This window comes from Microtetraspora sp. NBRC 13810, assembly GCF_030268685.1.
In the GTDB taxonomy this organism is placed as follows: domain Bacteria; phylum Actinomycetota; class Actinomycetes; order Streptosporangiales; family Streptosporangiaceae; genus BSRQ01.
In genome coordinates this window covers 168690-280812 of the sequence record NZ_BSRQ01000009.1, presented here as the reverse complement: position 1 = coordinate 280812, position 112123 = coordinate 168690, and the positions used below count along the sequence as shown (strand labels likewise).

107 protein-coding genes, 1 tRNA gene and 1 pseudogene (1 of these 109 running past the window's edge) are annotated in these 112123 nt (G+C 71.3%); 59 read left to right on the top strand and 50 right to left on the bottom strand.

Annotated features, from left to right (window positions below):
• Positions 1–130 precede the first annotated feature (130 nt).
• The 3 genes from glnII to QSK26_RS20355 form a co-directional block, all read right to left on the bottom strand.
• A complete protein-coding gene (glnII, locus tag QSK26_RS20365; protein WP_285776767.1) occupies positions 131–1132 on the bottom strand; it encodes a glutamine synthetase in 1002 nt (333 codons plus the stop codon).
• Between the two features lie 406 nt (positions 1133–1538).
• Positions 1539–2183: a carboxymuconolactone decarboxylase family protein gene (locus QSK26_RS20360; protein ID WP_285776766.1), complete on the bottom strand. Its 645-nt coding sequence runs from the start codon at positions 2181–2183 to the stop codon at positions 1539–1541.
• Positions 2184–2192: 9 nt separating this feature from the next.
• A complete protein-coding gene (locus QSK26_RS20355) occupies positions 2193–2738 on the bottom strand; it encodes a TetR/AcrR family transcriptional regulator (protein WP_285776765.1) in 546 nt (181 codons plus the stop codon).
• A 90-nt stretch (positions 2739–2828) separates the two neighbouring features.
• On the opposite strand from QSK26_RS20355, the gene QSK26_RS20350 reads away from it, so the two are divergent.
• Together QSK26_RS20350 and QSK26_RS20345 are read left to right on the top strand one after the other, a co-directional pair.
• A complete protein-coding gene (locus tag QSK26_RS20350; protein WP_285776764.1) occupies positions 2829–5345 on the top strand; it encodes a molybdopterin-dependent oxidoreductase in 2517 nt (838 codons plus the stop codon).
• Positions 5342–6247 carry an FAD binding domain-containing protein gene (locus QSK26_RS20345; protein WP_285776763.1) on the top strand — a complete coding sequence of 302 codons (906 nt, stop codon included), beginning with the start codon at positions 5342–5344 and terminating at the stop codon, positions 6245–6247. Before QSK26_RS20350 ends, QSK26_RS20345 begins: the two co-directional genes overlap by 4 nt.
• On the opposite strand, the gene QSK26_RS20340 is transcribed toward QSK26_RS20345, so the two are convergent.
• The 4 genes from QSK26_RS20340 to QSK26_RS20325 all read right to left on the bottom strand — a co-directional run bounded on the left by QSK26_RS20340 (position 6244) and on the right by QSK26_RS20325 (position 11688).
• A complete protein-coding gene (locus QSK26_RS20340; RefSeq protein WP_285776762.1) occupies positions 6244–6747 on the bottom strand; it encodes a hypothetical protein in 504 nt (167 codons plus the stop codon). The genes QSK26_RS20345 and QSK26_RS20340 overlap by 4 nt on opposite strands.
• Before the next feature lie 52 nt (positions 6748–6799).
• Positions 6800–8257, bottom strand: coding sequence for a helix-turn-helix domain-containing protein (locus QSK26_RS20335; RefSeq protein ID WP_285776761.1), 1458 nt, complete (start codon positions 8255–8257; stop codon positions 6800–6802).
• Positions 8258–8514: 257 nt separating this feature from the next.
• A complete protein-coding gene (locus QSK26_RS20330; RefSeq protein WP_285776760.1) occupies positions 8515–9045 on the bottom strand; it encodes a universal stress protein in 531 nt (176 codons plus the stop codon).
• A 591-nt stretch (positions 9046–9636) separates the two neighbouring features.
• A complete protein-coding gene (locus tag QSK26_RS20325) occupies positions 9637–11688 on the bottom strand; it encodes a hypothetical protein (RefSeq protein ID WP_285776759.1) in 2052 nt (683 codons plus the stop codon).
• Between the two features lie 139 nt (positions 11689–11827).
• Here QSK26_RS20325 and QSK26_RS20320 point away from each other — a divergent pair, with 139 nt between their 5' ends.
• A complete protein-coding gene (locus tag QSK26_RS20320) occupies positions 11828–12178 on the top strand; it encodes a winged helix-turn-helix transcriptional regulator (protein WP_285776758.1) in 351 nt (116 codons plus the stop codon).
• Positions 12171–13637, top strand: coding sequence for an LLM class flavin-dependent oxidoreductase (locus tag QSK26_RS20315; RefSeq protein ID WP_285776757.1), 1467 nt, complete (start codon positions 12171–12173; stop codon positions 13635–13637). Before QSK26_RS20320 ends, QSK26_RS20315 begins: the two co-directional genes overlap by 8 nt.
• A gap of 74 nt (positions 13638–13711) precedes the next feature.
• Here the strand turns inward: QSK26_RS20315 and QSK26_RS20310 are convergent, their stop codons facing one another.
• Together QSK26_RS20310 and QSK26_RS20305 are read right to left on the bottom strand one after the other, a co-directional pair.
• On the bottom strand, positions 13712–13894 hold the full coding sequence (locus QSK26_RS20310; RefSeq protein ID WP_285776756.1) for a hypothetical protein: 183 nt from the start codon (positions 13892–13894) through the stop codon (positions 13712–13714).
• Positions 13895–13991: 97 nt separating this feature from the next.
• Positions 13992–15560 (bottom strand): hypothetical protein, encoded by a 1569-nt coding sequence (locus QSK26_RS20305; RefSeq protein ID WP_285776755.1) that lies wholly within the window; start codon positions 15558–15560, stop codon positions 13992–13994.
• Between the two features lie 175 nt (positions 15561–15735).
• Between QSK26_RS20305 and QSK26_RS20300 the strand changes: the two genes are divergently transcribed.
• Positions 15736–16644 carry a cyclase family protein gene (locus tag QSK26_RS20300; protein ID WP_352244363.1) on the top strand — a complete coding sequence of 303 codons (909 nt, stop codon included), beginning with the start codon at positions 15736–15738 and terminating at the stop codon, positions 16642–16644.
• A gap of 213 nt (positions 16645–16857) precedes the next feature.
• Positions 16858–17271 (top strand): hypothetical protein, encoded by a 414-nt coding sequence (locus QSK26_RS20295; protein ID WP_285776754.1) that lies wholly within the window; start codon positions 16858–16860, stop codon positions 17269–17271.
• Here QSK26_RS20295 and QSK26_RS20290 read toward each other — a convergent pair.
• The 5 genes from QSK26_RS20290 to QSK26_RS20270 all read right to left on the bottom strand — a co-directional run bounded on the left by QSK26_RS20290 (position 17259) and on the right by QSK26_RS20270 (position 21044).
• Positions 17259–18305 carry an ABC transporter ATP-binding protein gene (locus tag QSK26_RS20290; protein ID WP_285776753.1) on the bottom strand — a complete coding sequence of 349 codons (1047 nt, stop codon included), beginning with the start codon at positions 18303–18305 and terminating at the stop codon, positions 17259–17261. The genes QSK26_RS20295 and QSK26_RS20290 overlap by 13 nt on opposite strands.
• Positions 18287–19021, bottom strand: a complete 735-nt coding sequence (modB, locus tag QSK26_RS20285) for a molybdate ABC transporter permease subunit (protein WP_285776850.1) — start codon at positions 19019–19021, stop codon at positions 18287–18289. The genes QSK26_RS20290 and modB overlap by 19 nt, the downstream gene beginning before the upstream one ends.
• A gap of 71 nt (positions 19022–19092) precedes the next feature.
• A complete protein-coding gene (locus tag QSK26_RS20280) occupies positions 19093–19500 on the bottom strand; it encodes a TOBE domain-containing protein (protein ID WP_285776752.1) in 408 nt (135 codons plus the stop codon).
• 491 nt (positions 19501–19991) lie between these two features.
• A complete protein-coding gene (locus QSK26_RS20275) occupies positions 19992–20189 on the bottom strand; it encodes a DUF397 domain-containing protein (RefSeq protein WP_285776751.1) in 198 nt (65 codons plus the stop codon).
• A 9-nt stretch (positions 20190–20198) separates the two neighbouring features.
• On the bottom strand, positions 20199–21044 hold the full coding sequence (locus QSK26_RS20270) for a helix-turn-helix domain-containing protein (protein WP_285776750.1): 846 nt from the start codon (positions 21042–21044) through the stop codon (positions 20199–20201).
• Positions 21045–21298: 254 nt separating this feature from the next.
• Here QSK26_RS20270 and QSK26_RS20265 point away from each other — a divergent pair, with 254 nt between their 5' ends.
• The 4 genes from QSK26_RS20265 (at position 21299) to QSK26_RS20250 (ending at position 23907) form a co-directional block, all read left to right on the top strand.
• Entirely contained in the window at positions 21299–21691 is a 393-nt protein-coding gene (locus QSK26_RS20265) for an ATP-binding protein (protein ID WP_285776749.1), read from the top strand.
• Between the two features lie 161 nt (positions 21692–21852).
• Entirely contained in the window at positions 21853–22212 is a 360-nt protein-coding gene (locus QSK26_RS20260; RefSeq protein WP_285776748.1) for an STAS domain-containing protein, read from the top strand.
• Between the two features lie 301 nt (positions 22213–22513).
• On the top strand, positions 22514–23077 hold the full coding sequence (locus tag QSK26_RS20255; RefSeq protein ID WP_285776747.1) for a dihydrofolate reductase family protein: 564 nt from the start codon (positions 22514–22516) through the stop codon (positions 23075–23077).
• A gap of 29 nt (positions 23078–23106) precedes the next feature.
• Positions 23107–23907, top strand: coding sequence for an alpha/beta fold hydrolase (locus QSK26_RS20250; RefSeq protein ID WP_285776746.1), 801 nt, complete (start codon positions 23107–23109; stop codon positions 23905–23907).
• Positions 23908–24037: 130 nt separating this feature from the next.
• Here QSK26_RS20250 and QSK26_RS20245 read toward each other — a convergent pair whose 3' ends face one another.
• Genes QSK26_RS20245 through QSK26_RS20235 form a run of 3 tightly spaced genes read right to left on the bottom strand, consistent with a single transcriptional unit; the run spans position 24038 to position 26909 of the window.
• Positions 24038–25897 carry an alpha/beta fold hydrolase gene (locus tag QSK26_RS20245; RefSeq protein WP_285776745.1) on the bottom strand — a complete coding sequence of 620 codons (1860 nt, stop codon included), beginning with the start codon at positions 25895–25897 and terminating at the stop codon, positions 24038–24040.
• A complete protein-coding gene (locus tag QSK26_RS20240; protein WP_285776744.1) occupies positions 25894–26478 on the bottom strand; it encodes a TetR/AcrR family transcriptional regulator in 585 nt (194 codons plus the stop codon). The genes QSK26_RS20245 and QSK26_RS20240 overlap by 4 nt, the downstream gene beginning before the upstream one ends.
• A gap of 20 nt (positions 26479–26498) precedes the next feature.
• The gene (locus QSK26_RS20235) at positions 26499–26909 is read right to left on the bottom strand and encodes a YybH family protein (RefSeq protein WP_285776743.1); all 411 of its coding nucleotides are present in this window, start codon (positions 26907–26909) and stop codon (positions 26499–26501) included.
• Between the two features lie 58 nt (positions 26910–26967).
• Here QSK26_RS20235 and QSK26_RS20230 point away from each other — a divergent pair, with 58 nt between their 5' ends.
• Complete coding sequence (locus QSK26_RS20230; RefSeq protein WP_285776742.1) at positions 26968–27354, top strand: winged helix-turn-helix transcriptional regulator; 387 nt, start codon at positions 26968–26970, stop codon at positions 27352–27354.
• A 45-nt stretch (positions 27355–27399) separates the two neighbouring features.
• Here the strand turns inward: QSK26_RS20230 and QSK26_RS20225 are convergent, their stop codons facing one another.
• On the bottom strand, positions 27400–27867 hold the full coding sequence (locus QSK26_RS20225) for a winged helix-turn-helix transcriptional regulator (RefSeq protein WP_285776741.1): 468 nt from the start codon (positions 27865–27867) through the stop codon (positions 27400–27402).
• A gap of 183 nt (positions 27868–28050) precedes the next feature.
• On the opposite strand from QSK26_RS20225, the gene QSK26_RS20220 reads away from it, so the two are divergent.
• The gene (locus QSK26_RS20220; protein ID WP_285776740.1) at positions 28051–28584 is read left to right on the top strand and encodes a pyridoxamine 5'-phosphate oxidase family protein; all 534 of its coding nucleotides are present in this window, start codon (positions 28051–28053) and stop codon (positions 28582–28584) included.
• A gap of 254 nt (positions 28585–28838) precedes the next feature.
• On the opposite strand, the gene QSK26_RS20215 is transcribed toward QSK26_RS20220, so the two are convergent.
• Complete coding sequence (locus QSK26_RS20215) at positions 28839–29624, bottom strand: IclR family transcriptional regulator (RefSeq protein ID WP_285776739.1); 786 nt, start codon at positions 29622–29624, stop codon at positions 28839–28841.
• Between the two features lie 405 nt (positions 29625–30029).
• Here QSK26_RS20215 and QSK26_RS20210 point away from each other — a divergent pair, with 405 nt between their 5' ends.
• A complete protein-coding gene (locus QSK26_RS20210) occupies positions 30030–32699 on the top strand; it encodes a DUF5107 domain-containing protein (RefSeq protein WP_285776738.1) in 2670 nt (889 codons plus the stop codon).
• A gap of 333 nt (positions 32700–33032) precedes the next feature.
• Positions 33033–33533, top strand: coding sequence for a hypothetical protein (locus QSK26_RS20205; protein WP_285776737.1), 501 nt, complete (start codon positions 33033–33035; stop codon positions 33531–33533).
• Between the two features lie 81 nt (positions 33534–33614).
• Here the strand turns inward: QSK26_RS20205 and QSK26_RS20200 are convergent, their stop codons facing one another.
• Positions 33615–34742, bottom strand: a complete 1128-nt coding sequence (locus tag QSK26_RS20200) for an NsdA family TPR-like regulatory protein (RefSeq protein WP_285776736.1) — start codon at positions 34740–34742, stop codon at positions 33615–33617.
• A gap of 203 nt (positions 34743–34945) precedes the next feature.
• Here QSK26_RS20200 and QSK26_RS20195 point away from each other — a divergent pair, with 203 nt between their 5' ends.
• A complete protein-coding gene (locus QSK26_RS20195) occupies positions 34946–35188 on the top strand; it encodes a hypothetical protein (protein ID WP_285776735.1) in 243 nt (80 codons plus the stop codon).
• Between the two features lie 51 nt (positions 35189–35239).
• Positions 35240–35416 (top strand): hypothetical protein, encoded by a 177-nt coding sequence (locus QSK26_RS20190; protein ID WP_285776734.1) that lies wholly within the window; start codon positions 35240–35242, stop codon positions 35414–35416.
• On the opposite strand, the gene QSK26_RS20185 is transcribed toward QSK26_RS20190, so the two are convergent.
• Positions 35413–36210: a hypothetical protein gene (locus QSK26_RS20185; protein WP_285776733.1), complete on the bottom strand. Its 798-nt coding sequence runs from the start codon at positions 36208–36210 to the stop codon at positions 35413–35415. The two genes, QSK26_RS20190 and QSK26_RS20185, sit on opposite strands and share 4 nt — an antisense overlap.
• Positions 36207–36968, bottom strand: coding sequence for a GntR family transcriptional regulator (locus QSK26_RS20180; RefSeq protein ID WP_285776732.1), 762 nt, complete (start codon positions 36966–36968; stop codon positions 36207–36209). Before QSK26_RS20180 ends, QSK26_RS20185 begins: the two co-directional genes overlap by 4 nt.
• A gap of 127 nt (positions 36969–37095) precedes the next feature.
• On the opposite strand from QSK26_RS20180, the gene QSK26_RS20175 reads away from it, so the two are divergent.
• The 4 genes and pseudogenes from QSK26_RS20175 to QSK26_RS41835 form a co-directional block, all read left to right on the top strand.
• On the top strand, positions 37096–37284 hold the full coding sequence (locus QSK26_RS20175) for a hypothetical protein (RefSeq protein WP_285776731.1): 189 nt from the start codon (positions 37096–37098) through the stop codon (positions 37282–37284).
• Positions 37285–37356: 72 nt separating this feature from the next.
• The gene (locus QSK26_RS41840) at positions 37357–37599 is read left to right on the top strand and encodes a WhiB family transcriptional regulator (RefSeq protein ID WP_352244367.1); all 243 of its coding nucleotides are present in this window, start codon (positions 37357–37359) and stop codon (positions 37597–37599) included.
• Between the two features lie 175 nt (positions 37600–37774).
• Entirely contained in the window at positions 37775–37999 is a 225-nt protein-coding gene (locus tag QSK26_RS20170; protein WP_285776730.1) for a hypothetical protein, read from the top strand.
• Positions 38000–38033: 34 nt separating this feature from the next.
• Positions 38034–38126: pseudogene (locus QSK26_RS41835) on the top strand (endonuclease domain-containing protein); the annotation flags it as partial.
• A gap of 126 nt (positions 38127–38252) precedes the next feature.
• On the opposite strand, the gene QSK26_RS20165 reads toward QSK26_RS41835, so the two are convergent.
• Positions 38253–38326, bottom strand: a tRNA-Pro gene (locus QSK26_RS20165).
• Positions 38327–38400: 74 nt separating this feature from the next.
• Complete coding sequence (locus QSK26_RS20160; protein WP_285776729.1) at positions 38401–39294, bottom strand: metallophosphoesterase; 894 nt, start codon at positions 39292–39294, stop codon at positions 38401–38403.
• Positions 39295–39407: 113 nt separating this feature from the next.
• Between QSK26_RS20160 and QSK26_RS20155 the strand changes: the two genes are divergently transcribed.
• A complete protein-coding gene (locus tag QSK26_RS20155) occupies positions 39408–39866 on the top strand; it encodes a GatB/YqeY domain-containing protein (protein WP_285776728.1) in 459 nt (152 codons plus the stop codon).
• Between the two features lie 60 nt (positions 39867–39926).
• Here QSK26_RS20155 and QSK26_RS20150 read toward each other — a convergent pair whose 3' ends face one another.
• Positions 39927–42149, bottom strand: a complete 2223-nt coding sequence (locus tag QSK26_RS20150; RefSeq protein ID WP_352244362.1) for a transglycosylase domain-containing protein — start codon at positions 42147–42149, stop codon at positions 39927–39929.
• A gap of 316 nt (positions 42150–42465) precedes the next feature.
• Here QSK26_RS20150 and QSK26_RS20145 point away from each other — a divergent pair, with 316 nt between their 5' ends.
• Entirely contained in the window at positions 42466–42762 is a 297-nt protein-coding gene (locus QSK26_RS20145; RefSeq protein WP_285776726.1) for a WhiB family transcriptional regulator, read from the top strand.
• 105 nt (positions 42763–42867) lie between these two features.
• Here QSK26_RS20145 and bagB read toward each other — a convergent pair whose 3' ends face one another.
• Both bagB and bagA read right to left on the bottom strand, forming a co-directional pair.
• Positions 42868–44001, bottom strand: a complete 1134-nt coding sequence (gene bagB / locus QSK26_RS20140; protein WP_285776725.1) for an ATPase BagB — start codon at positions 43999–44001, stop codon at positions 42868–42870.
• The gene (gene bagA, locus QSK26_RS20135; protein ID WP_285776724.1) at positions 43998–45002 is read right to left on the bottom strand and encodes an ATPase BagA; all 1005 of its coding nucleotides are present in this window, start codon (positions 45000–45002) and stop codon (positions 43998–44000) included. The genes bagB and bagA overlap by 4 nt, the downstream gene beginning before the upstream one ends.
• A gap of 91 nt (positions 45003–45093) precedes the next feature.
• Between bagA and sp36 the strand changes: the two genes are divergently transcribed.
• The 4 genes from sp36 to QSK26_RS20115 all read left to right on the top strand — a co-directional run bounded on the left by sp36 (position 45094) and on the right by QSK26_RS20115 (position 47405).
• On the top strand, positions 45094–45249 hold the full coding sequence (gene sp36 / locus QSK26_RS20130; RefSeq protein WP_285776723.1) for a Sp36 family protein: 156 nt from the start codon (positions 45094–45096) through the stop codon (positions 45247–45249).
• Positions 45246–45704: a RidA family protein gene (locus QSK26_RS20125; RefSeq protein WP_285776722.1), complete on the top strand. Its 459-nt coding sequence runs from the start codon at positions 45246–45248 to the stop codon at positions 45702–45704. Before sp36 ends, QSK26_RS20125 begins: the two co-directional genes overlap by 4 nt.
• Before the next feature lie 91 nt (positions 45705–45795).
• The gene (locus tag QSK26_RS20120) at positions 45796–46611 is read left to right on the top strand and encodes an NUDIX hydrolase (protein ID WP_285776721.1); all 816 of its coding nucleotides are present in this window, start codon (positions 45796–45798) and stop codon (positions 46609–46611) included.
• Positions 46608–47405 (top strand): MBL fold metallo-hydrolase, encoded by a 798-nt coding sequence (locus QSK26_RS20115; RefSeq protein ID WP_285776720.1) that lies wholly within the window; start codon positions 46608–46610, stop codon positions 47403–47405. Before QSK26_RS20120 ends, QSK26_RS20115 begins: the two co-directional genes overlap by 4 nt.
• A 4-nt stretch (positions 47406–47409) precedes the next feature.
• Here the strand turns inward: QSK26_RS20115 and QSK26_RS20110 are convergent, their stop codons facing one another.
• Positions 47410–48090, bottom strand: coding sequence for a Crp/Fnr family transcriptional regulator (locus QSK26_RS20110; protein ID WP_285776719.1), 681 nt, complete (start codon positions 48088–48090; stop codon positions 47410–47412).
• Positions 48091–48213: 123 nt separating this feature from the next.
• On the opposite strand from QSK26_RS20110, the gene nth reads away from it, so the two are divergent.
• On the top strand, positions 48214–48936 hold the full coding sequence (gene nth, locus QSK26_RS20105) for an endonuclease III (RefSeq protein WP_285776718.1): 723 nt from the start codon (positions 48214–48216) through the stop codon (positions 48934–48936).
• Positions 48933–49613, top strand: a complete 681-nt coding sequence (locus QSK26_RS20100; RefSeq protein ID WP_502888727.1) for an NUDIX hydrolase — start codon at positions 48933–48935, stop codon at positions 49611–49613. Before nth ends, QSK26_RS20100 begins: the two co-directional genes overlap by 4 nt.
• 4 nt (positions 49614–49617) lie before the next feature.
• Here QSK26_RS20100 and QSK26_RS20095 read toward each other — a convergent pair whose 3' ends face one another.
• On the bottom strand, positions 49618–50154 hold the full coding sequence (locus QSK26_RS20095; protein WP_285776717.1) for a HEAT repeat domain-containing protein: 537 nt from the start codon (positions 50152–50154) through the stop codon (positions 49618–49620).
• 155 nt (positions 50155–50309) lie between these two features.
• Here QSK26_RS20095 and QSK26_RS20090 point away from each other — a divergent pair, with 155 nt between their 5' ends.
• Entirely contained in the window at positions 50310–51500 is a 1191-nt protein-coding gene (locus tag QSK26_RS20090) for a MarP family serine protease (RefSeq protein ID WP_285776716.1), read from the top strand.
• 411 nt (positions 51501–51911) lie between these two features.
• Complete coding sequence (locus QSK26_RS20085) at positions 51912–52721, top strand: helix-turn-helix domain-containing protein (protein ID WP_285776715.1); 810 nt, start codon at positions 51912–51914, stop codon at positions 52719–52721.
• Here QSK26_RS20085 and QSK26_RS20080 read toward each other — a convergent pair.
• The 4 genes from QSK26_RS20080 to acs all read right to left on the bottom strand — a co-directional run bounded on the left by QSK26_RS20080 (position 52718) and on the right by acs (position 57004).
• A complete protein-coding gene (locus QSK26_RS20080) occupies positions 52718–53218 on the bottom strand; it encodes a DUF309 domain-containing protein (RefSeq protein ID WP_285776714.1) in 501 nt (166 codons plus the stop codon). The genes QSK26_RS20085 and QSK26_RS20080 overlap by 4 nt on opposite strands.
• A complete protein-coding gene (locus tag QSK26_RS20075; RefSeq protein ID WP_285776713.1) occupies positions 53208–54134 on the bottom strand; it encodes an alpha/beta fold hydrolase in 927 nt (308 codons plus the stop codon). Before QSK26_RS20075 ends, QSK26_RS20080 begins: the two co-directional genes overlap by 11 nt.
• The gene (locus tag QSK26_RS20070) at positions 54124–54582 is read right to left on the bottom strand and encodes a phage holin family protein (RefSeq protein WP_285776712.1); all 459 of its coding nucleotides are present in this window, start codon (positions 54580–54582) and stop codon (positions 54124–54126) included. Before QSK26_RS20070 ends, QSK26_RS20075 begins: the two co-directional genes overlap by 11 nt.
• A 427-nt stretch (positions 54583–55009) precedes the next feature.
• A complete protein-coding gene (gene acs / locus QSK26_RS20065; RefSeq protein WP_285776711.1) occupies positions 55010–57004 on the bottom strand; it encodes an acetate--CoA ligase in 1995 nt (664 codons plus the stop codon).
• A 237-nt stretch (positions 57005–57241) separates the two neighbouring features.
• Between acs and QSK26_RS20060 the strand changes: the two genes are divergently transcribed.
• From QSK26_RS20060 to QSK26_RS20025, 8 genes are all read left to right on the top strand, one after another.
• A complete protein-coding gene (locus QSK26_RS20060) occupies positions 57242–58183 on the top strand; it encodes an oxidoreductase (protein ID WP_285776710.1) in 942 nt (313 codons plus the stop codon).
• A 2030-nt stretch (positions 58184–60213) separates the two neighbouring features.
• Positions 60214–61293: a septum site-determining protein Ssd gene (gene ssd, locus QSK26_RS20055; RefSeq protein WP_285776709.1), complete on the top strand. Its 1080-nt coding sequence runs from the start codon at positions 60214–60216 to the stop codon at positions 61291–61293.
• A 373-nt stretch (positions 61294–61666) separates the two neighbouring features.
• Entirely contained in the window at positions 61667–62800 is a 1134-nt protein-coding gene (locus QSK26_RS20050) for a TadA family conjugal transfer-associated ATPase (RefSeq protein WP_285776708.1), read from the top strand.
• A 776-nt stretch (positions 62801–63576) separates the two neighbouring features.
• Positions 63577–64038, top strand: a complete 462-nt coding sequence (locus QSK26_RS20045; protein WP_285776707.1) for a type II secretion system F family protein — start codon at positions 63577–63579, stop codon at positions 64036–64038.
• Positions 64039–64060: 22 nt separating this feature from the next.
• Positions 64061–65107: a type II secretion system F family protein gene (locus QSK26_RS20040; protein ID WP_285776706.1), complete on the top strand. Its 1047-nt coding sequence runs from the start codon at positions 64061–64063 to the stop codon at positions 65105–65107.
• Between the two features lie 654 nt (positions 65108–65761).
• Positions 65762–66691 carry a DUF4244 domain-containing protein gene (locus QSK26_RS41830; protein WP_352244361.1) on the top strand — a complete coding sequence of 310 codons (930 nt, stop codon included), beginning with the start codon at positions 65762–65764 and terminating at the stop codon, positions 66689–66691.
• A 5-nt stretch (positions 66692–66696) separates the two neighbouring features.
• On the top strand, positions 66697–67086 hold the full coding sequence (locus tag QSK26_RS20030; RefSeq protein WP_285776705.1) for a TadE family type IV pilus minor pilin: 390 nt from the start codon (positions 66697–66699) through the stop codon (positions 67084–67086).
• A gap of 57 nt (positions 67087–67143) precedes the next feature.
• Positions 67144–67623 carry an Rv3654c family TadE-like protein gene (locus QSK26_RS20025; protein WP_285776704.1) on the top strand — a complete coding sequence of 160 codons (480 nt, stop codon included), beginning with the start codon at positions 67144–67146 and terminating at the stop codon, positions 67621–67623.
• 312 nt (positions 67624–67935) lie between these two features.
• On the opposite strand, the gene QSK26_RS20020 is transcribed toward QSK26_RS20025, so the two are convergent.
• Entirely contained in the window at positions 67936–70800 is a 2865-nt protein-coding gene (locus QSK26_RS20020; RefSeq protein ID WP_285776703.1) for a DEAD/DEAH box helicase, read from the bottom strand.
• Positions 70801–70958: 158 nt separating this feature from the next.
• Here QSK26_RS20020 and QSK26_RS20015 point away from each other — a divergent pair, with 158 nt between their 5' ends.
• The 4 genes from QSK26_RS20015 (at position 70959) to QSK26_RS20000 (ending at position 76961) form a co-directional block, all read left to right on the top strand.
• Entirely contained in the window at positions 70959–71309 is a 351-nt protein-coding gene (locus QSK26_RS20015; RefSeq protein WP_285776702.1) for an STAS domain-containing protein, read from the top strand.
• A gap of 2 nt (positions 71310–71311) precedes the next feature.
• Positions 71312–71761 (top strand): ATP-binding protein, encoded by a 450-nt coding sequence (locus QSK26_RS20010; RefSeq protein ID WP_285776701.1) that lies wholly within the window; start codon positions 71312–71314, stop codon positions 71759–71761.
• Positions 71762–73880: 2119 nt separating this feature from the next.
• Positions 73881–76211: a sodium-translocating pyrophosphatase gene (locus QSK26_RS20005; RefSeq protein ID WP_285776700.1), complete on the top strand. Its 2331-nt coding sequence runs from the start codon at positions 73881–73883 to the stop codon at positions 76209–76211.
• A gap of 234 nt (positions 76212–76445) precedes the next feature.
• A complete protein-coding gene (locus tag QSK26_RS20000) occupies positions 76446–76961 on the top strand; it encodes a SixA phosphatase family protein (RefSeq protein WP_285776699.1) in 516 nt (171 codons plus the stop codon).
• 6 nt (positions 76962–76967) lie between these two features.
• On the opposite strand, the gene serB is transcribed toward QSK26_RS20000, so the two are convergent.
• Entirely contained in the window at positions 76968–78191 is a 1224-nt protein-coding gene (serB, locus tag QSK26_RS19995; RefSeq protein ID WP_285776698.1) for a phosphoserine phosphatase SerB, read from the bottom strand.
• A 166-nt stretch (positions 78192–78357) separates the two neighbouring features.
• Here serB and QSK26_RS19990 point away from each other — a divergent pair, with 166 nt between their 5' ends.
• Both QSK26_RS19990 and QSK26_RS19985 read left to right on the top strand, forming a co-directional pair.
• Entirely contained in the window at positions 78358–79140 is a 783-nt protein-coding gene (locus tag QSK26_RS19990) for a GNAT family N-acetyltransferase (protein WP_285776697.1), read from the top strand.
• Positions 79137–80087 carry a lysophospholipid acyltransferase family protein gene (locus tag QSK26_RS19985; RefSeq protein WP_285776696.1) on the top strand — a complete coding sequence of 317 codons (951 nt, stop codon included), beginning with the start codon at positions 79137–79139 and terminating at the stop codon, positions 80085–80087. Before QSK26_RS19990 ends, QSK26_RS19985 begins: the two co-directional genes overlap by 4 nt.
• Here QSK26_RS19985 and QSK26_RS19980 read toward each other — a convergent pair.
• Entirely contained in the window at positions 80084–81097 is a 1014-nt protein-coding gene (locus QSK26_RS19980; RefSeq protein WP_285776695.1) for an S-adenosylmethionine:tRNA ribosyltransferase-isomerase, read from the bottom strand. The genes QSK26_RS19985 and QSK26_RS19980 overlap by 4 nt on opposite strands.
• On the bottom strand, positions 81094–81765 hold the full coding sequence (locus tag QSK26_RS19975) for an SDR family NAD(P)-dependent oxidoreductase (RefSeq protein ID WP_285776694.1): 672 nt from the start codon (positions 81763–81765) through the stop codon (positions 81094–81096). The genes QSK26_RS19980 and QSK26_RS19975 overlap by 4 nt, the downstream gene beginning before the upstream one ends.
• A gap of 122 nt (positions 81766–81887) precedes the next feature.
• Here QSK26_RS19975 and QSK26_RS19970 point away from each other — a divergent pair, with 122 nt between their 5' ends.
• From QSK26_RS19970 to QSK26_RS19940, 7 genes are all read left to right on the top strand, one after another.
• Positions 81888–83045 carry a GAF domain-containing sensor histidine kinase gene (locus QSK26_RS19970; protein WP_285776693.1) on the top strand — a complete coding sequence of 386 codons (1158 nt, stop codon included), beginning with the start codon at positions 81888–81890 and terminating at the stop codon, positions 83043–83045.
• Positions 83042–83680, top strand: coding sequence for a response regulator (locus tag QSK26_RS19965; RefSeq protein ID WP_285776692.1), 639 nt, complete (start codon positions 83042–83044; stop codon positions 83678–83680). Before QSK26_RS19970 ends, QSK26_RS19965 begins: the two co-directional genes overlap by 4 nt.
• Positions 83681–83839: 159 nt before the next feature.
• A complete protein-coding gene (locus QSK26_RS19960) occupies positions 83840–87460 on the top strand; it encodes a WD40 repeat domain-containing serine/threonine protein kinase (RefSeq protein ID WP_285776691.1) in 3621 nt (1206 codons plus the stop codon).
• 96 nt (positions 87461–87556) lie between these two features.
• A complete protein-coding gene (locus QSK26_RS19955) occupies positions 87557–88045 on the top strand; it encodes a MarR family winged helix-turn-helix transcriptional regulator (protein ID WP_285776690.1) in 489 nt (162 codons plus the stop codon).
• A 79-nt stretch (positions 88046–88124) separates the two neighbouring features.
• Entirely contained in the window at positions 88125–89576 is a 1452-nt protein-coding gene (locus tag QSK26_RS19950; RefSeq protein ID WP_285776689.1) for a DHA2 family efflux MFS transporter permease subunit, read from the top strand.
• 199 nt (positions 89577–89775) lie between these two features.
• Positions 89776–90249 (top strand): TIGR03618 family F420-dependent PPOX class oxidoreductase, encoded by a 474-nt coding sequence (locus QSK26_RS19945; RefSeq protein ID WP_285776688.1) that lies wholly within the window; start codon positions 89776–89778, stop codon positions 90247–90249.
• A gap of 133 nt (positions 90250–90382) precedes the next feature.
• A complete protein-coding gene (locus QSK26_RS19940) occupies positions 90383–90805 on the top strand; it encodes a peptidase inhibitor family I36 protein (protein ID WP_352244359.1) in 423 nt (140 codons plus the stop codon).
• Between the two features lie 18 nt (positions 90806–90823).
• On the opposite strand, the gene QSK26_RS19935 is transcribed toward QSK26_RS19940, so the two are convergent.
• The gene (locus QSK26_RS19935) at positions 90824–91693 is read right to left on the bottom strand and encodes an Rv1486c family protein (protein WP_285776687.1); all 870 of its coding nucleotides are present in this window, start codon (positions 91691–91693) and stop codon (positions 90824–90826) included.
• 67 nt (positions 91694–91760) lie between these two features.
• On the opposite strand from QSK26_RS19935, the gene QSK26_RS19930 reads away from it, so the two are divergent.
• The 3 genes from QSK26_RS19930 to QSK26_RS19920 all read left to right on the top strand — a co-directional run bounded on the left by QSK26_RS19930 (position 91761) and on the right by QSK26_RS19920 (position 94367).
• A complete protein-coding gene (locus tag QSK26_RS19930; RefSeq protein ID WP_285776686.1) occupies positions 91761–92555 on the top strand; it encodes an ABC transporter ATP-binding protein in 795 nt (264 codons plus the stop codon).
• Between the two features lie 89 nt (positions 92556–92644).
• Positions 92645–93562 carry an SPFH domain-containing protein gene (locus QSK26_RS19925; RefSeq protein ID WP_285776685.1) on the top strand — a complete coding sequence of 306 codons (918 nt, stop codon included), beginning with the start codon at positions 92645–92647 and terminating at the stop codon, positions 93560–93562.
• 49 nt (positions 93563–93611) lie between these two features.
• A complete protein-coding gene (locus QSK26_RS19920) occupies positions 93612–94367 on the top strand; it encodes a sulfite exporter TauE/SafE family protein (protein ID WP_285776684.1) in 756 nt (251 codons plus the stop codon).
• A gap of 12 nt (positions 94368–94379) precedes the next feature.
• On the opposite strand, the gene QSK26_RS19915 is transcribed toward QSK26_RS19920, so the two are convergent.
• From QSK26_RS19915 to QSK26_RS19900, 4 genes are all read right to left on the bottom strand, one after another.
• Entirely contained in the window at positions 94380–95810 is a 1431-nt protein-coding gene (locus QSK26_RS19915) for an ATP-binding protein (protein WP_285776683.1), read from the bottom strand.
• A 19-nt stretch (positions 95811–95829) separates the two neighbouring features.
• Entirely contained in the window at positions 95830–97488 is a 1659-nt protein-coding gene (locus QSK26_RS19910) for an NAD(P)/FAD-dependent oxidoreductase (protein ID WP_285776682.1), read from the bottom strand.
• Between the two features lie 26 nt (positions 97489–97514).
• On the bottom strand, positions 97515–98429 hold the full coding sequence (locus tag QSK26_RS19905; RefSeq protein WP_285776681.1) for a Rieske (2Fe-2S) protein: 915 nt from the start codon (positions 98427–98429) through the stop codon (positions 97515–97517).
• 83 nt (positions 98430–98512) lie between these two features.
• Complete coding sequence (locus QSK26_RS19900; RefSeq protein WP_285776680.1) at positions 98513–99118, bottom strand: HD domain-containing protein; 606 nt, start codon at positions 99116–99118, stop codon at positions 98513–98515.
• A gap of 226 nt (positions 99119–99344) precedes the next feature.
• Here QSK26_RS19900 and QSK26_RS19895 point away from each other — a divergent pair, with 226 nt between their 5' ends.
• Entirely contained in the window at positions 99345–99560 is a 216-nt protein-coding gene (locus QSK26_RS19895) for a DUF397 domain-containing protein (protein WP_285776679.1), read from the top strand.
• Positions 99561–99607: 47 nt separating this feature from the next.
• On the opposite strand, the gene QSK26_RS19890 is transcribed toward QSK26_RS19895, so the two are convergent.
• Positions 99608–100186 carry a TetR/AcrR family transcriptional regulator gene (locus tag QSK26_RS19890; RefSeq protein ID WP_285776678.1) on the bottom strand — a complete coding sequence of 193 codons (579 nt, stop codon included), beginning with the start codon at positions 100184–100186 and terminating at the stop codon, positions 99608–99610.
• A gap of 87 nt (positions 100187–100273) precedes the next feature.
• Between QSK26_RS19890 and QSK26_RS19885 the strand changes: the two genes are divergently transcribed.
• The gene (locus tag QSK26_RS19885) at positions 100274–101821 is read left to right on the top strand and encodes an alpha/beta fold hydrolase (protein ID WP_285776677.1); all 1548 of its coding nucleotides are present in this window, start codon (positions 100274–100276) and stop codon (positions 101819–101821) included.
• A 78-nt stretch (positions 101822–101899) separates the two neighbouring features.
• On the opposite strand, the gene QSK26_RS19880 is transcribed toward QSK26_RS19885, so the two are convergent.
• Together QSK26_RS19880 and QSK26_RS19875 are read right to left on the bottom strand one after the other, a co-directional pair.
• Positions 101900–103348, bottom strand: a complete 1449-nt coding sequence (locus QSK26_RS19880; protein WP_285776676.1) for a catalase — start codon at positions 103346–103348, stop codon at positions 101900–101902.
• Between the two features lie 52 nt (positions 103349–103400).
• On the bottom strand, positions 103401–103820 hold the full coding sequence (locus QSK26_RS19875) for a Fur family transcriptional regulator (RefSeq protein ID WP_285776675.1): 420 nt from the start codon (positions 103818–103820) through the stop codon (positions 103401–103403).
• A 398-nt stretch (positions 103821–104218) separates the two neighbouring features.
• On the opposite strand from QSK26_RS19875, the gene QSK26_RS19870 reads away from it, so the two are divergent.
• Together QSK26_RS19870 and QSK26_RS19865 are read left to right on the top strand one after the other, a co-directional pair.
• Complete coding sequence (locus QSK26_RS19870; protein ID WP_285776674.1) at positions 104219–105433, top strand: CapA family protein; 1215 nt, start codon at positions 104219–104221, stop codon at positions 105431–105433.
• A 100-nt stretch (positions 105434–105533) separates the two neighbouring features.
• Positions 105534–106160, top strand: coding sequence for a TetR/AcrR family transcriptional regulator (locus QSK26_RS19865; protein ID WP_285776846.1), 627 nt, complete (start codon positions 105534–105536; stop codon positions 106158–106160).
• Here the strand turns inward: QSK26_RS19865 and QSK26_RS19860 are convergent.
• On the bottom strand, positions 106141–106749 hold the full coding sequence (locus tag QSK26_RS19860) for a hypothetical protein (RefSeq protein WP_285776673.1): 609 nt from the start codon (positions 106747–106749) through the stop codon (positions 106141–106143). The genes QSK26_RS19865 and QSK26_RS19860 overlap by 20 nt on opposite strands.
• A 205-nt stretch (positions 106750–106954) precedes the next feature.
• On the opposite strand from QSK26_RS19860, the gene QSK26_RS19855 reads away from it, so the two are divergent.
• Positions 106955–107452, top strand: a complete 498-nt coding sequence (locus QSK26_RS19855; protein WP_285776672.1) for a tetratricopeptide repeat protein — start codon at positions 106955–106957, stop codon at positions 107450–107452.
• A gap of 382 nt (positions 107453–107834) precedes the next feature.
• On the opposite strand, the gene QSK26_RS19850 is transcribed toward QSK26_RS19855, so the two are convergent.
• The 4 genes from QSK26_RS19850 to dnaJ form a co-directional block, all read right to left on the bottom strand.
• Positions 107835–108647, bottom strand: coding sequence for a hypothetical protein (locus QSK26_RS19850; RefSeq protein WP_285776671.1), 813 nt, complete (start codon positions 108645–108647; stop codon positions 107835–107837).
• Positions 108648–108801: 154 nt separating this feature from the next.
• Positions 108802–111396 (bottom strand): ATP-dependent chaperone ClpB, encoded by a 2595-nt coding sequence (clpB, locus tag QSK26_RS19845; protein ID WP_285776670.1) that lies wholly within the window; start codon positions 111394–111396, stop codon positions 108802–108804.
• A gap of 25 nt (positions 111397–111421) precedes the next feature.
• A complete protein-coding gene (locus tag QSK26_RS19840; protein ID WP_285776669.1) occupies positions 111422–111769 on the bottom strand; it encodes a heat shock protein transcriptional repressor HspR in 348 nt (115 codons plus the stop codon).
• A gap of 4 nt (positions 111770–111773) precedes the next feature.
• Positions 111774–112123, bottom strand: partial view of a molecular chaperone DnaJ gene (dnaJ, locus tag QSK26_RS19835; protein WP_285776668.1) — the 3' end only. 826 nt of this gene lie beyond the right edge of the window; only the last 350 of its 1176 coding nucleotides appear in the window; its start codon lies off the right edge, out of view; the stop codon is at positions 111774–111776.

Here is a 112123-nt window from a genome sequence, read left to right as displayed (position 1 = left end):
GGTTCGACCTGGCCGGCTGTGAGTCCCGCGGACGCGCCCGGCAGAGGCGCGGGTAAAAGAAGCGCGCATGGAAGAAGGCCGCCGTTTGCAAGTCCGTAGTGGCGGCCTTCCCCCATACGCGGGATCGGTGTTACTCGGCCAGGGCGGAGCAGCAGGTGTCGACGATCAGGCGGGTGACGACGTACGGGTCGCAGTTGGCGTTGGGCCGGCGGTCCTCGATGTAGCCCTTCTTGTCCGCCTCGACCTGCCACGGGATGCGCACCGACGCGCCGCGGTCGGACACGCCGTAGCTGTACTCGCTCCACGGGGCGGTCTCGTGCAGGCCGGTCAGGCGGTGCTCGATGTCGGCGCCGTAGCCCTTGACGTGCTCGGCGGCCTTGGTGCTGAGGGCCTCGCAGGCGGCGATGATCGCGTCGTAGCCCTCGCGCATGGCCTTGGTGGAGAAGTTGGTGTGCGCGCCGGCGCCGTTCCAGTCGCCCTTGACCGGCTTGGGGTCGAGGGTGGCGGAGACGCCGAAGTCCTCGGCGACGCGGTAGAGCAGCCAGCGGGCCACCCAGAGCTGGTCGGAGACGGCCTCCGGGCCCACCGGGCCGACCTGGAACTCCCACTGGCCGGGCATGACCTCGGCGTTGATGCCGGAGATCGCCAGACCGGCCTTGAGGCACGTGTCGAGGTGGGCCTCGACGATCTCGCGCCCGAAGACCTCGTCGGCGCCGACGCCGCAGTAGTAGAAGCCCTGCGGGGCGGGGAAGCCGCCGGCCGGGAAGCCGAACGGGCGCCCGTCCTTGAAGAAGGTGTACTCCTGCTCGATGCCGAAGATCGGCTCCTGGTCGGCGAAGCGCTCGGCGATCGGCGTGAGCAGGGCCCGGGTGTTGGTGGGGTGCGGGGTCATGTCGGTGAGGAGCACCTCACACAGGACCAGCACGTTGTCGCCGCCGCGGATCGGGTCGGGACAGGTGAAGACCGGCTTGAGCACACAGTCAGACGCGTGGCCCGCGGCCTGGTTCGTGCTGGAACCGTCGAAGCCCCAGATCGGCAGTTCGGCGCCGTCCGCGAGGATCTTGGTCTTCGAACGCAGGCGGGCCGTGGGCTCGGTGCCGTCGATCCAGATGTACTCAGCCTTGTAGCTCACGTCTGTCCCTTCATTGGTCGCCGCGCCGACACTCCCAACGACCGATTTCGAGGCTGTTGCCCGAATGTAACCGCAGTGTGAATCATGGTCATGTGTCCGCATTTTGGGACATGCTTTAACCACTTCGGCCCGGGTCGTCCCGATGGTGAACATGGTGCGCTCAGGTACAGGCGCTGACGCTGTGTCACGGTCAAGGAGGCGTCGGCCGTACCCATGGGGCAGGGGAGGTCAAACCTGTCGTGACCCTGCCGTTGGCTGATCGTTATCGACGGGTGAGCTATGTCCCGGTCCGGCCGGTGAAGATCCCGTTATCGTAGGGGCCCTCTCCCGCGGTCGGCCGGACTTCCCCTCTGCATCATCGGCAGGGCCGCGGGTTTCCATAGCACGTGAACGGATCACGCCCCCCTTACTCCAAGCCGCGGTGGAGGAACGGGGGCGTTCCGCGTTGGGGCTGTTCGAAGATCGGGTCGGCGCCCTCGGGCAGCGGGGTGCGGAAGGCGGCCAGGGACAGGGCCAGCGTCTCGTAGTAGCCGACCAGGACGACGAGTTCGTAGAGGCGGGGCAGGCCGAGGGCGTCGCGGGCACGGGCGAAGAGGTCGTCGTCCAGCGTGCGCCCGGTCAGCAGGGCGTGGGCGGCCTCGCGCACGATCCGCTCGGCCGGATCGAAGGACTCGCACCCGCCGCCGGCGCGCAGGGCGGCGAGTTCCTCCTCGGTGAGCCCGGCCTGCCTGCCCACCCGCTCGTGCGCGTGCCACTCGAAGTCGCTGCGCCGGACGGCGGCCACCGTGAGGACGGCGATCTCACGCCACCTGGCGGGCAGTGCGGTCTCGTAGCGGATGGCCGCGCCGAGGCGTTGCAGGGCGTGGCCCACCTCCGGGGCGGTGAGCATCGCGTTGAACGGACCCTCCAGCCGGCCCGCCGGATCCGTCAGGCTGAACGCGCGCGGTCCGCCGGCCCGGGCGCCGCCGGTGATCTCGTCGTAGACCGCCCTGCGCGCGGGGTCGAGCTCCGCCGGGTCGTACCAGGGCAGCCGGCCGTGGTCCTCGCTCATCGGCGTCCCCTACCTTCCCTGGTGGTTTCGCACGATGGCGTCGATGACGTCGGCGGCGTCGAGCCCCTTGTGCGTGAGGTGGCCGGCGGTGGCCAGTTCGGCCAGGCCGTGGGCGGTGCACAGCAGGGCGAGCAGGTCGGCCTTGGCCGCGCCGGGCCGGCCCGCCACCCGCAGGCCGAGCTGGTCCATCACCTCGTCCACGGCCACCTCCAGCTCGGGATGGCTGCCGGCGAGGAACTCCGAGGCGAAGACCAGCCGGTACTCCTGCGGGTGCCGCATCGCGTAGTCCACGTAGCCCTGGTAGAACGCGCGCAGCCGCCCGGGGAGGTCGTCGGTCGAGCCGACCGCGGCGGAGACCTGCTCGCTCAGGTCGAGGACCACCCGGCCGGCGAGCGCGGCGAGCAGCGCGGTCTTGTCGGTGAAGTGGCGGTAGGCGGCGGAGCGGGACAGGCCGCTCGCGTCGCCGACGGCGCGGAGCGTCACGGCTTCGAGGCCGCCGGCGCGCAGCAGCGCCAGCGCGCTCTCGATCAGCCTGGTTCTGGTGTCGTCGGCCACCTGCCCTACCTTTCCGCATTGCGTGTTGACAACGTCAACGTACCTAGTTGACACTGTCAACACGATGTTGACGCCGTCAACGGGAGAGACATGAAGATCACGGTGAACAGTGTCCCCACAGTGGTGGACACCCAGGAACACGATGCGGCGGTGGACGTCCTACGCGAGGAGCTGGGACTGACCGGCGCCAAGCCGGCCTGCCGTACCGGGGTCTGCGGGGCATGCACGATCATGGTGGACGGCACGCCGAAGGTGAGCTGCCTGCTGCCGCCCGAGGCGCTGGAGGAGCGGGAGGTCACCACCGCCGAAGGGCTGGACCACCCAGTGCAGCGGGCCTTCGCCGCGCACGACGGGCTCCAGTGCGGTTACTGCACGCCGGGCTTCGTCGTGGAGGCGGCGGCGTTCGTGGACCGCTGGCGGGCCGAGCACGGCGACGTGACCCCGCCCCGGGAGACCATCGCGGCCGCCATGGCGGGACACCTCTGCCGATGCGGCGCGTACCAGGGCATCTACGCGGCGATCGGTGCCGCCTGCCGGGGCGAGCACGACGACGGCCACGCGGCCGGCGGCCGGGTCGAGGCGATGGAGAAGATCTCCGGCCTGGCCCGCTACAGCACCGACATCCGCCTTCCCGGGCAGCTCGAAGGCGTGATCATCCGATCCGCCGCCGCCCACGCGCTGGTCGGCGACGTGCGGGCGCCCGAGGGGACGCGACTGGTGGACCTGCTGCCCGCGGACCGGACGGTGCGCTACGCCGGCCAGCCGGTCGCCGCCGTCGCGGCCGCCACCCGGCGGGAGGCGCTGGCGCTCGCCGCCGCCGTCCAGGTGGACTACACCGAACGGCCCGCCGCCCTGGACGACCGTCCCGGCGCCCCGCCGGTGTACGACGAGCGCAGCAGGAAGCAGGCGGCCAGCTCCGCCGAGGGGTTCGCCCTGCCTGGCGGCTGGGACGGCAACGTGCGCCGCACCTCCGCCTTCGGCGCCCGGCGCGGCCGTACGGCGAAGGCCCGGCTGGAGGCGGCGCACCGCGCCGGTGACCCCGGCCTGGTCACCGGCACCTACACGACGGCGGTCCAGGTGCACACGCCGCTGGAGCCGCACGCGTGCGTGGCCCACTGGGACGAGCGCGGCGACCTGCGCCTGCACCTGTCCACCCAGACGGTCGGCATGGCCGCCGAGGCCGCCGCCAAGCGGTGGAACCTCGACCTCGGCCGGGTGCACATCATCGCGGACCACGTCGGCGGCGGCTTCGGCGCCAAGGCCGGGCTCACCGTGGAGGCGATCGCCGCCACCGAACTGGCCCGGCTGCACGCCGCGCCGGTACGGGTGGCGCTGAGCAGAGGCGAGGAGCTCACCGACGCGGGCAGCCGGCCGGGCACCAGCACCAGGGTCGCCCTGCTCGTGGACGAGGCCGGCGACCTCGCCGCGCTCGACCTCGACACCCGCGGCCGGGGCGGCGTCGCCATCGGCTCCGCCGTCGCCCTGCTGGCCAGGCTCATGTACGGCACGGCGCCGCGCCGGCTGCGCGACTTCGACGTGGTCACGAACGAACCGCCCGGCACGGCGTTCCGCGGCCCCGGCGGCGCGCCCCTGCACTGGGCGCTGGAACAGGCCGTGGACGAGGCAGCGCACCGGCGCGGTGAGGACCCGATCGCGCTGCGCCGCCGCTGGGACGGCAACCGCAAGCGGCACGCGCTCTACGACTGGGCGGCCGGGCTGCCGGTGTGGCGGGACCGGCCGGCGACCGGCTCGCAGACCGGCAGGTTCCGGCGCGGCGTCGGCGTGGCCGCCGCCAACTGGTTCTACTTCCTGGTGCCCGGCACCGAGGTGGAACTGGAGGTCCAGGGGGACGTGGTCGTGGCCCGCACCACCACCCAGGACATCGGCACCGGCGTCCGCACGGTCATCGCCGGGATCCTGCGCGAGGAACTGGACCTGCCCGCCGAGCGGATCAGGGTGGAGATCGGCAGGACGGGCACCGTGCCGGGACCGCCGTCGATCGGCAGCCGGACCACCGCCTCCGTCGGCCCCGCCACCAGGGACGCCGCCCGCCGGCTGCGCCGGGAGGGGTTGGCCGACGGCCGGAAGGTGGTCGGCAGGCGGCACCGCGACCGGCGCGGCTACGTGACGCCGTTCGCGGTCGCGGGGATGGCCGTCGGGCGCGGGTTCAGCGGCTCGGTGCACGTCACCGAGGTCGAGGTGGACACCCGCTTCGGCACCGTCCGGCCGCTGCGGGTCTGGGGCGGGATCTCGGCCGGCCGCATCTACGCCGACGGGCCGGCGCGCAGTCAGTGCGAGGGTGGCATCGTGCAGGGCATCGGCTACGCGCTCTACGAGGAACGGCGGATCGACCCGGTGACCGGCGTCGTGCTGACCGCCAACCTGGAGGACTACCGCATCCCCGGCATCGGCGACACCCCGGAGATGGTGCTCCACTTCCACCAGGAAGGCTGGGAGCACGTCAACGGGCAGGGCGTCGGCATCGGGGAGATCTCCACCATCGGGGTGGCGGCGTCGGTGGGCAACGCCGTGTACAACGCCACCGGCTGGCGCCCGCACGACCTGCCCATCCGCCCTGACCGTGTGCTCGAAGGGATCCACCGATGACGACGCCCTCCCTGGACGACCTCGCCGCCCTGGGCCGCGAGTTCCGCGCCGGCGGCACCGATCTCATGTCGCGCACCGTGCCCTCCCGGGAGTACGCGGACCTGTCCGGCACGCCGGAGCTGACCGGGATCGAATGGTCGGCCGACGGCTCGGCGCGGATCGGCGCGCTGACCACCGTCGCGGAGATCGCGGAGGACGCCCTGATCCGGGCGGCCTACCCGGCGCTGGCCGGCACGGCGGCCGGGCTCGCCACGCCGCAGGTCCGGGCGGCGGGCACGGTCGGTGGCAACCTCCTGCAGCGCAACCGCTGCGCCTACTTCCGCAACCCGGCCTTCAGTTGCCACCAGGACGGCGGCGACTCCTGCCCGGCCCGCGCCGGGACGATGCTCAACCCCACCGTGATCGAGTCCGGCCCGTGCCTCGCCCCGCACCCGTCGTCGCTGGCCATGGCGCTGATCGGCTATGACGCCACCGCCGAGGTGCGGGGCAGGGGAGCGGTGCCGGTGCGCGACCTCTACGGGGACGATCCGGGCGCGGACCACCTGCTGGCGCCGGGGGAGATCCTGGTCGGGGTCGGGCTGCCCGTGCCCGTGCCGGGGGAGCGGGCCGCATACCACCGGGCGATCGGCCGGGCGGAGGCCGAGTGGCCGCTGGTGGAGGCGACCGCGCGGGTGGTCGTGGAGGGGGACCGGATCACGCTGGCGGCCGTGGCGGTGGGCGGCGTCGCGCGGACTCCGCTCCGGCTGCCCGAGGTGGAGGCCGCGCTCCTGGCCGGTGAACCGCTCGACCGGGCCGCCGCGCTGGCCGCCGATCGTTGCTCTCCGTCGCCGGACGCGGCTTACAAGGTGGCCCTGCTCACCGGGACGGTGCTGGAGGTCCTTGAACGCTGCCTCGACGACTAAAAGGTACAAAGCGGGATTTCTGATCCATCATCGTATTTTGCCTCATTGTCTCCGTGGTATTTGAGGTGATAGGCCGATACCCAGATGTCGGAGAGGTCTTCCCTTTCGATCAGGAGCCACCAGTGATTGTGGCCTTCCGGCCCTTTGTGGAGGCGTCCTTGATATTTGCACTGGACGGGATATCTTCCGGCGAACAGAATCCCCGTCACGCACTCCTCGCAGTCGGGGCCCAAATAGGCCCTGGGTGCGCCGAACAGCGTGACGGTGCCGGGATCGGGGATGACCGTCACCAGGACCGAAGGGGTCGGAGAGGCCAGCACGACAGGGATGACCTGCTCCGACCCCTTCCCGTCGTGGAGGGCGACGATCGCGGCGACGAGTGTGGCGAGTCCGCCTATCACGGCGGCCAGCAGCGTTTGCCAGGCCTTAAGACGTTTTGCCATGGTCTTGAGGCGGGTGGTTTGGTCTGAGGTTTCCGGGTGGTTGTCGTCCGTGCTCATGGCAACGCCCTCATGACAAAATGTTACGTCGCCATTCTGGTGTCAGGTGCGGTTAACGCGTTTCGCGGCCGAGTGCAGTCGCGAGTCGTGATGTGCAATGTGTGGGTTTGAGGTAATAGGGGCTGACCCATCCCGCTCGCCCACCTGATCCGATCACCGCCCACGGCGGCGCAGGCCGGCTCCGGAAGTACGAAGGGCCGGCGCTGATCACCACGTCCCGATGCGTCAGGGCGCCGATCCGGCGGCCCTGCCAGTCACGTACGGTGAGCGAGTCGGCGATCACCCGGAAGCACCTGATCACCGGTTGCCGTGGCGAGTCCGCGAAGGCGGGCGCGATCGCCAGCCGCAACTCGCCCCCGGTGCCGGTTTCGGTCCCGGTCTTCTCCATGGGTTCGGGCGCGGCGGGCGTGGCGGCCCTGGAGGTGCCCGCCGCCGCACGGCCCGGAATCTCCAGGTTGGACACCGCGATCAGGACTCCGGTCACCGCCAGCAGGAAGACGAGGTTCGCGGCGGCGAAGGGATTGCGCCGCAGCATCCCGCACGCCCGCCGCGACCACCCCTTCGCCGCTCCCCGCACCAGGCCCGCCCGCGCGGAGACCCCGGCTGGCTCCCGGACGACCCCGCCCGCCCGCTCCGGCCCCCCGCCCCGCTCCGGCCCCCATGCCGATCGCGGCTCCCACGCCGATCGCGGTCCCCACGCCGATCGCGGTCCGCCTGCCGACCGCGGTCCCCATGCCGATCGCGGTGCGCCTGCCTGCTCCGGCGCGACCGGGTGGATCGGGCCGCCGATCGGCTGGTGGGCGGCGGACGGGTGCGGGCCGCCGGTGGGGCGGGGCCGGACGAGGCGGTGCCAGGCGGCGTCCCAGGCCGGGCGCTCCCGCTCCGGGACGTGGCAGGCCGCGACGAAGGCGCGGACCGTCTCCAGCCTCGGCCGGGCACGCCGCCCGCCGAGCATGTCGTGCAGCGTGCTGGTGCCCAGCCGCCCGCCGCACCGCCGGGCGAGCGCGGCCAGCGACGGGCTCCCCGCCCAGACCCGCAACGCGCGCAGCGACTGGACGAACTCCTCGAACGTCGCCGCGTCCGCCGGATCGGGCAGGCCGTGACGCGTCCCGGCGAGGTCGGAGGGCAGGCCGGGACCCACCCCGGCGGTGCTGTCCGAGCGCCTGCCGGGACGCGTCCCGGCGGGGTCCTCGGGGCGGGGACGCTCCGCGGGCGCCGGGCTCGCCGGGCCGGGGTGCGCGGCGGTGGCGGCGTGCCGGGCGCGCTCCCAGCGCTCGCGCCACTCGGCCTCGTCCCCCGCGCAGGCGCGGACGTAGGCGAGCGTGACCGGCAGCGTCGGCAGTCGCCGGCCGGACGCGGCCTGGGACAGCACCGCGAGCGAGTAGCCGGCGCGGGCGGACATCGCCCGGTAGGGCACGTTACCGGCCTGCCGGCGCAGCATCCGGAGCTGGAAGGCGAATTCGGCGATCGGCCCGGTTGTCGGATCGAGAAGTGTCTCTGGTCTGGCCATGATGAAAATCCCCCGCGCGAGTGCGAGCCCACGCCAACCCACGCCATCGTGCTTTCCGGGAAGGAACGCCTTTCGTCCGGAAGAGCGCGCCCTGCGCCAGGCAGGCCCGGACGGCTGGCTCGAAAAGTCATTTACCGCGGTCGTCGAGGCCGGGAAATGTGGCTGCCTCATGTGTACTGGCGGGGATGCGGGCAGGCAGGGGAGTCTTTGCGATTCTTGGCCGGAACCTTACCCGTTCATGGCCCGGAAAGGCGTGATCACGGGGGGCGCAGCCGGGACCAGAGACGGCGCGGCGCGGCGCGCTGTTCCTCGGCCGTGCTGGAGAGGTCGGCGGAGGTGGGCGGGGCGACCGTGACGACGGTCCCCGGCGCGTGCCCCTGGCACAGCCGGGCCGGATCGGCGGCGAGAAGCCGTTTCATCAGCGTACGGCGACCGCGCCCGACGACGAGGATGTCACCCTCGCCGGTGAACTCGATCAGCGTGCGGCCGGCTTCGCCGATGACCACGTAGGCCAGGACCGTGATGTCCGGCGGCGGCCCGCCGGCGACCTCGTCGAGGAGCAGGTTGATCAGCTCGGCTCCGCGGTCCTTGTCCAGGTCGGAGGTGTCGGGCAGCGCGGCCCACGGCGCCCGCCCGGCGTAGTTGGGCGGCGGGACCGCGTGCACGATGACGAGGGCCAGGCGGCGCAGCCGGGCCTCTCCGATGGCCCAGGCAAGCGCCCACCGCGCAGCCGCCGAGTCGTGCACTCCGACGATGACTCTCGGCTTCTTCTCAGGCAGCGGGTTCACGGCGCCCTCCCTCGTGCGAGACCTCTACCCTCTCGCATCCCGGGCTCGCTGAGGAGGGTCATCCGTCCCGCGCGTCGTCATCGGATCATGCACGGGAGGGAAAGTCCGCACCAGGCCGGCGACCGGCGCGGCGCACTCAGAGAACGGGCAGGCCACCCGGTGGAAGCGGTCGGGGTGAGCGGGGTATCTGGACAAAGTGGCCACGCTTCTATAATGCCCTTTGAATCCACTGCTATGCCGAAATGGGATAGCGCTGTGCCCCGCAGGCGGCACCTGCGGGGCACAGCGGGGAGCGGCGGGCGGACCGCTCCTGGTGAGGATCGCTCCAAGGGGGGCGCGGAAGGCTGCCGGCGGGCGATCGGCGGCCGGGGGCGGCCGCCGCGGCGGGGCGGATCAAGGAGCTCGCGACCCATCCGTTACCCTCCGCGACCATGACCATCACTCTCTGTGATGATGTGTTTGATTGAAGCATTATCCGCGCCGTGCGTACAGCCTTTTTCTTTCCCGAATCTTCACATGAGCGTTTTCTCAGAAACCGAATAACCACATGTGCGCTCATTTCGCGGTAGGCGGGAACAGTCGTATTCCGCATCAGGGGACCGGCTCCGCCGTACACGGGCCGTGGCAGACGTCGAGCACCTCCCCGCGCTCCAGGAAGCGGGCCTTCTGCCGGCGGGCGTCCGGGTCGTGGCGCGGGTCTTGGTGCGGGTCGCGGCCGTAGGCGGGGCCGAGCGGCGGCGTGTTGGTCACCGGCGGCGCCACCGCCCCGCTGTCCCAGACCACCAGCGCCGACCCCCTGTAGGGCCGGTCGGGCAGCGACTCGATCCCCCAGTACGGCACGGCGTCCGGGTCGCGGCCGGGCGCGGTCACCGGCCGGTGCACGCGGGCGCCGATGGTGCGCGCCTGCACCGCGGCGGTGACCGGGGACACCTGGTGGTCGCCGAAGGCCACGTGCAGCAGCACCCGGTGCCGCGGCGAACCGGGCAGCGGATCGTCGGTCAGGTGCTGGGCGTAGCCGTTCGCCTCGGCGTGGTCCCACAGCATCTGGATGAGCGCGAAGCAGAGCTGCTGGTCCAGCTTGTCCGGGTACCCCTGGTCCATGAGCCGCTGGAACGGCTCGAAGGCGGTGCTGCGGTTGAGCAGTGTGCTGTAGTTCATGCCGGGCACGCCGAGCACCGCGTTGCGCACGTCGGGGGAGATCGCCACCAGTGCGCCGCCCGCGATCCCGCCCTGGCTGTTGCCGTCGTAGGCGAGCGGGGCCCGGAGGTCCACCAGCGGCCGGCCGCGCCCGTCGCGGAACGCCTCATGGCTCGCCAGCCCGTCCCTGGTGATCATCGCCCGGCCGAGGAACACGAAGCCGAGCAGGCTCTGCTGGAGCCGGTCGGTGACGGTGGGGAACCTGCCGAAGTCGCCGAAGACGCTCACCACGTTCGGCACGTCCTCGGCCGCCATGCCGATCCACTCGGCGGCGCAGAACAGGAAGCCGTGCTCGCCCGCCATCGCCCGCACGTTGGCCGCGCGCACCTCTCCGGTGCTGCCGAGCAGGCCGTGGCCGTACAGCGCGGGCCGGGCCGGGCGTTCGAAGGCCGAGCGCGGGATCTCGCACCGGAACCGCGCCCTCACCTGGTCGCCCGACGGCCGGGGCAGCCCGTCGGGCCCCAGGTCGAACCGCGAACCGGGCGGGCCGCCCGGCCGGTTCAGGTAGTTGGGCACCAGCACGTCGCCGGTGACCTCGCGGGCGATGTGCGGATCCTGCTCGGCGGTGAAGTCGGTCACCGCGGTGACGGTGAAGTCCGGCGAGCGGCCGCGCAGCCGCTTCAGCGACTCGTCCCGCATGCGCAGCACCGCGCCGCTCAGGCTCCGCTCGCTCGCCACCGTGAAGTCCCAGGCCAGGTGGAGGCCCCCGGCGCCGACCCCGGCCCGCGCGAGATCGCCCAGCGTGCGCTTCAGCGCCTGCCGCCGGGCGGCGAGCGGGTCGTCCGGGCGCGGCTTCCCGGTGGCCAGCTCGGTGAAGGCGGCCGGCGGCGGAACGGGCTCGCCCGCCGCGTCCTTCAGGCCGCGCAGCGCGACCGCGTAACGGTGGCCCTCGCGGAAGTTCCGCGCCGGTCGGATGATCAGCGCCGTCCTGGCCGGATCGGTGGCGTTGGCGTCGAGCTCGGCCCAGTACGGCCAGCGCTCGCCGGTCCGGGTGTCGACGATCACGATCGGGGCGTCGCGGCGCAGGGAGCGGCCGATGTCGGTGACCGGGGCGGCGCCGGTCGCGGCCAGGTCGAGCCCCGGGACGTTCGCGAGCAGCATCGAGCCGGGGGAGAAGCCGTCGAGCAGGTTCCACCGGGCGGGGTCGATCGGCGTGCCCGCCGCGTTCCGCGGCATGGCCCCGGCGGCGAGGTTCACCCGCAGGCCGGTCGGTGTCGCGGCCGGCCGGGTGAACCAGTCGTTCGGGAAGGGCAACAGGCAGTCGGCGCCCCCGACGGGATCGCAGGCCGAGCCCGCGGGCGCGCGGAGGGTGGCTGCCTCCTGGGGCGTGCGGTTGGCCGCGGGCGGGGGCGGCGCCGGGGTTCCCGTGCCGGTCGCGGGTGGGGTGGGGGCGAGGAAGGAGGTGGCGGCCAGGGTGAGACTCGTCAACACGGTAAGCGGTCGCACGTGCGCCCTCCTCGGACTCGCCCACACCGTGACCGGCGTGCACGTGATGATCCACTCGAATCCCCCCTTGGTCAACCATCGACTTACATGAGGTAAGTTACTTACGAATCGTGCGGTGCTTCGTACTATCGGGGGCTTTATGGCTGCTTCTCATGAAGATCCACATGAGTTCGGGCATGCCTGTGTCATCTTCCAGTCGGCGATCGAGCTGGCCGGGCGGCGGTGGAACGGCGCGATCATCTTCGCCGCCGACCACGGCGTCCGCCGGTACAGCGAGTTCCTGGCGGCGGTGCCCGGGATCTCCGAGCGGATGCTCGCGCAGCGGCTGCGCGAGCTGGAAGAGGCCGCGGTGCTCGTCAGGGAGGTCGTCCCGACGACGCCGGTCCAGATCACCTACACGTTGTCGGAACGCGGCAGGGAGCTCGCGCGCGCGGTGGAACCGCTGATCGCGTGGGGGGAACGCTGGCTGGGGAAGGAAAAGCATGACTGACTTCGGGCACGAGCTGTGGTTCGGGGCGTTCCTCACGCCCGCCGCCGCCGACCACGAGCGACTCGTACGGCTCGCCGTACACGCCGACCGGCTGGGCCTCGACCTGCTCGGCATCCAGGACCACCCCTACCAGCCGGCCTTCCTCGACACCTGGACGCTGCTGACCACTCTCGCCGCGCGCACCGAGCGCATCCGCCTGGTGCCCGACGTGATCAACCTGCCGTTGCGCCAGCCCGCCGTGCTCGCTCGCAGCGCCGCCTCGCTGGACACGCTCAGCGGCGGCCGGGTCGAGCTGGGCCTGGGCGCCGGGGCGTTCTGGGAGGGTGTGGCCGGGATGGGCGGCCCGACGCGTACGCCCGCCGAGGCCGTCGAGGCGCTGGAGGAGGCGATCACGATCCTGCGCGCGCTGTGGCGGCCGGGGGACGCCGTGCGGTTCGAGGGCCGGCACTACCGCCTGGACGGCGCCCGGCCCGGCCCCTTCCCGCCGCACCCGATCGGCATCTGGATCGGCTCCTACAAGCGGCGGATGCTGGAGCTGACCGGCCGCCTCGGCGACGGCTGGCTGCCCAGCCTGGCCTACGCGCCGCCCGCCGAGGCCGCGAAGATGGCGGAGATCATCGACGCCGCGGCGGCGGACGCCGGCCGTGACCCGGCGCAGATCCGCCGCGTCTACAACGTCAACGGGCGCTTCGAGCGCCGCGCCGGCGGCTACCTCGACGGCCCGCCCGCGCTGTGGGCCGAGCAGCTCACCGAGCTGGCCCTGGAACAGGGCATGAGCGGCTTCGTGCTGGCCCCCGGCCAGGACGCCGAGCGTGACCTGCGCGTCTTCGCCGAGGAGGTCGCCCCCGAGGTGCGGAGGGCGGTGGCCGGACACCGGGGGACGCCCGCCCCCGAGTCACCGCGGCCCGCCCGCCACGAGCTGCACGACTCCACCCGCCCGCACGCCCCCAAACGCGACCTCGCGGCCCTCACCCCCGCCCAGCGCGCCAAGGGCCAGCGCCTGGTGCAGGTGCACAACCACCTGCGCCAGGAGATGAAGCAGATCGTCGACGCGGTGGACCAGGTCGCCGCCGGCCGCACCCAGGTGGCCGCCCTCCGCGACATGATCAACCAGTTGACCATGCGGCAGAACTACTGGTCGCTCGGCGCCTTCTGCGCGTCCTACTGCCGGCTGCTGACCGTCCACCACACGATCGAGGACGCGGAGCTCTTTCCCCGGATCCGGGAGCGGCAGGAGTCGCTCGGCCCGGTCGTGGACCGGCTGGCGGAGGAGCACGAGGTGATCGCCGACGTGCTCACCCGGCTGGACGCCGCGCTGGCCGCGACCATCGAGGACGCCGCGAAGTTCGACGGTGTGCGCGAGCAGGTGGCGATCCTGCACGACCGTCTCTTCTCACATCTGGACTACGAAGAGGAGGAGCTCGTCGAGCCGCTCTCCCGGCTCGACGTCGAGATCTGACCGGATCCCCGGAGCAGCGGACCCGCGGCGCACCAGGCGCTCGCCTCTGCTCCGGGTCGTCCGCCGGACGGCGGTCAGATCAGGAGGCCGCGGGAACTGTTGAACAACGCGTTGACGCCGCCGTCGAGGACACCGCCGACGTCGACGCTGTGGGTGATGCCGACGAGCGGGTCGGTCGCCGAGTGGGCCGCGGACGCGGTCGAGAGCCCTGCCGTGGTCAGCACGGCCAGAACGAGGAAGCGGGCACGGGGGGACATTGGCGTGTTCTCCTCCTTTGTACTGCGGGGAACTTCCGCGCGGTTGGCTGCAACATTACCCGGCGTAGTGAAATCATGACAGAGGGTGTTCACGCCCTCACCAGGCGAGACCCCGCACCGGCCACTCGCCCTCCCACGCGGTGGGCTCGGCCCGCGGCTCGGGCGGCCCGCCCAGGTCCACCCGGAACAGCCGGGACGGCGAGACGTCGCCGCAGACCGTGTCCGGCGGGACGCCCTGGTAGGCGGCCTCCACCGCGACGAGCGCGTACCGGCCGGTCGGGTCGAGGGTGAAGGCGGTCAGCTCGCCGCATTCCGCCTCGAACGCGACGGCGCCGGGCGTCCGCTCCGGCGGTTCGAGTGTCAGCAGCCGGGGCTGCTCCCGGTGCACTCCCCCGACCTGCGACACGATCATCAGACTCCGCCCGGGAACGGTGAGCGACGTCCCGTCCCGGAACACGTCCATCGTGTAGAGCGTGCGGCCCGCGAGCAGGTCCGCGCCCGGGTCGCGTACGTCGAGCGCCACCAGGCGGGCCGACGGGTCGCCGTCGGACCTGGCGCGGAACACCAGCGTGTCCGCGTCCCGCCAGTGCAGGCCGAGGTCGCCGTCCCCGGACACGCCCTGCCCGTGCCCGCCGGGCGCGGACCACTCGCGCCCGCCCACCAGCCCGACCACCGTCTGGCCCACCTCGGCGGGCTCGACCGGCGAGGCGACCAGCCGGGAGTAGGCGACCCGGCCCCCCGGCGAGACGGCCAGGTCGTTGACGACCCCCTCCACGTCTCCGCCCACCCGCTCGCGGACCATCGCGCCGCCGTCGCCGTCCAGGTCCACCCGGTGGATCCGCGAGCGCCGCGAAGCGCCGTCGCCCCAGGTGCTCACCGCGGCCAGGTAGCGGCCGGGCACGGTGTCCCTGACGATCGCCGTGTACTGGTGGAACTCCGGGTCAGGCGCCTCGACCGGCTCCGGCTCGCCGCCCTCGACGAGATCCAGCACCGCCAGCCCGCCGCCGGACCGGACGAGCGCGTACCGCTGCGTCCCGTCCGCGCCGAGCACCTGCCCCGCCGGCTCGTACGGCAGCAGCGGCGGCACGACGGTCACCGCGGCGACCGGCACGGCGACGGCGACCGCGATCACGCCTATGCGCCGCCAGGGCGGCCTGCCGTGCGCCGTGCCCGCCCAGGCGCCGGCCAGCAGGCATACCGCCGGGGCCATGGCCCAGGCCATCGCCTCGACCGTGACGCCGTGCGGCGCCGCCGGATCGACGCCGCAACTCATCTCCCCGGACAGCGACAGCCAGTCCTGCGCCCGATCCAGCGCGTACCGCGCGGCGACGAGCGTGACACCGGCGGACGCGGCCCACAGGTGCACCCGGGGACGGCCCGCCCCCCGCCGGGCGACCAGCCAGGCGCCCAGGGCGAGCCCTACGGGAAGCGCGTACCACAGGAAGCCCGCCGCGTCCCCGACCCAGGCGGACGCCGTCATCCGCCAGTCGGGAAAGGGGGCCGACATCACGGTGACACAGCCGACATAAGTGGGCGTCGCGATCTGCGGGGCGACCGTGACGGCGAGGAGGAACACGCCCTCCGAGGCCGTCAGCGCGACCGCGAGCCACCAGTAGAGCAGTGCGTACGACCGGCGGACCGGGAACACGGATAAGTGCGAAGGCATCGGGGTCCCTGCGGTCGATGCGGATGTCGATCCGGCAGATCATCGCGACCGGGCCCGCACCGGTCAAATCCCGCCGGAGACCGCCCGGCACCCCGCCTGCCGCGGCGACCACCCCCACTCCAGGTCGGCGTGGACCGCCTCTGGCAAGCCCCTTCTGGTAGCTTTTCGAGCTCTCATGACTGACTATCGCGCTTCCTTCGACGCCACCGTCACCTTCGCGAACGGCGGCGACCTGACCGTGCGCGGTTTCCGGGTGGACCTGCCCGGCGCCGACACCGGCGAGCAGGAGATCGCGGCGCTGTTCGTCGCGTCGCTCGGGCTGCTGATGACCGGCTCCGTCGAGCTGTCCAACGTCGAGATCTTCGCCGAGCCGCACAAGGGGACGCGGGGCGGCCCGTCGGACCGGACCGCCGCCGCGCCGGCGCGGGGCCGGTTCGTCGAGCTCAACCACGTGATCAGAGCCGGCATGACCACGTATCCCGGGCTGCCCGCCCCCGCCATCACCCCCTACCTGACCAGGGAGGACTCGCGGGAGCGCTACGCCCCGGGCACCGAGTTCGCGATGGACACGCTCACCCTGCTCGGCAACACCGGCACCTACCTCGACGCGCCCTACCACCGCTTCGCGGACGGCGCCGACCTCAGCGCGATCCCCCTGGAGGCCACCGCCGACCTGCCCGCGGTGGTGGTCCGGGTGATCGGCACCGGGCAGCCCGGGATCGACGTCGGCGCGCTCGCCGCCCTCGACGTGCGCGGCGCCGCCGTACTCCTGCACACCGGGGACGACGCGCGGTTCGGCACCCCCGGGTACGCCGAGGACCGGCACTTCCTCACCCGCGCGGGGGCCGAGTGGCTGGCCGGTCACGGCGCGGCCCTGGTCGGCATCGACGCGCTCAGCATCGACGACACCGACGACCCCGAGCGCCCCGCGCACACCGCGCTCCTCGCCGCGGGCATCCCCGTCGTCGAGCACCTGACCGGCCTCGACCGGCTCCCGCCGACCGGCGCCCGCTTCACCGCCGTCCCGCTCCGCGTCGCCTCCTTCGGCACCATCCCGGTCCGCGCCTTCGCCCGCCTCCCCTGAACCCCACCTCCCCTGAACCCCACCTCCCCTGAACCCCACCTCCCCTGAACCCCACCTCCCCTGAACCCCACCTCCCCTGAACCCCACCTCCCCTGAACGCCGGGTCCCCTGACCCGCGCGTCCATGGAATCCCGCTTCCCCTGTATCCCGCTTCCCCCACGCCCCGCCCTCGGCGGACGCCCACCCTCCGGGACCTCGGCCTACGATGGCCCCGTGCATGAGGACGAGCTGCATCCGGAGTTGCGGGCCGCGCTGGAGCCGGTGGGGCGCGACCTGCGGGCGACCTGCCCGGTGAGCCCGCGCTTCGAGGCGTGGGACTACCCGCGGGAGCTGGCCGGGGTGATGGCCTGGGCCCCGGACGGCTCGGGGCGGGGCGTGGCGGTGCTGGTCGGACAGGACCCGATGGAGCAGCTCGCCCAGGTGGCGGACGGGATGCAGGAGTGGGCCGTCGAGGCGCTGTGGAACGCCGGGCTGCCCGCCGTGTGGCCGCACTGCCCGGCGCATCCCGACACGCACCCGCTGGCCGTGCGGAGCGAGGGCGGGCGGGTCGGCTGGTGCTGCCCGCGGACCGGTGAGCTGGTCGCCGCGGTGGGAGAGCTGGGCGGGGAGCCCGGTCAGGCCGGGTAGGCGTGCGTCTCGTTGGCCTTCACCGACGCCCAGACGCGCTGGCCCCGGGCGAGGTCGAGGTCGGCGACCGCGGCGGTGGTGATGTCCGCCGAGGCGACGATCGGCCCATCGATGTGCACGCGGACGTTGTCGCCGTGCCGTTCGATGCCCTCGATCCTGGCCTGCCAGACGTTGCGCGGGGTGCCGTCCGGGCGGCTGCGGTAGAGCGCCACCGCCGCCGGTGAGAACGCGACGAACGCCGGCCCCTCCACCTGCTCGGTCACGCTGAACGGCACGTCGCCGACCCGCACCTGCCGCCCGTCGGCCACGCCCCGGTAGAGGTTCAGGCCGACCAGGCGGGCGACGTAGTCGGTGCGCGGGCGGCGGGCCACCTCGGCCGGCGGGCCTTCCTGCACGACGGCGCCGTCCTCGACCACGACCAGGTGGTCGGCGAGCACCATCGCGTCCAGCGGGTCGTGGGTGACCAGGACGGTGGCGCCGTCGAAGCCCGCCAGGTGGTGGCGCAGGTGGGAGCGGATCTCCAGCCGGGTGTGCGCGTCCAGCGCGGCCAGCGGCTCGTCCAGCAGCAGCATGCGGGGCTCGACGGCCAGCGCGCGGGCCAGCGCCACCCGCTGGGCCTGGCCGCCGGACAACTGCCGCGGCTTGGCCGACGCGTACGCGGCCAGGCCGACCCGCTCCAGCAGCGCGCTCGCCGTACGGCGGGCCTCCTGCTTGGAGGCGCCCTGGCAGCGCGGCCCGAAGGCGACGTTCTCCAGCGCGGACAGGTGCGGGAAGAGCAGGTAGTCCTGGAAGACCATGCCGATCGGCCGTTGCTCGGCGGTCAGCGGATGCAGCGGCCGGTCGTCGAGGGTGATGTGCCCGCCGGACAGCGCGGTGAGCCCGGCCAGGGCGCGCAGGGCGGTGGTCTTGCCCGCGCCGTTCGGCCCGAGCAGCGCGACCACCTGGCCGGAGGCGACCCGCAGGTCGACGTCCAGGCGGAACGCGGGCCGGTCGACGACGAGGTGCGCGTGCAGGCTCACGGGCTGTTCACCCATCTGTCGCGGAGGCTGGCCAGGATGACGACGGACACGACGAGCAGGACCAGGCTGAGCACGATGGCGGCCTCCGGTTCGGTCTCCAGGGCGAGGTAGACGGCCAGCGGCATGGTCTGGGTGCGACCGGGGAAGTTACCGGCGAAGGTGATCGTCGCCCCGAACTCGCCCAGCGCCCTGGCCCAGCAGAGCACGGCTCCTGCGATGATCCCCGGGGCGACGAGCGGCAGGGTGACCCGGCGGAAGACGGTCCACCGGGAGGCGCCCAGGGTGGCGGCGGCCTCCTCGTAGCGCAGGTCGGCCGCGCGCAGGGCGCCCTCCACACTGATCACCAGGAACGGCATCGCGACGAACGCCTCGGCGACGACCACCCCGGCCGTGGTGAACGGCAGCGTGACGCCGAACGTCGAGTCGAGCCACTGCCCGACCAGCCCGCGCCGGCCCAGGACGAGCAGCAGCGCCACGCCGCCCACCACCGGGGGCAGCACGAGCGGCACGGTGATCAGCGCCCGCACCAGCCGCCGCCCGGGAAAGGTCGCCCGGGCCAGCAGCCAGGCCAGCGGGACGCCCAGCACGAGGCACACCAGCGTGGCCACCGTCGCGGTCACCAGGGACAGCCGCAGCGCCTCCAGCACCTGCGGCTCGGCCAGCCGGCGCGGCAGCGTCGACCAGGGAGCGCGCAGCAGCAGCCCGGCCAGCGGCAGCACCAGGAACACCATGCCCAGCAGCGCGGGCACCACCAGCACCCAGGGCAACCGCCCGGCCACCCGGTCCTCGCGCCCGGCCGCCGTCACTGGGCCGCTGTGCGCAGGTGGTCGGGGACCTCCACCACGACGTTGGTCGACTTGATCACGGCGACCGCCACCTTCCCCACTTCGAGGCCCATCTCGTCGGCCGCCTGCCTGCTCATCAGCGACACCACGCGGTAGGGCCCGGCCGCGATCTCCACCTGGGCCATCACCGAGTCCTTGAGCACATCGGTCACGATGCCGCTCAGCCGGTTGCGCGCCGAGGACACCGAGCCGTCCCCGGTCTCGATCCGGGCCCGGGCGAACGCCGCGAGGTCCGTGCCGGCCACCATGCGGTGCCCGTGCTCGTCTCTGCGCGCGGTCAGCCGCCCCGCGTCCACCCACCGGCGGACGGTGTCGGGACTCACTCCGAGCAGCGTGGCCGCCTCGCTGATCCGAAACGTCGTCACACCGATCACCCTACCTTCGTAGATTCCACCCTCGCACGCCCTGTCTCATGGCAATAACCTGCGGAGATCGTGCTCTCCCGTCGCACCTGAGAAGCGCTGAGGCGGCGCCCCCATGCCGGGCGACACCTGACAGCATCCCGCGTCGTACGGCGGGCGTGGACGTGGCGGTCGGCTACGGGGCCGGAGCGGGTCGCGTCACCGCGAGGCGTCGCGGTGGTGGGGATGCTCGACGGCGGGGCCGTTGGTGTACGTGGGCCCCGGAGTGCCACCGGGGCCCGTCCCTCCCTCAGGGAAGGTCTTGCGTCAACCGCCGGCGGTCACCGGCGGCTGTGGGCTGCACTGGTGAGGTGCGTGGGCCGTTCGGGTGGGACCGGCTGTCCAGAAGCCGGTCGTGGGCGGGGATGTGGGTGGCCGCGACGACGAGACGTGGCGCGGCGTTGTCCGGCGCCCATGGGCGATGCGCGGCCTGGGCGAACCTCACCGGTTCGCGGCTAGTCGAACTCGCCGTCCTTGACCCCGCCGATGAACGCGTCCCACTCGCCGGGGGTGAAGCGCAGCATCGGGCCGGCGGGGTTCTTGGAGTCCCGTACGGCACGACCGCCGCCGGGGAGATCCGCCACCTCGACGCAGTTGGAGCCGCTGGCGCTGCTCCGGAGGGACTTACGCCAGTTGAGTTCAGTCAGGTCCATATTTCGCACCTATTTCAGTTGTTCGGCCAGATCACCGAGGTAGGCGACCGACGCGTCCGGGGACAGCGCCGATGCGCGGACATGATCATAGGCCAGCGTGTAGTTCGCCACCTGTTCGGGCATTTCTAGATAAACGTCACCCGTGATCGTCTCGACGTATACCAGAGTCGGATCCTCTGGCGCGGCGAACTGCAGGATCGTGAAGGAATTCGCCATGGCGGCGTGTGCTCCCACATCGTTGGGCACGACCTGGACCGCGATGTTCGGCCTGGCCGCCATCTCGACGATGTGGTGGATCTGCCGGCGCATGACGTCGATTCCGCCGACGTGCTTGGCCAGTGCGGCTTCGTCGATGACGGCCCACAGGCTCGGCGGGTTCTCCCGGTCGAGGATCTGCTGGCGGGTCAGCCGGGCCTCGACGCGCCGGTCGATCATGTCTTCGCTGACCACCTGCCCGCCTCGGAACACCGCGGCGGCGTAGTGGTCGGTCTGCAGTAATCCGGGGATCAGTAGCGCTTCGAATGTGTGGATCTTTGCTGCTTCCGCCTCCCATTCCGGTAGGGAACCGCCCAGCACGTCCTTGTACTCCTCCCACCAGCCACGCTGCCGCGCCTCGCGGGCGAGTGTGATCATGGCATCTCGCTTCGCCTGATCGGTGACGCCGTAGACGTCCAGGAGGTCGCGCACGTCGCGGACGCTGGGCAGCTTCCACTCGTTGCGCTCGATCCTGGTCACCTTGCTCGGAGTCCACTCCAGGCGCCGGGCGACCTCCTCGGCGAGCAGGCCGGCCTTCTGCCGGAACTGGCGTAATGCCAGGGAGAGACGCCGACGCCGAATGGTGGGGCTGTAACTCATAGCTGGTCATCCTGTCGGGGGAGACATGAAGCCATTTCAGGTTTTTGAATCTGCGTCTTGCTTTTGGCGTTGGTCTTGCAAATTCGTTCGCCTGATACGAGTATGAGCCTACCCGCCTTCGACTACATGGGGTGATGCTTCGGCGACTCTCAGTGTGACACGGCGAACATCGCACCGGGACTTGATCAGTAAATCGGAGACCGCCCATGAGGAACCCCGAAGCGAGCGCTCCTCCCAGACAGGTGTGCTGGGAAGTGCCCAGTGACCTGGCGGCCATCGGCACGGCCCGCCGGTTGACTCGTGACGTCCTGTGCGAGTGGGATCTCGCCTCGGTCGTCTGGCATTCCGACCCGATCTACGAGGTCGTCGAACTGGTCGTGAGCGAGCTCGTCACCAACGCGATGGTGCACGCCGACGCCCCCATCGTGTTCAGCCTGCGACTTCTCGGCCGCCGGCTGCGCGGGGAGGTCGCCGACCGCGGCCAGGTCTGGGCCCCGCCCGAGGAGCCCCCCGACCCGCTGGACGAGCACCGCAGGGGTCTGGCGATCGTCAACGCCTCCGTCGACTGCTGGGGTGTCGACGCGACGCCGGAGGGCAAGACAGTCTGGTGTCAATGGGACTTACCATCCTGCCTGGACACACCATGATCCGTCACGGAGAGTGATCGGACTGGGGTAATGCGCCGGTCCTCCGTCGCCCTGAGTGCGCAGATGGGAGGATGTCTCATATGGCAGACATTCGACGCGAGAACTACGTGGTGATGTCCGGCCGGTACACCCGCCACTGACACGACCACCGAGGACCCGAGATGAGGGAACTGACCACCGTCGTCCACGACACCCCCGCGGGGCCCGTGCTGGAAGTCCTCGGCGACCTCGACTTCCACACCGCGCCGCAGTTCCGGGATGCCGTGGAGAAGATCGTGCTGCGACCCGGCAGGCAACTGGTGCTCGACCTGACCGGCCTGGAGTTCTGTGACTCCAGCGGCGTCACCGCCCTCATCGCGGCCCGCAACCACGCCTTCGCCGCCGAGGCCGTCATCGCCCTGGCCGCCGTGCCGTCCAACACCGCCCGCATCCTGCGCATCGTCGGCCTGGACCAGATGTTCCCCATCCACCCGGACGCCGCCACCGCCGTCGCCGCCCATCTCCCGGCCGACGACGACTGACCCCACCGGCCGGCCTGGAGCGTAGCCGGCACCGCACTCCGTGGCGCGTGGTCCAGTGCTGCCATCCGTCGGATCGACCGGGCCGGCAGGCGGCGGTCATGATCCAGGAGGTGATCCGCCCGGCTCGGGTATCGCAGCCGGCGTCCATACCCGGAACTGAGACGGTGTCGCTTCTGTACAAGACCTGGGCGGTCCTTGCCGCCTAATCTCCCAGTCGCGGCAGTGGTCCAGGCACCGCCTGGAACAGGGACGGGGAGTGGGAAGCGCCCGCTCCTCATCGGTACTCAACGAGGAGGTCGTCGTGAGGAAGCTGGTCGTGTCCGAGTTCGTGTCGCTCGACGGTGTGATGCAGTCTCCGGGCAGTGAGGCGGGTTTCCGGCACAGCGGCTGGGTGCTGGAGCGTTTCGCCGCCGAGCACGACGCCCACAAGTACGAGGAACTGACGGAGACCTCGGCCCTGCTGCTCGGCCGGGTCACCTACGAGGGCTTCGCCGCCGCGTGGCCCTCGGTGAAGGGCGAGTTCGCCGACCGGATGAACGCGCTGCCCAAGTACGTGGTGTCCAGCACGCTGCACGAGCCGCTGGCGTGGAACGCCTCCCTCCTCAAGGGCGACGTGGCCGGCGAGGTCGAGGCGCTCAAAGACGAGGACGGCGAGGGCCATGTCTTTGTCCACGGCAGCCGCTCACTCGCCCAGGAACTCATGCGGCGGGGCCTCGTGGACGAGGTGCGGCTCATGGTCTTTCCCGTCATCCTGGGGTCGGGTGCCCGCCTGTTCCCCGGCTCGCCAGACAAGACGTCGCTGACGCTGGCCGCGAGCCGCGTCTTCGACTCCGGCGTGGTCGCGCTGACCTACGCCCGTACGTAGTCCCGCATACCAAGAGTGAAAGAACAGTCATGAACACCATCACGTCCAAGGACGGCACCTCCATCGCCTTCGAACGCCATGGCGAGGGTACGCCGCTGATTCTCGTGGACGGCGCCACCGCGCATCGGGCGCTCAACCCGCTCGGAGCCCAGCTCGGAGACCTGCTCGGCGCTTCCCACACGGTCTACACCTACGACCGCAGAGGGCGCGGTGACAGTGGCGACACCGCCCCTTACAGCGTGGAACGCGAGATCGAGGACCTCGCGGCGCTGATCGCCGAGGCGGGCGGGACGGCCCACGTCTGCGGCTTCTCCTCCGGCGCCGTGCTCGCTCTGGACGCGGCTGCCGCCGGGCTGCCCATCACCCGGCTGGCCGCGTACGAGCCGCCGTTCGTGGTGGACGGCACTCGCCCGGCCGTACCTGAGGACTACCTGGACCGTCTGGACGCCTCCCTGGCCGGGGGACGTCGTGGCGAGGCCCTGGAACTGTTCTTCACGATTCCGGGCGGCATCCCCGTGGAGTTCGTCGCCGGGATGAAGGCCGATCCGATGTGGGCCGCGCTTGAGGCCGTCGCCCCGACCCTCGCCTACGACGGCCGGGTCATGGCGGGCACGATGAGCGGCCGCCCCCTGCCGCGCGACCGCTGGTCCGCCCTCTCCGTCCCCACCCTCGTGATCTACGGTGGGGCGAGCGATCCTTGGATGGCGAACGGGGCCCGCGCGATCTCCGGCCTGCTGCCCACGGCCGGCCTGCGCGAACTGCCCGGCCAGACGCACAGCGTCAGCGGCGAGGTCCTGGCTCCCGCACTGGCCGCCTTCCTGGCCGACTGAGTAGACGTCTGAGCCTGCGAAGCCGGCCTTCCGCAGCCTGCCTGCTCATCGGCGAGATGAGCAGGCAGGCTGCGCGAGGCGATCGTGGGGCCCGGACCGGAACCGGAGGGGCACGGCATGATTCTCCAGACTAACTAGATGGTTCCAGCTCGTGGACGGCCTGGACGACCTCCGCCGGGTGTGTCACCTGGGGATGGTGGCCCGCGCCGGCGATGACCGTCACGACGGCCCGCGGGAGGGCGTCCAGGAGTGCGCGCCCTTCGGGGGTGAGCGGGTCGTCGGCTCCCACGACGACGTGCACGCGCCCCTGGTAGCTCCGCAACCGCGCGCGGAGATCCCCGCGCCACCGTTCGCTCCCGGCCCGGGCCAGGAGGCGGGCGGTGTTGGCCGCGACGCCGGCACGGCGCAGGTCTGCGACGCTCGACGCGAGCGCCCCGGCGTGCGCCGCGTCCCCGGTGAGCCTTCTCGCCAGCGCCTCGGAGCCGACCCGGCGCAGATACCAGCGGGCCGGAAGCGTCCACCGCGAGGCGAGACCGGCATGCGGCTGGAGGAAGAACGGCGACACCAGCGTCAACCGATCCACCAGGTCGGGACGCTCCGTCGCGGCCTCCAGCGCGATCGCCGCGCCCACCGAATGACCCACCAGGTGGCGGGCGCCGGTCTCCGCCAGCAGCGCGACCGGCCAGTCCGGCAGACCGCCGCGACGCCCCCCGCCCGACCCCAGGCCGCCGAGGCGTCCCCCGCCCGACCCCAGGCCGCCGAGGCGTCCGCCGGTCAACCCCAGGCCGGGCAGGTCCACGGCGCGGGCGTGGCCCAGCGACTCGACGACCGGCGCCCAGGTGTCGGCGTTCACCGGCAGGCCCGGCAGCACCACGGTCGGCGCGCCCGGCTCGCCGAGCTCGAACATCCGCACCCCGGCGGGCGTGATGAACCGCCGCCCGCCGGCGGGCGCGTCCCCGAACCGGTGCGCCGCCAGGTGGTCGGCCCAGCGGAGGATCGACGTGGTGCCGTCCGGCGGGGTGAGGCCGTGCCGGGCGGCGAAGTCGTCCGCCGGACCGGTGGGGTAACGGTCGTCCGACAGGAACGTCAGGGTCTCCGGGTCGGCCTTGGTGAGCCATCGGGGCAGGCGTCTCACCAGGGGCACCGGGATCCGGGTACGCGGCACGCTGACCCGGTAGTGCTCTCCGACGAGGGTGAGCAGGGCGGGCAGCGCGGGCGTGCCGGCGTCGAGCACCCAGTAGGCGGCGCGCTCGGCGGCGTCGTCCGGCGGGAGCAGGGTCATGAACCGGGCGAGGTGGTCGACCGGCACCACCGGGACGAACGTGCTCGCGTTCCCCGGCAGCGCCGCCATCGTGCCCTGCCAGACCTCCCGCACGCTCGACGCGAGGCCCAGATACTGGTCGGACTCGCCGGTGGCGCTGTCCCCGATCACGCTGGACGGGTTGACGATGGACCAGGGGACGCCCGCCCGGTCCGCGTCCGCCTGGAGGACGGCGTCCGCCTCGACCTTGGACGCCTCGTAGGCTCCCAGGGCCGCATAGGTGCTCCGCCTGCGCTCCGCGCTCCAGGGGACCTGCGCCGGATCCTGCCCGCCCACCCGGTACCCGGAGACGTGCACCAGGCGGCGCAGGCGAGGCAGTCGCGCCGCGAACGCGACGATCGCGCGGACGCTGTCCACGTTGGCCCGCCGCGCCTCCTCCGCGGACATCCCGAACCGGTAGGCGCCGGCACAGTTGTAGATCTCGGTGACGTCCTCCCATCGTGTCGCGTCGCCCCGGAGCAGTGAGAACGCGTCGAAGTCGACCCGGAGATCGGCCGGCGCGGGGCCGTACCCGTGCTCCGCCAGCCACCGGGTGAGCCCCAGGTACGACCCGCCGCTCCGGTTGGCCGTGCTCACCCGCACACCGGCCCGGCCGAGCGCGAGGATCAGGTGCCGCCCGAGGAAACCGGTCGCCCCGAAGACCAGGGCGTGCCGGTCCGCCGGGTTCACGACGCCTCCCGGTCGAGCAGCAGGGCGAGGGCGTGGGCGGCGCAGCGCAACGGCTCCACCGACCTCTGGGCGCGCGAGATGATCATCGCCCCCTCGACCGAGCCGACCACGGCGGTCGCCAGCGTGCGGGCGGTGGCGTGCGGGTGGCCCTGCGCGGCGAGGTATTCGGTCATCGGCGTGATCCAGGAGGCGAAGGCGCTCGCGCAGGCATCCCGCAGCCGCTCGCTCTGCGCGCCCATCTCCAGGGTGACCACCGAGACCGGGCAGCCGAGCTGGTAATCGCTGTCCGCGAGCATCCCGGCCAGCACGTCGATCACCCGGCGGATCAGGTCACCCGGGGTTCCCGGCTCCAGCGCCGTCTCGGTCACGAGAAGCCGGAACCGCTCGGCCGCGAGCTCGACGGCCTTCTCGCCGAGCGCCTCCTTCCCCTGGGGAAAGTGGAAGTACAACGACCCTTTGGGAGCGCGCGCGTGCTCCACCACGGTGTTGAGCCCCGTGCCGCTGTACCCGCGAGCCTGGATCAGCTCAAGCATGGACTCCACCAGCCGCGCACTGGTCTCGGCGCCCTTGGTTACCCTCATGAAGGGCAGAATAGACCGGTCTACATATTTTTGCCAGAGCCGTCGTGCTCCGGGCGTACGCCGAAGGGGTTGTCGACGGCGTATCGCCAGCGCCCGTCCCGTCCGCGCCGGGCCACATCCGTGGCGGTGCCCTCGATGTGCACCGGCCGCCCGTCCCGGTCCGTGCCGTCGATGACCCAGTCCACGATCAGCAACGCGAGGTCGCCGCTGGTGTAGACGTGCCGCGGCCGGACGACGATCGGCACCCCGAGGCCCACGAACCGGCCGTTGGCGGCGCGGGCCCGGGCCCCGGTCAGCGGAACTCCCGGTTCGGGCACGAACACCGCGCCCTCTTCGTACACTTCGGCCACCGCCTCCGGATCGCCGCTGTTGAACCGTTCGGCGAACACCAGGGGGACGTCCTCGGGGCGTTCCGCGAGCTGCCGCACCATCACGCGTGTCCTTCCGCGGGTAGAAATCAAGACGCGGAGAACGCTAGGAGGCGCTTTCGTGACTCACCAAACGGTTGGCCACCCGGCCCGGCCGGGCCTGCCCGACGACCCGCACGCGGATGTCAACGCACCGACCTCCTCCTGCCCGGTGGAGATCACGCTCACGGCGTTGCGTGGCCGCTGGACGACCCTGGTGATCCGCGAGCTGCTGCGAGGCGACCGCACCTTCACCGAACTCCGTGCGGCGCTGCCCGCCCTGTCGGACAAAGTCCTGTCCGACCGGCTGGCGCACCTCACCCGGGCCGGCGTTCTTGATCGCCACCGCCGGTCCGGCTGGCCGCCCCGCACGCACTACAGCCTCACCCCCGACGGGCACCGCCTCGGCCCCGTCCTCCAGGCGCTCTGGGACTGGGGCGCCGGGCACCGGCCACCCCCGCCGGCCTGAACCCGATCTCGCGCCTCCCGCCCCGCGCCGGAGCGGCGATCCAGGTCAGCCGGAGGGGGCCCCGGCGGCTCCCGGACCGGGCAGCACGTCGAGGTCGGTGACGCGCATCGGCTGGTCGCACTCCGAGCAGTGCAGCTCGACGTGGGCGATCCGGCCGCACGCGTGGTGCCGGTAGAGCACCGGCGGGCCCGCCTCGCCGGCCGTCCACCGGTCGCCCCAGCGTGCCATCACCAGCAGCAGGTCGCACAGGTCCCGGCCCTTGTCGGTCAGCGCGTAGTCGTGCCGCGGCGGCCGGGTGGAGTACGGCCGGCGCTCCAGCACGCCGTGGTGGACCAGCCACTTGAGCCGTTCGTCGAGCACCTTGCTGGAGATGCCCAGACTCTGCTGGAGCCGGTCGAACCGGGTGACGCCGACGTGGATGTCGCGCAGGATCAGTGGAGTCCACGGTTCCCCCACGACGTCCAGCGTGCGGGCGATCGAACAGGTCATGTCCCCGAACCGGGTGCGCTGCATGACACCAGACTAGAAGCTTCCTTCAAGCAAGGGACTACTCCCGTCCTACGCGGGTAGCGCCCCTTCCCTGAAGGAAGTCTGTGGACCGGCGCTACGGATGGTGGCAGACCGCATCACGAACATGACGCCTGAACGGCCAGACGGTCCGTGACCCGAGCGGACCCCGAGCGGAGGGAGAACGGCATGATCGACACGACGCCCGTCGCCGAACCGTTGTTCGACGAGGTGGACGCGACGCCGATGAGCACGGACGAGGCGACGGTGAAGCCCTGGAGCCAGGCGCGCGCGTGCCTGGAACTCGCGCCCAAGATGTGGCTGTCGACGGTAAGGCCCGACGGGCGCCCGCACGCGATGCCGGTGACGCCGGTCTGGGTGGGGGACGCGCCGTACTTCACGACCCGCCCGGCCTCCCGCAAGGGCCGGAACCTCATCCGTAATCCCAACTGCGTCGTCTCCGTCGGCGACGAGTCCCTCGATCTGGTGATCGAGGGCCGGGCCACCCGGATCTACGACGAGGACCGGCTCAGGAGGGTGGCCCAGGCGTTCGCGGCGAAGTTCGAGTGGCTGTTCACCCTGCGCGACGGCCGGGTCTACGACGACGACCTCCCCGGATCACCGGAGTACGCCTTCTACCGGATCACCCCGCGACGCGCCTTCGGCTACGGCGCCGACGGCCTGACCGCCACCCGCTGGCGCTTCAGGCCGCGCTCGCGCTGATCCCCGTCCACCGGACGCGTCCCCCCGTCCGCCGGGGAGACACCCCGCGCGCGCCCGGTGAACACGGAAGGCCGGTTCCACACACCGAACCGGCCTTCCCGGCTTTCCCACATGCCCTTTCACCGCACGCCCTTTCGCCGCACGCCCTTTCGCCGTCGGAGGCGAATATGCCGCGGAACGATCCGACCGCGGTCGCAACCACTCCTTACAGGCGCCCGTTCGCCCGCCTCGTGGTCAGGTCTCCGGAGAATGCGCTATTGCAGTAGGTCCGTGAGCGCGGCGGCAGCCGTTCGCAGGGCCGGGGCGAAGGCGAGGAGTTCCTCGTAGGGCAGCAGGAAGGCGACCGTGGAGACGCTGATGCCGCCGACGACGGTGCCGGTGCGGTCGAAGACGGGGGCGCCGATGCACCGGATGGTCTTCTCGTTCTCCTCGTTGTCGATGGAATGGCCCGCTTCGCGGATGCGCGCCAGTTCCACGGACAGCGTTTCGAGATCGGTGATCGTCTCCGGGGTTTTCGCGGGCATTCCCGCCGTGCTGAGAATGGCGGCCGATTCCTCCGCCGGCAGGTGCGCGAGGATGCATTTCCCGATCGCCGTGCAGTGCAGGGGGAGGCGCATGCCGACGCGGGAGGCCATCCGGTATGGCTGGTCGGCCTCGACCTTCTGGACGTAGACGGCGTGGTCGCCGCTGCGCAGCGCGAGGTGGACGGTCTGGCGCACCTCCCGGGAGAGCCCGGTCAGGACGTCACCGACGCCCAGGGCGCCGGCGGACTTGACCTCCTCGGCGAGGGCGAGCATGCGGATGCCCGCGCGGTAGCTGCCGCCGCCCTCGGCGGAGACGAAGCCGAGATCGGCGAGCGTGGCGAGGATGCGATGCACGCTGGCTTTTGGGACGCCCGAATCGGCGCAGATGTCGGCGAAGCGGCGCGGCCCGTGGCCGGCGACGGTGGCCTCCAGCACGTTGAGCGCCTTGGTGACCGCGTTGCCCGCCGAGGAGGCCCGGCCGCTGCGGCGTACGTTTTCGGTTGGTCCGTCATCCATTGACAGCGCGTTCCCTCCAACTTAATGTTCCGTCTGTTCCACCATACAAGCTTTTGTTCCACCTAGCGGAACAACGGCCGAGGAGCTGGGCGTTGAGGAATCTGCTGACCGACGGACGAGCGCTACCCGTTCACCACCGACGACGCGGATCGAGAACGCCGGCAGTCCTCTGAGCGGGCCGCGGCCAGGGTCCGGGCGGCCGAGGACGGCGATCCGCCCGCGGCGTGCCGTACCGATGCCGGGAGCGGGGAAACCGGCGTGCCCCGGGAGTCGCGTCCACCGAACGGCCCCCCCGCGCAAGGAGGACTGACGCACGAAGATCCGCATGTCGAAGGACAGTCGGCCGAACAGCACCGAAGCCGGTCACGCCGGACTCCGGGATCACCCCTCATCGGAGAGGACTACATGAACACTCAGCCTAACCGGACGCGCCCGCGCAGCGCCGCCCTCGCCATGGCGCTGGCGTTGACCGCTGCGGGCGGCACGGTCGCGTCGCTGCAGCAGCCGGTGCTGGCCCAGTCCCAGCAGTCGGCGCAGCCGTCGTTGCGCGTCAGCAAGGTGTCCTCGGTCGACGACAAGTCGATCGACATCACCTTCAACAAGGCGCTCGGGTCGGACATCCTGCAGTTCACCGCGGCCAACCAGGTGTACGCGGGCCAGTACATCAGGATCAGCGGCGGCGTCGCCGGCGGCGCGGACGCGGCGCTCGACGGCCGTCCGCTCTCGCAGGTCGCGGGCACGACCGTCCGGCCGGTGGACACCCCCGACCGGCGGACCCTGAGGGTGGTGCTGGGCGAAGGCGCCACGCTGGACGGCCGCTCCTACGAGCTGTGGTTCGACGGCGGCGGCGACCAGCTCGGCGACCTGTTCTTCCGGTCCGCGGACGGCGGCGTGCTGCCCGGTTCGGCGACGAAGCAGTCCCGGTTCCGCGGCAACCCCCAGGACGCCGCGCTCGCGACCGTCTCGTCCGCCCAGCAGGTGGACTCGCGCACGGTGGACGTCACGTTCGCCGGGACGATCTGGTCCGGGATGCCGGTCGGCGCCTACACCGGATCCGACATCACGCTCACGAGCGGCGACTCCGCCGTACGCCCGGTGTACGTGGAGAGCCTCACCGGGTCCGACCAGCGCCGCTACCGGCTGTACTTCGGCGCAGACCTGGACGGCGCGGCCTCCTACCAGCTCACCCTCGGCACCGGCCTGAAGCTGACCACGAACGCGGGACCGGCCACCGCCGAGGTCGGCGCGTCCGTCGCGCGCGGCGGAGGAGCCTACGTGGCTCCGGAGATCGCCGGTGTCCGGGTCGGAGAGTCCGGCGACCGGATCGAGGTCCGGTTCAACCACCGGATCGCGAAGGCCGGCGACCTGGCGGTTAAGGAAACCCTGACCGGCGTCAGCGGCACCAACGTCACGGCCGACCAGGTCCGCGGACTGCTCACCTTCACCGGCCTCACCACCACCTCGGGCCGGGACGTGGCCCAGGCGCTGCGCGACGACGCGGCGTACTTCCCCGACGCGTCCACCCTCGTGATCAAGCTGGACAGCGGGCAGACCCTCAGGGCCGGCGCGCGCGGCGGTGTGGCGCTGGCCCAGAGCGCCGTCACCGACGTCACCGGCGCCACCAGCACGAACACCGCGCCCGTGCCCGTACGGGCCCCGCGGAACTTCACCTCGCCGGGTATCGGCTTCAACCCGAACGGCCCGGACTACCTCAAGGTCAACACGCACGCCACCACCGTTTTCGACCGCTACGACTACCAGGTCAGCGGCGACGGCGTCTCCGTCCGGCGGGAGGGCGTGGCGGACAAGGTGGTCGGCCAGACCATCAAGACCATCGAGGTGGAGAACAAGTACATCAAGGCGACGTTCGCGCCCGGCTACGGCGGCCGTCTCCTGTCGATGATCTACAAGCCGACCGGGAACGACCTGTTCTACACCAACCCCGTCGGCACCCCGTACGGGTTCTCCAGCACCAACCCCGGGACCCCCGGCAACTCGCCCTTCTACCAGAACTGGCTGATGGTGTACGGCGGCGTGTTCCCGACGCTCACCGAGGCCGAGCACGGCAAGTACTGGAACGTGCCGTGGGACTACAAGATCGACCAGCGTGACGGCAAGTTCTCGATCACCGTGACGAAGACCGACGACGTCGACTACCCGTACAAGCCCTCCCGGTACGTGTACGGCCCCACCGGCATCAGGACGTCCGTCACCTACTCCGTGGACGCGCGCAAGCCGACCCTCGACATGACGGTCAGCCTCAACAACCCCGGCGACCAGGACAAGCGGTTCGAGTACTGGACGTGCACGACGCTCGCGCCGGGCGCCCCGACGACCTCGGGATCCCCGACGATGTCGGTCGTCTCGCCGGTCAAGACGATCTACCGTGACCCCGGCTACGCCTGGATGGAGAGCGTCGAGCAGCCCGCCGGCCCTCCCGGCTCCGGCCTGCTCAAGCTGGACAAGCTCAAGCAGATGTCGAACTGGACCCGGGACGGCATCGCCTACGGCCAGGACCTCGCCACCATGAAGCAGGGCAACTGGTGGGGCGTGGTCAACCACGAGAACAACGAGGGCGTCATCCGGGTCGGCGACAACACCAAGACCCCCGGCCTGAAGTTCTGGGAGTGGGGCCAGAACAAGTCGTTCGACACCAACGTCTACAGCAAGGGCAACTCGGCCCGCCCGTACATCGAGCTGTGGGCGGGCGCGTCGCCGAAGTTCTTCACCCCCGCCATCCTCAAGGCCGGGCAGACCCTGTCGTGGACGGAGACGTACCTGCCCACGATGGACCTCGGAGACGTCACCAACGCCAACGCCAACGGTGCCGCGGAGGTCAAGGTGGACGCCTCCGGCAACGTCACCGGCCGGCTGTTCTCCACCGGGATCGGCCAGCGCCTGCGCGCGACCCTGGTCGACGCCACGACCGGAAAGACGCTCGACAGCAGCGCCTTCACCGGCACGGCCAACACCGCGGTCAAGCTCAACGGCAAGGTCGCCCCGGGCACCCAGGCCCGCCTGGTCCTCACCGACCCCAGCGGCGCCACCCTCCTGACCGCCGAGTCCGGCACCTGATCACCCGCGCCGCCCGCCACCCGACCCACGGCGGGCGGCGCACCGATCCGGCAGCTCGCCGCCTCAGAGCCCTTGGCGGCGGACGGCGTACTCGGCGTGGGCTTGTTCGATGGCGTCGGGGTAGCGCTGGGCCTTTTCGTGTTCCTGCGACCGGGTGCGGCTTCGCGGCATGATGACGGACCCCGAGGGCGCGTGGACGACGTGGATGCCGACCGACCCGACAGTCCCGGCCGGATCGACATGTCGGTCTACCTGGCGTACGTGCTGCTCCAGGGCGTCTCCGGCCGACGCATCCAGCGATGACCGCCCATTCCTGGCATCTCCATGCTATGAATGGGCTCCATAAACAGCGCACCCACCACTGGCCGCCACATCGTCAGCGTCCTGGAACAGGCATGGCAGGACATCCGCGACCGTCACCCCGAAATCCCCGACGTCGTCGTCATCACCGGCCGGGGCAGCGAGGGGGAGTGGATGACTTGGGGGCACTGGCACTGGGACCCCGCCCGCTGGGTCGCGGACAAGTCGACCAAGCCGGAGTTGTTCCCCGCTGGGGATCTGCTCGGCCTCGGGGGACGCCGCGTCATGGAGGCCCTGCTCCACGATGCCGTCCACGGCCTGGCTACAGTGCGCGGCATCGACGACACCATGGCGTATCGGTACCACAACAAGCACTTCCTGCGCCTGGCCCGAGAGCTGGGGCTGAAGGGGCCGAAGGACAGGGACCCGATGAGCGGGTACAGCGCGTGCACCATCACCGGCAAGACCGCCCGTGAGTACGAGGCGACCATCGCCGCGCTCGATGCAGCAGGCATGCCGTACGTCTGGAGGTGACTCAGGACCAATGGCGGGAGCTGTCGGAACTCGACGACGTCAAGAGCGAGGGAGGGACATGGGGACAGTAGGGACAGTTCCTCAATGCTTCACGGACGTCAGTGAGTCCTTGATCACTTTTGCGCCAGAGGCGCCCGCCGCCGACAGTTCATGGGCGGCGCGGTGGAGTTCGGTCACAGCGTAGGCGTTGACGGCCACCGCGTCTGGGGCCACGTGCGTGGCGATGGCGGTCGCGGCTTCGGCATCGCCCTGCAGGATGTGGGCTCGTGCCAGGCAGGCTCCGAACCAGGCCCGGTCACGTCGGTAGGACTCGGGCAGGGTGGACAGGCCGCGCTCGATGAACTCGGCGGCGCGGCGGCCATCGCCTAGTTCCAGTTCGGTCATGCCGCGTTGCATGAGGAACCAGCCCTCGTCGTAGAAGTACATCCATGGCGGCTCGTCGTCGGGGTGCTCGGCCGCCGCCCGGATGAGGTCTTCGGCTTCGGCCAGTCTGGTGCGGGCCTGGTTCGCCTCGCCGAGTTGGGCGTAGCCTCGGCCGGCCATCTGGGCGGCCATGCCTTGCACGCCGTAGGTGGTGCGCCCGTCGTGCCAGCGGGAGGCTTCGGCTAGGCGCACGCAGCGGTGCGGGTCGCCGAGGCTCCATGCCTGGTGGGCGCGCATGTTCAGGGTGGTGGAGGCCAGGGAGGCGTCTCCGGCTTCGATGGCCCAGGCGTGGGAGCGGTCGTACCAGGCAAGTGCGGCGGCGTGCTGGCGGGAGTCGTGGCACATCCAGGCGATGAACTGGGCGTACTGAGCGAGCGTGGCGACGGCCCGGTCAGCCAGCGCGCCTCTGGCTCCCCGGGCGAGGTCGGCCACGGTGGACAGCTGAGCGTGGACGAGCGGCAGGAGGGGCCGGCTGCCGATGGTGTCCTCCACGCGGCGATGCTCAGCGAGGCAGTGTTCCAGCCATTGCACGGTCGCGAGATCGACGCGGGGCGGGTCTTGGATGGCGCGGGTGATGCGCTCGTAGAGGTCGGGATCGGGAGCAAGTGATGGCAGGGCCAGAGCGGGAACTGGCACGGTGACCGTGCCGAACAACTGATCTTCGGTCGCGCCAAAGACGGCGCAGTAGAGCTTGGTGTAGAAGGCGTCGGGCCGGTGCTCGCCGGTCTCGTGCCCCCGGATCCGCCGGATAAGGCTGGCCAGCTCTGGAAGGGGCTTCTCCGTCACTCTGACCAGTTCCCGAGCCAGGTCACGCTGCGACCAGCCCCGCGTTGTACGGGCAGCCAGCAGCCGAGTGGCCCACACAGGGACGGGGACGCTCATCCGACACACCTCCGACAGGGCGGTGAGGCGGACACGGGGGCGGACACCTGCTGTCGCCTCCCGATGTCCTCTTCTGACGTGCTACCGCGCCTGGCTCTGATGTATTCGTGCACTACGACACCGATGGTTTCTACTCGTGGGCGGCCACCGACGACTCCGGCCGGGTGACGTGCGGCGTAACCGGCGAGTTTGGCCGGGCTGCCGAACGGCTGAGCCAAGCGCTCGACTCGTTGGCACCCGGCGCCACGGGCGAGGTCCAGGTGGTGCGCCTCGACCGCCTCGCGCGGCGTCCCTCCTACATCTACGGCGGGACGTTGCTGCGCCTGCGCCGGGCCGAGCCGGGCGAGTGAGGCGCGGTGTACGAATGGCGTCCTTACGTGCGTCACGGCACCCTCCGTGTGATGGACACGTCGTGCTGCGGTGAGTACGAGTGGTGCTGTGAAGGCGGCCAGTTCCTCGTCCTGCGCCGCAACGGCGAGCGCTACGAGGAGACCGCCCGAGGTCTCTACGCCAAGGCGCGGCCGGTATGGGAGCACCTCATCGGTGGTCATCGGCACCGCCGATCCGGCCAGCGTTAGCTGGACGGCAGGTCCACCAGTCCGGGCTGTAACAACGTGCGGCGCTCGGCTGGGAAGAGTCGGTAGATGGTGTCACGGAGTGCCTCGTCTCGTACGAGTGAGATGAACTCGTCGGGCGTGCTCCCGCACAGACGGCGGAGTTCGGCGGACTCGTCCAACAGGGACTGGATGAGCCTCCGTTGATCTGTAAGGCGTCTGGCTTCGCCGGTCTCGTCCGCCAGACAGCCGTGCTTGCCGACGTAGACGTAGCAGGGCGGCAACAGGACACCCGATTCCAGCGCCACGGGATGGCGCTCAACGGGCATTCTGCGCCGCCAGTAGTTGGGTTCAGTTATGTCCAGCGTGGATAACTCACGGTCGTCGAGCCAGAGCACGAAGAGCCGTGAGCTCTCGCCGGGCGTCTCCACCGGCACGGCGGGCACATAGCCCCACCGGTTGACGTGCGCGGAGACGCCCGGCGCGATGCCCTCGACATCGGCGAGCGTCATGGGGATGACCGGTCGGATTCCGTGGGTGACGAACTTGCGGCGCATCTGGCTCGGTGAGGCGTTGGAGCCCACGGCGACGACCGGATGGCGCTCCACCATGGGCGCGCAGCCGAGACGGGCCAAGAGCTTCTCCAGCGTTTCGTCTCCGACCTGCCATTCGTCTGCCGGGGCGCTCTCGACCGGGCATAACGCCAGGTAGGCGTCGTCCACCAGCACACCGGAGGTGGCGGGGATTCGGCCTGGATATGTGAGCGGTTGCGCCATGGGGTCGTCGCGAAAGAGATCCGCGACATCGGCATCGGTCACGTGGCGTTGAGCTCGTAGACGAGTGTGTGCCTGTCACCCGGAGCCACCGTGACCATCACGCGCACGGCCCGGCCATCGGCGTCGTAGCCGGTGCGCATGTGCTCAGCCACCGGCGTGCCCGCAGGAAGCCCGAGACGAGCGGACTCGTCCTTGGTGGGCATCCGGATCTGGATCTCGTCCACCAGCCGCGTCTGGGCGTGGCCGATGGACGCGAGTAGACCACCCGGGGCGGACACATCCTTCGGTTGCATCAGCGCCGTGCCTCTGACGAGGTCCTCCGGGAAGTAGCTGTCGGCCACCTGGAACGGCACGTCGTCCACGTACCGCACCCGACGCCGGACGACGACGATGTCCTTTTCGGCGTCGAGGTTGAGCCGTTCGGCCACCGCGGCCGGCGGAATCTCCAGACCGACGTTCACTTCCTGCAGAGGGATGTGGCCCTGGTCCTGGACCTCTCTTGCCCACGCGTCCGCGGCGGCGCTGTGCTTGCTCTGGTTCTCGTAGTGGGAGAGATGCCAGCGCAGCCGCGCTTGTGAGCGCACGGTACGGCCGCGGCCTCGTCCGCTGCTGAGCAGGCCCTCATTGGTGAGCTGTTGCAGCGCCTGTCGGACGGTCTGACGCGACACGCCGTGGCTCTCTGCCAGCTCCTGTTCTGGCGGCACCGTGTCTCCCGGTGCCAGTTCGCCCCGCTCTATAGACGTACGCAGGGCGTCCGCGACGCGCTCATACAGCGCGCGGGAGTCGGATCCGGCTCGCACTTGTGACCTCCCTGAATGACTTGTACGTACTCACCGTACCAAGAAGCTTGACAGTGACCAAGCAATCACGCAGAGTGCATACACAGCGCGGAGTGCGGAGAGTACGTACTTGGCTCAACGGACGTTCGTGCGCAGCAAAAGCCGGAGCGCGCAGTACGTCACCATCCCTGATCAGGGCGTTGAGTGGACCTGCCTGATGTGCGACGGCATCGAGGAGACCACGCCCGGCTACGAGCCGCCATCTCCGACGATCTGCCCGACCTGCATCCGGCTCGCCCTGGTCGAATCGCTGCGCGCTCTGGGCGTGAAGCTGTGAAGGCCCCGGACGCGGCGCGGAACAGCGCCAACGACTTGGCCGACCTGCTCGACGACCTCATCAACGCCACACCTGCTTGCGATTCGGCACAGGCGGATCTCTTCATCGGCCTGGACGACGAGCCCACCGACACGCGGCGGAGAGGCTCTGGCCAAGAGCATCTGCCGCAACTGCCCGGCGCGCACGGCGTGTCTGTCGTACGCGCTGGCCCTCAATCCGGACGAGGGCATTTGGGCCGGATACACCGCAGAGAAGTTGGAGGGCCTGAACCGCCGTCCGGCCTCCGCACCGATCAAAAGGCTGGAGATGGCCTGATGACCAGCCGTTTCCACTGCTCCGACTGCGCTACCCGCTCGGCCACCCCGTACGGCTGCCGCCGCTGTGGCACCACTTCCGGCCGTCAACTCCAGCGCTGCACCACCCACGGCGTTCGCTGTCTGCCCGGTTGCCGCGTCTGCCGCCTTCTCACCCGTTCCCAGTGGAGCTGACCATGATCTCTGTCCTCGTCTACCTCCTGGTCTTCTTCGCCGGAGGTCTGTTCAGCGAGCTGGTGCGCATGACTCAGGAGCGCTACTGCCAATGGCAGGTCGCCCGGCTCCCCGTCCACAGCGGCGGATCGATCGACGCCATCAGCCGGATCTGGGCCTCACGCCCAGAGACCTGGTGCAACCGCCGGGGATGCCCGCGCTGCTGGGGACGGCGGTGGAGCCGATGAACACCAACCCGAACGGAGTACTGCTCATGTTGATCAAGAGACGGGGAAGGTACGAGGCATCTTGTGTCAGCAGTGCAACAAGGCACTGGGTTACTCTACGAGAACGTTGAGACCATGCGCCGCATGATCGATTACGTTCTGCTTCACAGGTCTCAGGCCCCATCTGCCGACATCGCGGAAGCGTAGTCACTCAGTGAACGGCGAAGGCCGGTTCCGATGATCGGAACCGGCCTCTGGCCTCGGGAAATAAACGTCGGGGTGACAGGATTTGAACCTGCGGCCTCTTCGTCCCGAACGAAGCGCGCTGCCAAGCTGCGCTACACCCCGGTGCCCGGGCTTTCCGGGCCCGTGCGATGGAAAGTCTAGCGGACTTCCGCGGTGTTTGCGTCGCCTGGCGGTGATCAGCGCCGGGGGGTGAGGGTGAGGAGGGTCGCTTCGGGGTGGCAGGCGAAGCGGACCGGGGCGTACGGGGAGGTGCCGAGGCCGGCGGAGACGTGCAGCCAGGCGCTGTCGTGGCGGTGCAGGCCCTTGACCCGGGCGCGGTCGATGCCGCAGTTGGTGACCAGGGCGCCGTAGAACGGGATGCAGAGCTGCCCGCCGTGGGTGTGCCCGGCGAGGAGGAGTTCGTAGCCGTCGGCGGCGAAGCGGGTCATGTTGCGCGGCTCGGGGGAGTGCATGACGCCCAGGCGCAGGTCGGCGTCGGCGGGGGCCGGACCGGCGATCAGGTCGTAGCGGTCGCGGTCGATGTGCGAGTCGTGGATGCCGCCCACGGCCACGTCGAGGTCGCCCACCTTGATCCGGGCGGTGGTGTTGTTCATGTCGAGCCAGCCCTCGGCGGCCATGCCCGCGCCCAGCTCGTCCCACGGCAGGGTGGGCACGTGCTGGCGCCGGTCGGTCTTGGAAGTGCGCCACAGGTAGCGCACGGGGTTCTTGGGGTGGGGGGCGTAGAGGTCGTTGGAGCCGTAGACGAACAGGCCGGGGCGGGACAGCAGCGGCTCCAGCGCGTAGAGGAGCGCGGGGACGGCGTCCGGGTGGGCGATCGAGTCGCCGGTGTTGACCACCAGGTCGGGCCGGAGGTCGCCGAGCGAGCGCACCCAGTTGATGAGGAGCCGCCTGCCCGGGGTCAGGTGCAGGTCGGAGAGGTGCAGGATGCGCACCTTCCGCTGGCCGCGGTCGAGCACGGGCACGTCGAACCGGCGAAGGCGGAAGCGGTTGCGCTCGATGACGCTCGCGTAACCGAGGCCGGCCACGCCGAGCCCGAGCACGGACAGGGGTATCGCTGCTGCTTTCCTCACATCTTCATCATGCCCGACGAGCCGCGCGCGACGGTTCGTTCGCCACGGGACGTACGGCGGGGCGCCGTAAACCTGGGCTACGGCGGGGCTGGTGAGACGGCAAGATGGACCGCATGAGCGCTTTGAAGGACAAGTTGAAGGCCGACCTGTCGGTCTCGATGAAGGCCCGGGACGAGCTTCGTACCCGGACGATTCGCATGGCCCTCGCGGCGATCAGCACCGAGGAGGTCTCCGGCAAGGAGGCCAGGGAGCTGTCGGACGACGAGATCCTCAAGGTCCTGACGAAGGAGGCGAAGAAGCGGCGGGAGGCGGCCACCGCGTTCGCCGACGCGGGCCGGGCCGAGCAGGCCCAGGCGGAGCGGGACGAGGAGTCCGTGCTGGAGGCTTACCTGCCCGCCCAGCTCTCCGACGACGAGCTGGGCAGGCTGGTCGACGAGGCCATCGCGGAGAGCGGCGCGGAGGGGCCGAAGGCGATGGGACAGGTGATGAAGGTGCTGAACCCGAAGGTCGCGGGCCGGGCCGAGGGCGGCCGGGTCGCGCAGGCCGTACGGACGCGGCTCGCGGCCGGCTGACCGGCGGATCCGGGTGAGCCCTCGGCGGGGGGCTCACCCGGGCGGAGCGTTCAGGGCGGGTCAGTCGAACGGAGTGATCGGGCCCGCGTCGTCGTCGCCGCCTCCGCGGTTCCAGAAGTCGTCGCTGCCGTTGCCGCCGTCGTCACCGCCGTCGTCGCCGTCCTCACCCTCGCCGTCGCCGTCGTCGCCGCCGCGGTCCTTCTTCGGCGGGGGCTTGGGCGCGCAGGCGGTGCTGCAACCGCCGAAGCGCGAGTTGTCCATCGGGGTGAACGAGGTGGCCGGCGTGCCCTTGAGCGCGTCGATCATGGAGTATTTCCAGATCCGGCCGGAGATGTCGGCGCCGTACACGTAGCTGTAGTAGCGGTCGCCGATCGTGACGCCGATGAGGTCGTGGCCGAAGGCGCCGCGCGGGTCGCCCACGCTGACCGCGGAGGCCAGGTCGGGGGTGTAACCGGCGAACCAGGCGGCGGTGTAGTCGTCGGTGGTGCCGGTCTTGCCCGCGGCGTCGCGGCCGATGCCGCCCACGCCGCTCATCGTGCCCTTGGTGAACACCCCGGACAGGATGTGACTGGCCGCGTCGGCGACCTCCTTGTCCAGGACCTCCTTGCACTTGGGCTTGTAGTCCTTGGTCTTGCCGGTGCGCTCGTCGCGGACCTCGGAGATGACCATGGGCCGGCAGTAGGTGCCCCGCGCGGCGATCGTGGCGTAGGAGTTGGCCACGGTGATCGGGTCCATCTCGTTGATGCCGAGCGTGAAGGTCTCGAACTCGCGCAGGCCCTTGCCGTCGGCGCGCTTGATGCCGAGCTTCTTGGCCATCTCGACCGTGTCACACAGGCCGACCTTCTGCTGGAGTGCGACGAAGAAGGTGTTCACCGAGCCCCAGGTGCCGGTCTGCAGGCTCTTGAAGCCGCCGCCGCCCTCGCTGGAGTTGGCGACCTCGTGGGTGGGGTCGCCGACCCGGTTGCCGTCGCAGTCGCGGAAGGAGTTGGTGGCGGGGGCGCGGTAGACGTCGGGCGCCACGATGCCGTCGCCGACCTTCATGCCCTTGTCCAGGGCGGTGAGCAGGGTGAAGACCTTGAAGGTGGAGCCCGCCTGGAAGCCGGCGCCGCCGCCGTGCTGGGCGTCGGCAGGGAGGTTGTAGCTGATCTCGTTCTTGCCCTTGTTGCCGCCGAACTTGCGGCTCGCGGCCATCGCCCTGATCTCACCGGTGCCCGGCACCACCATCGCCTGGGAGGCCACCGGCTTGTCGCTGGTGTGGACGTATTCGCCGATCGCCTTCTCGGAGGCCCGCTGCATCTTGGGGTCGAGGGTGGTCTTGATCACCAGGCCGCCGTCGCGGAGCAGGTCGAGGCGCTCCTTCTCGGTCTTGCCGAACGCGGAGTTGGTGCGCAGCTCCTGCTGGACGTAGAGGCAGAAGTAGGGGAACTCGCTCTCCTGGCAGCCGCCGGGGACGTCGACGTCCTCCCAGCCGAGCTTCTCCTTCTTGGCCTCCGCCGCCTCGACCGGGGTGATCTTCTTCAGCTCGGCCATCCGGTCCAGCACGGTGTTGCGCCGCTCCAGCAGTCGGTCACGGCTGGCCCGGTCGACGTTGGGGTCGGTGCGGGAGGGGTTCTGCACCGCGCCGGCCAGGGTGGCGGCCTCGGCGAGCGTGAGCTTGGAGGCGGGCTTGTCGAAGAAGCGCTTGGCGGCGGCCTGGATGCCGTAGGCCCCGGCGCCGAAGTAGGAGATGTTGAGGTAACGCTCCAGGATCTCGTTCTTGGAGTATTTCTTCTCGATCGCCATCGCGAAGCGCAGCTCGGTCAGCTTGCGGGAGAGCGTGGTCTCGATGGCGGCGGCCTTCTCGGCCTTGGTCTCCGCCTTGTTGAACAGGACCTGCTTCACGTATTGCTGCGTGATCGACGAACCGCCCTGGGTCACCCCGCCGGTCGAGACGTTCTTGGCGAGCGCGCGGAAGGTGCCCTCGATGTCGATGGGGCCGTGCTCGTAGAACCGGAAGTCCTCGATCGCGACGATCGCCTCGCGCATCACGGGGGCGACCTCGTCGAGCTTGACGGACTCGCGGTTCTCGAAGAAGAACTGCGCGAACTGCTTGCCGTCGACGTCGAGCAGCTTGGTCGTCTCGGGGAGCGGCGGCTCGTCGAGCTCCTCGGGGGTGAGCGCAAGCTCCTCGGTCGCGGACTTGACGGTCATCCCCGCCCCGCCGACGGCGGGCAAGGCCACGGCGGCCGCCAGCACCCCGGCGGCCGCGCTCGCGACGATCAGCCGCAGGACGCTTCCTACCACCGATACCTTGTCTTTGCCCTGTGCTTGCACGAAGACAAGACTACGTGGATTGCCCGGCTCGATCAGTACTGAAAGTCGGATTTGTGTTGCCCTGCGCCTTACGAACCCAGGAAACTGTGACCTTGAGGTTGGGGTAACTAGTCATTCCCGGCCACGTGTCCGTAGATGACCAGGCGGGAAATTGGCCCAGCCGGGGGCTGTCGGCCCGAACGCCTGGTTGCGTACGTTCTCCTCTGCGGCAACTGAATAAGGAGGCTCGACGCCCGCGCCCGTCGGCCGACAAGACGACTGACCACCTAAGGGGAGTGGGGTCGAAATGTGGATCACGGATTGGACCTCCCGTGCCGCCTGTCGAGGTGCGGATCCTGACGCGCTTTTCGTGCAGGGTGCCGCCCAGAACAGGGCGAAGCTGATCTGTCGAGGGTGCCCGGTCCGGACCGAATGCCTGGCTGATGCGCTGGACAACCGCATCGAGTTCGGCGTCTGGGGCGGTATGACCGAGCGGGAGCGTCGTGCGCTCCTGCGTAGGCGGCCTGACGTGACGTCGTGGCGAGAGCTGCTGGAGTCGGCCAAAGAAGAGTACGAACGGACCAATGAGTTGATCGCGGGCTGACCCCGGCGGGCGGCCCGCCCCCGCCGGTGTCCGGTCCCGATCGGACCGGCGGCCGGTGGTCGCCGGCCGGCCGTCCGGCATGCCCCTCAGGCAGTCCTGCCCCGTCTACGAGGCGGCGAGCAGGGTGCCGATTTCGCGTAGTCCGTCGAGGTCGTGGACATCGGCGGGCATCGCGGGCACCTGTGCGAGGGGCACGGTGGGATGAGCGGAGACGAAGTGTTCCCGCTCACGATGCTCGCGAGCCGCAAGCTGCATCCGCCCGGTGTGTAGCCGCAACACCGCGGCGGTCAGCTCGTGCTCACCCCGTGACTCCAGGTCCTCGGCGGCAGCCGCGCTGCGTGCCGCCGAGAGGGCTCCCGCGGGCGAGAGGTGGACTCGGTTGATCACCAGTCCGGCCAGCGGCATGCGCTCCTCGGCGAGCCTCTCCACGAAGTACGACGCCTCGCGCATCGCGTCACGCTCGGGCGCCGCGACCACCACGAAGGCGGTGCCGGGCGCCTGAAGCAGCTTGTATGTCTGCTCGGCGCGCTGCCGGAACCCGCCGAAGACCGCGTCCAGCGCGGAGACGAACGTCTGGATGTCCTTGAGCACCTGCGCGCCGAGCACCTTGGTGAGCACGCCCGCGACCAGGCCGAAACCCGCGTTGAGCAGTTTGAACGCGCTGCGCCCTCCCGCCTTGGCCGGAGCCATGAGCAGCCGGATCAGCCGCCCGTCGAGGAACCTGCCGAGCCGCTCCGGCGCGTCGAGGAAGTCGAGCGCGGAGCGGGACGGCGGCGTGTCCACGATGATCAGATCCCAGTTGCCGGACCGGCGGAGCTGGCCGAGCTTCTCCATGGCCATGTACTCCTGCGTCCCGGAGAAGCTGGACGACAGCGACTGGTAGAAGGGATTCGTCAGGATCTGCTGGGCGCGCTCGGGGTCCGCGTGCGCTTCGATGATCTCGTCGAAGGTGCGCTTCATGTCCAGCATCATCGCGTGCAGGGCCCCTTCGCCCTGGATGCCGGGCACCGGGCGCGGGGTGTTGTCCAGCTCTGTGAGCCCCATGGACTGCGCCAGGCGGCGCGCGGGGTCCACGGTGAGGACCACCACCGTGCGCCCGCGCTCGGCGGCCCGTAGGCCCAGCGCGGCCGCGGTGGTGGTCTTGCCCACCCCGCCGGAGCCGCAGCACACGACGATCCTGGTCTGCGGATCGTCGAGGATCGCGTCGATCTCCAGCACCGGAGTGCTCTTCGCCATCATGCGGCCCCCTGTTCGCACATCGACTCCGCCAGCTCGTATAAACCGGCCAGATCGACACCGTCGGCCAGCAACCCCAGCTCGTACTGCGGCAGCCCCGAGGAGCTCAGCGACTCCCGCTCGCCGCGCTCCAGCTCGGTGCGGGCCGCGTGCTCGGCCACCTCCAGCGCGAGCGCCTCGGCCACCGCGGCGGTGCCGGTGGCGAGGTCGGCCAGCCCGGCCGCCTTCAGCCCGAGTGTCAGCTCGCCGAGGTCCAGCCGGCCCCGCCTGGCGGCTTCGAGCGTGGCCTCGGGCAGCAGCGCGGGCCGCACCATGTTGACGAAGATCCCGCCGGTCGGCAGGCCCGCGCCGCGCAGCTCCGCGACGCCGTCCAGGGTCTCCTGGACCGGCATCTCCTCCAGCAGCGTCACGAAGTGCACCGCCGTCTCCGGGGAGGCCATCACCCCGCGGACCAGGTCGGCGTGGTTCTTGATCGGTCCCATCCGGGCCAGGCCGGCGACCTCGGAGGTGACGTTGAGGAAGCGGGCGATCCGCCCGGTGGGCGGCGCGTCGAGCACGACCGCGTCATAGACGCGCCTGCCGTCCGCGCCGCGCCGCCGTACGGCCTCGCTGGTCTTGCCGGTGACCAGGACGTCGCGCAGGCCGGGCGCGATCGTGGTGGCGAAGTCGACGACGCCGATCTTGGTCAGCGCGCGGCCGGCCCGGCGCATGCCGTAGAACATCTCCAGGTATTCGAGCATGGCCTCCTCGGGATCGACGGCCAGCGCGAAGACGTCGCCCCCGCCGGGGGCGACCGCGATCTTGCGTTCCTCGTACGGCAGTGGCGGCAGGTCGAAGACCTGGGCGATCCCCTGCCGCCCCTCCACTTCGACGAGCAGCACCTTACGGCCCCCGGATGCCAGGGCAAGGGCGAGCGACGCGGCGACCGTGGTCTTTCCGGTGCCGCCCTTACCAGTGACGACGTGGAGCCTGACGCCGTCCCAGTCAGAGTCGCGAGCGCTCACGATTCGAAGGCTACCGAACGGCCATTTGTGAAGCTGGGGTGGAGGGTCAGTGAAATGCTTCACCCTCGCCCGCATCGCTAATGTGACCCCCATGAAGAAATGGGAGTACGTCACGGTCCCCCTCCTCACCCACGCGACCAAGCAGATCTTGGACAACTGGGGCGAGGACGGGTATGAGCTCGTCCAGGTCGTGCCCGGCCCGAACCCGGAGCAGCTCGTGGCCTACATGAAGCGGGAGAAGGCATGACCCCGGAGGAGCGCCTCGCGGAGCTCGGTCTGACGTTGCCCGAGGTGGTGCCCCCGCTGGCCGCCTACGTGCCGGCGGTCAGGTCGGGCAACCACGTCTACGTCTCGGGCCAGGTGCCCTTCGTGGACGGCAAGCTGCCCACGACCGGCAAGGTCGGCGCCGAGGTGGATCCCGAGCGGGCCAACGAGCTGGCCAGGATCTGCGCGCTGAACGGGCTGGCCGCGCTGAAGACCGTGGTGGGCGAGCTGTCCGAGGTGGTGCGGATCGTCAAGGTGGTGGGCTTCGTCGCCAGCGACCCCGGCTTCACCGGCCAGGCCCAGGTGATCAACGGCGCGAGCGAGCTGTTCGCCGAGGTGCTGGGCGAGGCCGGCCGGCACGCGCGGAGCGCGATCGGCATGGCGGTGCTGCCGCTGGACGCGCCGGTCGAGGTGGAGCTGATCGCCGAGGTTCGCTGACCCCCCGTTGTGAGCGCCGGGAGCGGTGGGTCAGGATGGCTGGAACCCGAACTCGTTCTGCCGAGGGGGCGGGAGGAAGGCGGAGTGCTGCATGAACGGAATCCCGCTCCCCGGCGTGGCCGGCGAGCACGCGCGTGACGTCCTGGCCGGGCGCGTCCAGCCCGTTCCGGCCAGGGACGCGGCCACCGTGGTCGTCCTCCGGCCCGGCCCCGAGGTCTACATGATGAGGCGCAGGGCCAGCATGGCCTTCGCGGCGGGCGCGTTCGTCTTCCCGGGCGGCTCCGTCGATCCGCGCGACTCCGACCAGGCGATCTCCTGGGCCGGTCCGTCGCCGGCCGAGTGGGGCGAGGTCTTCCGCGCCGCGGAGAGCACCGCCCGGGGGCTGGTGTGCGCCGCCGTACGGGAGACGTTCGAGGAGTCCGGCGTGCTGCTGGCCGGGCCGGACGCCGGGTCGGTGGTCGCCGACACCACGGGGGAGGACTGGGAGGCCGACCGGCTGGCCCTGATCGACAGGAGCCTGTCGTTCGCCGACTTCCTCGGCCGCCGCGGCCTGGTCCTGCGGGCCGACCTGCTGCGTCCCTGGGCGCACTGGATCACCCCCGAGGTGGAGAGCAGGCGGTTCGACACCCGCTTCTTCGTGGCCGCGCTGCCGCCCGGCCAGCGCACCCGCGACGTGGGCGGCGAGGCCGACCAGGTGGCCTGGGTACGGCCGGGGCGGGCGCTCCGGCAGGCCGACCAGGGGGAGATCTTCCTCATGCCGCCCACCCGCCGGACGCTCACCGAGCTGTCCGGTTACGCCGGTCCGGAGGAGATCCTCGCCACCGAGCGGGAGATCGTCACCATCATGCCCAGGGTGGTCGAGGTGGACGGCGAGATCAGGCTCCAGGTGTCCGGGGAGGGCGCGTGAGCGGGCTGCGGATCCCGGGCGGGAGCCCCGACGGGGCGGGCACGCCGAACGCGGTCAACCTGCTGGCCCCCAACCCTTCGCCGATGACGCTGGACGGCACGAACACCTGGGTGCTCGGCGGTCCGGACGCGTCCGCCGTGCTCGTGGTGGACCCCGGGCCGCGGGACGAGGGGCACCTGCGCAGGGTCGCGGACCACGTGGGGGAGCGGCGGGTCGCCGAGGTGCTGCTCACGCACGGCCACGACGACCACAGCGGCGGCGCCGGGAGGTTCGCCGAGATGGTGGGCGCCCCGGTGCGCGCCCTGGACCCCCGGCACACGCTCGGCGGCGAGGGGCTCGCCGACGGGGACGTGATCGCGCTCGGCGACCTGGAGGTGCGGGTGGTGGGCACCCCCGGGCACTCCTTCGACTCGCTGTGCTTCTGGCTGCCCGGTGACGGCGCCCTGCTCACCGGGGACACCGTGCTCGGGCGCGGCACCACCGTGATCGCCCCGGACGGCGACCTGGGCGACTACTTGCGCAGTCTGGACCTGCTCAGAGCCACCGCCGAGCGGGTGGCCGCACGCTCGCTGCTGCCCGGCCACGGCCAGGTGCTGGCCGATCCGGTCGGCGTGCTCGACGGCTACATCGCCCACCGCCGTCAACGGCTGGACGAGATCAGGCGGGCCCGGGAGGCGGGGGCCCGGACGCCGCGGGAGATCGTCGAGATCGTCTACGCGGGGGTGGACCGGTCCCTGTGGCCGGCGGCCGAGATGTCGGTCCGTGCCCAGCTCGACTACCTGGAGCGGTCCTGAACCCCTAGCGGGAGCGGTTGTACAGGCGCTCCATGTCCATGATGACCACGGCCTTGGCCTCGATCCGCAGCCAGCCGCGCTGGGCGAAGTCGGCCAGGGCCTTGTTCACGGTCTCCCGGGAAGCGCCCACGAGCTGGGCCAGCTCCTCCTGGGTCAGGTCGTGGTGCACCCGCAGGCCGTCGTCCATCCGCTGGCCGAACCGGTCGGCGAGGTCGAGCAGCTGTTTGGCCACCCGGCCGGGCACGTCGGTGAAGACCAGGTCGGCCAGCACGTCGTTGGTCCGGCGGAGCCGCTGGGCCAGGGCGCGCAGCAGGTGCAGGGCCACCTCGGGACGGCCGGTGAGCCAGGGGCGCAGGTCGTCGTGGCCGAGCCCGGCCAGCCGTACGTCGGTGAGTGCGGTCGCGCTCGCTGTGCGCGGGCGCGGGTCGAAGAGGGACAGCTCGCCGAACATCTCGCCCGGTCCGAGGACGCTCAGCAGGTTCTCCCGGCCGTCGGGGGAGGTGCGGGAAAGCTTGATCTTGCCTTCGAGCACGACGTAGAGCCGGTCCCCTGTCTCGCCCTCGCTGAAGAGTGTCCGCCCCTTGTGGAGCTCGACCTCCGAGATGCTCGTCCGCAGGGCTGCGGCCCCCTCACGGTCGAGCGCGGCGAACAAGGGGGCCTTGCCCAGCACGTCGTCGGTGTTCACAGTGCCTCCATGAGTAAGCTCGTGCTCGCGCGGCTCCTCGGGCCGGCTCGCCGATGCACACGCAGCCATTGTGACGTACCCCACCCGGCGGCTCTTGCCGGGCTACCCGCGTAGGCTGTTGCGGTGCCCCGTCAAGCAGTCGCCCCGGCTGGGGAATCACGTCTCGCTCTCGTGCGTCGCGCCAGGCGGATGAACCGGATCCTGGCGGAGACCTATCCTGACGCCCATTGCGAGCTCGACTTCGCCAACCCTCTCGAACTCCTGGTCGCCACGATCCTCTCCGCACAGTGTACGGACAAACGGGTAAATATGGTGACACCGGTCGTATTTGCGAAATATCGGACAGCGGAAGCGTATGCGGGCGCGGACCGGGCTGAGCTGGAGGAGATGATCCGGTCCACCGGGTTCTTCCGGGCCAAGACGACGAGCATCATCGGCATGGCCCAGGGCCTGTGCGAGCGGCACGGCGGCGAGGTGCCCGGCAGGCTGAAGGACCTCGTCAAGCTGCCCGGCGTCGGCCGCAAGACCGCCAACGTCGTGCTCGGCAACGCCTTCGGCGTGCCCGGCATCACCGTCGACACCCACTTCCAGCGGCTGACCCGCCGCTTCGGCTGGACCACGGAGACCGACCCCGTCAAGATCGAGCACATCATCGGCGACCTGATCCCGCGGGGCGAGTGGACCATGCTGTCCCACCGCCTGATCTGGCACGGCCGCCGGATCTGCCACGCCCGCAAGCCCGCCTGCGGCGCCTGCCCGCTGGCCGCACTCTGCCCGTCGTACGGCACGGGCCCCACAGACCAGGCCGAAGCGGCCAAACTCGTCCGGACGGGACCCTTCTCTTGACCGATCCACACGATCAATCCCCCGCCCCCGCATGGCTGGAACAGCTGACCGCGCGTGCCGTGCAGCGGCCGGTGCCGCCGGAGCTGCGCCCGCCCGTAGGGAAGGGGCGCCACGCCGCCGTCCTGCTGCTCTTCGGCGAGGAGAACGCGCACGGGCCGGACGTCCTGCTCATCCAGCGCAGCTCGCGCGGCAGGATGCACCCCGGGCAGCCCGCCTTCCCCGGCGGCGGCATCGAGCCGGGCGACGGCGGGCCGATCGCCGCCGCGCTGCGCGAGGCCGAGGAGGAGACCGGGCTCGAACCCGCCGGCGTGCGTGTGGTGGGCACCATGCCGGAGCTGTACGTCGCGCACAGCGACAACCGGGTGACGCCGGTGCTCGGCTGGTGGCACACCCCGTGCGCCGTGCATCCCGCCGCCCCGGACGAGGTGGAGGCGGTGGAGCGGGTGCCGGTCGCCGAGCTGGTCGATCCCGCCAACCGGCTGCGGCTGCGGCATCCGAGCGGTTACGTCGGGTCGGCCTTCCGGGTCAGGGGGCTGCTGGTGTGGGGCTTCACGGCGGGCGTCCTGGACGGCGTGCTCACCGCCGGCGGCTTCGAGCGGCCGTGGGACCGCGACCGCGTCGAGGACCTGCCGGCCGACGTGCCGCGGCTGGCCGCGAGGGGCCGGGCGGTGTCCTGAGGGGTCAGTCCTCCACGTCGTCGCCGCAGGCCAGGGCCAGGCCAAGCGCCGCCCAGTCGGCCACGTCGCCGTCGGGGTCGTCGGTCAGGCGGGTGAGGACCCGCAGGCCCTCCTCGTCGGGAGGTTCGCCGAGCACGTTGGGCAGGGCGTAGGCCGCGCCGTACCGCACCCTCGGGTCCTCGTGGCCGGCCAGCTCGATCACCGACGGCAGGGCGCGCGGGTCCTTCAGGTGGCCGAAGGTGATGAGCACGGAGTACAGCACCATCGGGTCGTGGTCGGCCGCGGCGACGCGGCGCAGCAGGGGCAGGCTCCTGCCCGCGAAGGGCAGGCCGGGGCGGCCGAGCTGGCCGAGGATGTCGACGCCGAGGACGCGCTCCTCGCTGGTGCCCGCGCCGCACAGCCGGCGTGCCTCGGTGAAGGTCTCCTGGTCCCCCCGCGCCTGAAGCAGCGTGATGGCCTGCCACCGGGCCGCTCCGTCGGGATCCGCGTCCGCCAGGGCGGCCTGGATGAGATCCCGCACCGTTCCCCCGATCGATGCCATGCTGTAACGATAACCACGCGATGCCGTCCGAGCCGTGCTCGTGCCCGGTGTGTTCGCAAACGCGCTGTCGTCGGACGGCGTGTCCCGGCACCATCCGGAGCGTCACGTTCGACGGGAAGCGCACAAGGAGCTTCGGGGCTGGATACGGTTGAGGGGTGCGCGGTGATCTCCTCGACCTCATCCTGATAGGGCTTGCGGTTGCTTTCGGCATATCCGGTTACCGCCAGGGCTTCATCATCGGCGCGCTCAGCTTCGTCGGATTCGTGGGCGGAGCCTTCCTCGGCGTGGCCATCGCCCCGCCGATCGCCAACGCGGTGGTGGACGGTCACACCGAGCGCGCCCTGCTCGCCATCGTGATCGTGTTCCTCGCCGCGACCATCGGCCAGTTCGCCTCCTCGACGCTCGGCGCGGTGGTGCGCAGCCACGTCACCTGGGAGCCGGCCAAGGTCGCCGACGCCGTGGGGGGCACGTTCGCCAGCGCGCTGTCCGTGCTGGTCGTGGTCTGGCTCATCGGCGGGTTACTCGCGCACGGGCCGTTCCCGCCGCTGAGCCAGCAGGTGAACAACTCGCTGCTGCTGGCCACCGTCGACCAGACGCTGCCGGAGGCGGCCAAGGACTGGCGGCGCAGGTTCAAGGAGTTCATCGACACCTCCGAGTTCCCGCAGGTGTTCGAGGCGATCGGCGGCGGCCAGTTCGTCGACGTGCCGCCGCCGGACCAGGGCGTGCTGCGCGGCAACCGGCTGGAGCGGGCCAGGCACGGCATCGTCAAGGTGCAGGGCACCGCGCCGAGCTGCCGCAAGCGGATCGAGGGCACCGGCTTCGTCTACGCCAACGACCGGATCATGACCAACGCGCACGTGGTCGCGGGCGTCACCCAGGAGTTGCGGATCACCGACTACGAGGGCGAGTCCCATGCGGCCAGGGTCGTGCTCTACAACCCCGACCGCGACATCGCCGTGCTCTACGTGCCGGGGCTGAGCCTGCCGGCCCTCCGCTTCGACGGCACCGCCGAGAAGGGCGAGGACGCCATCATCGCCGGCTACCCCCGGGGCAAGGGCTTCACCCCGCTGCCCGCCCGCATCCGCATCGAGCAGGACGCCGAGGGTTACGAGATCTACAACCGCAAGAAGGTCGTGCGCGAGGTCTACGCGATCCGCGGCCTGGTCCAGCCGGGCAACTCCGGCGGGCCGCTGCTGACCACCGACGGGCGCGTCTTCGGCGTCATCTTCGCCGCCGCGACCGACCAGCCGGACACGGGATACGTCCTGACCGCCAAGGAGGTCACTCCCGATGCCGAGGCGGGCGCCCGTGCGGTCAGTCGCGTCGACACCCAGGACTGTGACTGACCGGGCTTCCCCGGCCACCCGCCCGGCTCGTGGGGTCACGGCCACCGTGGTGGCCGTGACCGGCTTGCGGTCCCGCACCTGAGCGGCCTCCCGGTTTCCCGAACGCCCACTCGCCCCGTGGGGGATATTGACCGGACATTCCGGTCACCTTGCCGCCGAGTCAACGCGTGCGCCAATGGGAGGAGGCTTGTCCGCTTCCTCCGCCCCCGCCGGTTACATCACGTTGACAGGCGAGACAGACACTTTCAGCAGAAGCTGACACCTAGCAAGGAAAAGCGGCCCCATGGGATGCTGGGATGGTTTCATCCAATATGAGCTGCACATTCTGTTGACCTGCTGGGATATGAGTGGGACGCCTCTTCCAGCCGGTCGAGGGCCGGCGGGCAGCTCTTTCCTACGAGGGAGGGCCAGATGCCGAGCACGGAAGAAGCCGAACAGTTCGCCGCCCGGCTTCGGATGCTGAAGGAACGCGCGGGCATCAGCTTCGAGGCGCTCGCCCAGCGGACCGGGTCCAGTAGTTCGAGCCTGCACCGCTATTGTTCCGGCACCAAAATTCCGCCCGGTTTCGGTCCGGTGCACGCATTCGCCAAAGCATGCGGCGCGAGCAATGAGGAGGTACGCGAGTTACACCGCCTGTGGGCGCTGGCCGACGCCGCCCGCTCCACGGTGCCCGAGCCCGAACCGGAGGCGGCGCCGGAGCCCGCTTCGGCGCCGGAGGAGTCCGCGGGGGAGGCCCCGCCCGACCGGCCGCAGCCGGCGCCCGAGGAGAAGCCGCGGTTCCGGCCGGGCCGGCCGCTGCTGATCGCCGGGCTCGCCGCGCTGCTGGTGGCGACCGCGGTCACCGCGTTCGCCGTGCTGGGCGACGACGCCGACCCGTCCGTGGTCGCGGGGAAGGCGACCGCCGCCACCGCCCAGGTGCGGGTCTTCAACGTCGAAGGCGACTGCCGGAGCCGCCCGGGCCGCCCGCCCGCGTGCAGCCTCGGCCTCGCCCGCGATCCGCGGAAGGAGTACGCGGCCGACAACGTGGTCAGCCATCGGGTGTGGCACGACGACGTGCTGACCGCCGACTGCGTCCTCTACGAAGGGGCCCGGGTGGCCGACGAGACCGGTGTCGCCACGACCCGCTGGTTCCGGGTCAGGCTCGGCAACGTGCCCGGCGGCCACGCCTGGCTGCCCGCCGTACGCACCAACGACCAGCCGGACGTGCCGACCTGTGCCTAGCCGCCCAGCGTGCGCCTGATGAGAGTGATCGCCGGCGCGGGCCCGACCTCTTCCGCCCGCGCCGCCAGGCTCAGCGAGCACCGCACCGCCTCGGCCACGTCGATCCCGTACGGCCGGCCGCCGCCCTCGTCCGGCGCGGGACCGGTCGGCCGGGTGAAGGAGCCGATCCGGTCGGCGCCGCGGGACAGCAGGGTCTCCGCGCCCCGGCGGTTGCCGCGCTGAAGGTGGGTGAGACCCACGCAGATCTGCGCGAGGCCCTGCCAGAGCTCACGCTCGCCGGGCGGGCCGCTCTTCCAACGGGCCTCCAGCACCTCGTGCGCGTGGAACGGGCGCTCCTCGGCGAGCAGCCTGACGGCCTCGGCGACCGCCTCCTCGCCGGTGGGGGCGTAGTCGTCGGGCACGCGCGGCACGCCCTCGGCGTCGTGCGGCAGCGGCCTGCCGTACTCGTCCCGGGGTCGCGCGCTGCGCGGGCGGCCCTGGGGATCCCTATCGCGCATGGCCGGGGGTGGAGTCGGTGAGCCAGGAGATCAGCTCGGCGTCGAACTGCTCGGGCCGCTCCTCGTGCGGGAAGTGCCCCGCGTGCTCCAGCAGGCGCCAGCGGTAGGACGCCGAGACGTAGCGGCTGGAGCCCTGGGCGGTGCGCGGCAGCACGCACGAGTCGAGCGCGCCGTGCAACTGCAACGTGGGCGCCTCGATCTCGGCGCGCATCCGGCGGGCGTAACGCAGGCCGTCGGGGCGCAGTTGGGAGCGGGCGAACCAGCGGTAGTACTCCAGCGCGCAGTGCGCGACGCTCGGGATGCGGAACACGTCGCGGTAGGTGCGCGCGGTCTGCTCCTCCGGCCAGCCCGGTCCCGACCACTTGTCGAGCAGCTTGCCGACCCTGGCCGCCTCCCGGGAGGTGAGCCGGATCTCCGGGATGAACGGAAGCTGGAACCCCACGGTGTGACCGCTGGCCCTGAGCTGGCCCAGCGGGTCGGAGAACATCGCGGAACGCAGCCGCAGCGGATGCGGCGCGGCCACCGGGACCAGCCGGTGCACGGTCTTGGGCGAGAGGGCGGCCATGGTCCAGCCCAGCAGCCCGCCCCAGTCGTGCCCGACCACGATCGCGCCGGTCTCGCCGAGCGCCCTGATGAGCCCCGCGACGTCCTGGGCGAGGGTGGGCAGGTCGTAGCCGCGCGGCGGCTTGTCACTGGCGCCGTAGCCGCGCAGGTCGACCGCGACCGCGCGGTAGCCGGCGGCGGGCAGCGAGACGAGCTGGTGGCGCCAGGTCCACCAGAACTGCGGGAAGCCGTGCAGCAGCAGCACCAGCGGGCCCTCGCCGGCCTCCGCGACGTGGAAGCGGGTGCCTCCCGCGTGCACGCCGCGATGGGTCCACGGGCCTTCGACGGTGACCAGCGACTCGTCAGGACGCATGGGGCACCGACTCGCGGGAGAGCTCCGGTCGTGCGGCGCCGGGAACCAGGCCGTCGGGCTCGGCGCCGTCCTTCAGGTGCCTGAGGCTGCGGGCCGTACGCCGCATCCCGGTCAGGCCCTTGAGCCTTCGGTAGCCCACGAGGCCCAGCACGGCCGCCACGAGCAGGTAGAACACGGTGACGACGGTGAAGGCGAGCCACTCCCACACGCCGAGGGCGACCAGCCCGTAGGCGATGGCGAACGAGGCCAGGATCAGGCACAGGTGCAACATGAACGCGACCGCCGCGAAAAGCCCCGCCGCCGTGCCCACCCGCTTGGCGTCGAACCTGAGCTCGGCCTTCGCCAGCTCGATCTCAGAGCGGACCAGCGTGGAGATGTGGTCGGTCGCCTGGGCGACGAGCCCGCCCAGCGATTCTTCCTGTGACTCCGTGGCCGCGTTGTTCGGCATGAACGATCTCCTATCGCTAGCCAGGGACGATGTCAATCGCCCGGGCCGTTCCTTCGCGCCCTGCGCGCACGCGCCCTGCGCGCACGCGCCCGCACGTGCGGCTCCCCGTCATCTCCAGAACTACCCGGTCAACGGAGATCACGCTTGTACTCCGCGGTTGAGAAGTGCCGCCTGGGCTGAGAAAAGCGGCGACATGTTCGGCGATACCACCGGAAAGCCGACGATCCGTCGAGCGTGGTGGCTTCGACCGGCACTCCGGCGCGGGAGGGGGAAGCGGGAAGGCGTCGCCTTCGCTGATCACGCGCATCCTCCGGGTCGCCGGTGGGCGGCGGAGGACCGGCACCCCCGCCGGCCGGTCGGTCTCCCTGGCACGCCCGCCAGGCACGATACCGCGCGGGCCCCCCGGGAGGACCCGCGCGGGGTGTGCTCAGTCCTCGCTCTTGGCGCTGGGGAGCTTCTCGGAGATGAGGTTCATCACGGAGCTGTCGGTCAGCGTGGTGACGTCACCGAGGGAACGGTTCTCGGCCACGGCGCGCAGCAGCCGCCGCATGATCTTGCCGGAGCGGGTCTTGGGCAGCTCGGGCACCACCAGGATCTGGCGCGGCTTGGCGATCGGGCCGAGCGTCTTGGCGACGTGCGCGCGCAGCTCGGTCGCGATGTCCGGGCTGTCCTCCGCACTGCCGCGCAGGATCGTGAACGCCACGATGGCCTGGCCGGTGACCGGGTCGGTCGCGCCGACGACGGCCGCCTCGGCGACCTTCGGGTGCGAGACGAGGGCCGACTCGACCTCGGTGGTGGAGATGTTGTGCCCGGACACGAGCATGACGTCGTCCACCCGGCCGAGCAGCCACAGGTCGCCGTCCTCGTCACGCTTGGCGCCGTCGCCGGGGAAGTACATCCCCTCGAACCGGGACCAGTAGGTGTCGATGTAGCGCTGGTCGTCGCCCCAGATCGTGCGGAGCATCGACGGCCACGGCTCGCGGATCGCGAGGAAACCGCCGCCGCCGTCCGGCACGCTGACGCCCTGGTCGTCCACCACGTCGGCGGCGATGCCGGGCAGCGGGCGCATCGCCGCGCCCGGCTTGGTGGCGGTCACCCCGGGCAGCGGGCTGATCAGGATCGCGCCGGTCTCGGTCTGCCACCAGGTGTCCACGACCGGGCAGCGCTCGCCGCCGATGTGCTCGCGGAACCAGACGTAGGCCTCCGGGTTGATCGGCTCGCCGACGCTGCCCAGCACCCGCAGTGACGACATGTCGTACTTCGCGGGGATGTCGTCGCCCCACTTCATGAACGTCCGGATCGCGGTGGGTGCCGTGTAGAGGATCGTGACCTGGTACTTCTGCACGATCTCCCAGAAGCGGCCCCGGTGCGGGGTGTCCGGGGTGCCCTCGTAGATCACGCTCGTCGCGCCGTTGGCCAGCGGGCCGTACACGATGTAGGAGTGGCCGGTCACCCAGCCGATGTCCGCGGTGCACCAGTAGATGTCGGTGTCCGGCTTGAGGTCGAAGACGGCGTCGTGCGTCCAGGCGACCTGGGTGAGGTAGCCGCCGGTGGTGTGCAGGATGCCCTTGGGCTTACCGGTCGTGCCGCTGGTGTACAGGATGAACAGCGGGTCCTCGGCGTCGTGCGGAGCCGGCGTGTGCTCGGCGGACTGCCGCTCCACCACGTCGTGCCACCACACGTCCTTGTCCGTCGCCGCGACGTCCTGGCCGGTCCGGCGCACGACGAGCACGTGCTCCACGCCCGGGCACTCGGCCACCGCCTCGTCCACGGTCGGCTTCAGCGCCGAGGGCGCGCCCCTGCGGTAACCGCCGTCGGCGGTGATCACGAGCTTGGCGTCGGCGTCGTCGATGCGGCTCTTCAGGGCCGTCGCGGAGAAGCCGCCGAAGACGACCGAGTGCACCGCGCCGATCCGGGCGCAGGCCAGCATCGCGATCGGCAGCTCGGGGATCATCGGCATGTAGATGGCCACCCGGTCGCCCTTGGCCACCCCGAGCTCCTGGAGCGCGTTGGCCGCCTTGGAGACCTCCCGCTGCAGGTCGGAGTAGGTCAGCGTACGGCTGTCGCCCTCCGGCTCGCCCTCCCAGTGGTAGGCGACCTTGTCACCGCGCCCCGCCTCGACGTGCCGGTCCACGCAGTTGTAGGCGACGTTCAGCGTGCCGCCGAGGAACCACTTGGCGAAGGGCGGGGTCCACTCCAGGGTGGTGTCCCACCGGTCGGCCCAGGCGAGCCGCTCGGCCGCGCGCTCCCAGAACGCGAGCCGGTCCTCGGCCGCCTCGTCGTAGGCACTGGCGGTCACGTTCGCGGCGGCGGCGAGGGCGGCGGGAGGCGTGAACCGCCTGGTCTCTTGCAGCAGGTTCGACAGCGTCTCTTGCGGCTGGTTGGCGCCGCTGGGGCCGTGACCAGGGGTTTCCGGGGCCACTTCGTACTCCTTCAGATGGCCTGATTCACTTCAGGGTCCCACTTCACCAGTCGGTGGGCGCCCTCGACAAGTGCATCAGACGGGTGGGCGAGGCCGGGCGGGCGCCCTCACAGGTTCTGACAAGTGGCGTTGTAGGGGAAATATTAGGAATGCTGGTGGAAGGGGTCTCATGGGCAATTCGCGGATTGCGGTGGACGGTGCGATGGCTTCGGCGAACGGTCGATAGGGTCACCCGTTGTGAGTGACCCATTGGCTGTCATCGCCGAACTGCCGGGTGTGCCGGAAGCCGTCAAGGAGGCCCGCGAAGCGGTCGACACGCTCTACCGCCACCGCGTCCTGCGCCGGCGCAGCCCCGAGGTGTCCGCCGAGTCCGCGCTGCGTGGCGCCCGCGCGTCCGCCGCCCTCGAAGGCGTCGAGGTGGCCCTCGGCTCGCTTCGCGCGGGCGAGTCGGACGACCCGCTGGTCCAGGGCGCCCTCCGGGTGTCGGCCGAGCTCGGCCGCCTGGGCCCGACGTGGCGCACCGCCCCCCGCCAGGTCCTCGCCCGCCTCCACACGCTCGCCGCCGCCGACCTCACCCCCTACCTCGGCCGCCCCCGCACCACCCTCCCCACCTCTCCGCCTCCCTCCGCGCCTCCCGCATCGGCTGTCTCGGACCAGAACGCCCCGGAGCGGGGTGGCCTGGAGAGTGCAGGGGAGGCGCCCAGAGGCATGGACCCGCTCGGCCTCGGGGAGGCGCCTGGGGCCACGGACCCATTCGGTCTCAGGGAGGTCCCCAGGGGCACGGATCCGCTCGGTCTCGGGGAGGCGCCGGGTCCCGAGGAGATGGCGATCCGGATGGACGGCCTCATCGGCCTGCTCATGGGCAAGACCGCGGCCCCAGCCGTCGTCCTCGCCGCCGTCGTCCACGCCGAACTCGCCGTCTTGCGCCCCTTCGGTACGGCGGACGGCCTCGTGGCCCGCGCCGCAGAACGCCTCACCCTCGTGGAGTTCGGCCTCGACCCCAAGTCCCTCGTCGCCGTCGAAGCAGGCCACCACGAACTGCCGTACGCCGACAGCCTCCACGCCTACCTCACCGGCACCCCCACCGGCGTCGCACAATGGCTCCGCCACTGCGCCACCGCCGTAACCCTCGGCGTCCGAGAGATAACCGCAGTCTGCGAAGCCCTCCAACGCGGCTAAGCCCCCGCCCCCTCCCCCCACTCCACCCCGCCCCGCACCGCACGGTCTCGCCCCGCACCGCTCTGCCCCGCACCGTCTCGCCCTGCCCCGCATCCACGCGACCGTTGAGCATCCACAGCGGGCCGCACAGCCTGTCGTCGAGCCACCCCGACCAATCCCCGCCACCACCAGCGGGCCCACCTTTCACCGCGCCCACTGAGGCCGCACGTCCGGTGCCGATGGCCAGGCGGCCGGTGCTCCTGCCCGGCCAGAGCCAGCCCTGCCGCGTCCGGATCATCCTTCACCGCGTCCCATGGGACGTCCCCTAACGCGTCCGATCACCCTCCACAGCGCCCCATGGGACGGCCTCACCACGCCCAGGCGCGCTTCGAGATCGGACTCACGCCATGCCCTGAAACAGCCTCGCCGTTCACGAGGGCAGACGACCCCCTGCCCCGCCGTTATCACCCAGTGCCGCTGCGAATAACGCCCACGACCTGCCGTATCCACCCTGCCCGTCGGCAACGCGACAGCCTGCCGTACCCACTCTGGCTCTGCGACAACGCGACGGCCTGCCGACCCTCTTGTCCCTGCGACAACGCCCACTGCTTGCCGTACTACTGGCCCCTTGGACAACGCCCACGGCCTGCCGTACCCGCCCTGCCCCGCCACAACGTAACGGATGCCGAACCGCGCTTGTCCCCACCTTGTGGACAGCGCGAGCACAGAGGAACGCCCGGCCGGTACGCACCGGACCGCTCCGCACTGATCACGCCGTTCCCAGCATCCGCCCGCACCTATCCCCGGCGGACCAACTCAAGATCGGAGGGCTCTCGCGGCATCCTCAGCCTCGGAGGATGCCTGCCGTCGAACACCACGGGAACACGGCACGCCTCGCCGATGGCGAAGGTCCTGTCGACCGTCCTGGGATCGACCGACCACCACGCGATGCCGGGACGAGCCTCACATTCACACACAAGGCATCCACCGGGAACGGTCCCATCGGGCGTAGTCGTCCCTCTGGCGAGTTCCTTGGCGTCCGCCCCTTGATAGGGCGCCTCTCATCCTTGACAGAGTTCCCCCAAGGGCGCCGAAGCGATGCGTAGTGGTACGGCGGTGGCGGCGCCCAAGTTACGGTGCGCAACCGAACGAGTTCACCCGTCGGCCGGTCGAAAGGGCGCGAACACCGGCACAGGCACGGATGGTTTCACATATCTAACAGTCCGTGAACAGTGTCCGAAACTCGATGTCCGTAAACAAAGCGGACGGCGTCCCTGGCATGGGACGCCGTCGCTACTACGTCACGCCAGGTTACCAAGCGTGCACCTCAATATTCGTCGGCCCGGGTCAAGCCCGTCTCGACGCGCCTCCCGCGGCTGGTCGCGCGTGGGTGCCTGGCTGACGCATCCGGACAAGTAGTCCGTAACTCCTTTCTACGTCCCATCCGCGCCCCTGGGAACCCCCGGACGCAAGACCTTTACCAGGCAACGCCCTCCATCTGGACAAAAGGCCCAAAGCTGCTAAAGCCGGGCCTCTAACGACCCTGGCGATCACTCCAGGTAACGGAAGCGTCCAGATTCGGGCATGACCGGATTGCATGACCTTGGGTAGCACCCCGGTTACCCTCAAAAAAACTAGCGGAAATTGGAGATTGCTCCTCGACGAAACTCAAGTGGATCGGGCAGCATACGGTGGTATCTCCCTAAACTGGAGCGACTGTGCATGAGCGAGCTTTGCAAGTCCCTTGCCATGCCCTAGTCAAGTGATGAAAGCTTTCTTCTGAAACGGGACCGGCTCTACCCCCCCGGAGCCGGACCGGTTGGCGACCCCCGCTCTCCCCCCCGGCGGGGGTCGCCTCTTTCCCCGGCGCCCCACATCCCCGGCACATGTCCCCGAGGACGCCCCGCTCCTTTCTGAGCCTGTACGGCTGCCGCCGGTTGTCCACAGCCAAGCTCCGTTCGCCCGCCCGCTGTCCCCAGAACGCGGTTCGGGTCATCGGAGGTATCGGTCGTTCGCGGATGGTGGACCTCCCGCACGAGAGGGAGGGACCGATGACCCGTCCACTGGCGATCACCGCCGACGACGACCTGCTCGACGATCTGCTCCGGATATCGGCCGCGGCCGGCAGCGAGCTCGACGTCGCCCACGCGCCCGCGCACGCCAGGCCGTTCTGGGCGAAGGCCCCGCTGGTGGTCGTGGGCTCCGATCTCGCCGACGCCGTCGCGCGGCTGGGTCCTCCGAGACGGTCACGGGTGCTCCTGGTCACCAGGGCCGGTGAGGATCCCGACGTCTGGCGGCGATGCGTGGCGGTCGGCGCCCAGGCGGTGATGGAGCTACCCGCGGCCGAGCGGCAGCTCGCCGACGAGTTCGCCGACGTGGGGCAGGCGGGCGACGGAGCGGGCCTCGTGGTCGGCGTCGTGGGCGGCAGGGGAGGAGCCGGCGCCAGCGTGCTCGCCGCCACGCTCGCCCGCGGCGCGGCCAGGCGCCGGATGCGCACGCTCCTGCTCGACGCCGACCCTCTGGGCGGCGGCCTGGACGTCCTGCTCGGCCAGGAGGAGGCGAGCGGCCTGCGCTGGTCGGATCTGGTCGCCAGGGAGGGCAGGGTCAATCCCAGCGCCTTGCAGGCGGCTCTCCCGTCCTTCGGCGACCTCACCGTGCTGGCGTTCCACCGGGGCGACGCGTCACCCGTCCCCGCCGAGGCTATGCGTTCGGTGCTCGACGCGGCGAGACGCGGCTTCGATCTCGTCGTGGCAGACCTTCCCCGTCATGTCGACGAGGCGTCCGCGGGGGTGCTGGCCAGGGCCACCACGACTCTGCTCGTCGTGTCGGCCGACGTCCGCGGTGTGCTCGCCGCCGATCAGGTGCTCCGCGTGCTTCGCGGCCACACGGCCGACATCCGCGCCGTGATCCGTCCGGGCGTCCTGGAGGAGGAGACGGTCAGCTCGTCACTGGGGGTGGCGTCGGCCGGCACCCTGCCCGACCAGCCGCGCCTAGCCGCCATGCTCGATCGCGGTGAGGCGCCCCCGCTCAGCCCGAAGACCCCGCTGGGCGGCTTCTGCGCCTCCTTCCTCGACCTTCTCGTCGACGAGCACCCCCTCTCCTACTCGCCCGACACCGAGCCCAGGCCATGACCCGCACCCCCTCCACCTCAGCGCTGGAGCCCCGGCCATGACATCTCGCCCGCTTCGCAACGGTTCCGAAACACCAGCCATTCGCCCCCTTTACAGCGCCACCGGAGTCTCGGCCGATCACCCACTCCGAGACGCCACCGGAGTCTCGGCCGATCACTCACTCAGAGGCAGCCGGATGCCGGCCAACCGCCTTCTCCGCGGTGGCGCCGCGACGCCGATCCCGGGATCTCGTCCCGTCCCCGCCGATGCCGGAGTGCCGGGGGTGCGGTCGGGTTCCGCCGATCGCGTCGGCACGGAGGCAGGCCGGGCCGCACCGCCGCCCGCGGCTCACGATCGGCCGGGGGTCACCGTTTCCCCCGGGCTGGTGGAGGCGGTGCGCACCCGGCTGGCCACGGCGCGGGTGGAGCCGAGCGCCGCACACGTCGCGGTCGCGCTCAGGGCCGAGAAGGCGGTTCTGGGCGACGCGGAGATCCTCACCGTGGCACGGGCGCTCTGCGCCGACCTGATCGGTGCCGGACCGTTGGAGCCCCTGCTCGCCGAGCCGGATGTCACCGACGTGCTCGTCAACGGTCCCGGTGAGGTGTGGATCGACGACGGGCAGGGACTCCGCCGTACCTCGGTGACCTTCCCCGACGAGGAGTCGCTGCGCCGACTGGCCCAGCGTCTCGCCGCCGCGGCGGGCCGCCGCCTCGACGACGCCTCACCGCACGTCGACGCCCGGCTCGCCGGAGGTGTCCGCCTGCACGCGATCCTGCCGCCGTTGGCGCCGGGCGGCACCTGCGTGTCCCTGCGGCTGCCCCCTCGCCGCACCTTCACCCTCGCCGGCCTCGTCTCGGCGGGCACGATCCATCCCGAGGCCGTCGGCGTCCTCACGGCGGTGGTCGGGGCACGGCTGGCCTTCCTGGTCACGGGCGGCACCGGCACCGGCAAGACGACCCTGCTGAGCGCGCTGCTGTCCCTGGCCGACCCCCGGGAGCGGCTGCTCCTGGTCGAAGACTCCGCCGAGCTGCGCCCCGACCACCCCCACGTGGTGCGGCTGGAGTCCAGGCCGGCGAACGTCGAGGGCGCCGGCGCGATCGGCCTCCACGACCTGGTGCGCCAGGCTCTGCGCATGCGCCCGGACCGGCTCGTCGTCGGCGAGGTGAGAGGACGCGAGGTCGTCGACCTGCTGGCCGCCCTCAACACCGGGCATGAGGGCGGTTGCGGCACGTTGCACGCCAACAAGGCGGCCGACGTCCTCCCGCGTCTTGAGGCCCTCGCCTGTGCCGCCGGGCTCAGCAGGGAGGCCGTGCACAGCCAGATCGCAGCCGCGCTCGACGTGGTGGTGCACCTGGTCCGCGACCACGGAGGGGGCCGCCGCCGAGTGGCCGAGATCTCCGTGCTGCGCCGCCGTTCCTCGACCCTGGTGGAGGCCGAGCCCGCCCTCATCTTCACCCCCGACGGCCGGACCCTGACCGGTCCCGCCTTCGCCGACCTCTCCGACCGCGTCCCCGGAGTAGTCCCGTGATCGCGGCAGCCGCCCTCCTCCTCGCCCTGGCCACCTGGCTGTGGACCGCCCCCGGCCCCGCCCTCACCCGCCTGACCAACCTGATCCACCCCCACCACCCCAACCACCCCAACCACCCCCACTCCACCCTCGCCACTGAGCCGCCCCGGCCCATCCCGCCCGACGCCAAGCCCCAACCCCTCGATCCCCGGTATCCCCCTACTCCCGCATCCGGTCCCCGACGGCATCCGCCTACTCTCGCCCCCAGTCCCCGGCATTGGCCTGCTCCCGCCCCTGGTCTCCGGCATTGGCCTACTCCTGCATCCGGTCTCCGGCATTGGCCTGCTCACGCACCCGGTCCCTGGTATCCGCCTACTCCCACACCCGGTCTCCGGCATCTGCCTGCCCCCGCATCCGTGTCCCGCCGCCGGGAAACCGAACTGCGGTCAGCCCGCCGGTGGGGTGGTGTTCTCACGTTCGGCCCCCGGCTGGTCGGAGAGCTGATCGCACAGACGGCGGGCGGTCCCCCGGCCGCGGCTCGCCGTGCCCGCGGCCAGGTGTCCGATGCCCATCCACCCGGCGGCCGGGTGGGCAACGAGTCCTCGCCCGGCGGCACAGCGGCCGCCGCTCTCCAGGCGGTTGTCCGTTTCGGCGTCGCGCGTCTGCCCATCGGTCGTGTGCGGGGGCCCGGCAGTGGTTCCGGCCGAGGTGGCCCGGCCGCGTGGCTGGCGGCCTCGACAGAGCTCTGTCACGGCCTGGGAGCCGAGCTCGCGGCCGGGCGGACGCCGGGCGAGGCGATGATCAGGGCGGCCTCCTGGGTCGACTTCCCGGTCCCCGAGGTGATGGGGCCGGTGCTGGCCGCGGCGCGGGATGCCGGTGACGTCCCGGCGGCCCTCATGGCGGCCGCACCCGAGGTCGGCGGCGACGGGCTGCGGCGGCTCGCCGCGTGCTGGCAGATGAGCTTCATCACCGGCGCCAGCCTGGCCGCGCTCGTCGAGCGAGTCGAGGCCGCCCTCCGAGCCGCACAGGCCCACCGGCAGGAGGTGGCCGCGCAACTGGCCGGCCCACGCGCCACCGCCCGTCTCCTGGCCGCCCTGCCGCTCCTGGGGCTGCTTCTCGCGGCCGGTCTCGGCATGAACCCGCTGGCCTTCCTCTTCGGCGGCCCAGCCGGTCTCGGCTGCCTAGTCCTCGGCCTGTCCCTGGACGCGTGCGGCCTGTGGTGGACCCACCGGCTGGCCGCACGCGCCGAATCCTCCTGACAACTGGTGAAGGGTGGTGGCGATGACACCGGCATGGGCGGTGATCTTCGCGATGATCTCAGCCGGGGCGGCGACCCTGCTGTGGTCGGCGTCCCCCACGGCGGGGGATCGGCTTGACACGATCCGCCGCATCGACGCGGACCGGCCACCCGACCCGGCGGACCGGACGCGTGCTCCAGGGCGTGATCGTCCGTACCCGGCGGCGGACCGGGGCGACCCGACGCACGCCCCTGCCGGCTATGAGCACCCTTCCGCCACCACGTCCGCTCCCCAGGTCACCACCTACCGCCACGCAGCCCTGGGTACGTCCCCGACCGGCCCGTTGACCGGCTCATGGCGACACGGGACCGCAGATCACGCCCCCACCACCGCAGGCCGTTCCATCGGCGTGATCCGCCGCAGGATCGCCGCGACCGATGCCACAGGCCGTCAGAGCGCCCCGGGGCCGTTCGACCGCCCGCCGCAGAAGGCCGGGCCCCGCGAGTTCGCCTTCGCGGGCGTCGCGGCGGCCGTGGCGGTGCTGCTCGCCGGAGGAACGGCAGGGATCCTGGCGGGCGTGCTGCTCTTTGGCGTCGTCCTGTTCGTCCTTCGCGGCCGCCAGTCCCCGGCCGCCCGTCGCGAGATGAGCCGGATCGCCGCTGACCTTCCCTTCGCCACCGACCTCATGGTCGCGTGCCTGCGCGCCGGCCGCCCCCTGAGCGGCGCCGTCGAGACCGCCGCGACCACCATCGGAGGTCCCCTCGGCCATCGCCTGTCATGGGTGAGCATGCAACTGCGTCTGGGCGCCGACCCACAGGACGCCTGGCAGGCCCTCATCCACGAACCGGCCACCGCCCGCCTCGCCCGGACCATGACCCGCGCAGCCCTGACCGGTACGGCCGTGGCCGAGTCCCTCACCCGGCTGGGAGACGACGCCGTGGCCGCCGCCCGGGCCACCTCGTCGGCGGCGGCCCGCCGTGTCGCCGTGCAGACGGTCGCGCCTCTCGGGCTCTGCTTCCTCCCGGCCTTCGTCCTCCTGGGCATCATCCCGGTGATCGCCGCCCTCGCCTCCCAGGTGCTCATCCCGTAGACCACCACGCCTGCCATGGCGGCCCGGCACGCGTGCCGTACGTGGCTCGCGCGGATACCGTCGCGTCCTCATGTGGGCGCCGTGAGCCGTGTCCATGGGCGGGCTGTGGGCCGTGTCTGCGGACGCGCCGCGCGTCGTTCCTTTGGAGGTGCTGTGCGTGGCTTGCGTGGATACAGTCCCCGTCCCCATGTACGCGCTGTGAGCTGTGTCCATGAACGGGCTGGCCGTCACTATCGAGGTGCCTTGCGCCGTTCCCGTAGGGGTGCCGAGTGCTGCCGGCCTATGGAGGTGCTTCGCCTCGGCCAGTGCCGTCCGTGAGGGCCGCTCCGCCACAGCGCGATCGGGTGTTGACCGACGGACCACCCTCCTGTCACGTACGGCTCTATGGCGGCGAGCAGCCATACGCGGCGGCCGGTGCGGTGGCGGTATGCCGCGTGGCGGGAGGTCGTCGTGTGGCGCTTTCAGGGGTTCCAGGGGCGAGGTTCGATTCGAGAAGCGCCGTGGGAGGTCGCTCGGGGCGCTGTCCACAGGCTCGCGCCCCCGTTCCCCACTCATCCACAGAACGCGGTTCGGCCGGGAGGCGTGCAGCCCGTCCGGGCGAGCCTGAAGGGGTCCCGCCGGGTGAAGGCCCCGGCTCCGAGCAGTGGAGACACAATGCGTGACACGACGATCGAGCGGCGGCGGTATGCCAAGTGCACGGCCATGGCCTCGCGGAGGCGCCCCGCCGACGCTCCACGCCAGCTCCCGGAAGGCGTGGTCATCCCACTACAGCGCACGCCCGGAGCGGGCGCTGGCAGCGAGCATGCCGCGGTCACCTGGTCGCGGTTCGTCCCTGAGGCGCCGGCCGTCGCCAAGCGCGACCCCAGATCGACTAAGGGGCGGCCGACCGATTTCATCCCGGTCAAGTGTCGGTTCACCGACCGCCCCACCGGCACGAGCGATCGCGCTTCCGCCGTAACCGGTCGCGGGGCCGACCTGAGCGGCCGTGCGTCCGCCGTAAACGGCCGCGCGTTGGAAGCGAGCCGCCGGGAGGCCACCGTGTCCGATCACCCGGCCGATGTGGCCGATCGTGGATCGGACGTCGGCGATTCCGGGCCGGAAATGAGTGCACACAGGCCGCAGGTGGGTGAGATCGGCTCGGAGGTGAGCATTCCCAAGCCAGAAGTGAGCGTCCCCGGGGCGGAGGTGAGCATTCTCGGGCCGGTGATGAGCGTTCCCGGGGCGGAGGAGGACGGGCACGGATCTGGTGCGATTGAAGCCGCTCCGGCAGGTCGGCCGCCGCGAGCCGCGGAGAGCCAGGATGGGCACCAGCCGTCGACCAGCTCATCGCGCCGGCGCGGGGCGACGCGCAGGGCGTGGATCCGGCCCGCCGAGCTGTCTCCGCCTCTACGGCGCTGGTGGGCCGGGCGCATCGACGCCCTGACCGAGGCGGGCAAGGATCGTGGCATGTCCACGGCCGAATACGCGGTGGGCACCATCGCCGCATGCGGTTTCGCCGCTCTCCTCTACAAGGTCGTGACGGGCGCCGAGATCCAGACCCTCCTGGTGGGCTTGGTCGACAAAGCACTCAACACGGTCAAGTGACCCCGATGACGCACCCCTTCCACAGCCGTGCGCCGGCTTCTCGGCTGGGGGAGCGAGGCTCGGTCACGGCGGAGACGGCCGCGGTGCTTCCGGTCCTGGTGGTGGTGTTGGCCGCCGCGCTGTGGGCGCTGGCGGCCGTGGGTGCGCAGCTCGCGTGCGCCGACGCTGCTCGCGTCGGCGCACGGGCCGCATCCCGAGGCGAACCGCTCGACGCCGTACGGCAGGCAGTGGCGCGCATCGCCCCGCAGGGTGCCCGCGTGACCATCGAGCGGGGACCCGCCTCCACCCGGGTGGAGGTGTCCGCCGGAGTCCGTCCGACGTGGGGAGCGAGGCTTCCCACCGTCACCGTCCGATCGGCCGCGTCGGTGTCCACCGAGCCAGGCGTGGGCCGGTGACCATGCGGGCCGTCACGAGCCGGAAAGCCCGGCCAGAGAGCGCTTAGGGGGTGAGTGATGGACACGTGGACGAGCGGCGGGCGGCGGGAGAGAGCGGAAGGGGAGCGTGGATCGGCGACTGTCTGGACCGTCGCCTTCATGGCGCTGCTGACGACGGTGGCGATGGTGATCGCCTATGTGGGCATGGCACGGGTGGCACGGCATCGGGCGCAGAGCGCGGCGGATCTGAGCGCGCTGGAGGCGGCGCGGCTGGCCCTTGAGGGGCCGGACCACGCCTGCGGCGCCGCCGCCGTGCTCGCCGTCGAGAACGGCGCGGTCCTGGACCGATGTTCGATCAGGGACTCCATCGCCGAGGTGGAGGTGTCCGTGCCGCTGGCGCTGCCCGGGACGAGTGTCCGGCGTGTCGCCTCCCGGGCCAGGGCCGGTCCCGTCGCTCCGGCAACTGGCGGCCTGGAATCCCCGATCACCGAGCCTGCGAACGAAGAGCCCGTAGATGCGGAGCCCCCAGACGAAAGCCCTCAGACGAAAAGCCCGTAGACGAAAGCTGTAGACGAAAGCCCATAGATGAGGTGCCTGTACGAAGCCTTGCAGACGGAGCGAATGCAGACAGAGTGACTGCGAACCAAATGCCCGCAGATGGAGAACCCGCGAACCGAGAACCCGCGGACCGAGAGCCCGCAGGTGGAAGGCCCCGCGGGTGAAGGGCTCGCGGTGGAGGGGCTCGCGGGCGGAGGGCCCCGCTGGTGGAGGGCCAGCGGGCGGAGGGCGCACAGAGGAGAGACCACTGACCGGCGGTACCCCAGTGGGGGCGCGGTGACATCGGACTCTGCGGCCGTTCGGGTGTGGTGATCAGGGGGACAGAAGGGTGTCGAGGAGGTGGAGGGCGCCGGCCTTGTCCAGAGGGTCGTTGCCGTTGCCGCACTTGGGGGACTGGATGCAGGAAGGGCAGCCGTGATCGCATTCGCAGGACTGGATCGCTTCCCGGGTCGCCTTGAGCCACTCGGCGGCGCGGGCGTAGCCCCGTTCGGCGATGCCTGCGCCGCCTTCGTGGCCGTCGTAGACGAAGACGGTGAGCAGGCCAGTGTCAGGGTGGAGTTCGGTGGAGACGCCGCCGATGTCCCAGCGGTCGCACGTCGCGAAGAGCGGCAGCAGGCCGATGGAGGCGTGCTCGGCGGCGTGCGCGGCGCCGCCGAGATGGAAACCGGCCTCGACGAGGGGGGTGACGGCCGAGTCCGGCAGCGTCCACCACACGGCGCGGGTGCGCAGGGTCCTGGGCGGCAGGTCGAGCGGCTCCTCGCCGAGGATCTCGCCGGTCTGGACGCGGCGCATGAGATACGAGACGACCTGGCGGGTCACTTCCACGGTGCCGAAGTGCAGTTCGCCGGGGCCCAGGGCGTGCGAGCGAAGGGAGTCCAGCACGGCGATGTCCGTGGTGTCCCTGGCGAAGGTGGTGTAGTCGGGCCGGGCATGGGTGACCAGGGCGACGCCCTCGTCGAGCTTGAGCGCGTCCACGACGTACGTCTCCCCCTGGTGGAGGTAGACGGCTCCCTGGTGCACGGTTGCGTGCGCCGACGGCTCGTCCACGGTGCCGAGGAGCATGCCGGTCGCGCTTTCCACCACTTCGACGGGGCGGCCTCCCGAGCCACGGATGTCGGCGAGGTCGGTCGCCCGCTCCCGCCGGGTCCAGAACCATCCCGACGACCGCTGCCGAAGCAGCCCCCGGCTCACCAGGTCGTCAAGGACCTCCTGCGTGGACGGGCCGAACAGGGGGAGGTCGTCGGCGGTGAGCGGGATCTCGGCGGCGGCCGCGCACAGGTGCGGTCCCAGGACATACGGGTTGTCGGGGTCCAGCACGGTCGCCTCGACAGGGCGGCCGAAGAGCGCGTCGGGGTGGTGGACGAGGTAGGTGTCCAGCGGGTCGTCCCTGGCGATGAGCACGGCGAGCGCGTCCTGGCCGTCGCGCCCGGCGCGACCGGCCTGCTGCCACAGCGAGGCCCGCGTTCCCGGCCATCCCGCGATCAGCACCGCGTCGAGGCCGGACACGTCGACGCCGAGTTCGAGCGCGTTGGTCGTCGCGAGTCCCACGATCTCGCCCGCCCGCAGCGCCTTCTCCAGCGCACGCCGGTCGTCGGCCAGGTAACCCGCCCGGTAGGCGGCCACCCTGTCCGGAAGGTCGGCGGGCAACGCGGACAGCGGGACGCTCGGGAAGAGGTCCGCATGCGCATCGGACGGTGTGCGGGGGGCGCCGGGGAGTTCGGCGAGTTCGGCGAATTCGGGGTGCTGAGACACGTGCCGGGCCACGCCGTCCTGGCGCGCGTGGGGCGGCGCGTCGGCGGAGTGAAGGGATGAAGGGACATGGTCGGAGAGAGAGACGCCGTCAGCGGGGTTGACTCGGATGTCGTCGGCGTGGGCGAGGGCGACGTTGCCTGAGGGGTCGGTGGGGATGCTGGGGGTGTGGCCGAGAGGAACTTCGCCGGAGGTATGGGTGGGGACGCTGCCAGGGAGGTCGAGGGGGACGTCGTCGGCGGCGCTGGTGGGGATGTCGTCGGGGTGATCGGAGGGGGTGTTCTTTGGGTCTCGGAGGGAGGTCTCCTCCCGGCGGGAGAAGGGGAGGAAGGGTTCTTCCAGGTCCGAGAGGGGGAAGGGGGTCTCCTCCGGGTCCGTGAAGGGGTGGGAGATCTCCTCCTGGTCGGGGTGAGGGAGGGGGAAGGGGTTCTGCTCGGGGAAGAGTGCCTGGAGTCTGGCGCGGGCGGTGAGGGCGACGGTCTCGGCGGCCCGGCGGGATCGGACGAAGGCGAGGGTGCGGATGTCGTCGAGCACCAGGTCGGCCAGGAGGTCGGACGCCTCCGCGGTGGCCGTGCGGCGGACGGGGGCGCCGCCCTCGCCTCTTAGATCGGTCAGAGGCGGCTCCCAGAGGGCGAACGTCGTGGAGCCCCGGGGCGACGAGTCCGTGGCCACCTCGACCGTCTGGAGGCCGGTGAGACGGGTCGCCGTGACGCCGGGTTCGCTGGCGGTGGCCGAAGCCAGCATGAACACCGGGCTGGCGCCGTAGCGGGTGGACACCCGGCGCAGGCGGCGCAGGATCTGGGCGACGTGCGAGCCGAAGACTCCTCGGTAACCGTGGGACTCATCGATGATCACCATGCGGAGACGACGCCAGAACAACGACCACTGGGCGTGGCGGGGCAGCAACGTGCGATGCACCATGTCGGGATTCGTCAGTACATAGTTGGCGTGCCGCCGTACCCAGACGCGTTCCTCGTAGGGGGTGTCGCCGTCGTAGCAGGCCGCGCGGACCTGGGGCGGGGACAGCGTGCGCAGGCTTTCGAGCTGGTCGGCGGCGAGCGCCTTGGTGGGCGTCAGGTAAAGAATTGTGCCGCCGTCCAGGATGTGGGCGAGCGCCGGGAGCAGGTACGCAAGAGATTTACCGGAGGCCGTACCGGTGGAGATGATCACGTTTTGGCCACGGTAGGCGTGGTCGGCGGCTTCCAGCTGATGAGGCCAAAGGCCCTGTATGCCCTGGTTCGCCAGACGCGTAACCACCAGGTCGGGGGCCCAGTCGGGCCATTGGGCTTGACCTGCTTGACGTGCTGGAACATGCTCCACATGAGTCACCCGCTCCCGTCGCGCGGGAACATTCAGCAGACGGGCGAGGAGCGAGCCTGCGGGGTGCGAGGATGATGGGGAGGGAGTCACTGGTTTCCAGTCTGGCATCTGCGGGCAGAGTCGCCGGGACTCGCGATTTCGTATAGACACAGAGTCGGACCGTGGTTGAATGCCGCGCGTCAGGGGTCTTGCGTTCTGGGGGGTGGCATACCCCCAGATTGCCGGTCCCACAAGAGTACTTTCGCAAGCAGGGCGCTGGAGGATCTGTGGATCTGAAGTTGGACCACCGTACTGAGGACTCACTCACCATCGTCGAGGTCGAGGGTGAGATCGACGTCTACACTGCGCCGAGGCTGCGTGAGCTGCTGATAGACCTGGTCAACAAGGGCAACTTCCACTTGCTCGTCAACATGGAGAAGGTCGACTTCCTTGACTCCACCGGCCTGGGCGTGCTGGTCGGCGGATTGAAGAGAGTGCGGGCGCACGACGGCTCCCTGGAGCTCGTGTGCACTCAGGAGCGCATCCTGAAGATCTTCCGGATTACGGGTCTGACCAAGGTCTTCGGGATCTACGCCTCGGTTGAAGAGGCGAAGGAAGCTCACGGCCGAGACAAGTAGTCATGGCAACAGTCGAGCTGACGTTCAGTGCTCTTCCGGCCCACGTGCGCACGGCACGCCTGGTCGCCACCGCGATCGCCCGGCGCACCGGAGTGGAGGAGTCACTGCTGGACGAGGTACGGCTCGCGGTGGGGGAGGCATGTTCCCGGGCGGTGGAGGCCCATCGGCTCCATTGTCCCGGGGAGCCCGTCCGCATCGAGCTGCGCGATGACTCCGGGCGCTTCGAGGTGACCGTCACCGACGTCGCACCCAGCGATGAGCTTGAGGGGACGACAACCCTCCCCACCATCACAAGCGAGCCGCTTGGCGCGATGGCGGATCCGTTCGAGTCCGGGTTCGGCATAGCGGTCATCGTCGGACTGGCCGACGATGTCGAGGTCTATGCCAGTCCCAAGGGCATGCGCATCCGGATGAGCTGGCCGGCGGCGGCCAAGGGAGTGACACCCGCCTAGCGGGCCACCCTCGTCGTCACGGCCGCCGACATTACGGCATTAACCGTGCGCGCCGGTTCCACGCCGCGCGCACCGGTACCTCGCTATGCGCAAGGCTTCACTATGCGTAAGGCTTCCTCAAGCAAAGGTCCCTCAAGCGGAGGGTTCCTCAAGCGGAGGGTTCCTCAAGCGGAGGGTTCCTCAAGCGGAGGGTTCCTCAAGCATCGGAGCGGGTGCGAGCTTGTTCGCGTACGCGGGTGTGGGCCCGCTCATGTGAGTACAGGCCTGTTCGTACGCGGGTATGGGCTTGCTCATGTGGGTGCGAGCCTGCTCGTAGGCGGGTGCCAGTCTGCTCATGTGGATGTGGGCCTGCTCGTGCGGACGTGAGCCTGCTCATGTTGGGGTTGGGACTGTTCGTATGCGGGTGTGGGCCCGCTTGTGCGCGTGTGGGCCTACATATGGATATGCGAGGGCGCTTAGGGCGCCCCGCGGTCGATGTCAATGGGTTACCTGCCACGGCCTGGCCTATGAACGGTGGAGCGCCGTCGGCTCTCCACCGTTAGCGCGACGTTGAGACCACGGGTTTCCGTTGCGGGCTGACGCGCCCCGAAGGGCTGCGTCCCACGATCCGATCCGCAGGAGTTGGATCCGCCGCCATTCCCCGCAAGAGGCTGGGTCTGCCGCAATTCCCGCCGGAGGCGGGATGCGCCGTGTCTGGACGGAGCCAGGCGAACGGCGAGAGCGGCGGGAATGGTGACCATGGTGTCGCTCTCAGGGAGTTGCCCGGGGGCGTCGGTCACTCGATGGGGGGCGGGTTGTCGTCCACGGGAAGTTGTCGTCTCGGGAAGTGGTGTGCGCGTTGGCATGGCGACAGGTGTGGCGCCTCTGGTGTGAGGACGCGCAAGGGCTGAGGGCTGAGGACTGGGGCTGGGAGGCGGTGCTGAGGCGGGTTGTCGGGTGCGCCGTTTGCTCGGCCTGATGCTGGACCGCTTGAGGGTGCCGTGTGCCCGGGCGATCGGGGCCGATGGAGACCGTAGGTCCCGCTTTGGGAAACGAGGGCCGGGGGTCTTGGAAGGCGGGGGCGAGGTTCTCAGAAGGCGGAGGCGGGGTGCGGGTGGTCTTGGGGCGTATCTCGTGCCGGGGGCCTCGGGGCGGCATCTCGTCCGGAAGGTGGGTCTCGGGTGTATCTCGTGCGGGTGGGGCTCGGGGTGTCTCGTACGGGTGGTCTCGGGCTGTGTCTCGTGCGGGTGGGTTTTGGGGTGCATCTCGTTCCGGTGGGGCTCCGGGGGTCTCGTGCCGACGGTCTTGGGGTGGGGCTCGTCCGGATGGTGGGTCTTGGGGTGGGGCTCGTCCGGATGGTGGGTCTTGGGGTGGGGCTCGTCCGGATGGTGGGTCTTGGGGTGGGGCTCGTCCGGATGGTGGGTCTTGGGTGGGGCTCGTGCGGGTGGGGCTTGGGGTGGGGGTTGGTTTGGGGTGGGGGTGGAATATGGGATGGGGGCAAGGTGTGGGGTGCCGAAACATCCGATCAAATTCCGACTACGCGTCCCATAAGCCACGACAACTCAGCCCCTTAATCGGCGCTGAATAGCCCGGGAGAAGTGGCGAAGGGGAGCGGGCCGCCGCGGTCGGCACAACGCGGCGAATGGGCATACGGGACGCATTGAACGCACCCTTGCCCACGCCCGAGGCGTACCGGCGGGCGCGGGTGTGGACGGTCGCGACACGTGTGACCTGCGGTGCGATGGAGGGGTCACAACACGTGGTGTTTTACGTGATACCCCTGCGAATGATGATGTTTTAGGTTGGCCCGGAATCCGGATAACGGCTGGAGAAAATGTGCCGGACAACTGACGACTCGGATGGTCGCCTCGGTCAAACCGACCTCGTGGCCTGGTCAAGTTCCGGTGAATAAAGGACGAGTCGCTAATTCACTGACCGAAGAGACTTCATATCCACGGCGACGCTGCGTAGACTCCCCGGCACCGGCCAAGGTTTGTCCCGCAGGCGTTCCATCTGCGGGAGGTCTGCGGACTCAACCGGAAGCGGCACTGCCAACCGACCCGGATGTGCGCCGCCGCCCGCCAGATCATTATCGCAGCGCCGTCCGGGCAGGACGTACCCGTCTTGCCGAGGAGAACGGATGTCTGGCCCTTACCTAGCCGCCGCGGATACCGCGACGGTCGACCTGAGTGGTGGTCATCTCACGATCGTGATCGTGGTGGCCGCCGTGGCGTTGCTCGCACTGGCCGTCGCCGGCGGCCTGGTGCGCGAGGTGCTCGGCGCCGGTCAAGGCACCGAGCGCATGCAGAACATCTCGCGAGCCGTACAAGAAGGAGCCGCGGCGTATCTCACCCGGCAATTCCGGACGCTCGCGCTTTTTGTCATCCTGATTCCCTTCCTTCTTCTGCTGCTGCCGGCGGCGTCGACCGGCGTGCAGATCGGCAGGTCGGTTTTCTTCGTGATCGGGGCGGTCTTTTCCGCTCTGACCGGGTTCATGGGCATGTGGCTGGCGGTGCGGGGAAATGTCCGCGTGGCCGCGGCGGCCCGGGAAGCCGGCGAGAAGGCCGCGATGCGGATCGCGTTCCGTACCGGTGGCGTGGCCGGCATGTTCACCGTCGGGCTCGGCCTGCTCGGCGCGGCCATCGTCGTCTTCATCTACCGGGGTGACGCTCCGGCGGTGCTGGAGGGCTTCGGCTTCGGCGCGGCGTTGCTCGCGATGTTCATGCGAGTCGGCGGCGGCATCTTCACCAAGGCGGCCGACGTGGGCGCCGACCTGGTCGGCAAGGTCGAGCAGGGCATCCCGGAGGACGACCCGCGCAACCCGGCGACCATCGCCGACAACGTGGGGGACAACGTCGGCGACTGCGCCGGCATGGCCGCGGACCTGTTCGAGTCCTATGCCGTCATGCTGGTCGCCAGCCTCATCCTGGGCAAGGTGGCCTTCGGTACCGAGGGCCTGGTCTTCCCGCTGATCGTCCCGATGATCGGTGTGATCACGGCGATCATCGGGATCTTCGTCACCTCCTCGCGCGAGGGCGACCGCAACGGCATGGTCGCCATCAACCGCGGATTCTTCATCTCGGCGGCCATCTCGGCGGTGCTGGTCGCCGTCGCCGCCTTCCTCTACCTGCCCAGCAGCTTCTCCCAGCTCACCGGCGTGAGCCCGGAGATCGCCGCGCTCACCACCGACCCGCGGCTGATCGCGATCGGCGCGGTGCTGATCGGCCTGGTGCTGGCCAGCGCGATCCAGATCCTCACCGGCTACTTCACCGAGACCAACCGGCGGCCGGTGCGGGAGATCGGCGAGAGCTCCCGTACCGGTCCGGCCACCGTGATCCTCGCCGGCATCAGCGTCGGCCTGGAGTCGGCGGTCTACTCGGCGCTGCTCATCGGCGGCGCGGTCTACGGCGCGTTCCTGCTCGGCTTCGGCAACGTGACGATCGCGCTGTTCGCGGTCGCCCTGGCCGGCACCGGGCTGCTCACCACCGTCGGCGTGATCGTGTCCATGGACACCTTCGGCCCGGTCTCCGACAACGCCCAGGGCATCGCCGAGATGTCCGGGGACGTCGAGGGCGAGGGCGCCCAGGTGCTCACCTCGCTCGACGCGGTGGGCAACACCACCAAGGCGATCACCAAGGGCATCGCCATCGCGACAGCCGTACTCGCGGCGACCGCGCTGTTCGGCGCGTTCCGCACCTCGGTCGAGACGGAGCTGGCGGCGGCGTCCGCCGGGGTGAAGGAGGCGCTGGGCTCGTTCGCCACGTTCAGCCTGGGCGTCGACTCGCCCAACGTGCTGGTCGGCCTGATCATCGGCGCCGCGGTCGTGTTCATGTTCTCCGGGCTGGCGATCATGGCGGTCGGGCGCGCGGCCATGCGGGTGGTCTTCGAGGTCCGCGACCAGTTCCGCAACCGTCCGGGCATCATGAACGGCACCGAGCTGCCGGAGTACGGCCGGGTCGTCGACATCTGCACCCGTGACTCGCTGCGCGAGCTGGCCACGCCCGGCCTGCTCGCGGTGATGACCCCGATCGCGGTCGGTTTCGCCCTGGGGTACGCCCCGCTGGGCGCCTACCTCGCCGGCGCCATCGCGGCGGGCACGCTCATGGCGGTCTTCCTGGCCAACTCGGGCGGCGCCTGGGACAACGCCAAGAAGCTGGTGGAGGACGGTCACCACGGCGGCAAGGGTTCCGAGGCGCACGAGGCCACCGTGATCGGCGACACCGTGGGCGACCCGTTCAAGGACACCGCCGGTCCCGCGATCAACCCGCTGATCAAGGTGATGAACCTCGTGGCGCTGCTGATCGCCCCGGCCGTCGTCACGTTCGCCGACAACGCGCCGGTGCGGATCGGCGTGACGATTCTGGCGGTGGGCGTCGTGGTCGCTGTGATCGTGGTCTCCAAGCGGCGCTCGGCGAGCGTCGCGCCGTCCGGGGAGAGCGAGAAGCGCGCCCCCGAGCCGGTCGGCAGCTGATCCGCCGAGAAGCATGACGGAAAGTGACAGGGTGCGGCCCGTGGTCCCGAGGGGGACCGCGGGCCGTACCGCGTCCCGGGGATGCGAGACTTGTGCCGAACCGACGAACGAAGGAGGGCCGTACGGTGTCCCAGCCTGACCGACCCTCGGGGGGCAAGACGCTGGCGCTGATCCTGCTGGCCATGGTGGCCGTCCTGGCCGCCATCGTGGTGCTGGCGATCTGGGCGTCCCGTCATGCCTGAGCCCGGATCAGAGCCGGCGCGGAGCCGTACGCTGATCGTGTTGCGGCACGCCAAGGCGGGTGAGGCGCCCGGCCGGCCCGATCGGGAGCGCCCGCTGACCGAGCGGGGCGAGCGTGACGCGAAGCTGGCCGGTGTGACGCTGCGCGACCTCGGCCTGTCGCCCACCCGGGTGTTCTGCTCGCCCGCGGTCCGCACCCGGCGTACGGCGGAGCTGGCGCTGGCCGAGCTGGCCCCCGGCGCGCCCGTGAGCTTCGAGCGCGGCATCTACGAGGCGTACGCCGACGAGCTGCTCGACCTCGTCCGCGCCGCCGAGCCCGAGACGCCGACCCTGATGCTCGTCGGCCACAACCCGGGCGTCCACGAGCTGGTCATGGGCCTGACGGGCCGGGAACGCGACCCCGGGTTCCCGCCCGGCGCGTTCGCGGTGATCGAGTCGGCCGACCCGTGGGCGGAGCTGACCGCCGGTAGGGCGAGCATCCGCTGGGCCCCGAAGACCGGCAGGGTCTGAAGCCCCTCAGCGGGCCTCGGGGTGGAGGCCGTCCTCGGCGTCAGCGGCCTCCACCTCGGCCCGCGGGATGCCGAGCAGGTAGAGGATCGAGTCGAGGTAGGGCACGGTGACCGCGGTGTCGGCGGCCTGCGCCACCACGGGCTTGGCGTTGAAGGCGATGCCGAGACCGGCGGCGGCGATCATGTCGAGGTCGTTGGCGCCGTCGCCGATCGCCACGGTCTGCGAGATCGGGATGCCCGCCTGGGCGGCGAAACGCTCCAGGGCGCGGGCCTTGCCGGGACGGTCGACGATCTCGCCGACGACCCGGCCGGTCAGCTTGCCGCCGGCGACCTCCAGCGTGTTGGCCGCAGAGTAGTCCAGACCGAGATCGGTGACCAGGGCGTCGGTGATCTGGGTGAACCCGCCGCTCACGATGGCGAAGCGGTAGTCGAGCCGCTTGAGCGTGCGCACCAGCGTGCGCGCCCCCGGGGTGAGCACGACCTCCTCGCGCACCCGCTCGAAGACCTCCTCGGGCAGCCCGGCGAGCAGGGCGACCCGCTCACGCAGCGACGCCGCGAAGTCCAGCTCGCCGCGCATCGCGGCGGCGGTGACCTTCTCGACCTCGTCCAGGCAGCCGGCGTGGGCCGCGAGCAGCTCGATGACCTCGGCCTGGATCAGCGTGGAGTCGACGTCCATCACGATGAGCCGCTTGGCCCTGCGGTGCAGGCCGGAACGCTGGACGGCGACGTCGACCTGCTGCGCGGCGGCCTCGGCGGCCAGCTCGACGCGCAGCGCGTCCGGGTCGGCGCCGGAGACGGCCAGCTCGATGCAGGTCACGGGGTAGTGCGCCAGCCGCTCGATGCGGTCGATGTTGGCCCCGGCGGCGGCGATGCGGCCGGTGATGCCGGCCATCGCGGCGGGGGCCAGCGGCGCGCCCAGCACGGTCACGTGCAACCGGCCGCGCCTGCGCTGCTCCTTGGCCGTCGAGCCGGTGGACAGCTCCAGCTCCATGCCGAGATCGTCGGCGACCCGCTCGACCGAGCTCCACAGCGCGCCGAGCGTCTGCCCGGTGCCGGTGGAGGGCCCCCCGGCGTACTCGACGAGCACACCGAGAGTGAGACGGCCGCGGATGACCACCTGCTCGACGTCGGAGACGACGACGGGGAAGCCGGCGAGGACGGAGAAAAGCCTGGAGGTCACGCCGGGGCGATCGGGGCCGGTCAGCGTGATGAGAAGCGTGCGCTGATTCATCTCTCACAACGGTACTTGGCGGGTGCGACGCAGCGGTACTTGCCCCGTGTCCAGTGGGTTAACGCGGTTCACCATGTTGACGCTCGATGGCGTCGTACGCGTAGAGCTGCGGCCATCTCACCATGACTTGATGGCCTGAGATGCGAGAACAGGAGGCTATCGCCCGATGACGCCCTCAGTCTTTTCCTCCGACGTCGCAGAACGCCGCCTCGACGGCGGGGTGATCGCCGACGCCCAGGGCCGCTACACGGTGGGCCTGGCCACGACCGCCGCCGACGTCCAGGCCGCTCAGCGGCTCCGCTACCAGATCTTCGCCGGCGAGATGGGCGCCCGGCTGGACACGCCCATGACCGGTGTGGACGCCGACCGCTTCGACGCCTACTGCGACCATCTCCTCGTCCGGTCCGGAGAGTCGGGTGAGGTCGTCGGCACCTACCGGCTGCTGGCACCCGGCCGGGCGGACCGGCTCTACTCCGACACCGAGTTCGACCTCGCCGCGCTCGGCCGCCTGCGCGGGAACCTGGTCGAGGTGGGCCGGTCCTGCGTGCATCCCGAGCACCGCGGCGGCGCCGTGGTCGGGCTGATGTGGGCGGGGATCGCCCGGTACATGGTGGAGGGCGGGCACACCTGGCTCGCCGGCTGCTGCTCGGTGCCGCTCGACGACGGCGGCTCGCTCGCCGCGGCCGTGCACGACCGGGTCCAGGAGCGGCACCTCGCGCCGCCGGAGTACCGTGTCACGCCGCACCGGCCGTGGTCCCCCGAGGGGATCGAGCGTCCCGACCGGTTCACGATGCCCTCGCTGCTGCGCGGCTACCTGCGCCTGGGCGCCTGGGTCTGCGGCCCCGCCGCCTACGACCCCGACTTCGGCACCGCCGACTTCTTCGTGCTGCTCTCCCTGGCCAACGTCGACATCCGCTACCTGCGGCACTTCCTGGGCGTAAAACCATGACCGCGTGGTTCCCCGTCTCCCCGTGCGCCCCGTCCTGCATCAGGCCCATCGCCTCCGCCGCCCGGCCGACGCTGCGCGTGCTGCGGGTGTGCACCGCCTTCCCGGTGCTGCTCGCCGGTATCCCGCTGGCCCTGGTGGCCTCCCGGGCCGGCACGTCGGGGCGGATCCGGCTGACGATGATCTGGGCGCGGCTGGTGCTGCTCGCGCTGGGCGTGCGGATCGACCTGCGTTACGAGGCCGAGCCGCCCGGCAGGACCAAGGACGGTGTGGCCCCGCTGCTGGTCGCCAACCACACCTCCTGGCTGGACCCGCTGATCTTCGCGGCTGCGGTGCCGGGCCGGCTGCTGGCCAAGCGCGAGGTCAGGGAGTGGCCGCTGATCGGGCTGCTGGCCACGGCGGCCGGCGTCCTCTTCATCGACAGGGAGCGGCTCACCGCGCTGCCGCAGGCGGTGGGCCAGGTCGCGGGGGCGCTCCGGGAAGGTCACCCGGTGGTGGCCTTCCCGGAGGGCACGACCTGGTGCGGCCGGGGGATGGGCCGGTTCCGTCCCGCCGTGTTCCAGGCGGCGCTGGACGCGGACGCCCCGGTGCTCCCGGTCGCGCTCCGCTTCCTCGACGGCGACGCGCCCACCACGGCGGCAGCGTTCGTCGGCGAGGACACCCTGGTGGCCTCCATGCTCCGGGTGATCGCCGTGCGCCGGCTCGTCGCGGAGGTCACGCTGCTGCCCTCGCCGGGCCGGCCCGCGGCCCACGGGGAGCCCGCCCGCCGCGCGTACGCCCGGCTGGCCGAGGCGGCGGTGGCCGCCGCCGCGCACGCCGAGGAGGACCGCCTGGTGTACGGCCTTCGGCCGCTCGACCTGCCCGCGGCCGAGCCGGCCGCCGGGATCCCGCAAAAGGCCGCCGGGATCCCGCAGAAGGCCGCCGGGATCCCGCTGAGGAAGGTGTCCTAGGACGTCAGGATGAGATGGGTGTCGCCGAACTCGTGCCAGAGGTACCCCTCGCGCAGCGCCTCCTCGTAGGAACGTGCCACGAGTTCGCCGCCGCCGACCGCGGCGAGCATCGACAGGTGGCTGGACCGCGGCTCGTGCAGGCCGGTGAGCAGGCCGGTCACGACGCGCACCCCGGCCTTGGGGGTGACGATGTGCGACGTCCAGCCGTCGGCGGAGGCGACGCGTCCCCGCCCGGCGGCGGCCGTCTCCAGCGCCCGCACCACCGTGGTGCCCACCGCGACGACCCTGCCCCCGGCCTCGTGCGTGGCGTTGACGAGCCGCGCGGTGGCAGCGGGGACGTGGAACCGCTCCCGGTAGGGCGGTTCGTCCTTCTCCGGCGAGGCCACCCCGGTGTGCAGGGTGATCGGGGCGACGCCGATCCCCCGGGAGACCAGGGCGGTGACCAGTCCGGCGCTGAACGGCCGCCCGGCGCTGGGCATCTCCGCGCTGCCCGGCACGACGGCGAACACCGTCTGGTAGTCGGCCAGCGGCCAGTCCCGGGGCACGTAGGAGTAGCGGATCGGCCTGCCGTACCGACGCAGGTAGTCCTCGACGTCGCGGTCCAGCCGGGCCCGCCACAGGCGCGGCGTCTCCCGCCGGACGAGCCGCAGGGTCGCGCCGCCCGGCAGCGGCAGCCACTCCCCGGCGGTCCCGCCCGGGTAGGGCTCGGTGTCCTCCCCGGTACGGCGGCGCAGCTCGACCAGCCACGAGCCGTCCTCCCGCGCGGTGGAGAAGTGCACGGCGAGGCGGTCCAGGCGGACGGCGGCGGGCAGGGTCGCCGAGTTGTTGACCACGAGCAGGTCGCCGGGAGCGAGGAGGCCGGGCAGGTCGGTGAACCTGTGGTGGGAGATCTCCCCGCCGGCCAGCCGGGAGACCAGCAGCCGCACGCCGTCCCTGGCCAGGCCGCGCGCCTCGGGCGGCTCGTGCGCCTCCAGCGGGGCGGGCAGCGCGAAGTCGATCCCGGCGCTCATCGGTGGGCCAGCCTTCCGCTCGCCGGCCGTTCCCCGACCAGGCGCAGGATCGTCGGCGTCACGGTGTCCGGCGACGGCGCGCCGGCCGCGTCCTCGGCGCCGACGGCGGCGGCGAGCATCCGGGTGTTCATCTCGCCCGGGTCCACCCACCAGACCGCCACGTCGGGCTCCTCGGCGGCCAGCACGTGCGACACCTGCTCCAGCGCCGCCTTGGTCGCGCCGTACCCGCCCCAGCCCTCGTAAGCCTCCACGGCCGCGTCGGAGGAGATGTTGACCACCGCTCCGCGGCGGGCGCGCAGGCCCGGCAGGGCCGCCTGGATGAGGGCGAGCGGGGCCAGCACGTTGACCGCGAACAACTCGGCCAGGTCGTCGATCGGATATCCGGCGAGCGTCGGAAGCGGCGTCGGCCCGAGCCCGCTCGCGTTGTTCACCAGGAGGTCGAGGCCGCCCAGCCCGTCCGCGGCGCGGGCCAGCCGGTCGCGGTGCGCCGGGTCGGCCACGTCGCCGGGCAGGGCGAGCGCGGCGGAACCCAGCTCGGCGGCGGTGTCGTGCAGGTCGTCCGCGCCGCGTGCGGTGAGGACGAGACGCCATCCGTCGGCCGCCAGGGCGCGGGCCAGGGAGCGGCCGAGTCCCCTGGAGGCGCCGGTGATGAGTGCGTTTCCTGTCATGGCTCCGACGGTAGGAACGCGGCGGCGGCGCGGCATCGGGCGCAAGGTCCGGCGGGTATCCGCTGATGGGCTTAGGACCGCGGGCCCTGGTCCGTTCCGGCTCAGCGCTTAGGGTGAGCGGTGTGGTCGAGCAAGTGGGCGAGGGTGTGCCAGACGAGGAGACGGCGGTCCTGCACGCGGTGAGCTCGGCCGTGCTCTCGGTGACCCGGCACCTGTCGGTCCGCGAGGTGCTCCAGGTCATCGTGCGCTCGGCGCAGCGGCTGCTCGACGCCCGCTACGCGGCGCTCGGGGTGCCCGACGCCGAGGGGGCGTTCGCCGAGTTCGTCGCCGAGGGCGTCACCGACGAGCAGTGGCAGGCCATCGGGCCGACGCCGCGCCAGCACGGCATGCTGGGCGCGATGCTGCGGGAGGGGGCGCCGGTCCGGCTGCGCGACATCCGCAGGGACCCGCGGTTCGAGTGGTGGCCGCGGGCGCACCCGGTGCTCAAGGACTTCATCGGGGTGCCGATCCGGGACGGCGAGAACGTGCTCGGCATCATCTTCGTCTCCAACAAGCGCAAACCGGGCGGGTTCACCGACGCCGACGAGGAACTGCTCACGCTCTTCGCGGCGCACGCGGCGATCGCGCTGACCAACGCGCGGCTCTACGAGCGCGGCCGGGAGCTGGCCATGGTCGAGGAGCGCACCCGGATGGCGCACGAGCTGCACGACGCCGTCGCCCAGAAGCTGTTCTCGCTCCGGCTGACCGCGCAGGCCGCCGAGGCGCTGATCGCCACCCGGCCGGAGGCCGCCGCCGCCGAACTGTGGCAGGTTCAGCGTCTCGCCGGGGAGGCGCTGTCCGAGCTGCGCGCGGTCATCGTCGAGCTGCGTCCCGCCGACCTCGACCGGCACGGGCTGGCCGAGACGCTGCGCAAGCACGTGCGGCTGCTCGACCGCGTCCACCCGCCGGCGGTCACCTTCGAGGGCCCGGAGCCGGCGGACCACCCGCCTCCCGAGCCGCCCGAGGTGGAGGTGGCCGTCCTGCGGGTCGCCCAGGAGGCGTTGCACAACGCGCTGCGGCACGCCGGCGGCACCACGGTCGCGGTACGGCTGGCGCGCGGGGACGGCCGGCTGGTGCTGGAGGTGTCCGACGACGGGACCGGCTTCGACGCCGGGGCGATCCCGGCGCGCGGCCTCGGGCTCGCCTCGATGAAGGATCGGGCGCAGGCCGTCGGCGGCGACGTGCGGGTCACGTCCGCGCCGGGTGCCGGGACGACGGTCCGGATGGAGGTACCTTCGTGATCAAGGTGGTGATCGCCGACGATCATCCCATCGTCCGGCAGGGGCTGCGTACCTTCCTCGACCTGCAGGAGGACGTGTCCGTGGTCGGGGAGGCCGCCGACGGCGCCGCGGCGGTGGACCTCGTGGCCTCGCTCGCCCCCGACGTGCTGCTGCTCGACCTGCGGATGCCGGTCCTCGACGGGCACGGCGCGCTGGCCGCCCTGGCCGAGCGCGGCCTCGCCGTACGGGTGCTCGTGCTGACCTCGGTGAGCGACCGCGACGACGTCACCCCCGCGATGCGGGCGGGCGCGGCCGGGTTCCTGTACAAGGACGTCGATCCGCCCGCGCTGGTGCAGGCGATCAGGGCGGTGGCGGGCGGCCAGGTGCTGCTCGCCCCCGAGGCGGCCGAGGCCGTGCTCGCCGGGGCCGCGGCCGTGCCCGCCCCCGTCGTCGCGCCGCCGGGCAGCCCGCTCACGGAGCGCGAGCGGGAGGTGCTGAAACTCATCGCGGCCGGCCGGTCCAACCGGGAGATCGCCCGGGAGTTGACCGTGGCGGAGAAAACTGTCAAGACGCATGTCTCGAACGTGCTGATGAAGCTAGGTGTGCAGGACAGGACACAGGCGGCCCTTTTCGCGGTACGGCACGGCCTGGCCTGAGCCGGGCGGGACAGATCAAGATCTGGAATCTGGACCCCGGAGACGACCTTGCCCGGGTCCCGAGCGGCGTATCGTGTGGACCCACTACAAGTACGCCGGGTGATCGTGATCTTCGCGAGAGCCCGCCATCCCGGCTCTGCCTTGCCGGAGGAGGTGCGCATGCCGCTCGCCCCGGGTGATCCCGACGTGCTCGGCGGCTACGAGGTCTACGGCCGTCTGGGTGAGGGCGACCAGGGTGTGGTCTACGCGGCCGACGACCCCGACGGCGTCGCCGTCGCGATCAAGCTGCTCCACCCGCGGTTCCGGCTGACCGACGAAGGGCCCGGCCGGTTCCTGACCGCGATCGAGGCGCTGCGTGAGTCCGAGCACCCGCACGTCCCCCGCCTGCTCGACGCGGGCGTGCACGACGGCCGTCCCTACCTCGTCTACACCCTCGCGCACGGTTTCCCGCTGTCGGTGAACGTGTCGGACGAGCGGCTGATGGACCTCGTCACGGGCACCGCGCGCGCCCTGGCCTCGCTGCACGAGGCGGGCATCGTGCACAGGGACGTCAAGCCGGGCAACATCATGCTCGGCGGTGACGGGCCGTGGCTGCTCGACGCCGGGATCGCGACCGCGCTGGACGCCGCGGCGACGATGTTCAGCGCGACCGTCGGCGCCCCGGAGTACATGTCGCCGGAGCAGGTCTCCGGGGACGAGGTGGGTCCCGCCTCGGACGTGTTCAGCTGGGCCGCCGCGATGTACTTCGCCGCGACCGGCCGCGGGCCGTTCGACGACGACTCCGTGCAGGCCGTGCTGGACCGGGTCTTCGCCGGCGCCCCCGACCTGTCGGCCGTCCCCGGCGAGCTGGGCCTCCTCCTCACCCGCTGCCTGGCCAAGTCGCCTGCCGCCCGGCCCACCATGGCCGAGGTCCTCGACAAGCTGTCCGCCGTCGCGGCCACCGCCGAGCTGCGCACCGCCGCCGCCGCCGCGCTGCCTTCCGCCGCCGCTGACTCGACTGACACCACCGGCGACGTGCCGGAGCCGTCCGGCGGGCCGGTCACGTGGTCGGTGACGCTCACCGTCGAGGTGTCCGGCGAGGGCGCCCCGGGTGGCACGCAGGGTGCGGTCGCGGGCGTGCCCGGCACGGCGGTCGCCGGGGTGTCCCGGGGAGGGTACGGCGGAGCGGCGTCCGAGACGGACGTGGAGGCGGTCGCCGGGGCCTCCCAGGGATTCGAGGCGTCCGGCGGTGCCGCCGCCGGGGCTCCGGGCGACGGGGCGCCGGTGACGGCGGGTGGAGACGCGGCCGGGACTCCCGGGCGCAAGACGTCCGCCGTGGAGAGCCGGGAGACGACCGCGACCGTCGGCGGCAGGACATCGGCCCGCCCGCGGGTCAGGGCGTCCGGGACCGCGGGCGGCCCGCTGGTCAGGGCGGCTGGAACCGCCGCGAGATCGGGCGCGAAGGGCTCCGGGATCGCGGGCGGCTCGGCGGTCAGGGCGTCCGGGAGCGCGGGCGGCTCGGGTACGAAGGGCGCCGGAGGCGTGGGTGGCCCGGTGGCCGGGTCCGCCGGCGCGGCCGGGTCTGCGGGCGGTCCGGGTGTCAAGGTGGCCGGGGCTCCGGGCGGTCCGGCTGGTTCGGGCGCTTCTGGCGGTTCGGGCGGTGGGGCGAACGGGGCCAACGGGGTCGTGGGCGTTGAGGCGTCCGGGACCGGCGGTTCGGGCGGCACCGCGTCGGGAGGAACGGATGCCAGGGCGTCCGGCGGTTCGGGCGGCTCGGGTGGGTCGGCTGGTTCGGGTGGCTCGGGTGGTGCAGCCTCGAAGGGCTCGCGCGGTGGTACGTCCGGGGGCTCGGGGCGAGAAGCGTCGAAGGGCTCCGGGGGTAAGGCGTCCGGTGGCCCGGGTGGTGAAACGCCGGGCGGGGCCGGCGGTGAGGTGTTCGGAGGCCCTGCGGGGTCGGCCGCGCTTGCGGGCGCGGATGGCGGCGCGAGTGGCGCTGAGACGGCCGAGGGCGGCGAGGACCGGGCGAGCCGGGAGCGGTCTCGGGACAGCGGGCCGGAGGGCGGGAGAAGCAGCGCTCCGGCGCTCTCAGGGGCCGCCGCGTCCGGCCGCACCGAGCCCGAGGAGTCCACGGACGGCGGATCGTCCGGCGGTTCGGTGGCCGCGGGATCAGGTGCCGGGGCGTCGCGGACCAGGGCTTCCGGAGCTGAAGAGTCAACGACCGGGGTTTTAGAGGCCGGAGCGTCGAAGACCGGCGCTTCAGAGGCTGGAACGTCGAAGACCGGGGCTTCAGGGGCTGGAGCGTCAAGGGCCGGGGCCTCAGGGGTTGGAGGCTCGAAGGCCAGGGCTTCAGGGGCTGGAGCGCCGAAGGCCAAGTCTTCAGGGGCGTCGAAGGCCGGAGCTTCAGGGGCTGGGGCGTCCAAGGCCGGGGTTTCGGGAGTCGGGGCGTCGAAGGCCGGGGCCGGGGCCGGTGGCGGAGCCGGGCGTCCGGTGGCGGGACCGGGTAGTGCGGCGGGGCCGTCCGGTGGGGCGGCGGGGGCCTCGGGGCGGCCGGTGGGGCGTGGGCGGCGCGGGAGGAAGGCGCTTCTCGCGGCCGGGGTGGCGGCGGTGGTGGCCGTGCCCGTGTGGCTGGGGTTCGGCGGCGGGCTGGAACTGGTGACCGGTCCCCGCGCGGTGCCCACGGTCGGCATCGTCAACCAGGCCCAGGTGGCCTCACCGGCGGCGGTCGCGACCAACCGGATGCCGCCGGCCGGGACGGACGCGGCGGCAGGGCAGGAGACCCCGCCGCCGGCCGCGGGCGCTCGGCAGGAGTCGCCGCCGCCGGTCGCCGGGACGACGTCCTGGCTGGGATACGGCTACCGGGTGCGCTCGGTGGACCTGCCGTACGTCGTGCCCGCGCTCGCCGTCGTCTCCGTGGACGGGCGCCCGGTCGTGGTGGCCGGCGCCGCGGACGGCATGGTCCGGTTACGCGACGCCGACACCGGCGAGCCCGTCGGGGAGCCGCTCAAGGGGCACAAGGGAGCCGTCGAGACGGTCGCCACCGTGACACTGGACGGCAGGCCCGTCGCCGTGTCAGGCGGCAAGGACGGCTACGTCCGGGCGTGGAACCTCGGCAACGGCCGGCCGTACGGCAAGGCGTACGCGGTGCGGCGTGGCGGTGTGACCGCGGTGACCGTCGCCAAGGTGGGCAAGCGGACCCTGGTGGCCGCCGCGGCCAAGGACCACACGATCACCCTTTTCGACCTGGACCGGGGCAAGGCGCTCGCCCGGCCGCTGCGCGGGCACAAGTCCGCCGTCACGTCCCTGACCACGGCCACGGTCGGCGACAGGAAGGTGCTGGTCTCCGGCAGCCGTGACGAGACCGTGCGGCTGTGGGACCTGTCCCGGCCGCGGGAGATCGGCAAGCCGTACCACGGGCACACGAAGGCGGTGGACGCGCTGGCCACCGGCACTTTGCAGGGGCGGCCGGTGGTGATCTCCGGCGGCGAGGAGAACTCCGTGCGGGTGTGGAGTCCCGGCAGCAGGAAGTCGGCCCGCGCGCCGTTCGGCGGGCCGAAGAAGACGGTTTACGCGCTCGGCCGGGTCGAGGTGGGCGACCGGGACACCGTGGTCGCCGCCAGCGGTGACGGGGTGCTGCGGGTGTGGGACCTCGGCTCGGGCAAGCTCCGGGGCAAGATCGAGGACGCGCACCAGGGCGCCGCCACCGCGCTGGCCCCCTATGTGGACGACGACGGCCGCCTGATGCTCGCCTCCACCGGCGCCGACCGGACGCTGCGCATCTGGCGCTTCGGCTCTCTCTCCTGAGCCGGCGGCCTCCTGCTCGCCGGAGCAGGAGGCCCACGCCGATGAGGTGCTTCGCAGATAATCTGGTAAAAGACTTCTGTTGGTAGTCTGGATGTCATGACCGTGACGCTGCCCAACCGGTTGGTGCCCGACCTGTCCGGCATGCTGGCACACGCCAGCCACGTCCTGGCGAGCCAGATGTCGGCCGCCTTCGTGGAGCTCGGGATCACGCCACGGGCCTTCTGCGTGCTCTTCCACGCGCTGGAGGCGGAGCGGACCCAGATCGAGCTGGCCGAGATCGCCGATCTGGACAAGACGACGATGGTCGTCACCGTGGACGAGCTGGAGCGTCTCGGCCTGGCCCGGCGGCAACCGTCCAGCACCGACCGGCGGGCGCGGATCATCGCGGTGACCGAGGCCGGCGAGCAGGCCGTGGCCGCGGGCACGAAGATCGCCGATCGGGTGCACCGCAGCGTGCTCGACGCGCTGCCGCCCGGGTCCCGTGACGGGTTCGCCGCCGCGCTGGGGCTGCTGGTCGAAGGTCCCCTGGCCACCCCGGAGGAGTCGGCACGGCCGGTACGGCGTGCGCGGCAGCGGCGAAACTAGGTCCGAAGCATATCGTCTATTACAAAACCATCTGCTACGGTCTCTCCTGTTGTCGCAATCGCGAACCAGGAGGACTCCCATGTCCACTTCCCGCTCGCGCTGGACGGCCCTGGCCGTACTCTGCGCCGGGATGTTGATGATCATTCTCGATGGCAGCATCGTCACCGTGGCGCTGCCCGCCATCCAACGGGATCTCGACTTCTCACCCGCCGGTCTCACCTGGACCGTCAACGCCTACCTGATCGCGTTCGGCGGCCTGCTCCTGCTCGCCGGGCGGCTCGGTGACCTGGTCGGCCGCAGGCGGATGTTCGTCGCCGGTCTGACGGTGTTCACCCTCGCGTCCCTGCTGTGCGGCTTCGCCACCAGCCAGGAGGTGCTGATCGCGGCGCGGTTCCTGCAGGGGGCCGGCGGCGCGGCGGCGTCCGCGGTGAGCCTCGGCATGATCATCGCGCTGTTCCCCGAGCCGCGCGAACGCGGCCAGGCGATCGGCGCCTTCAGCTTCGTCGGCGCCGCGGGGGCCTCGATCGGCCAGGTCCTCGGCGGCGTGCTCACCGAGTCGGCCGGCTGGCACTGGATCTTCTTCATCAACGTGCCGATCGGCGTAGCCGCCGTGCTGCTGGCCGTACGGGTGCTGGCGAAGGACCGCGGGCCCGGGCTCGGCGCCGGGGCCGACGCCCTCGGCGGGCTGCTGGTGACCGCCGGGCTGATGCTCACCGTCTACACGATCGTGCAGACCGCCGACCACGGCTGGGGTTCGGCGCGCACCCTCGGCCTCGCCGCCCTGTCGGTGCTGCTGCTCGCCGGTTTCGTCGCCCGGCAGGCCACCGCCGCCACGCCGCTGCTGCCGCTGCGGATGTTCCGCTCGCGCGACGTCACGGGGGCCAACCTGGTCCAGGTGCTGATGGTGTCCGCGATGTTCGGGTTCCAGATCCTCATCGCGCTCTACCTGCAGAACGTGCACGGGTACGGCGCGGCGGCCACCGGCCTCGCCATGCTGCCGGCGGCCGTGATGATCGGGACGGTGTCGCTGTTGCTGACGGCCCGGCTCAACGCGCGTTTCGGCGAGCGCCGGATGCTGCTCACCGGGATCGCGCTGCTGCTGGCGGGGCAGGTACTGCTCCTCCGGCTGCCGGTGGACGCCGTCTACGCCGTGCACCTGCTGCCCACGATGATCCTGGCGGCCGGCTTCGGGCTGGCGATCTCGGCGGTCACCGTGCTCGGCATGTCGGGCGCGGGAACGGATGACGCCGGGGTGGCCTCGGGGCTGTTCAACACCACGCAGCAGGTCGGCGGCGCGCTCGGCGTGGCGGTGCTGTCCACCCTGGCCGCCGCGCGCACCGGCACGCTGGCCGCCGCCGGCGAGAGCACGGCCGCCGCGCTCACCGGCGGTTTCCGCCTCGCCTTCGGCATCGGCGCCGGCCTGCTGGTCGCCGCCGGCGTCCTCGCCGCCGTCGTCCTGCGCCGCCCGCGCCCCGCCACCCCGGAACGGCCCGCGCCCACCGAGCACCCGTCCCCCCTCCCCACCTCCTGACCCGCACCGAAGCTCCCCACCCCCGTCCCCACCTCCTGGCCCCGCGCGGAAGCCCCCCGTCCCCACCTCCGCGCCGAAGCCCCTCCACCCCCGTCCCCACCTCCGCGCCGAAGCCCCTCCACCCCCGTCCCCACCTCCGCGCCGAAGCTCTCCACCTCACCTCCGCGCCGAAGCCCTTCGCCCCTCGAAAGCAGGCCACATGCCCGAGCAGTACGCCCCCGGCGCCGGTCCGGAGGCCCGCGACCTCACCGACGACGCCCTCAGCGGCTTCCTCGCCTCGCACACCTTCGGAGCCCTCGCCGCGAACAAGCGCGACGGCCGCCCGCACCTGTCGACCGTGGTCTACGGCTGGGACCCGGTTGAGCGGATCGCCCGGATCAGCACGAGGCCGGGCCGGGCCAAGGTGCGCCTGCTGCGCGCGGACCCGCGCGCCGCGCTGTACGTCTCCAGCGCGGACTTCATGTCCTTCGCCGTCGCGGAGGGCGAGGTGGAGCTCTCCCCGGTCAGCGTGACGCCCGGCGACGGGACCGGCCGCGAGTTGCTCTCGCTACGGCCGCCCTTCGAGGATCCGGCCGACGAGGCCGCCTTTTTCCAGCAGATGGTGCTGGACGAGCGCCTGGTGATAAGGCTCAGGGTCGCCCGCCTTTACGGCACCGCCCTGGACCTTCCCTGATAAAGGCCGCGCCGCTCGCTTCACCGCCCGAACCGTTTTCCGTATCCCTTTCCATATCCCCGGCGCTCGACCCGAAACGGCGATTTGTCGCGCTATCCGGCTCCGGAAAATTTACCTAATGCGTTGACGCGGCATGGCTCGCGTGTCAAAGTCGGCCTCAAAGGGGAATCGGGGAAAGGGGTCACACGTGAATATGTGGCGAAATATTCGCCTATTCTCGTCGGCTGTCGTGGCCGGGATCGTCATATCGCCGGTCGGGGGCCCGGCGAGACCGGCCGCGGCGGATGTCGAAGACTGCCGGAGCGGCGCCGTCTGCGGGTGGAGCGAACCCGCCTTCACCGGAAGGATGATCTATCTGTCGCCGGGTGCGGGATGCGTCGAGACGCCTTTCCCGATCAGATCCGTCGCCAACACCTTCGGCCGGCCCGGCATCCCGGCGGTCGCCACCGTGCACGCGGGGCCGGGCTGCACCGGCCCGGTCGTGGCCAGGGTCGGTCAGCAGCAGTCCAGGCCGGTGCTCTCGCCACCCGGCCTCAGCGCCTACCTGGCCTGGTAGCCGCCGTGCGGGGTGGCCTCAGAGCGTCGGGTCGAGGATGGCGTGATGGGCGGCCACCCGGGCGCGGCGGACCGCGCGGTCGAGGTCGCGGAGGGCGTCGCCGCGCGCGCTGACCTGCGCCGAGGTGAGGCCGCGCTCGTCGGCCAGCCGCAGCACCGAGGACAGCCGGGCCGACAGGGCGGCCACGCGGTGGGCGCGGGCGGGATAGCCCGGGGCCAGTGTGCCGTCCGCCGTCTTCAGGGCCGTGCCGGGATGCGCCTGGCGCGGCCCTTCGACGCTCGCGAGGGTCTCGGTGGCGGTATGCATCGCCATGGTCAGCGCGTGCTCGGCCTCAGCCAGCGAGGGCACGTCCGGCGCCGCGGGGGCGGCCTCCAGAGCCGACCACAGGACGCCCACGTAAGATGAGCCGCGCCGGTCTTGGGAGGGTATGAGACCGACGCATCCGCGAGGCAGTACGGCTATCGCCGCCTCACCCGCCTCGATGGCGGCGGAGTTGAAGGAGGGCGGTCCGGTGAGGCCGAGAGGGTCGCCCGCGACGGGCAGCGCGAGACGGAACGCCCGCAATCCAGCGATCTTCAACTCGGCGAGGAACCTGCGCAGCGGCATCTCGGCCGGCATGCCGCCGTTGGGTCCCGCGGGATCGGCCGCGCCCCGGCGCGCGGGAGAGGCGCCGTGGCCGGGGGAGGGATTCCCGCCGCCTTCTCCGGACCGGGACGAGGGCGCGGATTCGGGGTCCTGCCAGGGCGGCGGCGTGCCGACGGCGCAGACCAGGCTGGGGCCGGCCGAGCGCTCGACGCGGTCGACGGCCTCGTCCAGACCGAGGTGGCCGGTGAGCCAGGCGTTCCCCCAGCAGACCAGCGCCCCGGAGATCGGTGAATCAGCGTGCACCGGTCCACGATATGCGCTGATCCTGCAATAGGTTTTAGCCGAGCTACGTGTAAGGGAGTGATCGGGGATGGGTGGGCAGGTGCTGCGACTCCAGGATGTCGCCGTCCGCAGGGACGGTGCCGCCTTGCTGCGCGGCATCGACTGGGCCGTCGGCGAGGACGAGCGCTGGGTGGTGATCGGGCCCAACGGCGCGGGCAAGACCACGTTGTTGCAGGTCGTGGGGGCCCTGCTCTATCCGACCGAGGGCGAGGTGGAGCTCCTCGGCGAGCGCCTCGGGCAGACCAACGTGCTGGAGCTGCGCACGAGGATCGGCCTGGCCAGCTCGGCGCTGGCAGAGAAGGTGCCGCCGGACGAGAAGGTCATCGACCTGGTCCTCACGGCGTCGTACGCGATCCTCGGCCGGTGGAACGAGGAGTACGACTCCCATGACGTCACCCGGGCCGTCGAGCTGATCGACCAGTTGGGTTGCGCGCATCTCATCAGGCGGCGGTTCTCCACCCTGTCCGAGGGGGAGCGCAAGCGGGTGCAGATCGCCAGGGCGCTGATGCCCGATCCCGAGATGCTGCTGCTCGACGAGCCTGCCGCCGGGCTCGACCTCGGCGGCAGGGAGGATCTCGTGCGGCGGCTGTCCGCGCTCGCCCTCGACCCGCGCTCGCCGGCGATGGTGCTGGTCACCCACCACGTGGAGGAGATCCCGGCCGGGTTCACGCACGTGATGCTGCTGCGGCACGGCACCGTGGTCGCGCAGGGGCCGATCGACTACGTGATGACCGCGGACAACCTGTCCAAGACCTTCGGCGTGCCGCTCACCCTGGAGCGCGGGCGTGACGGCCGGTGGTACGCGCGGGCGCACTATCTCTGAGCAGATAAGCAATTCGGCGGTTCGTAAAGGAAAAACCAAATATCATTTCGGCCGACTTCTGTTTTCGAGTCAATCGACAGGGGGCCGAGATGGGTATAGAGCAACTGATCGTCATCATCGTCATCGTGGCGATCATGGGGTTCACCCTGTACCGCACGATTCGGACCATCCCGCAGGGCACGGCGGCGATCGTGGAACGCCTCGGCCGTTATCACCGCACCCTGGAACCGGGACCGGCCCTGGTGGTGCCGTTCCTGGACCGGATGAAAGATCTTGTCGATTTGCGGGAGCAGGTCGTCTCTTTCCCGCCGAGGCATGTGATCACCGCCGACAATCTCGTCGTCTCCGTCGACACCGTCGCCTATTTCCAGGTCACCGATCCCCGGGCGGCCACCTACGAGATCGCCGACGTCATGGCCGGCGTCGAGCATCTCGTCGTGACGACCCTGCGCAACGTGGTCGGCGCCCTGGACCTGGAGCGGGTGCTCGCGTCCCGGGAGGCGATCAGGGCCGAGCTGCACGACGTGCTCGACGAGGCCACCGCCCGCTGGGGGATCCGGATCAACCGGGTCGAGCTGAAGTCCGTCGAGCCGCCGCACGCGATCCAGGACTCGATGGAGCGGCAGATGCGGGCCGACCGGGACAAGCGGGCGGTCGTGCTCGAAGCCGAGGGGCGCAGGCAGGCGGCGATCCTCACCGCCGAGGGGGAGCGGCAGGCGGCCGTGCTCAAGGCGACCGGCGAGGCCGAGGCGGTCGTGCTGCGCGCCCAGGCGGAGGCCGAGGCGCACGCGATGCGGGCCAAGGGCCAGGCGGACGCCATCGCGCTGGTCTTCCGGGCGATCCACGAAGGCAAACCCGACCAGCGGCTGCTGGCCTACCAGTACCTGCAGACCCTGCCCGAAATAGCCAAAGGGGACGCCAATAAGGTGTGGATTGTGCCGTCCGAAATCAGCAAGGCGCTGGAGGGGCTCGGCGGCCTGTTCACGCCCCCCAAGGAGAGTCCATGACCTGATCCCCCCTACCATCAGGGCGGAAGGCCATTGGAGGAGTGGGGAATTGACGCCATTGGAGGCGGTCGCGGTGTTCGCGGCCGGAGTCGGGGCCGGATCGATCAACGCGGTGGTCGGATCGGGCTCACTGATCACGTTCCCCACGTTGCTCGCGCTCGGTTACCCGCCCGTGGTGGCGATCGTCTCCAACAACGTCGGCCTGGTGCCCGGCGGGGTCACCGGAGTCCTCGGCTACCGGGCCGAGCTCAAGGGGCAGCGGGGGCGGATCGTCCGGCTGGGCATCAGCTCGGTCATCGGTTCGATCATCGGCGGGCTGCTGCTGCTCCGGTTGCCGGAGAAGGCGTTCGAGTTCATCGTGCCGATCCTCATCGGACTGGCCTGCGTGCTGGTGATCAGCCAGCCGTACCTCAACAAGTGGCTGGTGAAGCGCAGGCAGGCCGCGCACCCGCACGGCGGGCCGTGGCTGCGGCTCGGCGTCCTCGGCGCGGGGATCTACGGCGGCTACTTCGCCGCCGCGCAGGGCGTGGTGCTCATCGGGCTGCTCGGCAGCTTCCTCGACGACAACCTGCAACGCGTCAACGCGGTGAAGAACGTGCTGACCCTGATCGTCAACGCCTCCGCCGCGACGATGTTCGTCTTCATCGCGCCCGTCGACTGGCACGCCGTGGCGGTGATCGCGCTGGGCACGATGACGGGCGGCTACCTCGGCGCGCGGCTCGGCCGCAAGCTGCCCACCGGGGTGCTGCGCGGCGTGGTGGTGGTTGTCGGCGTGGCCGCGATCGTCAACCTGCTGCGCGGCTGACCGGCACCGGGCTCACCCGGGCACGACCACCGTCGGCAGCAGCACCCGGAACCACGTCTCCCCGGGCCTGGACTCCACCCGGATGTCACCGTGGTGCTTCTTCACCACGATCCGGTAGGAGATGTCCAGTCCGAGCCCCGTGCCCTGGCCGACCGGCTTCGTCGTGAAGAAGGGCTCGAAGATGCGCGGCCGGATCTCCGCCGGGATGCCGGGACCGGTGTCGCCGATCTCCACCATGACCATGTCGTCGCTGCGCGAGGTGCGCACGGTCAGCGTCCCGCTGTCGCCCATCGCGTGCAGCGCGTTGTCGATGAGGTTCGTCCACACCTGGTTGAGCTCCGCCGCGTACGCCGGGATCTGCGGCAGCGACCTGTCGTACTCCCTGACCTTGCGCATGCCGGGCGGGAACTTGCCCTTGAACATGGTGAGCGTCGCGTCGAGCAGGTCGTGCACGTCGACGACCTGGTACGGCGCGCGGTCGAGCTGGGAATACTGCTTGGCCGCGGCGACCAGGCCGGAGATCCGGGTGGCCGCGTCGTCGATCTCGCCCATGAGCAGCTCGGTGTCGATCGTGTAGGTGATCCACCGCACCGCCGAGTCCAGGTTGTCCTCGCCCACGGCCAGCGAGACCTGCTCCAGCCAGTCGGCGTCGATGCCGCCCGCGACCAGGGTGGAGGCGAGGTCCCAGGCGCCGGCGATGCCGTGCTCGTCGAGCCAGTCGCCGAGCACGTCCTCGGCGTCGGAGGCGGCCAGCGGCGACAGCGGAGCCGCCGAGGCGGCCTTCTTGACCGCCGCCTCCTGGAGTTCGACGAGATGGTGCAGGCGGGTGCCGTCCAGCCGGCCGTCGGCGATCATCGCCAGCTTGTGCCGCATGCCGGCGACCCGGTCGCGCAGCACCGAGGTGGCCCGCACGGCCGCGGACGCCGGGTTGTTCAGCTCGTGGGTGAGCCCCGCCGACAGCGCGCCCAGCGCGAGCAGCCGCTCCCGCTCGCCGACGATCGTCTGGTTGGCCCGCATGCCGAGGAAGAGCCCCTCCAGCAGGTGCATCGCCATCGGGAACCACTCGCGCACCGAGGTCGCGATCAGGTCGGCGGGCAGCTCGAACAGCTCCACGTCGGTGACCGCGCGCATCGTGTTGGCGTAGACCTGGTCCGCCCGGTCGCCCATGTACGCCTGGATGGCCCCGCCGTACGCGCCCCGCTGGTCGCTGCGGATGATCTCCACCTCGTCGCCGCGGATCAGCCTGGTCAGCGTGACCGCGCCGCTGAGCAGCACGTAGAAGCAGGTCGCCGGGTCGCCCTCGGTGTAGACCACCTCGCCGGCCGAGCGGTGTCGCACCCGGCCGCGCTCGGTGAACGCGGCGAGCTGGGAGTCGTCGAGCGCCTCGAAGAGGAAGAGTGTGCGCAGCTCGCCCGGAGTCAGCCGGTCGTCGTGCTCGGTCATCGGTCCTCCTGCGGGCCGTTCACTGTGCTTCCAGATAGCGGTGCACCAGGGAGACCGCCATCGCGCCCTCGCCCACCGCGCTCGCCACCCGTTTGACCGACGTGGCCCGCACGTCACCGGCCGCGAACACGCCCGGCATGCTGCACTCCAGGTGGTACGGGTCGCGCGGCAGCGGCCAGCCCGACGGCCGCCGCCCGTCGTTGAGCAGGTCCGGACCGGTGAGCACGAAGCCGCGCTCGTCCCGGTCGACCACCTGGTCGAGCCAGCCGGTGCGCGGCTCGGCGCCGATGAAGACGAACAGCCACGAGGTGTCCACCGTGCGCGTCTCACCGGAACGGGTGTCGCGCAGCGTCAGCGTCTCCAGGTGTTCGGTGCCCTCGCCCGCGGCGACCTCGGTGTGCGGGTGCACCACGATGTTGCCGAGCCGGGCGATCTGCTCGATCAGGTACTGCGACATGGAACGGGTAAGATCGCTGCCGCGGATCAGGATGTTCACCCGCTGGGCGTACCGGGAGAAGTAGACCGCGGCCTGACCCGCCGAGTTGGCGCCGCCCACGATGTAGACCTCTTCGCCGGAGCAGTGGGGGGCCTCGGTGGCGGCGGAGCCGTAGTAGACGCCGCGTCCGCACAGCTCGGCCAGGCCGGGGGCGTCCAGCAGCCGGTAGGAGACGCCGGTGGCCAGCACCACGGTGTGCGCGGCGATGGTGGAGCCGTCGCCGAAGTGCAGCAGCCGGCTCGACCCGCCAGGCGCGAGGCCCACCGCCTCCCGGGTGGTCAGCAGCTCGGCGCCGAACCGCAGCGCCTGCCGCCGCGCCCGGTCGGTGAGCTGCGCGCCGGACACGCCGTCGGGGAAGCCCAGGTAGTTCTCGATCCGGCTGCTCTGCCCGGCCTGGCCGCCGGTGGCGCGCTGCTCGACGAGCAGGGTGCGCAGCCCCTCCGACGCGCCGTAGACGGCCGCGCCGAGCCCGGCGGGACCGGCGCCGACCACGACGAGGTCGTAGAAGTCGGACGCGGGGGTGGTGGTCAGGCCGACGTTCGCGGCCAGCTCGGCCTCCGACGGCTGGACCAGCGACTTGCCGTCCGCCGTGACGACCACCGGCACGTCCGACGGGGACACCCCGGCGGCCATCAGCAGCCGCTCACCCTCCGGCTCGTCGGCCTGCAGCCAGCGATAGGGCACCAGGTTGCGGGCCAGGAAGTCGCGCACCACGAACGACGGAGCCGACCAGCGGTGCCCCACCACCCGGATGTCGGGCGCGGCCACCTCCGGCGTGGACGACCAGGCGTCCAGCAACGTGTCCACCACCGGGTAAAGCTTCTCCTCCGGCGGGTTCCACGGCTTGAGCAGGTAATGGTCGAGGTCCACGACGTTGATCGCGTCGATCGCGGCGTCGGTGTCCGCGTACGCCGTGAGCAGCACCCGGCGGGCCAGCGGGAAGAGGTCCATGGCCGCTTCGAGGAACTGGATGCCGTTCATCTCCGGCATCCGGTAGTCGGCCAGGATGACCGCCACCTGGTCGCCACGGAGCTTGATCTCACGGAGCGCCTCAAGGGCGGCGGACGCCGAATCGGCGCGCACCACGCGATAACGGTCGCCGTAGCGGCGCCGCACGTCACGGGCGACCGCGCGGGACACAGCCGGATCGTCGTCGACGGTCAGAATCGCCGGGTTTGCCATAAAGCCAATAAAAGCACGGTGACGTGTCAGGCCGGTTGCGCCGGACGGACCTGAATGAGGCCGTCCCGGCGGACCCGGGTCTGGAAGGCCGGCTGCGGCGCGGTCGCCGGGCCGTGCACCACGGCGCCGTCGGACAGCCGGAACGTGCTGCCGTGCCACGGGCAGACCACGCACACCTGCCCGTCCTCGCTGGTCAGCCTGCCCTGGTGGAGCGGGCCCGCGAGATGGGAGCAGCCGTCCGCGAGGACCGTCACGTCCTCACCGGTGCGCAGCACGAACAGGTCGATATAGCCCAGCCGGCGGGCCACCGGGCGGCCGTCGGGCAGGTCCTTGAGGTCGCACAGGTTGTGCCAGCCGAGCGGCATGAGATGCGTCACCGACTCGGCGTGGTTGGCGCCCGCGGCCAGCCGGTAGGACAGGTGCCCGCCGAGGTAACCGCCCAGCCCGGCGGCGCCGAGCCCGGCGAAGGCCAGCGCCCGGCCCGCCTGCTCGCGCCCGGACAGGCGCAGCAGCAGGGAGGCGGTGTAGAGCGAGGTCGCGCCCAGGTTGGCGATCGCGTGCACGAAGCCGACGCGCTGCTGCTCCCGGTGCAGCGAGGACCAGTCGGTGAGCCCGGCGGCGATGGCCGGCACGGACCCGGCGATGCCGGTGGCGAGCACGGTCCGGGCGGCCCGCCGGTCCACCGACGACAGGTCGAGCACCGCCGTGGCCAGCCAGCAGCCCAGGCTGACCGTGGTCAGCGGCGGATGCACGGGATTGCCGGTGGGCACACCGTGCAGCAGGTCGCGAACCCGGCCCGGTCGGACGATCCCGCGCACGGCTCGCGCCACGATCTGGATCGGCCGGTCCATCGTCGTGGTGCTTTCCAGCCGCTCCGCGAGATCGATGGTGGGCCACATGCGTCGCAGAGACCGCCGCCCGGTCTTGACTGTCTCTTTCACCGGCGCCCCCTCTCGCTGGATGGTGACCTACCCGCATGTACGGGGAGAACACCGTAAAGCACCCTAGCCGCCAGACCGCGATGCTAGGAAACGGCCAGGTGCCCCCGGCTTACGGAGAGCTCGATGAGTTCCGCCGCATAGCGGCCCAGGGCGGGCGAACCGTCCTCAATGATTTTTACATTTTTACGAACTTGCTCGGCGGTTACCTTGTAGAGCGACCAGGTGCCGCCCTCCGTTCTGTGGTTGGCGAGAATCGGAGCCAGCCGGTCCAGCGCCTTGGCGAACCTCGCCTCCGGCGTGCGCCGCTCCTCGAACTCCTCCCACAGCTCACGCAGCCGGCCGGCCTGGTCGGCCGGGAGCAGGCCGAAGATGCGCTCGGCGGCCTTCCGCTCCAGCTCGGGCTGGGCGGCGACCGCGGCGGAGTCGTAGATGAAGGTGTCCCCGGCGTCGATCTCGACGATGTCGTGCACCAGCAGCATCGCCGTGACCCGGTCCAGGTCGGTGCCAGGTGGGGCGTATTCGCCCATGACCATCGCCAGCATGCCGATGTACCAGGAATGCTCGGCGTCGTTCTCCCTCCGCGACCCGTCCATGAGTGTGTTACGGCGGATCACGCGCTTCAGCTTGTCGATCTCCAGGGCGAACTCGATCTGGGCGTGCAGCCGATCTTCTTGAGGCGCGATAGTCACCTGTCAAGCCTAGTGCGGGTGATCAATTGAGGTCCGCGTGTTCACCAACCCTTTCAGATCGGGCGTAGCGTGACAGGCGCTCCGGTGAACACCGCGGCACCCGCGGGCCCCGGCCCCCGGCGACCGGACCGGGCTGGTCCGCCGGACGCGACACCGGCTGCCTGAACCGTGTGGAGTGATCTCCGTGGAAGAATCATGCCGGGTCAGTCACTGGAAACGACTGCCGGTGTTGTTCGAGAGGATCGTCATGCAGCAGTCCGGCGTCTGGAAGAAGAGCGCGCGAGGCGCCGCCGGCGGTGACGCCGTCGAGATCGCCCTGCTGGAGGACGGGCAGGTCGGTTTGCGCGACGGCCACGATCGGGACGGCGCCGTTCTCGTGTTCACTGCCGCGGAATGGGCGGATTTCGTCGGGGGAGTGAAGGACGGCGAATTCGATGTCTAGGGCATTCCCGTCAACATCCCAGGGTGCCGTCCGCCGCTGACCGGCTGTTACGACCGATTGCGCCCCCAAGGGTCATCGGAACGGAGTTCGAGCAGGTCTGCGAAGGCTGCCGCGGCGGCGTCGGCGCGTGCCGGGTCTCCGGCGACCAGGCGATCGAGTGCCAGCCCGTCGAGGGTGCCGAGGATGAGGTCGGCGAGCGCGGGCGCCTCCTTCTCCTCGATGCCGAAGGCGACCAGGCCCATGCGCAGCGGCTCGCGCCACGGTGAGCGCAGCCGTTCGACGGCCGCCCGCCAGCGCGCGGGGTCCTGGGTCGCCAGAACCGACAGGTCGAGATAGAGCCGGGTGGCCTGTGCGCCCGAGACGTCACCGAGCGCGGACCACAGGTATCTGACGAGCGCCGCGACGGTGTCCACCTCCGGGCCGGGAGGCGCGATCGAGGTGGCCAGCCGCTGCTGAGCGAGGGCGAGGGCCTCCCCGACCAGGCCCTCCTTGCTGCCGAAGTGATAGATCAGCATGCGGTCGCTGGTGTTCAGCGCGGCCGCCAGTGGACGCAGCGACAACCCGATGAGGCCGTGCTCGAGCACGTAGTCCAGCACTCCTGCGGCCAGCTCGGCGCGACGGTCCATTGCTGCACGGTAGCAACTTCATGTAGCGCCTGCTACATTCCTTACCTGTAGCGTCCGCTACATTCTCTTGCATGTAGCGATTGCTACATGCTGGTGGAGAGGACGGCGATGGCTTCAGGTAGTCGGTCCACCGAACTCGTCCTGGCCGGTCTCGTACCCGTGGTGTGGGGAGCGGCCGCAGGTGTGATCACCCCGCGTGGCCCGCTGACGCCGGACGCGGCGCTGATCAGCATCGGGCTCGGCCTCGTCGTCGGTGGCGCCGCCGGCTATCTCGCCAGGTCGCGATGGGCGATGATCGGGGCGCCGGCCCTGGCCGCCGTCGCCTTCGAGATCTTCCGCATTCGTGCGCAGGGGCCGAGCGTCGACGCTCCGGCAGGCAGCCTGTTCGGCGTGCTGGCGTTCGTCGCCGGCCGGGGCGTGCATGGCCTGCTCGCGTTGCTGCCGATGTACGTCGGCGCCGCCTACGGCGCGGGCCTCGCCCGCCGGGCGGCGGGGAGGTCCCCGGCGGGAAAGGCCGCTCGCGTCCGGCGCCACCTCGGCAGGGCTGTGATCGGTGCGCTCACGGTGATCGTCGCCGTGATGGGGATCGCTGTCGCGCTACCCGCCCGCACGGCTCCCCTGACGGGTGGGCGCGGCGTGGCCGAGTTGACGACCATCACGAGCGGATCGCACCGGCTCGGGCTGATGGTCCGCGGCTCCGATACGGCCAAGCCCGTCCTGCTGTTCGTGCCCGGCGCTCCCGGCGCCGCCGAGCGGGGCGCGGTGCGCAAGCATCTGTCCCAGTTGGAAAAGCACTTCGTCGTCGCCACTCTCGACCGGCGTGGTGGCGGGAGCTCCTACCCGGCCATCGAGCCCACCGCCACGCTGAACCTCGACAGTGAGGTCAACGCCGCCCTTGCGGCCGCGAACCATCTCAGGGGCCGCTTCGGCAAGGACCGGATCTATCTGCTGGCGCACTCCGGTGGCACCCTGCCCGCCGTGTTCGCCGCGCAACGCCGGCCCGAGTTGTTCCACGCCTACATCGGTGTCGGTCAGGCGGTGAACACCGGCGCGGCCGACCGCGTGCAGTACGGCGAGACGCTGGAGTGGGCCCGAAGTCAGGGTGACACCGAGCTCATCGCCGCGCTGGAAGCCGTCGGACCGCCTCCCTATGACGGCGTTTACGGCTATGAGCCGATGCTGCTGGCCGAGGGCAGGGTTTATGCGAGCGGCGACCGTGGTCATGGCGCCCAGGGCGGGCTCGACGAGAGTATGCAGGCGCAGGAGTACTCCTTGCTGGACAAGGTCCACCTGTTCTCCGGCTTCCTGGATGCCTTCGACCTCTACTATCCGCAGGTACGCGACATCGACCTGCGGGATCGCCTCTCCCGCCTCACGATCCCGGCGCTCTTCATCGACGGCTCCGGCGAGGTGCCCGTCCGGATGGAGCTGATGAAGGACTGGTACGCGAAACTCCGGGCGCCCCAGAAAGAGCACGTCATCCTTGCCGGCGCCGGGCACCGCTCGATGTTCGAGAAACCGGACCGGTTCACCGACATCCTTGTGCAGCGCGTCCTCGGTGGTGATGACCGGCCCTTGGTGGGGCGGGCCATCACCGACATGCCGACGACCGTGATGCCGATCGTCAGCCCCTGAAGAGGGGCTTGCGTCCGCCGACCGGACGCAAGCCCCCTTGTCGCTTGATCACGGCTTTGGGGTGGCTCTAAGCCGTGATCAAGCGACGCCGAGTCCCCGGGCCACGCCCTGGCCGAGGTCCTTGTGGACGTTGGTCCAGTACTCGACGACCCGCTTGTGCATGTCGGGGGTGACCTCCGGGGCGGAGGCGTGGCCGACGATGTTGCTCACGAGGTGGGCGCGGTCGGTCTCGGACAGCACGTTCTCCCACAGGGCGCGCGGCTGCACGTAGTCGTCGTCCTCGGCGTGCTTGGCGTAGGCGCTGCGGATGATCTCACCGGTGACCTGGTAGTTCTCGCCCTCGTACCGGGCGGGGTCGGCGGCCGGGCCGTTGACGCTGTTCGGCGCGTAGACCGGGTCGCCCGGGTTGCTGAAGCGCATGGCGCCGTCCTTGTTGTAGCTGTGGACGGGCGACTTCGGCGCGTTCACCGGGAGCTGGAGATAGTTGGGGCCGATGCGGTAGCGGTGGGTGTCGGGGTAGGAGAACAGGCGGCCCTGGAGCATCTTGTCCGGGGAGGCGCCGATGCCGGGGACGAGGTTGGCCGGCTCGAAGCCCGCCTGCTCGACCTCGGCGAAGTAGTTCTCGGGGTTGCGGTTCAGGACGAACCGGCCGATGGTGATCTCCGGATAGTCGGCGTGCGGCCACACCTTCGTCAGGTCGAAGGGGTTGAACCGGTAGTCCGCCGCCGCCTCGAACGGCATCAGCTGGATGTTGACCGTCCACGCCGGATGGTCGCCGGCGGCGATCGCGGTGTGCAGGTCGCGGATGTGGAAGTCCGCGTCCTCCGCGGTCATGGCCTTGGCCTCGTCGGCCGTGAAGTTCTCGATGCCCTGCTCGGTCCTGAAGTGGTACTTGACCCAGAACTTCTCGCCCGCCGCGTTGTACCAGAGGAAGGTGTGCGAGCCGAAGCCGTGCATGTTGCGCCACGTCCTCGGGGTGCCGCGGTCGCTCATCAGGAAGGTGACCTGATGCGCCGACTCCGGGGAGAGGGTCCAGAAGTCCCACTGCATGTTGTTGTCACGCGTGTGCGTGTCGGCGCGGCGCTTCTGCGAGTGGATGAAGTCGGAGAACTTCGAGGGGTCGCGAATGAAGAAGATCGGCGTGTTGTTGCCGACGATGTCGTAGTTGCCGTCTTCGGTGTAGAACTTGATGGCGAATCCGCGCGGGTCGCGAGCGGTGTCCGCGCTGCCCAGCTCACCCGCGACGGTCGAGAAGCGCAGGAAGAGCTCGGTCTCCTTGCCCTTCTGGAACAGATTCGCCTTGGTGAACTGGCTCACGTCCTCGGTGATCTGCAACAGGCCGTGCGCGCCGCCGCCCTTGGCGTGGACCACCCGCTCAGGCACCCGTTCCCGGTTGAACTGGGCCATCTTCTGGATGAGGTAGTGGTCCTGCAGCAGCAGAGGGCCGTTGGGTCCGACGGACTGGGAGAACTCGTCGCTGGGTGCGGGGATGCCCGCGTCCGTCGTGGTGATAGGCCGGTCGCTCATGTGCACGGTCCTCCGGATCGTCGTTGATGGAGTACGGCTGGCGCCCGCTCCGTTAGGTGCCGGGTGTCGGACGACAGGTGGGGCACAGGCCCCAGAAGGTGACGTCAGCCTCGTCGACGAGGTAACCGGCGGCGTCCGCGGGATCGAGGCAGGGTGCCTGTCCCCTCACGCAGTCGACGTCGGTCATCGCTCCGCACCGACGGCACACGAGGTGGTGATGGTTGTCGCCCACACGCGCTTCGTAGCGCGCGGGACTGCCCATGGGCTCGATCTTCCGCACGAGCCCGGCCCTGTGCATCGCCGCCAGCGCGTCGTAGACGGCTTGCAGGGAGACACGCCCGACTCGGTCGAGGACGCGCTGGTGGACGGTCTCCACGTCGAGGTGGCCGCCCTCCCGCACGGACCGCATGATCGCCAGGCGGGCGGCGGTCACGCGCAACCCCGCGTCGCGGAGCCGGTCGATATCGCCCATGGAGCCGACACTACGTCCTTAACCTGAATCATTCAAGTAAAGGAATCATACAAGTCTGGGCGAAGAAATCACCACAAAGCGGTGCAGACCATCACTGCCCCTGAGCGGGGTGCCGTAACGGGTGAGGTCGATGGGCGCCGGGGGCGGGGGAGGCCGGGCCTCGGTGGGCGGTCGGCGCCGTCGCTCCCACGCTCGGCCTCGGAGGTGCGGGGGCGACGCCACACCTCCCACGCTCGGCCCCGGAGGTGTGGGGGCGTGTTCGCGGGAGGGCCGTGGCGGGGGCCGGCGGCAGGCGGTGTCGGGTCGTGGCCGGGGGTACGGAATGGCGGCTACGGCGGGGTTTCTTACTTCTGGGATGTATGTCAGGGGTGTGGTGGAGATGGCATGCTCTGGTAGCGATGGACATCCCCCCGTCTTCCCCCCGGCGTCCGGCGACCGCGCTGGCCCTCGCGGCCCTTCTGGCCCTCGCGTGCACCGCCGCCGCGCCGAGCGGCCTCGCCAGGGCCACGCCGCCCCTGGCCGCGTCCCCCCACACCGTCAAGGTCGCCGACACCGGCCGCCCCGGGCTGGACCCCGGGCAGAGTCCCGCGCCGGGCACCCCCACGGCCACTCCCGCGGTCACCCCGGCGGGCGATCTTCAGGGCGGCCCGGGGGCGAGTCCCCAGGAGACACCGGCCGGGCGGAAGCCGTACACGATCTCGTTCGGCGGGGACGTGCACTTCGAAGGGGTGCTGCGGGAGAGGCTGAAGCGGAAGCCCAGGACGGCGCTGGGGCCGATCGCGTCCGTGCTCAGGCGGGCGGACATCGCGATGGTCAACCTGGAGACCGCGATCACGAAGCGGGGGACGCCCGCGCCGGGCAAGAAGTACACCTTCCGGGCTCCGCCGTCGGCGTTGACCGCGCTCCGGGCGGCGGGCGTGGACGTGGCGTCGATGGCGAACAACCACGGCATGGACTACATGCAGAGCGGCCTGAAGGACTCGCTGGCGGCCATCCGCAAGGCGCGGTTCCCCGTCGTCGGAGTCGGTAAGAACGCGGACGCCGCGTACAAGCCCTACCGCGAGGTGGTCAACGGGAACCGGGTGTCGATCATCGGGGCGACGCAGGTGCTGGACACCGAGTTCATCCAGGCGTGGAGCGCGACCGACCGCAGGGCGGGGCTGGCCTCGGCCAAGAACGAGAAGCGGCTGCTCAGCGCCGTCCGCGCCGCGCGGAAGGACTCCGACACCGTGATCGTCTACCTGCACTGGGGTACCGAACTGCGCAGGTGCCCCAACGCGGCGCAACGCTCACTGGCCCCCAAGCTGATCGCCGCCGGGGCGGACGTGATCGTCGGCGGCCACGCCCACGTCCTGCTCGGCAGCGGCTACCTCAAGAGCGGCTACGTCAACTACGGGCTGGGCAACTTTGCCTTCTACAGCTGGGGACCGGACACCGGTGAGACCGGCGTGCTCACGCTCACCATCGAAGGCCGCAAGGTGCTCGCCGACCGGTGGACCCCGGCGCGGATCGGCGGCGGCGTGCCGATCCCGCTGGCCGGCGCGGCCCGCACCCGGGCGGTCGACAAGTGGCGGAGCCTGCGTTCGTGCACCGGCCTGGCGTCCAGACCTTGACATCCGCCGGGTGATTGACAGGTATTGCCTGACCAGAGCCGGGGTTTACGTGCAAGATGGTGTCGTGTCCACCGTGCATGTTGAAGCCTCGGCCGAAAGCATGGAGCCGACGCCACTCCGACGACGTCCGACACAGCGCCGCAGCGCCAGGCGGGTCGAGCGGATGCTCGACGCGTGCGCGGAGCTTCTCGACGAGGTCGGCTACGAAGCGCTGTCCACGACGCGCATCGCCGAGCGCGCGGGTGTCGCGATCGGCTCCGTCTACCAGTTCTTCCCCGACAAGAAGGCCATCACCCAGGCGCTGACCCGCCGCAACGTCGAGCTCTTCGCCGCCGGAGTCGGCCGCCGCTTCCTGCTGGAGGACTTCCGCGGCTGGTGGGACGCGGTCGATGTGATCATCGACGAGTACGTCGACATGCACAGGAGCGTGCCCGGGTTCCGTTCGCTGCACTTCGCCGACGTGATGGATCTCAACCACACGCTCGACACCGTGGCCGACAACAACACGGTGATCGCCGGGCGGCTGCGCGAGCTGCTGCTGCGGGAGTTCGGCATGGCCGACAGCGCGGAGCTCGACCTCGCCATGATGGTCGCGGTCGAGGCCGGCGACGCGGTGCTCAAGCTGGCCTTCCGGCACGACCAGGACGGCGCCCCGGAGATCGTGGACGAGGCCAAGAGACTGGTCAGAGGCTACCTGAGCAACCTGCTCAGCTCCCGCAAGGCGTGAACGCCCCAGGAGGCCCAGCAAGCCCGGGAGGCTCAGCAGCCCCAGGAGGCTCAAGAGCCCCGGGAGCCCCAGGAGCCCCGGCAGCCCCGGGCGCGCCGCCCGGATGCTGCACGCCCGTCCACACCTGGCCGGGTTGCGCGGCGGGCGTGCGGTGCCGGGGTGGTGGGGCAAAGGCCCCCGGAACGCGAGCCTCCGGCACGCGGGCCTCCGGGGCGGCGGCCTCGGGGACGCGGGCCTCCGGTACGCGGACCTCCGGGGCCAGGGTCTCCGGGACGCGCATTTTCGGGCCGCCGGTTTCCGGGACGCCGGTTTCCGGGATGAGGGTTTCGGGGACGCGGGTCCCGGGGGCGGCGGTCTCCGGGACGCGGGCGGTGGGGACGCACGGCCGTACGGGGGTCGGGTCCGCCACCTCGCGCAGTACGGTGGCGCGTTCCCTGGCGCGGATCTCGGCTTCAAGGATGCGCAGCCGGCGCTCGGCCCGCTCCACGGCGTCGAGCCGGGCGCTCAGGTATCCCGCGGTGCCGGGTACGACGGCGGCCAGCGCGAGCGCGCAGGTCAGGCCGAAGGCCACCCGCCGGGACACGGCCATGGCGGCATCCTTCCACCGGCTGAGACTTGTTGTGGCATGTCTCTTATGCCCGATTAGTCGGCCGTCTAGACTCACCGTAGTCGATCCGGTGCCAAACGTTGCCGAGGCAATGTGGCCGCCCGCTGTACCCAATGTCCCGGCAAAACGGAGTGTTGCTCGGTACCCTCGCCATGTGGCACATGTGACACGTGAGTACCTTGATCGATTGCTGGAGCAGGCTCTGCTGGCGGACGACCATTCGTCGCTCGCCCGGCGGCTCGATTCGCTCTCCCAGGCATACGAGTCCGGAGAGGTATCCCGGGCCGCGGTACTGGTGCTCGCGGCGGAGGAGTGGCGGCAGTCCGGCCAGCCCGCCCGCGCCCTGGAGTGCTTTCAGCGCGCCCTCGAGGACGGCGGGGAGGTGAGCGTCGATCCCCGCGCCGGCATCGCCGACACGCTCTTCGAGTTGGACCGCCCGGCCGAGGCCCGCGAGCTCATCGAGGCCATCGCGGCCGAGGGCGACGCCTCGCCCACCACGGTGCTCAACATCGCCGAGACCCTCATGGCCTACGGCGACCTGGACGCCGCGCACCGGTGGGCCACCGACGGCGCCCTGGCCAGCCCCGAGGGCAGCGGCGAGCACGTCGCCCTGCTCCGCACCCGCTACCGCATCCGCGTCGACCTCGGCCTCCCCGAGGACGAACTCGACGCGATGCTCTCCTGACCCCTCCCACCGCACGAAAGAGCCGCCCGCCACCCCCCGAGAGCGCCGCGATCACCCCTCGGGTGGGGTGAGCGGCCTCCGGCGTGCGCGCCGAAGGGCTCGGCCTCCCAGAGGGCCGCGTCGAGCACGCGAAACGCGCCGCGCCGAAAGGCTGCTCCGGGGACGTGGAAAGGGCCGCGATCGGAGTGATCGCGGCCCTGGAGTCGGTGGCGTCCTCGGGGCGGGCGGCGTCGTGCCGGGTTGTTTTCCGGCGGAGGGGATGGGCCCGGTTACGGATGGGCGGCGCGGCCGGTTGCGCCGGTGGGCGAGGTGCCCGGTGTGGTGAGGACGCCGGTCGGGTGAGGCGCCCGGTCGGGTGAGGGGCGCCGGTGGGGCGAGGGTGTCAGCGCAGGGTCGGGACGAGGCTCTGGACGAGGCCGAGGCCGCTCGGGCTGGTGTTGGCGTGCTGGACGGCGGTGTTCCGCGGGTCGGCGGGCTGCTGCCTGCCCTTCGGCGCGGCCGGCGCGGCGCCCCGGCGGGTCTTCTTCTTGAGCGTGTCGACCGCGCCCCTCGTGTCGACCGCGCCCCTCGTGTCGACCGCGCCCCTCTTGTCGTCCGCGTCCCTCTTGAACGTGTCGTCCGAGTCGTCCGGGTCGTGCTTGATCGCCCGCTCCCGCTGCGGCGGCTCGGCCTTGCGCAGCAGGCTCGTGCCCTTCGGGACGGCGGGCAGCTTCGGCAGGTTCGGCAGCTTGGCGACCTCGCCGGTCAGGCCGGGCGGCAGCGGCAGCCCGCCGGCCCGGCCCTGCTTCTGAGCCGGTGAGACGGCGAACTGGCCGAGGTCGCCCTGGATGGGCAGGGTGGGCAGCCCCGTGCCGGCCGCCGCGCCGCCCAGGTCGGACAGCCGCATCACGGCGGTGGTCCGGGAGACGCCGGGCAGCCCGGCGCCACGGGCGAGACCGTCCATCGTCTGCAACGTCGGGGTGTCGGCCGACGGCGTGATCTTCGTCGTGGTCGCCGCCGTACGGATGCCGGTCTGCTCGTGGCAGACCTCGGCGATGCCGTACGGCCGCTCCAGCAACGTCAGCGGCATCGAGGAGTCGCACACCCTGTCCGCCATGACCGTGCCGGCCAGGGCCGGGCTCGCGGGCAGCGTGCCCAGCCCGCAGACCAGCCCGACGGCCAGGATCCCCTGGATGCTCCGAGATGCTTTCGACATTCGCGTCCCCCTGATGGTGTTCGTCTTGGACGGACGCCGAAGCTAGCAACGGGGGAAGGCTGGCCCTCGCGGCTTAACGCAAAGGTGGTGAAGCCCTTACCGAGGCGAGTGCCGCTCGGCGCGACACGGGCGCCGGGCGGCACGGGCGGCGGGACTAGCTGAGGCTGGGCAGCCGGGCCGGGCCCACGGACAGGGTGTCGCCGGCCGCGTCGAGGTCCACGACGACCTCGTCGCCGTCCTGGACCGTGCCGGAGAGCACCTCCTTGGCCAGCCGGTCGCCGATCGCCGACTGGACCAGCCTGCGCAGCGGGCGGGCCCCGTAGAGCGGGTCGTAGCCGGTCAGGGCGAGCCAGTCGCGGGCCGCGGGGGTGACGGTGAGGGTCAGCCTGCGGTCGGCGAGACGCCGCGCCAGGGAGGCCACCTGGAGGTCGACGATACGGGCCAGTTCCTCGGTGCCGAGCGCGTCGAACAGGATCACGTCGTCCAGCCGGTTGAGGAACTCCGGCTTGAAGGCCGAGCGGACCATCCCCATCACGGCCTCGCGCTTGGCCGTGCCGTCCAGCGTCGGATCGACGAGGAACTGCGACCCGAGGTTGGAGGTGAGGATCAGGATCGTGTTCCGGAAGTCGACCGTACGGCCCTGCCCGTCGGTGAGCCGGCCGTCGTCCAGCACCTGGAGCAGGATGTCGAAGACCTCCGGGTGCGCCTTCTCCACCTCGTCCAGCAGCACCACCGTGTACGGACGGCGGCGCACCGCCTCGGTGAGCTGGCCGCCCTCCTCGTAGCCGATGTACCCGGGAGGCGCGCCGACCAGCCGGGCCACCGCGTGCTTCTCGGCGTATTCGCTCATGTCGATACGGGTCATCGCCCGCTCGTCGTCGAAGAGGAAGTCGGCCAGCGCCTTGGCCAGCTCGGTCTTGCCGACGCCGGTGGGGCCGAGGAAGAGGAACGACCCGGTGGGCCGGTCGGGGTCGGCGATGCCGGCCCGCGCCCTGCGCACGGCGTCGGACACCGCCTGCACGGCCTGCGCCTGGCCGATGAGCCGCCTGCCCAGCTCGTCCTCCATGCGCAGCAGCTTGGCGGTCTCGCCCTCCAGCAGGCGCCCGGCCGGGATGCCGGTCCACGAGGAGATCACCTGGGCGATGTCGTCCGGGCCGACCTCCTCCTTGACCATCGCGTCCTCCGGCTGGGCCTGGGCGGATGCCTCCTCCAGCTCCTTCTCCAGCCGGGGCACGTCGGCGTACATCAGCCGGGAGGCGGCCTCGAAGTCGCCGTCGCGCTGGGCCCGCTCGGCCGCGCCGCGCGCCTCGTCGAGCTGCTTCTTCAGCTCGCCGACCCGGTTGAGGCCGGCCTTCTCCCGCTCCCAGCGGCCGACCAGCGCGTTCAGCTCCTCCTGCCGGTCGGCGAGGTCCTTGCGGAGCTTCTCCAGCCGCTGGCGGCCGGCCTCGTCGGTCTCCTTGGCGAGGGCGAGCTCCTCCATCTTCATCCGGTCGACGGCGCGCTGGAGCTCGTCGATCTCGACCGGCCGGGAGTCGATCTCCATCCGCAGCCGGGAGGCCGACTCGTCCACCAGGTCGATGGCCTTGTCCGGCAGGAAGCGGGAGGTGATGTAGCGGTCGGACAGCGTCGCGGCGGCGACCAGCGCGCTGTCGGCGATCTGCACCTGGTGGTGGGCCTCGTAGCGGCCCTTGAGCCCGCGCAGGATCGCGATGGTGTCCTCGACGCTCGGCTCGCCCACGTAGACCTGCTGGAAGCGGCGCTCCAGGGCGGGGTCCTTCTCGATGCGCTCGCGGTATTCGTCCAGCGTGGTGGCGCCGATCATGCGCAGCTCGCCGCGGGCCAGCATGGGCTTGAGCATGTTGCCCGCGTCCATCGCGCCCTCGGCGGCGCCCGCGCCGACCACGGTGTGCAGCTCGTCGATGAAGGTGACGATCTGGCCGTCGCTCTGCTTGATCTCGGCGAGCACGGCCTTGAGCCGCTCCTCGAACTCGCCGCGGTACTTCGCCCCGGCGACCATCGCGCCGAGGTCGAGCGAGACCAGCCGCTTGTTGCGCAGGCTCTCCGGCACGTCGCCGGCGATGATCCGCTGGGCCAGGCCCTCCACGACGGCGGTCTTGCCGACGCCCGGCTCGCCGATGAGCACCGGGTTGTTCTTGGTACGGCGGGACAGCACCTGGATCACCCGCCGGATCTCGGAGTCGCGGCCGATCACCGGGTCGAGCTTGCCGGCCCGCGCCCGCTCGGTCAGGTCGACGCCGTACTTCTCCAGCGCCTGGTAGGTGTCCTCGGGGGTTTCGCTGGTGACCCTGGCGTGCCCGCGCACCTTCTCGAACGCGTCGAGCAGGGCTGCGGGGGTGGCGCCGTTCGCCTTCAGCAGCTCGGCGATCGGGCCGCCGTCGGTGGCGAGGCCGACGAGCAGGTGCTCGGTCGAGACGTACTCGTCCTCCAGTTGCTTGGCCCTGGCCGCGGCGGTGTTCAGCACCACCAGGAGCTGGCGGGAGGTGGAAGGGGCGCCGACCGTGGCGCCCTGGGCCTTGGGCAGGCTCTCCAGCTGCTGCTCGGCCTCGGTGCGCAGCCGCTTCCAGTCGGCGCCCACCGCTTCGAGCAGCGGCACCGCCGTACCGCCGGACTGGGACAGCAGGGCGGTGAACAGGTGGGCGGGCGCGACTTCGGGGTTGCCTTCGGCGGCGGCCCTCCGGATCGCGGAGGACGCCGCCTCCTGGCTCTTTTGAGTGAGCTTGTAGTCCATATCGACGTATGCCCCCCGTATGTGGTCAAGCCGGTGGAAGTTCGTAACGGATCAGGGCGCGGATCATGGAGAGCTCGGCGCGCAGGCGGCTGACCTCCTCGCGCAGCCTCAGCGTGTCGGTCTCCAGCTCCAGGATCCGCTTGATGCCCGCCAGGTTGATGCCCTCCTCCTGGGACAGTCGCTGCACCTCGCGCAGGAGGAGGATGTCGCGGGTGGAGTAGAGGCGGCCACGGCCTGCCGTACGACCCGGGCTGACCAGCCCGAGCCGGTCATACTGCCGGAGCGTCTGCGGGTGCAGCCCGGAGAGCTGGGCCGCCACCGAGATCACGTAGACGGGCGTCTCGTCCGACAGATCGAAGAAGTTGGCGTCCATGGGATCACTCGCTTCTGGCCTGCTGAATCAGCTCGGCCCGCGGGTCGTCTCCGGCGGTGACGTCGTGCAGCTCCGTCAGGAGCCCGCGTGCCTTCTCGTCGAGCTGCTGCGGCACCGCCACCTCGACGGTGACGAGCATGTCGCCCTTCGTGCCGTCCTTGCGGGTGACCCCGCGCCCGCGCACCCGGAAGGTGCGGCCGTTCGGGGTGCCCTCGGGGATCCGCACGGTGACCGGCATGCCCTTGAGCGTCGGCACCTTGATCTCGGCGCCGAGCGCGGCCTCGGTGAAGGTGACCGGGACGGTGATCGTGAGGTTCTCGCCGGACCGGCCGAACACGGCGTGCGGCTTCACGT

Coding starts and splice junctions, on each gene's coding strand:
- QSK26_RS20360 (WP_285776766.1), bottom strand. CDS start 2,183: ATGAGCGAGGACCACGGCCGGCTGCCCTGGTACGACCCGGCGGAGCTC.
- QSK26_RS20350 (WP_285776764.1), top strand. CDS start 2,829: ATGAAGATCACGGTGAACAGTGTCCCCACAGTGGTGGACACCCAGGAA.
- QSK26_RS20345 (WP_285776763.1), top strand. CDS start 5,342: ATGACGACGCCCTCCCTGGACGACCTCGCCGCCCTGGGCCGCGAGTTC.
- QSK26_RS20340 (WP_285776762.1), bottom strand. CDS start 6,747: ATGAGCACGGACGACAACCACCCGGAAACCTCAGACCAAACCACCCGC.
- QSK26_RS20335 (WP_285776761.1), bottom strand. CDS start 8,257: ATGGCCAGACCAGAGACACTTCTCGATCCGACAACCGGGCCGATCGCC.
- QSK26_RS20320 (WP_285776758.1), top strand. CDS start 11,828: ATGGCTGCTTCTCATGAAGATCCACATGAGTTCGGGCATGCCTGTGTC.
- QSK26_RS20315 (WP_285776757.1), top strand. CDS start 12,171: ATGACTGACTTCGGGCACGAGCTGTGGTTCGGGGCGTTCCTCACGCCC.
- QSK26_RS20310 (WP_285776756.1), bottom strand. CDS start 13,894: ATGTCCCCCCGTGCCCGCTTCCTCGTTCTGGCCGTGCTGACCACGGCA.
- QSK26_RS20305 (WP_285776755.1), bottom strand. CDS start 15,560: ATGCCTTCGCACTTATCCGTGTTCCCGGTCCGCCGGTCGTACGCACTG.
- QSK26_RS20300 (WP_352244363.1), top strand. CDS start 15,736: ATGACTGACTATCGCGCTTCCTTCGACGCCACCGTCACCTTCGCGAAC.
- QSK26_RS20290 (WP_285776753.1), bottom strand. CDS start 18,305: ATGGGTGAACAGCCCGTGAGCCTGCACGCGCACCTCGTCGTCGACCGG.
- modB (WP_285776850.1), bottom strand. CDS start 19,021: ATGGTGTTCCTGGTGCTGCCGCTGGCCGGGCTGCTGCTGCGCGCTCCC.
- QSK26_RS20275 (WP_285776751.1), bottom strand. CDS start 20,189: ATGGACCTGACTGAACTCAACTGGCGTAAGTCCCTCCGGAGCAGCGCC.
- QSK26_RS20270 (WP_285776750.1), bottom strand. CDS start 21,044: ATGAGTTACAGCCCCACCATTCGGCGTCGGCGTCTCTCCCTGGCATTA.
- QSK26_RS20260 (WP_285776748.1), top strand. CDS start 21,853: ATGAGGGAACTGACCACCGTCGTCCACGACACCCCCGCGGGGCCCGTG.
- QSK26_RS20250 (WP_285776746.1), top strand. CDS start 23,107: ATGAACACCATCACGTCCAAGGACGGCACCTCCATCGCCTTCGAACGC.
- QSK26_RS20240 (WP_285776744.1), bottom strand. CDS start 26,478: ATGAGGGTAACCAAGGGCGCCGAGACCAGTGCGCGGCTGGTGGAGTCC.
- QSK26_RS20235 (WP_285776743.1), bottom strand. CDS start 26,909: ATGGTGCGGCAGCTCGCGGAACGCCCCGAGGACGTCCCCCTGGTGTTC.
- QSK26_RS20225 (WP_285776741.1), bottom strand. CDS start 27,867: ATGCAGCGCACCCGGTTCGGGGACATGACCTGTTCGATCGCCCGCACG.
- QSK26_RS20220 (WP_285776740.1), top strand. CDS start 28,051: ATGATCGACACGACGCCCGTCGCCGAACCGTTGTTCGACGAGGTGGAC.
- QSK26_RS20215 (WP_285776739.1), bottom strand. CDS start 29,624: ATGGATGACGGACCAACCGAAAACGTACGCCGCAGCGGCCGGGCCTCC.
- QSK26_RS20210 (WP_285776738.1), top strand. CDS start 30,030: ATGAACACTCAGCCTAACCGGACGCGCCCGCGCAGCGCCGCCCTCGCC.
- QSK26_RS20205 (WP_285776737.1), top strand. CDS start 33,033: ATGGGCTCCATAAACAGCGCACCCACCACTGGCCGCCACATCGTCAGC.
- QSK26_RS20190 (WP_285776734.1), top strand. CDS start 35,240: ATGGACACGTCGTGCTGCGGTGAGTACGAGTGGTGCTGTGAAGGCGGC.
- QSK26_RS20170 (WP_285776730.1), top strand. CDS start 37,775: ATGATCTCTGTCCTCGTCTACCTCCTGGTCTTCTTCGCCGGAGGTCTG.
- QSK26_RS20155 (WP_285776728.1), top strand. CDS start 39,408: ATGAGCGCTTTGAAGGACAAGTTGAAGGCCGACCTGTCGGTCTCGATG.
- QSK26_RS20145 (WP_285776726.1), top strand. CDS start 42,466: ATGTGGATCACGGATTGGACCTCCCGTGCCGCCTGTCGAGGTGCGGAT.
- bagB (WP_285776725.1), bottom strand. CDS start 44,001: ATGATGGCGAAGAGCACTCCGGTGCTGGAGATCGACGCGATCCTCGAC.
- sp36 (WP_285776723.1), top strand. CDS start 45,094: ATGAAGAAATGGGAGTACGTCACGGTCCCCCTCCTCACCCACGCGACC.
- QSK26_RS20125 (WP_285776722.1), top strand. CDS start 45,246: ATGACCCCGGAGGAGCGCCTCGCGGAGCTCGGTCTGACGTTGCCCGAG.
- QSK26_RS20120 (WP_285776721.1), top strand. CDS start 45,796: ATGAACGGAATCCCGCTCCCCGGCGTGGCCGGCGAGCACGCGCGTGAC.
- QSK26_RS20095 (WP_285776717.1), bottom strand. CDS start 50,154: ATGGCATCGATCGGGGGAACGGTGCGGGATCTCATCCAGGCCGCCCTG.
- QSK26_RS20085 (WP_285776715.1), top strand. CDS start 51,912: ATGCCGAGCACGGAAGAAGCCGAACAGTTCGCCGCCCGGCTTCGGATG.
- QSK26_RS20080 (WP_285776714.1), bottom strand. CDS start 53,218: ATGCGCGATAGGGATCCCCAGGGCCGCCCGCGCAGCGCGCGACCCCGG.
- QSK26_RS20075 (WP_285776713.1), bottom strand. CDS start 54,134: ATGCGTCCTGACGAGTCGCTGGTCACCGTCGAAGGCCCGTGGACCCAT.
- QSK26_RS20070 (WP_285776712.1), bottom strand. CDS start 54,582: ATGCCGAACAACGCGGCCACGGAGTCACAGGAAGAATCGCTGGGCGGG.
- ssd (WP_285776709.1), top strand. CDS start 60,214: ATGACCCGTCCACTGGCGATCACCGCCGACGACGACCTGCTCGACGAT.
- QSK26_RS20045 (WP_285776707.1), top strand. CDS start 63,577: ATGATCAGGGCGGCCTCCTGGGTCGACTTCCCGGTCCCCGAGGTGATG.
- QSK26_RS20040 (WP_285776706.1), top strand. CDS start 64,061: ATGACACCGGCATGGGCGGTGATCTTCGCGATGATCTCAGCCGGGGCG.
- QSK26_RS41830 (WP_352244361.1), top strand. CDS start 65,762: ATGCGTGACACGACGATCGAGCGGCGGCGGTATGCCAAGTGCACGGCC.
- QSK26_RS20030 (WP_285776705.1), top strand. CDS start 66,697: ATGACGCACCCCTTCCACAGCCGTGCGCCGGCTTCTCGGCTGGGGGAG.
- QSK26_RS20025 (WP_285776704.1), top strand. CDS start 67,144: ATGGACACGTGGACGAGCGGCGGGCGGCGGGAGAGAGCGGAAGGGGAG.
- QSK26_RS20020 (WP_285776703.1), bottom strand. CDS start 70,800: ATGCCAGACTGGAAACCAGTGACTCCCTCCCCATCATCCTCGCACCCC.
- QSK26_RS20010 (WP_285776701.1), top strand. CDS start 71,312: ATGGCAACAGTCGAGCTGACGTTCAGTGCTCTTCCGGCCCACGTGCGC.
- QSK26_RS20005 (WP_285776700.1), top strand. CDS start 73,881: ATGTCTGGCCCTTACCTAGCCGCCGCGGATACCGCGACGGTCGACCTG.
- QSK26_RS20000 (WP_285776699.1), top strand. CDS start 76,446: ATGCCTGAGCCCGGATCAGAGCCGGCGCGGAGCCGTACGCTGATCGTG.
- serB (WP_285776698.1), bottom strand. CDS start 78,191: ATGAATCAGCGCACGCTTCTCATCACGCTGACCGGCCCCGATCGCCCC.
- QSK26_RS19990 (WP_285776697.1), top strand. CDS start 78,358: ATGACGCCCTCAGTCTTTTCCTCCGACGTCGCAGAACGCCGCCTCGAC.
- QSK26_RS19985 (WP_285776696.1), top strand. CDS start 79,137: ATGACCGCGTGGTTCCCCGTCTCCCCGTGCGCCCCGTCCTGCATCAGG.
- QSK26_RS19980 (WP_285776695.1), bottom strand. CDS start 81,097: ATGAGCGCCGGGATCGACTTCGCGCTGCCCGCCCCGCTGGAGGCGCAC.
- QSK26_RS19975 (WP_285776694.1), bottom strand. CDS start 81,765: ATGACAGGAAACGCACTCATCACCGGCGCCTCCAGGGGACTCGGCCGC.
- QSK26_RS19960 (WP_285776691.1), top strand. CDS start 83,840: ATGCCGCTCGCCCCGGGTGATCCCGACGTGCTCGGCGGCTACGAGGTC.
- QSK26_RS19955 (WP_285776690.1), top strand. CDS start 87,557: ATGACCGTGACGCTGCCCAACCGGTTGGTGCCCGACCTGTCCGGCATG.
- QSK26_RS19950 (WP_285776689.1), top strand. CDS start 88,125: ATGTCCACTTCCCGCTCGCGCTGGACGGCCCTGGCCGTACTCTGCGCC.
- QSK26_RS19945 (WP_285776688.1), top strand. CDS start 89,776: ATGCCCGAGCAGTACGCCCCCGGCGCCGGTCCGGAGGCCCGCGACCTC.
- QSK26_RS19940 (WP_352244359.1), top strand. CDS start 90,383: ATGGCTCGCGTGTCAAAGTCGGCCTCAAAGGGGAATCGGGGAAAGGGG.
- QSK26_RS19930 (WP_285776686.1), top strand. CDS start 91,761: ATGGGTGGGCAGGTGCTGCGACTCCAGGATGTCGCCGTCCGCAGGGAC.
- QSK26_RS19925 (WP_285776685.1), top strand. CDS start 92,645: ATGGGTATAGAGCAACTGATCGTCATCATCGTCATCGTGGCGATCATG.
- QSK26_RS19915 (WP_285776683.1), bottom strand. CDS start 95,810: ATGACCGAGCACGACGACCGGCTGACTCCGGGCGAGCTGCGCACACTC.
- QSK26_RS19910 (WP_285776682.1), bottom strand. CDS start 97,488: ATGGCAAACCCGGCGATTCTGACCGTCGACGACGATCCGGCTGTGTCC.
- QSK26_RS19890 (WP_285776678.1), bottom strand. CDS start 100,186: ATGGACCGTCGCGCCGAGCTGGCCGCAGGAGTGCTGGACTACGTGCTC.
- QSK26_RS19885 (WP_285776677.1), top strand. CDS start 100,274: ATGCTGGTGGAGAGGACGGCGATGGCTTCAGGTAGTCGGTCCACCGAA.
- QSK26_RS19880 (WP_285776676.1), bottom strand. CDS start 103,348: ATGAGCGACCGGCCTATCACCACGACGGACGCGGGCATCCCCGCACCC.
- QSK26_RS19875 (WP_285776675.1), bottom strand. CDS start 103,820: ATGGGCGATATCGACCGGCTCCGCGACGCGGGGTTGCGCGTGACCGCC.
- QSK26_RS19870 (WP_285776674.1), top strand. CDS start 104,219: ATGGACATCCCCCCGTCTTCCCCCCGGCGTCCGGCGACCGCGCTGGCC.
- QSK26_RS19865 (WP_285776846.1), top strand. CDS start 105,534: ATGGAGCCGACGCCACTCCGACGACGTCCGACACAGCGCCGCAGCGCC.
- QSK26_RS19860 (WP_285776673.1), bottom strand. CDS start 106,749: ATGGCCGTGTCCCGGCGGGTGGCCTTCGGCCTGACCTGCGCGCTCGCG.
- QSK26_RS19850 (WP_285776671.1), bottom strand. CDS start 108,647: ATGTCGAAAGCATCTCGGAGCATCCAGGGGATCCTGGCCGTCGGGCTG.
- clpB (WP_285776670.1), bottom strand. CDS start 111,396: ATGGACTACAAGCTCACTCAAAAGAGCCAGGAGGCGGCGTCCTCCGCG.
- QSK26_RS19840 (WP_285776669.1), bottom strand. CDS start 111,769: ATGGACGCCAACTTCTTCGATCTGTCGGACGAGACGCCCGTCTACGTG.